This window comes from Bacillus sp. EKM202B (assembly GCF_011066025.1).
GTDB lineage: Bacteria > Bacillota > Bacilli > Bacillales > Bacillaceae_G > Bacillus_A > Bacillus_A toyonensis.
On sequence record NZ_JAAMNK010000002.1, the window covers coordinates 173015 to 288357 of the forward strand.

Annotated in this window: 116 protein-coding genes, 1 tRNA gene, 5 pseudogenes, 1 riboswitch and 2 other annotated features (2 of these 125 running past the window's edge); of the genes and pseudogenes, 39 read left to right on the forward strand and 83 right to left on the reverse strand. The window is 35.7% G+C overall.

Annotated elements, in window-relative coordinates; translation table 11 throughout:
* Nucleotides 1-869, forward strand: partial view of a sporulation sensor histidine kinase KinB gene (gene kinB, locus G9F74_RS04170; protein ID WP_002038243.1) — the 3' portion only. Its footprint begins 340 nt before the window's first position; only the last 869 of its 1209 coding nucleotides appear in the window; its start codon lies beyond the left edge, outside the window; it ends in the stop codon at nucleotides 867-869.
* Between the two features lie 11 nt (nucleotides 870-880).
* On the opposite strand, the gene G9F74_RS29885 is transcribed toward kinB, so the two are convergent.
* The 4 genes from G9F74_RS29885 to G9F74_RS04185 form a co-directional block, all read right to left on the reverse strand.
* Nucleotides 881-997: a DUF6254 family protein gene (locus G9F74_RS29885; protein ID WP_000038354.1), complete on the reverse strand. Its 117-nt coding sequence runs from the start codon at nucleotides 995-997 to the stop codon at nucleotides 881-883.
* A gap of 100 nt (nucleotides 998-1097) precedes the next feature.
* Nucleotides 1098-1631: a DinB family protein gene (locus tag G9F74_RS04175; protein ID WP_000941967.1), complete on the reverse strand. Its 534-nt coding sequence runs from the start codon at nucleotides 1629-1631 to the stop codon at nucleotides 1098-1100.
* A 139-nt stretch (nucleotides 1632-1770) separates the two neighbouring features.
* The gene (locus G9F74_RS04180; protein ID WP_000008590.1) at nucleotides 1771-3465 is read right to left on the reverse strand and encodes a M3 family oligoendopeptidase; all 1695 of its coding nucleotides are present in this window, start codon (nucleotides 3463-3465) and stop codon (nucleotides 1771-1773) included.
* 159 nt (nucleotides 3466-3624) lie between these two features.
* Nucleotides 3625-4071: a MarR family winged helix-turn-helix transcriptional regulator gene (locus G9F74_RS04185; RefSeq protein ID WP_000203343.1), complete on the reverse strand. Its 447-nt coding sequence runs from the start codon at nucleotides 4069-4071 to the stop codon at nucleotides 3625-3627.
* 195 nt (nucleotides 4072-4266) lie between these two features.
* Here G9F74_RS04185 and G9F74_RS04190 point away from each other — a divergent pair, with 195 nt between their 5' ends.
* Nucleotides 4267-5763, forward strand: coding sequence for a DUF3149 domain-containing protein (locus G9F74_RS04190; RefSeq protein WP_000865076.1), 1497 nt, complete (start codon nucleotides 4267-4269; stop codon nucleotides 5761-5763).
* Nucleotides 5764-5792: 29 nt separating this feature from the next.
* Here G9F74_RS04190 and G9F74_RS04195 read toward each other — a convergent pair whose 3' ends face one another.
* On the reverse strand, nucleotides 5793-6074 hold the full coding sequence (locus tag G9F74_RS04195) for an aspartyl-phosphate phosphatase Spo0E family protein (protein ID WP_000495542.1): 282 nt from the start codon (nucleotides 6072-6074) through the stop codon (nucleotides 5793-5795).
* A gap of 483 nt (nucleotides 6075-6557) precedes the next feature.
* Between G9F74_RS04195 and G9F74_RS04200 the strand changes: the two genes are divergently transcribed.
* Nucleotides 6558-7328, forward strand: coding sequence for a divergent polysaccharide deacetylase family protein (locus G9F74_RS04200; RefSeq protein ID WP_016108057.1), 771 nt, complete (start codon nucleotides 6558-6560; stop codon nucleotides 7326-7328).
* A gap of 163 nt (nucleotides 7329-7491) precedes the next feature.
* On the opposite strand, the gene cbpA is transcribed toward G9F74_RS04200, so the two are convergent.
* The 11 genes and pseudogenes from cbpA to G9F74_RS04255 all read right to left on the reverse strand — a co-directional run bounded on the left by cbpA (nucleotide 7492) and on the right by G9F74_RS04255 (nucleotide 18083).
* Nucleotides 7492-8115 carry a cyclic di-AMP binding protein CbpA gene (cbpA, locus tag G9F74_RS04205; RefSeq protein WP_016108056.1) on the reverse strand — a complete coding sequence of 208 codons (624 nt, stop codon included), beginning with the start codon at nucleotides 8113-8115 and terminating at the stop codon, nucleotides 7492-7494.
* A gap of 126 nt (nucleotides 8116-8241) precedes the next feature.
* The gene (locus G9F74_RS04210) at nucleotides 8242-8871 is read right to left on the reverse strand and encodes a class II aldolase/adducin family protein (RefSeq protein WP_016108055.1); all 630 of its coding nucleotides are present in this window, start codon (nucleotides 8869-8871) and stop codon (nucleotides 8242-8244) included.
* Between the two features lie 231 nt (nucleotides 8872-9102).
* A pseudogene (locus G9F74_RS29965) lies at nucleotides 9103-9429 on the reverse strand (NEAT domain-containing leucine-rich repeat protein); the annotation flags it as partial.
* Nucleotides 9430-9786: 357 nt separating this feature from the next.
* Nucleotides 9787-10569, reverse strand: a complete 783-nt coding sequence (locus G9F74_RS04220) for a DeoR/GlpR family DNA-binding transcription regulator (protein ID WP_000117656.1) — start codon at nucleotides 10567-10569, stop codon at nucleotides 9787-9789.
* 40 nt (nucleotides 10570-10609) lie between these two features.
* Nucleotides 10610-11794 (reverse strand): saccharopine dehydrogenase family protein, encoded by a 1185-nt coding sequence (locus G9F74_RS04225; RefSeq protein WP_000862167.1) that lies wholly within the window; start codon nucleotides 11792-11794, stop codon nucleotides 10610-10612.
* Nucleotides 11791-12885: a 2-aminoethylphosphonate--pyruvate transaminase gene (gene phnW, locus G9F74_RS04230; RefSeq protein WP_001014015.1), complete on the reverse strand. Its 1095-nt coding sequence runs from the start codon at nucleotides 12883-12885 to the stop codon at nucleotides 11791-11793. The genes G9F74_RS04225 and phnW overlap by 4 nt, the downstream gene beginning before the upstream one ends.
* Nucleotides 12886-12900: 15 nt before the next feature.
* Complete coding sequence (phnX, locus tag G9F74_RS04235; RefSeq protein WP_000687390.1) at nucleotides 12901-13695, reverse strand: phosphonoacetaldehyde hydrolase; 795 nt, start codon at nucleotides 13693-13695, stop codon at nucleotides 12901-12903.
* Between the two features lie 152 nt (nucleotides 13696-13847).
* A complete protein-coding gene (locus G9F74_RS04240) occupies nucleotides 13848-15605 on the reverse strand; it encodes a putative 2-aminoethylphosphonate ABC transporter permease subunit (RefSeq protein ID WP_000425539.1) in 1758 nt (585 codons plus the stop codon).
* Nucleotides 15606-16606 (reverse strand): annotated as a pseudogene (locus tag G9F74_RS04245) (putative 2-aminoethylphosphonate ABC transporter ATP-binding protein).
* Nucleotides 16607-16625: 19 nt separating this feature from the next.
* The gene (locus G9F74_RS04250; protein ID WP_000750904.1) at nucleotides 16626-17702 is read right to left on the reverse strand and encodes a putative 2-aminoethylphosphonate ABC transporter substrate-binding protein; all 1077 of its coding nucleotides are present in this window, start codon (nucleotides 17700-17702) and stop codon (nucleotides 16626-16628) included.
* Between the two features lie 228 nt (nucleotides 17703-17930).
* Nucleotides 17931-18083, reverse strand: coding sequence for a hypothetical protein (locus G9F74_RS04255; protein ID WP_000240799.1), 153 nt, complete (start codon nucleotides 18081-18083; stop codon nucleotides 17931-17933).
* Between the two features lie 100 nt (nucleotides 18084-18183).
* Here G9F74_RS04255 and G9F74_RS04260 point away from each other — a divergent pair, with 100 nt between their 5' ends.
* On the forward strand, nucleotides 18184-18567 hold the full coding sequence (locus G9F74_RS04260; RefSeq protein WP_000404293.1) for a DUF3905 domain-containing protein: 384 nt from the start codon (nucleotides 18184-18186) through the stop codon (nucleotides 18565-18567).
* Nucleotides 18568-18606: 39 nt separating this feature from the next.
* On the opposite strand, the gene G9F74_RS04265 is transcribed toward G9F74_RS04260, so the two are convergent.
* The 5 genes from G9F74_RS04265 to phaR form a co-directional block, all read right to left on the reverse strand.
* Nucleotides 18607-19956 carry a TrkH family potassium uptake protein gene (locus G9F74_RS04265; RefSeq protein ID WP_001204701.1) on the reverse strand — a complete coding sequence of 450 codons (1350 nt, stop codon included), beginning with the start codon at nucleotides 19954-19956 and terminating at the stop codon, nucleotides 18607-18609.
* 23 nt (nucleotides 19957-19979) lie between these two features.
* Nucleotides 19980-21173, reverse strand: coding sequence for an NAD(P)/FAD-dependent oxidoreductase (locus tag G9F74_RS04270; protein WP_016108052.1), 1194 nt, complete (start codon nucleotides 21171-21173; stop codon nucleotides 19980-19982).
* Between the two features lie 95 nt (nucleotides 21174-21268).
* Nucleotides 21269-22354, reverse strand: coding sequence for a class III poly(R)-hydroxyalkanoic acid synthase subunit PhaC (gene phaC / locus G9F74_RS04275; protein ID WP_000206839.1), 1086 nt, complete (start codon nucleotides 22352-22354; stop codon nucleotides 21269-21271).
* 82 nt (nucleotides 22355-22436) lie between these two features.
* Nucleotides 22437-23180, reverse strand: coding sequence for an acetoacetyl-CoA reductase (locus tag G9F74_RS04280; RefSeq protein ID WP_016108051.1), 744 nt, complete (start codon nucleotides 23178-23180; stop codon nucleotides 22437-22439).
* Nucleotides 23181-23333: 153 nt separating this feature from the next.
* Entirely contained in the window at nucleotides 23334-23816 is a 483-nt protein-coding gene (gene phaR, locus G9F74_RS04285) for a polyhydroxyalkanoic acid synthase subunit PhaR (RefSeq protein WP_000566960.1), read from the reverse strand.
* 198 nt (nucleotides 23817-24014) lie between these two features.
* On the opposite strand from phaR, the gene phaQ reads away from it, so the two are divergent.
* The 7 genes from phaQ to G9F74_RS04320 all read left to right on the forward strand — a co-directional run bounded on the left by phaQ (nucleotide 24015) and on the right by G9F74_RS04320 (nucleotide 29496).
* Nucleotides 24015-24467: a poly-beta-hydroxybutyrate-responsive repressor gene (gene phaQ / locus G9F74_RS04290; protein ID WP_000903016.1), complete on the forward strand. Its 453-nt coding sequence runs from the start codon at nucleotides 24015-24017 to the stop codon at nucleotides 24465-24467.
* A 42-nt stretch (nucleotides 24468-24509) separates the two neighbouring features.
* A complete protein-coding gene (gene phaP / locus G9F74_RS04295) occupies nucleotides 24510-25034 on the forward strand; it encodes a polyhydroxyalkanoic acid inclusion protein PhaP (RefSeq protein ID WP_000448600.1) in 525 nt (174 codons plus the stop codon).
* Nucleotides 25035-25135: 101 nt separating this feature from the next.
* The gene (locus G9F74_RS04300; RefSeq protein WP_001067920.1) at nucleotides 25136-25579 is read left to right on the forward strand and encodes a MaoC family dehydratase; all 444 of its coding nucleotides are present in this window, start codon (nucleotides 25136-25138) and stop codon (nucleotides 25577-25579) included.
* Between the two features lie 151 nt (nucleotides 25580-25730).
* Nucleotides 25731-25916 (forward strand): alpha/beta-type small acid-soluble spore protein, encoded by a 186-nt coding sequence (locus tag G9F74_RS04305; protein WP_000241211.1) that lies wholly within the window; start codon nucleotides 25731-25733, stop codon nucleotides 25914-25916.
* Between the two features lie 114 nt (nucleotides 25917-26030).
* Nucleotides 26031-27350 (forward strand): TrkH family potassium uptake protein, encoded by a 1320-nt coding sequence (locus tag G9F74_RS04310; RefSeq protein WP_016108050.1) that lies wholly within the window; start codon nucleotides 26031-26033, stop codon nucleotides 27348-27350.
* 38 nt (nucleotides 27351-27388) lie between these two features.
* Nucleotides 27389-27554: riboswitch (yybP-ykoY riboswitch) on the forward strand.
* Nucleotides 27555-27644: 90 nt separating this feature from the next.
* Entirely contained in the window at nucleotides 27645-28439 is a 795-nt protein-coding gene (locus G9F74_RS04315; RefSeq protein WP_000383309.1) for a TerC family protein, read from the forward strand.
* A gap of 205 nt (nucleotides 28440-28644) precedes the next feature.
* Nucleotides 28645-29496: a formate/nitrite transporter family protein gene (locus G9F74_RS04320; protein ID WP_000893032.1), complete on the forward strand. Its 852-nt coding sequence runs from the start codon at nucleotides 28645-28647 to the stop codon at nucleotides 29494-29496.
* Nucleotides 29497-29523: 27 nt separating this feature from the next.
* Here G9F74_RS04320 and G9F74_RS04325 read toward each other — a convergent pair whose 3' ends face one another.
* From G9F74_RS04325 to G9F74_RS04365, 9 genes are all read right to left on the reverse strand, one after another.
* Nucleotides 29524-29835, reverse strand: coding sequence for a cyclic-phosphate processing receiver domain-containing protein (locus G9F74_RS04325; RefSeq protein ID WP_016108049.1), 312 nt, complete (start codon nucleotides 29833-29835; stop codon nucleotides 29524-29526).
* A gap of 13 nt (nucleotides 29836-29848) precedes the next feature.
* The gene (locus tag G9F74_RS04330) at nucleotides 29849-30598 is read right to left on the reverse strand and encodes a prepilin peptidase (protein WP_002038259.1); all 750 of its coding nucleotides are present in this window, start codon (nucleotides 30596-30598) and stop codon (nucleotides 29849-29851) included.
* A gap of 86 nt (nucleotides 30599-30684) precedes the next feature.
* Entirely contained in the window at nucleotides 30685-31395 is a 711-nt protein-coding gene (locus tag G9F74_RS04335; protein ID WP_000907756.1) for a LutC/YkgG family protein, read from the reverse strand.
* Nucleotides 31395-32816 carry a LutB/LldF family L-lactate oxidation iron-sulfur protein gene (locus G9F74_RS04340; protein WP_000061931.1) on the reverse strand — a complete coding sequence of 474 codons (1422 nt, stop codon included), beginning with the start codon at nucleotides 32814-32816 and terminating at the stop codon, nucleotides 31395-31397. Before G9F74_RS04340 ends, G9F74_RS04335 begins: the two co-directional genes overlap by 1 nt.
* A 16-nt stretch (nucleotides 32817-32832) precedes the next feature.
* On the reverse strand, nucleotides 32833-33552 hold the full coding sequence (locus G9F74_RS04345) for a (Fe-S)-binding protein (protein WP_000869145.1): 720 nt from the start codon (nucleotides 33550-33552) through the stop codon (nucleotides 32833-32835).
* Between the two features lie 168 nt (nucleotides 33553-33720).
* Nucleotides 33721-34410, reverse strand: a complete 690-nt coding sequence (locus tag G9F74_RS04350) for a FadR/GntR family transcriptional regulator (RefSeq protein ID WP_255253890.1) — start codon at nucleotides 34408-34410, stop codon at nucleotides 33721-33723.
* A 229-nt stretch (nucleotides 34411-34639) separates the two neighbouring features.
* On the reverse strand, nucleotides 34640-36040 hold the full coding sequence (locus G9F74_RS04355; RefSeq protein ID WP_000494805.1) for a sensor histidine kinase: 1401 nt from the start codon (nucleotides 36038-36040) through the stop codon (nucleotides 34640-34642).
* A gap of 3 nt (nucleotides 36041-36043) precedes the next feature.
* Nucleotides 36044-36715 (reverse strand): response regulator transcription factor, encoded by a 672-nt coding sequence (locus tag G9F74_RS04360; protein ID WP_000521658.1) that lies wholly within the window; start codon nucleotides 36713-36715, stop codon nucleotides 36044-36046.
* Nucleotides 36708-37682: a YncE family protein gene (locus G9F74_RS04365; protein ID WP_001234167.1), complete on the reverse strand. Its 975-nt coding sequence runs from the start codon at nucleotides 37680-37682 to the stop codon at nucleotides 36708-36710. The genes G9F74_RS04360 and G9F74_RS04365 overlap by 8 nt, the downstream gene beginning before the upstream one ends.
* A 136-nt stretch (nucleotides 37683-37818) precedes the next feature.
* Between G9F74_RS04365 and G9F74_RS04370 the strand changes: the two genes are divergently transcribed.
* The 4 genes from G9F74_RS04370 to G9F74_RS04385 all read left to right on the forward strand — a co-directional run bounded on the left by G9F74_RS04370 (nucleotide 37819) and on the right by G9F74_RS04385 (nucleotide 43075).
* Complete coding sequence (locus G9F74_RS04370; protein WP_000898653.1) at nucleotides 37819-38934, forward strand: CdaR family transcriptional regulator; 1116 nt, start codon at nucleotides 37819-37821, stop codon at nucleotides 38932-38934.
* A 116-nt stretch (nucleotides 38935-39050) separates the two neighbouring features.
* Nucleotides 39051-40463, forward strand: coding sequence for a glycolate oxidase subunit GlcD (gene glcD, locus G9F74_RS04375; RefSeq protein WP_000890749.1), 1413 nt, complete (start codon nucleotides 39051-39053; stop codon nucleotides 40461-40463).
* Nucleotides 40460-41788 (forward strand): (Fe-S)-binding protein, encoded by a 1329-nt coding sequence (locus tag G9F74_RS04380; protein WP_016108048.1) that lies wholly within the window; start codon nucleotides 40460-40462, stop codon nucleotides 41786-41788. The genes glcD and G9F74_RS04380 overlap by 4 nt, the downstream gene beginning before the upstream one ends.
* Nucleotides 41789-42253: 465 nt before the next feature.
* On the forward strand, nucleotides 42254-43075 hold the full coding sequence (locus tag G9F74_RS04385; protein WP_000747570.1) for a CAP domain-containing protein: 822 nt from the start codon (nucleotides 42254-42256) through the stop codon (nucleotides 43073-43075).
* A 39-nt stretch (nucleotides 43076-43114) separates the two neighbouring features.
* On the opposite strand, the gene G9F74_RS04390 is transcribed toward G9F74_RS04385, so the two are convergent.
* The 11 genes from G9F74_RS04390 to inhA1 form a co-directional block, all read right to left on the reverse strand.
* The gene (locus tag G9F74_RS04390) at nucleotides 43115-43720 is read right to left on the reverse strand and encodes a DUF1648 domain-containing protein (RefSeq protein WP_000241828.1); all 606 of its coding nucleotides are present in this window, start codon (nucleotides 43718-43720) and stop codon (nucleotides 43115-43117) included.
* A 91-nt stretch (nucleotides 43721-43811) separates the two neighbouring features.
* On the reverse strand, nucleotides 43812-44735 hold the full coding sequence (locus G9F74_RS04395) for an RluA family pseudouridine synthase (protein WP_000448340.1): 924 nt from the start codon (nucleotides 44733-44735) through the stop codon (nucleotides 43812-43814).
* A gap of 98 nt (nucleotides 44736-44833) precedes the next feature.
* Nucleotides 44834-45250 (reverse strand): hypothetical protein, encoded by a 417-nt coding sequence (locus tag G9F74_RS04400; RefSeq protein WP_016108047.1) that lies wholly within the window; start codon nucleotides 45248-45250, stop codon nucleotides 44834-44836.
* Nucleotides 45251-45351: 101 nt separating this feature from the next.
* The gene (locus G9F74_RS04405) at nucleotides 45352-47544 is read right to left on the reverse strand and encodes an MMPL family transporter (RefSeq protein ID WP_000856447.1); all 2193 of its coding nucleotides are present in this window, start codon (nucleotides 47542-47544) and stop codon (nucleotides 45352-45354) included.
* 109 nt (nucleotides 47545-47653) lie between these two features.
* Nucleotides 47654-48301 carry a phosphatase PAP2 family protein gene (locus G9F74_RS04410; RefSeq protein ID WP_000727808.1) on the reverse strand — a complete coding sequence of 216 codons (648 nt, stop codon included), beginning with the start codon at nucleotides 48299-48301 and terminating at the stop codon, nucleotides 47654-47656.
* 59 nt (nucleotides 48302-48360) lie between these two features.
* Entirely contained in the window at nucleotides 48361-49410 is a 1050-nt protein-coding gene (potD, locus tag G9F74_RS04415; RefSeq protein ID WP_000772488.1) for a spermidine/putrescine ABC transporter substrate-binding protein PotD, read from the reverse strand.
* Between the two features lie 36 nt (nucleotides 49411-49446).
* Nucleotides 49447-50247 carry a spermidine/putrescine ABC transporter permease PotC gene (potC, locus tag G9F74_RS04420; protein ID WP_000714202.1) on the reverse strand — a complete coding sequence of 267 codons (801 nt, stop codon included), beginning with the start codon at nucleotides 50245-50247 and terminating at the stop codon, nucleotides 49447-49449.
* A 6-nt stretch (nucleotides 50248-50253) separates the two neighbouring features.
* Nucleotides 50254-51102 carry a spermidine/putrescine ABC transporter permease PotB gene (gene potB, locus G9F74_RS04425; RefSeq protein ID WP_000715502.1) on the reverse strand — a complete coding sequence of 283 codons (849 nt, stop codon included), beginning with the start codon at nucleotides 51100-51102 and terminating at the stop codon, nucleotides 50254-50256.
* Nucleotides 51099-52082: a spermidine/putrescine ABC transporter ATP-binding protein PotA gene (gene potA, locus G9F74_RS04430; protein ID WP_000720326.1), complete on the reverse strand. Its 984-nt coding sequence runs from the start codon at nucleotides 52080-52082 to the stop codon at nucleotides 51099-51101. The genes potB and potA overlap by 4 nt, the downstream gene beginning before the upstream one ends.
* Nucleotides 52083-52319: 237 nt before the next feature.
* Complete coding sequence (locus G9F74_RS04435; RefSeq protein ID WP_000028364.1) at nucleotides 52320-53687, reverse strand: aldehyde dehydrogenase; 1368 nt, start codon at nucleotides 53685-53687, stop codon at nucleotides 52320-52322.
* Nucleotides 53688-53844: 157 nt separating this feature from the next.
* Nucleotides 53845-56232 carry a M6 family metalloprotease immune inhibitor InhA1 gene (inhA1, locus tag G9F74_RS04440; protein ID WP_001035956.1) on the reverse strand — a complete coding sequence of 796 codons (2388 nt, stop codon included), beginning with the start codon at nucleotides 56230-56232 and terminating at the stop codon, nucleotides 53845-53847.
* 345 nt (nucleotides 56233-56577) lie between these two features.
* Between inhA1 and G9F74_RS04445 the strand changes: the two genes are divergently transcribed.
* Both G9F74_RS04445 and G9F74_RS04450 read left to right on the forward strand, forming a co-directional pair.
* Complete coding sequence (locus G9F74_RS04445) at nucleotides 56578-56712, forward strand: anti-repressor SinI family protein (protein ID WP_000276222.1); 135 nt, start codon at nucleotides 56578-56580, stop codon at nucleotides 56710-56712.
* A 79-nt stretch (nucleotides 56713-56791) separates the two neighbouring features.
* Nucleotides 56792-57115, forward strand: coding sequence for a helix-turn-helix domain-containing protein (locus tag G9F74_RS04450; RefSeq protein WP_000578873.1), 324 nt, complete (start codon nucleotides 56792-56794; stop codon nucleotides 57113-57115).
* Nucleotides 57116-57190: 75 nt separating this feature from the next.
* On the opposite strand, the gene calY is transcribed toward G9F74_RS04450, so the two are convergent.
* The 6 genes from calY to G9F74_RS04480 all read right to left on the reverse strand — a co-directional run bounded on the left by calY (nucleotide 57191) and on the right by G9F74_RS04480 (nucleotide 62249).
* A complete protein-coding gene (calY, locus tag G9F74_RS04455; RefSeq protein WP_000053720.1) occupies nucleotides 57191-57784 on the reverse strand; it encodes a biofilm matrix protein CalY in 594 nt (197 codons plus the stop codon).
* A gap of 427 nt (nucleotides 57785-58211) precedes the next feature.
* Nucleotides 58212-59045: a DUF4047 domain-containing protein gene (locus tag G9F74_RS04460; RefSeq protein ID WP_081339516.1), complete on the reverse strand. Its 834-nt coding sequence runs from the start codon at nucleotides 59043-59045 to the stop codon at nucleotides 58212-58214.
* A gap of 120 nt (nucleotides 59046-59165) precedes the next feature.
* Nucleotides 59166-59753 carry a CalY family protein gene (locus G9F74_RS04465; RefSeq protein ID WP_000172853.1) on the reverse strand — a complete coding sequence of 196 codons (588 nt, stop codon included), beginning with the start codon at nucleotides 59751-59753 and terminating at the stop codon, nucleotides 59166-59168.
* 64 nt (nucleotides 59754-59817) lie between these two features.
* On the reverse strand, nucleotides 59818-60387 hold the full coding sequence (gene sipW / locus G9F74_RS04470) for a signal peptidase I SipW (RefSeq protein WP_000767788.1): 570 nt from the start codon (nucleotides 60385-60387) through the stop codon (nucleotides 59818-59820).
* Between the two features lie 194 nt (nucleotides 60388-60581).
* Nucleotides 60582-61868, reverse strand: coding sequence for a D-alanyl-D-alanine carboxypeptidase family protein (locus G9F74_RS04475; RefSeq protein ID WP_000247036.1), 1287 nt, complete (start codon nucleotides 61866-61868; stop codon nucleotides 60582-60584).
* 153 nt (nucleotides 61869-62021) lie between these two features.
* Nucleotides 62022-62249 (reverse strand): hypothetical protein, encoded by a 228-nt coding sequence (locus G9F74_RS04480; RefSeq protein ID WP_000251867.1) that lies wholly within the window; start codon nucleotides 62247-62249, stop codon nucleotides 62022-62024.
* Nucleotides 62250-62684: 435 nt separating this feature from the next.
* On the opposite strand from G9F74_RS04480, the gene G9F74_RS04485 reads away from it, so the two are divergent.
* The 6 genes and pseudogenes from G9F74_RS04485 (at nucleotide 62685) to G9F74_RS04510 (ending at nucleotide 64919) form a co-directional block, all read left to right on the forward strand.
* Entirely contained in the window at nucleotides 62685-62900 is a 216-nt protein-coding gene (locus G9F74_RS04485; RefSeq protein WP_000929646.1) for a hypothetical protein, read from the forward strand.
* Nucleotides 62901-63093: 193 nt separating this feature from the next.
* Nucleotides 63094-63166 (forward strand) — tRNA-Val (locus G9F74_RS04490).
* A gap of 120 nt (nucleotides 63167-63286) precedes the next feature.
* Nucleotides 63287-63466: a hypothetical protein gene (locus tag G9F74_RS04495; RefSeq protein WP_016108044.1), complete on the forward strand. Its 180-nt coding sequence runs from the start codon at nucleotides 63287-63289 to the stop codon at nucleotides 63464-63466.
* Between the two features lie 163 nt (nucleotides 63467-63629).
* Nucleotides 63630-63794: a hypothetical protein gene (locus G9F74_RS04500; protein ID WP_016108043.1), complete on the forward strand. Its 165-nt coding sequence runs from the start codon at nucleotides 63630-63632 to the stop codon at nucleotides 63792-63794.
* Nucleotides 63795-63857: 63 nt separating this feature from the next.
* Complete coding sequence (locus tag G9F74_RS04505; protein WP_016108042.1) at nucleotides 63858-64043, forward strand: hypothetical protein; 186 nt, start codon at nucleotides 63858-63860, stop codon at nucleotides 64041-64043.
* A gap of 402 nt (nucleotides 64044-64445) precedes the next feature.
* Nucleotides 64446-64919 (forward strand): annotated as a pseudogene (locus G9F74_RS04510) (hypothetical protein).
* Nucleotides 64920-65325: 406 nt separating this feature from the next.
* Here G9F74_RS04510 and G9F74_RS04515 read toward each other — a convergent pair.
* From G9F74_RS04515 to G9F74_RS04560, 10 genes are all read right to left on the reverse strand, one after another.
* Nucleotides 65326-66567: an ABC transporter permease gene (locus tag G9F74_RS04515; protein WP_016108040.1), complete on the reverse strand. Its 1242-nt coding sequence runs from the start codon at nucleotides 66565-66567 to the stop codon at nucleotides 65326-65328.
* Nucleotides 66560-67459, reverse strand: a complete 900-nt coding sequence (locus G9F74_RS04520; RefSeq protein WP_016108039.1) for an ABC transporter ATP-binding protein — start codon at nucleotides 67457-67459, stop codon at nucleotides 66560-66562. Before G9F74_RS04520 ends, G9F74_RS04515 begins: the two co-directional genes overlap by 8 nt.
* 32 nt (nucleotides 67460-67491) lie before the next feature.
* Nucleotides 67492-67560, reverse strand: coding sequence for a hypothetical protein (locus G9F74_RS30520; protein WP_131232464.1), 69 nt, complete (start codon nucleotides 67558-67560; stop codon nucleotides 67492-67494).
* A 766-nt stretch (nucleotides 67561-68326) separates the two neighbouring features.
* On the reverse strand, nucleotides 68327-68923 hold the full coding sequence (locus G9F74_RS04530; RefSeq protein WP_000756068.1) for a DUF4878 domain-containing protein: 597 nt from the start codon (nucleotides 68921-68923) through the stop codon (nucleotides 68327-68329).
* Nucleotides 68924-69091: 168 nt separating this feature from the next.
* Nucleotides 69092-69637: a hypothetical protein gene (locus tag G9F74_RS04535; protein WP_001267647.1), complete on the reverse strand. Its 546-nt coding sequence runs from the start codon at nucleotides 69635-69637 to the stop codon at nucleotides 69092-69094.
* Between the two features lie 80 nt (nucleotides 69638-69717).
* On the reverse strand, nucleotides 69718-69987 hold the full coding sequence (locus G9F74_RS04540; RefSeq protein WP_001193096.1) for a hypothetical protein: 270 nt from the start codon (nucleotides 69985-69987) through the stop codon (nucleotides 69718-69720).
* 17 nt (nucleotides 69988-70004) lie between these two features.
* Nucleotides 70005-70367: a hypothetical protein gene (locus G9F74_RS04545; RefSeq protein ID WP_001034135.1), complete on the reverse strand. Its 363-nt coding sequence runs from the start codon at nucleotides 70365-70367 to the stop codon at nucleotides 70005-70007.
* Between the two features lie 135 nt (nucleotides 70368-70502).
* Nucleotides 70503-70685, reverse strand: a complete 183-nt coding sequence (locus G9F74_RS04550; protein WP_001178305.1) for a DUF3976 domain-containing protein — start codon at nucleotides 70683-70685, stop codon at nucleotides 70503-70505.
* Nucleotides 70686-70713: 28 nt separating this feature from the next.
* On the reverse strand, nucleotides 70714-71091 hold the full coding sequence (locus G9F74_RS04555; RefSeq protein ID WP_016108038.1) for a hypothetical protein: 378 nt from the start codon (nucleotides 71089-71091) through the stop codon (nucleotides 70714-70716).
* The gene (locus G9F74_RS04560) at nucleotides 71088-71303 is read right to left on the reverse strand and encodes a helix-turn-helix transcriptional regulator (protein WP_000428507.1); all 216 of its coding nucleotides are present in this window, start codon (nucleotides 71301-71303) and stop codon (nucleotides 71088-71090) included. The genes G9F74_RS04555 and G9F74_RS04560 overlap by 4 nt, the downstream gene beginning before the upstream one ends.
* Before the next feature lie 967 nt (nucleotides 71304-72270).
* Here G9F74_RS04560 and odhA point away from each other — a divergent pair.
* From odhA to G9F74_RS04585, 5 genes are all read left to right on the forward strand, one after another.
* A complete protein-coding gene (odhA, locus tag G9F74_RS04565) occupies nucleotides 72271-75138 on the forward strand; it encodes a 2-oxoglutarate dehydrogenase E1 component (protein WP_000197133.1) in 2868 nt (955 codons plus the stop codon).
* 130 nt (nucleotides 75139-75268) lie between these two features.
* Nucleotides 75269-76528: a 2-oxoglutarate dehydrogenase complex dihydrolipoyllysine-residue succinyltransferase gene (odhB, locus tag G9F74_RS04570; protein ID WP_000569924.1), complete on the forward strand. Its 1260-nt coding sequence runs from the start codon at nucleotides 75269-75271 to the stop codon at nucleotides 76526-76528.
* A 125-nt stretch (nucleotides 76529-76653) separates the two neighbouring features.
* Nucleotides 76654-78573, forward strand: coding sequence for a putative thiazole-containing bacteriocin maturation protein (locus G9F74_RS04575; protein ID WP_016108037.1), 1920 nt, complete (start codon nucleotides 76654-76656; stop codon nucleotides 78571-78573).
* Nucleotides 78570-80519 (forward strand): TOMM precursor leader peptide-binding protein, encoded by a 1950-nt coding sequence (locus G9F74_RS04580; RefSeq protein WP_016108036.1) that lies wholly within the window; start codon nucleotides 78570-78572, stop codon nucleotides 80517-80519. The genes G9F74_RS04575 and G9F74_RS04580 overlap by 4 nt, the downstream gene beginning before the upstream one ends.
* A gap of 15 nt (nucleotides 80520-80534) precedes the next feature.
* Complete coding sequence (locus G9F74_RS04585; protein ID WP_016108035.1) at nucleotides 80535-82076, forward strand: SagB family peptide dehydrogenase; 1542 nt, start codon at nucleotides 80535-80537, stop codon at nucleotides 82074-82076.
* Nucleotides 82077-82105: 29 nt separating this feature from the next.
* Here the strand turns inward: G9F74_RS04585 and G9F74_RS04590 are convergent, their stop codons facing one another.
* The 3 genes from G9F74_RS04590 to G9F74_RS04600 all read right to left on the reverse strand — a co-directional run bounded on the left by G9F74_RS04590 (nucleotide 82106) and on the right by G9F74_RS04600 (nucleotide 84690).
* Complete coding sequence (locus G9F74_RS04590; protein ID WP_000996796.1) at nucleotides 82106-82516, reverse strand: DUF3908 family protein; 411 nt, start codon at nucleotides 82514-82516, stop codon at nucleotides 82106-82108.
* A 250-nt stretch (nucleotides 82517-82766) separates the two neighbouring features.
* Nucleotides 82767-83255: a GNAT family N-acetyltransferase gene (locus tag G9F74_RS04595; protein WP_016108034.1), complete on the reverse strand. Its 489-nt coding sequence runs from the start codon at nucleotides 83253-83255 to the stop codon at nucleotides 82767-82769.
* A gap of 100 nt (nucleotides 83256-83355) precedes the next feature.
* On the reverse strand, nucleotides 83356-84690 hold the full coding sequence (locus G9F74_RS04600; protein WP_165406210.1) for an FAD-dependent oxidoreductase: 1335 nt from the start codon (nucleotides 84688-84690) through the stop codon (nucleotides 83356-83358).
* A 199-nt stretch (nucleotides 84691-84889) separates the two neighbouring features.
* On the opposite strand from G9F74_RS04600, the gene G9F74_RS04605 reads away from it, so the two are divergent.
* On the forward strand, nucleotides 84890-85312 hold the full coding sequence (locus G9F74_RS04605; protein WP_000332411.1) for a hypothetical protein: 423 nt from the start codon (nucleotides 84890-84892) through the stop codon (nucleotides 85310-85312).
* A 46-nt stretch (nucleotides 85313-85358) separates the two neighbouring features.
* Here the strand turns inward: G9F74_RS04605 and G9F74_RS04610 are convergent, their stop codons facing one another.
* Both G9F74_RS04610 and G9F74_RS04615 read right to left on the reverse strand, forming a co-directional pair.
* On the reverse strand, nucleotides 85359-86594 hold the full coding sequence (locus tag G9F74_RS04610) for a TcaA 3rd/4th domain-containing protein (RefSeq protein WP_016108032.1): 1236 nt from the start codon (nucleotides 86592-86594) through the stop codon (nucleotides 85359-85361).
* Nucleotides 86595-86613: 19 nt separating this feature from the next.
* On the reverse strand, nucleotides 86614-87399 hold the full coding sequence (locus G9F74_RS04615) for a zinc ribbon domain-containing protein (protein ID WP_016108031.1): 786 nt from the start codon (nucleotides 87397-87399) through the stop codon (nucleotides 86614-86616).
* 201 nt (nucleotides 87400-87600) lie between these two features.
* On the opposite strand from G9F74_RS04615, the gene G9F74_RS04620 reads away from it, so the two are divergent.
* Nucleotides 87601-88434, forward strand: coding sequence for a hypothetical protein (locus G9F74_RS04620; RefSeq protein WP_000397497.1), 834 nt, complete (start codon nucleotides 87601-87603; stop codon nucleotides 88432-88434).
* 202 nt (nucleotides 88435-88636) lie between these two features.
* On the opposite strand, the gene G9F74_RS04625 is transcribed toward G9F74_RS04620, so the two are convergent.
* From G9F74_RS04625 to trpE, 15 genes and pseudogenes are all read right to left on the reverse strand, one after another.
* Nucleotides 88637-90274 (reverse strand): glucosaminidase domain-containing protein, encoded by a 1638-nt coding sequence (locus G9F74_RS04625; RefSeq protein ID WP_070172876.1) that lies wholly within the window; start codon nucleotides 90272-90274, stop codon nucleotides 88637-88639.
* 491 nt (nucleotides 90275-90765) lie between these two features.
* Nucleotides 90766-91185 (reverse strand): YxiG family protein, encoded by a 420-nt coding sequence (locus G9F74_RS04630; protein ID WP_001084723.1) that lies wholly within the window; start codon nucleotides 91183-91185, stop codon nucleotides 90766-90768.
* 69 nt (nucleotides 91186-91254) lie between these two features.
* Nucleotides 91255-91431 (reverse strand): hypothetical protein, encoded by a 177-nt coding sequence (locus G9F74_RS04635; RefSeq protein ID WP_000509719.1) that lies wholly within the window; start codon nucleotides 91429-91431, stop codon nucleotides 91255-91257.
* Nucleotides 91432-91537: 106 nt separating this feature from the next.
* Complete coding sequence (locus G9F74_RS04640) at nucleotides 91538-92983, reverse strand: cell wall-binding repeat-containing protein (RefSeq protein WP_016108029.1); 1446 nt, start codon at nucleotides 92981-92983, stop codon at nucleotides 91538-91540.
* A 494-nt stretch (nucleotides 92984-93477) separates the two neighbouring features.
* Nucleotides 93478-93819 (reverse strand): annotated as a pseudogene (locus tag G9F74_RS04645) (RHS repeat-associated core domain-containing protein); the annotation flags it as partial.
* A 35-nt stretch (nucleotides 93820-93854) separates the two neighbouring features.
* Entirely contained in the window at nucleotides 93855-94538 is a 684-nt protein-coding gene (locus tag G9F74_RS04650; RefSeq protein ID WP_001128599.1) for a DUF2278 family protein, read from the reverse strand.
* Nucleotides 94539-94629: 91 nt separating this feature from the next.
* The gene (locus G9F74_RS04655) at nucleotides 94630-96129 is read right to left on the reverse strand and encodes an L-lactate permease (RefSeq protein ID WP_016108028.1); all 1500 of its coding nucleotides are present in this window, start codon (nucleotides 96127-96129) and stop codon (nucleotides 94630-94632) included.
* Nucleotides 96130-96243: 114 nt separating this feature from the next.
* Nucleotides 96244-96603 carry a DUF4029 domain-containing protein gene (locus G9F74_RS04660; protein WP_000946157.1) on the reverse strand — a complete coding sequence of 120 codons (360 nt, stop codon included), beginning with the start codon at nucleotides 96601-96603 and terminating at the stop codon, nucleotides 96244-96246.
* A 74-nt stretch (nucleotides 96604-96677) separates the two neighbouring features.
* Nucleotides 96678-97454 carry a tryptophan synthase subunit alpha gene (gene trpA, locus G9F74_RS04665; protein ID WP_000537847.1) on the reverse strand — a complete coding sequence of 259 codons (777 nt, stop codon included), beginning with the start codon at nucleotides 97452-97454 and terminating at the stop codon, nucleotides 96678-96680.
* Nucleotides 97455-97457: 3 nt separating this feature from the next.
* Nucleotides 97458-98651 (reverse strand): tryptophan synthase subunit beta, encoded by a 1194-nt coding sequence (trpB, locus tag G9F74_RS04670; protein ID WP_016108027.1) that lies wholly within the window; start codon nucleotides 98649-98651, stop codon nucleotides 97458-97460.
* On the reverse strand, nucleotides 98648-99262 hold the full coding sequence (locus tag G9F74_RS04675) for a phosphoribosylanthranilate isomerase (protein ID WP_016108026.1): 615 nt from the start codon (nucleotides 99260-99262) through the stop codon (nucleotides 98648-98650). The genes trpB and G9F74_RS04675 overlap by 4 nt, the downstream gene beginning before the upstream one ends.
* A complete protein-coding gene (gene trpC, locus G9F74_RS04680) occupies nucleotides 99259-100020 on the reverse strand; it encodes an indole-3-glycerol phosphate synthase TrpC (protein ID WP_016108025.1) in 762 nt (253 codons plus the stop codon). Before trpC ends, G9F74_RS04675 begins: the two co-directional genes overlap by 4 nt.
* A 1-nt stretch (nucleotide 100021) precedes the next feature.
* On the reverse strand, nucleotides 100022-101047 hold the full coding sequence (trpD, locus tag G9F74_RS04685) for an anthranilate phosphoribosyltransferase (RefSeq protein WP_016108024.1): 1026 nt from the start codon (nucleotides 101045-101047) through the stop codon (nucleotides 100022-100024).
* A complete protein-coding gene (locus G9F74_RS04690) occupies nucleotides 101044-101631 on the reverse strand; it encodes an aminodeoxychorismate/anthranilate synthase component II (RefSeq protein ID WP_000636351.1) in 588 nt (195 codons plus the stop codon). Before G9F74_RS04690 ends, trpD begins: the two co-directional genes overlap by 4 nt.
* On the reverse strand, nucleotides 101628-103046 hold the full coding sequence (gene trpE / locus G9F74_RS04695; RefSeq protein WP_016108023.1) for an anthranilate synthase component I: 1419 nt from the start codon (nucleotides 103044-103046) through the stop codon (nucleotides 101628-101630). The genes G9F74_RS04690 and trpE overlap by 4 nt, the downstream gene beginning before the upstream one ends.
* A 51-nt stretch (nucleotides 103047-103097) precedes the next feature.
* Nucleotides 103098-103342 (reverse strand) — a binding site (T-box leader).
* Nucleotides 103343-103384: 42 nt separating this feature from the next.
* Nucleotides 103385-103622, reverse strand: a binding site (T-box leader).
* 460 nt (nucleotides 103623-104082) lie between these two features.
* On the opposite strand from trpE, the gene putP reads away from it, so the two are divergent.
* Both putP and G9F74_RS04705 read left to right on the forward strand, forming a co-directional pair.
* The gene (putP, locus tag G9F74_RS04700; RefSeq protein WP_000107200.1) at nucleotides 104083-105561 is read left to right on the forward strand and encodes a sodium/proline symporter PutP; all 1479 of its coding nucleotides are present in this window, start codon (nucleotides 104083-104085) and stop codon (nucleotides 105559-105561) included.
* A gap of 159 nt (nucleotides 105562-105720) precedes the next feature.
* Entirely contained in the window at nucleotides 105721-106119 is a 399-nt protein-coding gene (locus G9F74_RS04705) for an Ig-like domain-containing protein (protein ID WP_000878713.1), read from the forward strand.
* Nucleotides 106120-106143: 24 nt separating this feature from the next.
* On the opposite strand, the pseudogene G9F74_RS04710 reads toward G9F74_RS04705, so the two are convergent.
* Nucleotides 106144-106538, reverse strand: a pseudogene (locus G9F74_RS04710) (PH domain-containing protein).
* Between the two features lie 77 nt (nucleotides 106539-106615).
* Nucleotides 106616-107527, reverse strand: a complete 912-nt coding sequence (locus G9F74_RS04715; protein WP_000808238.1) for a DMT family transporter — start codon at nucleotides 107525-107527, stop codon at nucleotides 106616-106618.
* A 203-nt stretch (nucleotides 107528-107730) separates the two neighbouring features.
* Between G9F74_RS04715 and G9F74_RS04720 the strand changes: the two genes are divergently transcribed.
* The 6 genes from G9F74_RS04720 to exsF all read left to right on the forward strand — a co-directional run bounded on the left by G9F74_RS04720 (nucleotide 107731) and on the right by exsF (nucleotide 112938).
* Nucleotides 107731-108462 (forward strand): alpha/beta hydrolase, encoded by a 732-nt coding sequence (locus G9F74_RS04720; protein ID WP_001076855.1) that lies wholly within the window; start codon nucleotides 107731-107733, stop codon nucleotides 108460-108462.
* A gap of 93 nt (nucleotides 108463-108555) precedes the next feature.
* Nucleotides 108556-109074 (forward strand): YjcG family protein, encoded by a 519-nt coding sequence (locus G9F74_RS04725; protein ID WP_000765873.1) that lies wholly within the window; start codon nucleotides 108556-108558, stop codon nucleotides 109072-109074.
* Between the two features lies 1 nt (nucleotide 109075).
* Nucleotides 109076-109498 carry a GNAT family N-acetyltransferase gene (locus G9F74_RS04730; RefSeq protein ID WP_000543300.1) on the forward strand — a complete coding sequence of 141 codons (423 nt, stop codon included), beginning with the start codon at nucleotides 109076-109078 and terminating at the stop codon, nucleotides 109496-109498.
* 99 nt (nucleotides 109499-109597) lie between these two features.
* Nucleotides 109598-111664 (forward strand): ATP-dependent helicase, encoded by a 2067-nt coding sequence (locus G9F74_RS04735; protein WP_000191189.1) that lies wholly within the window; start codon nucleotides 109598-109600, stop codon nucleotides 111662-111664.
* Between the two features lie 132 nt (nucleotides 111665-111796).
* Nucleotides 111797-112267 (forward strand): spore coat protein CotY, encoded by a 471-nt coding sequence (gene cotY, locus G9F74_RS04740; RefSeq protein ID WP_016108021.1) that lies wholly within the window; start codon nucleotides 111797-111799, stop codon nucleotides 112265-112267.
* 167 nt (nucleotides 112268-112434) lie between these two features.
* Complete coding sequence (exsF, locus tag G9F74_RS04745; protein WP_000492940.1) at nucleotides 112435-112938, forward strand: exosporium protein ExsF; 504 nt, start codon at nucleotides 112435-112437, stop codon at nucleotides 112936-112938.
* A 78-nt stretch (nucleotides 112939-113016) separates the two neighbouring features.
* Here exsF and G9F74_RS04750 read toward each other — a convergent pair whose 3' ends face one another.
* Both G9F74_RS04750 and G9F74_RS04755 read right to left on the reverse strand, forming a co-directional pair.
* Nucleotides 113017-113202, reverse strand: coding sequence for a hypothetical protein (locus G9F74_RS04750; RefSeq protein WP_033660380.1), 186 nt, complete (start codon nucleotides 113200-113202; stop codon nucleotides 113017-113019).
* A 102-nt stretch (nucleotides 113203-113304) separates the two neighbouring features.
* Nucleotides 113305-113664 carry a DUF1360 domain-containing protein gene (locus G9F74_RS04755; RefSeq protein WP_016108020.1) on the reverse strand — a complete coding sequence of 120 codons (360 nt, stop codon included), beginning with the start codon at nucleotides 113662-113664 and terminating at the stop codon, nucleotides 113305-113307.
* Between the two features lie 125 nt (nucleotides 113665-113789).
* Between G9F74_RS04755 and exsY the strand changes: the two genes are divergently transcribed.
* Nucleotides 113790-114248, forward strand: coding sequence for an exosporium assembly protein ExsY (exsY, locus tag G9F74_RS04760; RefSeq protein WP_001277750.1), 459 nt, complete (start codon nucleotides 113790-113792; stop codon nucleotides 114246-114248).
* A 60-nt stretch (nucleotides 114249-114308) separates the two neighbouring features.
* Here exsY and G9F74_RS04765 read toward each other — a convergent pair whose 3' ends face one another.
* Both G9F74_RS04765 and fabI read right to left on the reverse strand, forming a co-directional pair.
* Nucleotides 114309-114830: a CotO family spore coat protein gene (locus tag G9F74_RS04765; protein ID WP_080119760.1), complete on the reverse strand. Its 522-nt coding sequence runs from the start codon at nucleotides 114828-114830 to the stop codon at nucleotides 114309-114311.
* Between the two features lie 142 nt (nucleotides 114831-114972).
* Nucleotides 114973-115343, reverse strand: partial view of an enoyl-ACP reductase FabI gene (gene fabI / locus G9F74_RS04770; RefSeq protein WP_000421885.1) — the end only. The gene runs 400 nt beyond the window's last position; only the last 371 of its 771 coding nucleotides appear in the window; its start codon lies off the right edge, out of view; it ends in the stop codon at nucleotides 114973-114975.

Sequence of the window (115343 nt, forward strand, 5' to 3'; positions counted from 1 at the left end):
AAATAGCACTTGCTATTATTTACAGTCTCACATATGGATTTAGCTGGATACCCTTCTTCCTTTCAGAAGTTACAAATAAGGTAGATTATATACCCCATATTATTGTGTATGAGTTATGTACGATGCTTGGTACGATCCTTATTTTATATTTACTACACATATTACAAACTCAGGTTCGTCTCCAAAATGAGCTTATGAACGCTGAGAAATTTCATTTAATTGGTGAAATGGCAGCTTCCATCTCGCACGAAATTCGCAATCCTTTAACTTCAACGAAAGGATTTTTACAACTATTGCAGTCTGATACATGTACCGAGCAAGAACGGAAATTATATATCGATATAGCCATTAATGGTATCGAGCAAGCAAATCATGTTCTCACAGACTATTTAACCTTTGCAAAACCGAGTATTGAAAAAGAACAAACACTACAACTCGAGGAAGAATTACTGCATGCACTATCTTTAATTACACCACTTGCCAATTTAACAAATGTCCGTACTCATTACATAAAGCAAAGTACTTCTTTCTTTATCGCTGGAGAGAAGCAAAAACTAAACCAATGCTTATTAAATATTTTAAAAAACTGCATTGAAGCTATGCCAAAAGGTGGCGATCTTTATTTCACATTAGTTCCTGATCATAAGCATATCCAGCTATATATAAAAGATACAGGAGTTGGCATGGATCAAGAACAGGTGAAGCGCCTCGGTTCTCCTTTCTATTCAACGAAAGAAAAAGGGACTGGTCTTGGAATGATGGTTGTATTCAGTGTTGTTCAAGCTATGAATGGAAAAATTGATATTATAAGTGAAAAAGGAATCGGTACAACCTTCTTATTAACCTTTCCACTCATACAAAAAACGTGATGAAATAATCATCACGTTTTTTCTGTTCCTTCAACTAATTCAGCAAAAGCTTTCACTTTTCCATGTGGTTTTTGATTCTCTTTACGTGCTTTCCAAGCACGCTCTTCTTCTCTCTTTTTCTTGGACATACTTTTCAACTCCTTCTTTTCTTTCTCCATGTAGTATTCCAAAGTAAGAAAGAAAACTATGCATGTATCAAAAAAGAAGTGGTTTCCCACTTCTTCCACTTTATCGCTGCAAAATTGCGTATTTCGCCTCTTTTAACTGTGTAAGATGTCTTTGTTCATGTAAATCAAGAAATTGAACCCACTGATACAAATTCAAATCATTAAAAACAGGATGCTTTAATCCATTTTCAACTAATTCTTTTTCATCTATGATACTATGAAGCGCATGTAATAGTTCTTGTCGTGAATGTTCTAGCAATTGAATTCCTTGCTGTTTTTTCATTAAAGTTTCTGTTGGTTGCATTTGCTGAGGAGCTTCTCTTTTATGTGTGCGATCAAGCGTAAGTTGGAGGTCTTTAAATGGAGTCGCATTTCTTTCATTTTTGTGTAGAGCATATACAAGGGCAGATGTGACAGATTGTTCAACTAAATGTAAGTGATGTAAAATTTGAATAATACTCCATTTATCACGGCGTGGCTTTACATTCACTTCTGTATCATTTAACATTTCAATTTCTGATAATAGCGTGCTTCGGGTAGACTGCAATGAGTTCACCAAACTTTCTAAACTCACATCCATATTAGATTGAAGCATACTTCTTTCCCCCCTTTTTGTTGGTGAAAAGAGGTGCTCCTTATTAGAAACACCTCTTTAGTATTCTGAATTTTCTTTTATTATCTCATCATTTTCCCATTATGTCGATGTTAAACATGTGAAAAAAAGCGCATGTTTTTTACAATTTTGTGTCGTCAATCGCATGTAACCATGCTTCAATTTCTGTAATGACACTTTTCACACAACCTTCAGCAAATGGTGATGTTAAATTTGCCACTTCTACTAATTCTAAGAATGATTTACTTCCACCTTGTTGGCAAAGGTTCACATAATCTTCCCATGCCTCCTGTCTATTATCTCTTGCACGCTTCCAAAATTGCAGTGCACAAATTTGAGCTAACGTGTAGTCAATATAGTAGAACGGCGAGCTATAAATATGTCCCTGACGTTGCCAGAAGCCACCGCGCTCTAAATAATCATTATCTTCATAATCACGATGCGGTAAATATTTCTTCTCTATGTTACGCCATGCTGTCTTACGCTCTGCTGGTGATGCTTCTGGATTTTCATATACATAATGTTGGTATTCGTCGACAGATACACCATATGGTAAAAATAGAAGTGCTGAACTTAAGTGTGAGAAATAATATTTATCTGCATCTTCTTCAAAGAATAGTTTCATCCATGGCCATGTAAAGAATTCCATACTCATAGAATGAATCTCACACGCTTCATATGTTGGCCAATTATATTCTGGAATTTCAAATTTACGACTTTCATATACTTGGAAAGCATGACCAGCTTCATGTGTTAATACATCAATGTCACCAGATGTTCCATTGAAGTTCGAGAAAATAAATGGCGCTTTATAATTTTCGATATATGTACAATATCCGCCACCAGCTTTTCCTTTTTTCGCAACTAAGTCTAATAAATCATTATCTAACATGAAATTGAAAAATTCATCTGTTTCAGCTGATAACTCTTTATACATCGTTTTCCCATGATTAATAATCCAATCTGCATCTCCTTTTGGAGTTGGATTACCTGTAGCAAATTCAAAGTTTTCATCGTAATATGCTAGCTTTTCTACACCGATACGTGCTTTTTGTCTCTTTCTTAATTCCGTTGTAACTGGAACGATATAATCAAGTACTTGCTGACGATAATTCGCAACCATCTCCGCATTGTAATCTGTACGATACATTCTTGCATATCCTAGTTCAACAAAGTTTTTGAAACCTAAAGATTTCGCAATTTTCGTTCTTACTTTAACAAGCTCATCATAAATACGATCTAGTTCTTCCTCATTTCCAGCTAAAAATCCGTAGTATGCTTCACTTGCTGATTTACGTTCACTTCTTTCTTTTCCTTGCATAAATGGAATCAGTTGCGATAATGTTCTTTCTTCTCCCGCAAAGTCAATTTTTGCAGATGCTAACAACTGTGTATATTGTGAAGACAATTTATTCTCTAATTGTAAATCTTTCACGATTTCATCTGAATATGTTTTTAAATCACATTCTGCTAGAGCGAATAATTGCTTTCCGTAATAGGCTTCTAATTCTTCACGAAATGGAGAACTAATTAACGCCTTATAATATTTTGTTCCATATCCTTGTACAACTGGAGAGTATTCATCAAAGAAATCTTGCTCCTCCTTATAAAAAGCATCTGTCGTATCAACAGAATGACGAATGTAACAAAGATTCCCCATTGTACCAAAATCATTGCGAATTTCATTAATTGAATTGATAACTTGTTTTTGTTCTTCTACAGTTTTTGTGTTATCAAATTTCTCTAAAGCAACAGTAAATTTCTCTTTTAATTCTTCAATATTTGGCCGTTTATATTCATAGTCTTTAAATGACATGAACGAGCCTCCTCTCCATTATGTATACCTTTACTATAATTCAATACTTCTTCCCAAATCCCCTCTTAGTTTTCAACAAAATTCGGCAGCTGCCATCTTACTTACTTATATGCAAAAAAGCCTTGGATTTTTTATCCAAAGCTCCTTTGGAACATAGTATCACTTTTCATACTTTCCAATTTTTTTCAACAAATCAAGTAATTCATCCTTTTCATCCTTCGTTAACATTTCAAAAGACTGATGTATAACTTGCTCATGCCCCGGAAAAATAGAAGCAATAAAACTCTCCCCAGACTCCGTTAATTGCGCATAAATAACACGTCTGTCATTCGGACATGGGATTCTCTTTACTAATCCCTTTTTTTCCAGCTTATCTACAACATATGTAATGCTGCCACTAGCTATTAAAATGCGCTCACCAATTTGCTGAAGTGGTTGACCACCTTTATGATATAGCAGTTCTAATACAGCAAATTCAGTTGGATTTAACCCGTTACTTTGTATAGATTTATTTGTAGTATCCATAACAGAACGGTGTACACGAGATAATGCAATAAATACTTTTAAAGATTGAGAAATATCTTCTCGTTCATTATTTGATGTCATACAACTTTCAACCCTTCACTTAAATTCTCAGCAATAAAAAGAAAATACAGCTTAATACTTCATGTGAGTTCCGAATGAGCATTCACTCATCCATTTCTTCTCCCCTAATATATTACGAATCATTCTTGAATAAAAACATGACAATTTTAACATAGTTTATATATAATGATAATAAAAAAAGAAGGAGTACCACATTTGAAAGTCAAATTCCAAAGCATAGTTTTATATATATTGCTTGTTATCCTACCAACGATAGTGATTGGTGCTACATTTTATTCCTATCATACGTATAAAATGAAGCAGGAAAACAAAACATCTGCTCATACGGTTCTCTTTTTATATAGAGACTATTTAGATCATCACCTTGGTGAAGCAATTTCTGCCTTAGAAATGCTTGCAAAAGTCGTAGGTACCGAGACTGGTAACATAAATGGGATTAAACAAATTGTGCATGATACAGATGGAAACGATGCGCGCTTTTCTGGTCTATATTACGTTACACCAGAAGGAATCATTACCATCGCATCAGAAAGCGAATCAAGACCTGTAGACGTCTCAGACCGCAAGTATATTCAAGACGCATTACAAACTAAGAAAACAACTGTATCATCCGTCATTACAGATCGCGTCCTTGGACATCAAGCTATTATAATCGCTTCCCCAATATTTAACAAACAGAAGGAACTCTCAGGCTTATTGTTAGCAAGTTTACGCTTTGACTACATTTCATCTTCTTTAAATGCTATTAAACCACAATACCATTTCGAAGTAACTGATAAACATGATGTAGTTTTTCTAACTGATGACAATAATGAAACAAGCGATGCGCATTCTAATATGCTCACTACCCCACTCCAAAGGTTAAATTGGAAGGTCTCTGTTTCTCCATTACCTATCCACAAGCAAACTTTATACCAATGGGTTGCAATAGAATGTATAGCTACTTTATTTTTAATGTCTATCTTATTTTTACTCGCTCAATATATGTTATTAAAACGGCAAACAAAACTGGAAAGACAACAAAATGAACTGCAAAAAATTGAATTGGTTGGAACTTTTGCAGCGAGTACAGCCCACGAAATCCGCAATCCTCTTACGGGAATTAAAGGACTCGTTGCGCTATTAAAAGAAAAATATAAAGATGAACAGGATCAGTTTTACTTTTCCATCATCGAACAAGAAATAGAGAGAATTAATGAAATTGTAAGTGAATTCCTTATTCTTGGAAAGCCAACTGCTATCATTGAACAAACATATGATGTGAGAACTATTCTAAATGAGGTAGCATTGATTATTCAATCTGAGGCGAATCTACATAACATTGTATTCCATCTACATTTGCCAGACCATCCTGTTCATATCCGTTGCTCAAAAGACCATATGAAACAAGTGGTTTTAAACATTACAAAAAATGCAATTGAAGCCATGACTTCTAGTGACACACTAACCATTGTCGTAACAGACAATGAAACACACGCACAATTGCAAATTATTGATACTGGAAAAGGTATTCCAAAACATATTCAAAAACACCTCTTTCATCCGTTCTTTACTAATAAAGATACTGGAACAGGTCTTGGACTTGTCATATGTAAACGAATTGTAGAGATGTACGATGGGCATATTTTTATTGACAGTAAAGAAAACGAAGGAACGACAGTTCATATCGAAATACCGTTACATAAAGTATAATTATCCTTATCACAAAAGGGTAATTATACTTATTTCATAAAACCCGCCACAAGCATTCGCCAAAAATTATTCGATTTTCCTTCATATCCGATTTGGAAAATAGGTACCTTTATAATGGAAAACCATTTTGGTGTTTGTTTTTCTTTATAGCGCTGGTATTGTAAAATAAGCTTGTCCAATTCTTGACTAACTTGAATTGTTTCCCTACTAGTTAACCCGCTTGTTAATCCTAGTTGAATCATTTCTTCACGCTTCATATGAATATCACGTGAAAGCTTTTCTAATGTGTACTTCCTTTTTACAGTAAACATCCATATCCCCCTTATTATTCTTCCATGCTCTCAACTTCACTATTGACCTTTTACCTGCTTAATCATATTCAAATTTGAAGAATCAGAAAATTAAACATTTTCTCCCTGTAATTTACAAATCTTTACCCTCACTTTGAGAATTATTACAAATTATTCTATCTTTGTAAATACATTCGCAATAATAGACATTTTTTTCATCTTCTTTTTTTACAAATACCAATTAAATAGCGGTTTCTCTATTTAACATATACTTTTCTTCGACATTTTTTGTTTAATTTATATAAAAACGCAAAACATAATGATGATTGATAAAGTGAAACTTTAATCAGTGAGGGGTGTTCATCCCCCACTGATTATTAGCACTCACCAATCGTGCGTTTACGAGCAGTGGATCTCCCCCTAACTTCTTTGCTCCAGCCGAATTTTGAGGTGGGAATCTTACTGCCCGCAAATAGCGGGATAAAATAGAAAGGAAATATTTATATGCGCAAATATACGATTGCATTGCTCATTTTTACTATGTTCTTACCATCCTTCTTGTTTCCGATTCAAGCCAATGCCCATACAAATAAAGTAGCTATTGTCATTGACGACTTCGGAAATAATATGAAGGGAAGTGATAAAATGTTATCACTTCCCATTCCACTGACTGTTGCTGTTATGCCTTTCCTTCCTTCTACAAAAGAAGATGCAATAGCAGCCCATAAAAAAGGCCATGAAGTTATTATACATATGCCAATGGAACCTATTAAAGGTAAAAAAGAATGGCTTGGACCAAAAGCACTTACAACTAATTTAAGCGATGAAGAAATAAACAACCGACTCGAACAAGCGATTAAAGAAGTACCGCATGCAATTGGAATGAACAATCATATGGGATCAAAAGTAACAGCTGACGAAAGAATTGTACGTCTTATACTTACAGCTTGTAAAAAACACGGTTTATTTTATTTAGATAGCAAAACAAACCCTAATAGTGTCGTCCCACAAATCGGAAAAGAATTAGGGGTGCCTATTATTGAAAACCAACTATTTTTTGATGATGTTTATACAGCAGGACATATTTCAAAACAAGCTCAATTACTTATCAAAAAAATTCAAGAAAAACCAATTATGGTAGCTATCGGACACGTTGGGCCTCCAGGTGAAATTACATCACGTGTTATAGAAACCTCTATTCCCAAAATTCGCGAGCATGCAGACTTTATTTTTTTGTCTGATTTAGCATTATCTCCACCTGCTGTTTCAAAATAAAGTGAAACTTTAATTAGTGGGGCATTCACCACTAATTATTAGCCCTCACCAATCGGGCGTTTACGGGCGGCGGTGCTCACAAAAATAGTGGGAGACAATTCATCACTTACACGAAAAAAAGGTACCACTCTACATATAGTAGATTGGTACCTTTCCTTTTCACTTAAATATAATCTACATGACTCATTCTGAATCCTTTTTTTTCTATTTTTTCGATTAATTTCTTTAATCTTTTTTCATCTAACTCATCTGATATATTTACGATAATACGGCGAATATATTGATCACCGTTATCTAGCGTAAACAACCCACCGATATTATATGCTTTTAACAATGTCCCAAGCTCTTTAATCGTTCCCTTACAATCTTGTGTTGCAATTGTTAATATATAACCACCCGTCCGCATACCGAATGAGTCTTCAATAACATCAAATACATTGGAATGTGTTAAGATACCAACAAATTCATTATAATCATTTAGCACCGCTAAAAATGGGAGACGACGAATCACATAAAACGCTCTGAAGAAAGAATCCTTTTCAAAAATAAATGCAGAGGAATTTTCTAACATATCTCCTGTACTTACATGCTCTAATCCGCTATTACACTTCTTTTCTAATAAATCTACTTTATAAATAATCCCCATGAATAGCTTCTCATCTTCTGCTAATACAGGGATTGCTCGAAATCCCGTTTCATTCATAATTTGTAATGCTTTTTCACCAGTATCATTTATCTTGCAATAAGTCACCTGCTGTTTTGGCAGAAAATGATATTTAACTCGCAAAATATGTTCCTCCTTACATGTCAACATGTAATCTATATATAATAAGGAGACCTATATTTTATGAGTAAAATTATTTTTAAAACGCTTTCATTTATTTATGGGATTGTAACAACATCGCAAACATTTTTATATAACAGAGCTCTTCGCACCTTTTATCATTAACAACTTTACATGATAGTTCATTAAATATTCTATACCCTCTAGCCATTTTTTCGCTTCTTCTGGCGTTTTCCCCCACACAATCATGCCGTAATTATGAACGAGAACTACTCCTCCACCTTCAATAAAATTCGGAACATTACTTTCTAACAAATCAGCAAATTTCTTTTCATCTTCTACAATTGGAATTCTCATTTCTGTTATACCTTCTTTTCCAAAAACACGTTCCACGCTACGTTTATCGAATGTTACTTCTCTTTCTTCTCCGTATAACTCTGATATTAAATGGCTATCTACAGTCTGTACTTGTAAAATACATTCCGCACTGCTTTTTTTATAAATATCCGCATGCATAAATGACTCTGCCGCTGGTTTTTCCTCGTTTTCAAACACTGGCTCACACATGCAATTGACAACAATAAAATCCTCTTCTGAAAACAATCCTTTATCTCTTCCCTCGACATTCACTAAAAATGTTAATGGCTCTTTTGACGTACATAACGATAAACTAATTTTTGTACCATAAAACCAATCACGAAGTGCCAATTCAGATTTCACATCTTTTAATTCATTCCATTTCTTCAGAAAAAATAACATTTCGTCACCCCCGTCGTAATATTTATATAATGTTCGAATCCTTTCTATGTAAAAGGAATATTTTTTGATTATTCTAAAAATTTAATTGAATTATCACATGAGAATGCTTTTTTGTCAATATGATTTCAACGCTCCTCGTAAAAATAGGCTACTCACATACCAATCCCGCCGTCCATGTCCTACTTCATTTTACAATAAAAAATACGTTATTCTTCTAATGAAAGAATAACGTATTTTTCTCATTTGCTTTAAGTTCGTAAAGAATGACGGATCTTTTATCTTCGCATTCGCAACTGTTAAAAATTTAAAATGCGGCATATATTTCAATGCACGATAATCAATAATCTCATTCGTATTTAAAAACAAGTCCTTTACTTGCAATAACTCTTCTTTCGTAATTGGTGTATTTAAATCTTTTCTATTACATACTTTTTTATTAACAAATTCTCTTAATTATTTATCTGTTATCATATTTTGGCTATCCACTTGATTCTTTGTTTCCGTATGGCATGAATTAGAGTTATCATCTGCTTTCTCTGTTTCTTTGTCGCCTAATGTTGCTACTACTAGCGCCTTAATATAATTTTTTCAAAATAAAATTCCCTTATATTGATAACTGCAATATTACATGTAAAATATGTTTCTAGCGATACACAATAAAAATCCCTTTATTCAAAGGGATTTTTTACCTATCGTATGAAGAATTTCACTTTTTTCTTTCTCATTAATAAAACCAATTTTTTGTAAAATATTTGCATACAATACAAGTTTATTATATATGCGTTCTGACATATTCTCCCTTCTTTCCTTCAGCCAACTTTTTTTATATTGGTAAATTATATGAAGGAAATGAGAAAATGTGTCCACTTTTTGCATGAATGCAAACCTTTTATTTCATTACTGCTTTCACTTTATTTAACACACTGTCCATTGAATATTATGCTTCTTAACTTCTTCTTCAAAACTATATGGCATTTTCTTATCACAAATAACATGTTGAATACGAGAAAATCCTGCTATTCTATAATTCCCTTTTACGCCTACTTTTGTATGGTCGCATAAAATATATGTTTTCTCAGCTAATTTCATCATCGCTTCCGACAGTTTTGCTTTTTCTAATTCAAAACTGGAAACGCCAAAACTAGGTAATAACCCATCAATCGAAACAAACGCTTTATGAAAATGAAATTGATGAATCACTTGCTGAGAAATAGATCCTGATACACGCGAATGCTTTGGGGATACTTTTCCACCAATAAATAAAACTTCACCGTGAAACATCTTTTTATTAATAGAAGAGATTAATTGTGTCGCTACTGGAAAAGAACTCGTAACAATCGTTAAATTTTTTCGATGAACAAGATATGGAACCATCTGAAGTGGTGTACTTCCGTCATCAATTGCAATAACATCACCATCTTCTACAAATGTTGCTGCTTTATAACCAATTCTTTTCTTCTCTTCTATATGTAGCATTTCTCTTTCTAACATCGGCGCCTCTATCCCGGCACCTGGAAGTTGAACAGCTCCACCATACACTTTCTTCAACTTTTTTTCACGATCTAACTCTTCTAAATATCGACGAATTGTTTCTGTTGATACAGCGAATTCTCTCGCTAATTCTGAAACCTTTACTTTTCCTTTAAACTCTACTTTTTCAAGAATAGTCCGCTTTCTTTCTTCTCCTACTACAGACATAGCTTCACCCCATTTGTATCTACCTCATAAAGTTCCTTGCTTATACAAAATTATAATTTTCTTTGTAAGTAGAAACCTCTTCATGAATATAAATGCCGCGCTTTTCTAGTTCATCAAAAACAAGTTGTGGATTTTCGAAAGCTTCTTCAGGCGTAACAACACCCATTTTATTTACATTCCCATTTGCAATTAACTCGGTAGCAATTCCAAATGGAATACCGACGTTTCTCGTATAAGCTCTTAAATTTTCCCATCCTACAATAGATCCATCAGATAACGGATGTGTATGATATAATACATGTCTCTGTTTCTCATTATTTTTCATACCTACTACTTCTACATGAAGTGCATAACCGTATACTTCCGTCTCTTGACCTTCTTTCGATTGTAATAAATACTGCGAAATACAATCCATAATGCCAATTTCTTTCCCGTTTATTTCAATTTGATCATTACGCAATATGCCGTAATCATATAAAGCACGTACGAGCTGCATATTTTTCTTTGGCCAAGTTCCTCTCGTCTCTATCAGTTTGACACCTTTATTTTCTAGTGCCTTTGCTAACGTAATCGTTTCAGAATGCGGAATGATATACTGCATTGTTTTACCATAAGGCGCTGGCAATTCAATTTCTCTTGGTCGCGCAAAAGGAGGTACTTGCTTAAACTTACCATCTTCATATACTGTACGCGATGGTAAATTTGGATCATATTCATATGTCGTTGTTTCTGTAATTGATGCAGAAAAAGCAATTGGACGATACGAACCGTGACTTACACGAACATACTCTACAGTATCTAGCTGATTTGCTGCATGCATGGCCATCATTTGCGTTACACCTGGTGTCATACCAAATCCGGGTAAACATGTTTTTTCATTTTGAACAAATATAGCATGTGATTCATTTTCTTCACCAAATCCATTCAAATTCACACCGTGACACCCAGCTTCCGCAATACAACGAGTAGACAATCCATTTAACTTTATCGTCGTACCATCCATTACAATGTCATAGCCTTTCATTTTTGCAACTGTATCCTCATGATTTGTCACATCGACTTTCACAAAATCAACACGAGGATCGTTGAGCCATTCTACTACTTTACGGCCTTCTTCTTCGTTAAAATCGGCTACTGTAATCGTCTCAAAAGATGAAAATTGAACTAAATCCAAAATCGCTTCACGACAAATTTTACCTGCTCCACCTAAGCAAAATACTTTCAACCTATAACAACTCCTTTGGCGATACTATCAACTAAACGATTTATATCTTCCTCATGTACATCACCGATATTTCCAATACGGAACGTATCTACTTTCGAAATTTTCCCTGGATAAATTACAAATCCATACTTCTTTAACTCGTTATATAACTCCTGAAATTCAAATCCCTCTGGGTAAATAAACGATGTAATAATAGGAGATTGATATTTTTCATCTACTAATGACTTAAATCCAATTTCTTTCATTCTGTTGACCAATAATTTTTGATTGTTATAATATCGATTGCAACGTGCTCTTACTCCGCCCTCTTTTTCTAGTTCAAGCAAGGCTTGATAAAAAGCGTGTACAACATGCGTAGGTGAAGTAAAACGCCATTTCCCATTTTGCTCTTCCATCGTTTCCCATTGATCATATAAATCAAGAGATAAAGAGCGTGCTTGCCCTTTACACTTTAGTAATTCCTCACGATTTGCGATAACAAAACCAAATCCAGGAACACCTTGAATACATTTATTCGCACTACTAATTAAAAAATCAATTTGCAAATCAGCAATGTCTATTTCAATCCCGCCGAAACTACTCATTGCATCAACAATTGTAACCTTCTCGTATCGCTTTCCTAATTTACATACATCTACAATTGGATTAATAATACCTGTAGTTGTTTCACAATGAACTACTGCAATATGAGTAATCTCTTTATCTTCTTGCAATAACTTTTCTACTTCTGCAATATTAGTAGGTTCCCACTCTTCTGTTTGACTCACGACCACATTTATATGTAACATCTCTGCCATTTGCACAATCCTCTTACCGTATGCACCATTTGTACAAACAAGAAGCTTTCCATTTTTAGGAACGACAGAACCAATCACTGCTTCAACTGAAAACGTACCGCTTCCTTGCATTAAAACCGTTGTATATTTCTCTTCTTCTTTCGTTGCTAACGATACAAGTTTAGCTCTTACATCTTGCACCATTGTGTTATATTCAACATCCCATGTACACCAATCGTATAGCATAACTTCTTTTACCGTTTTTGTTGTCGTCAATGGTCCTGGCGTTAATAATAAGTAGTGATTTCCATTCATGATCCTTTGCCCCTTTTATGAAATAATAAGTTCTTGTTTCTCGATATGTTCAATTACGTTCTCGAGTTCTTGCATCGTTTCAATCGTAAAATGAGCTCCGTTTTCAACGAAACGATTACGAACTACTTCCATCTTTTCATGAAGTTCTACCGGATCCATAGTTTCAACTTCCCACTCGCTTAAGCCGAGCTCGCTACTACCGAGAATTACGCCAACAGTCCACATCCCAGCATTTCTGCCCTCGTTCATATCTGACACCGTGTCTCCCACTTTTATCATATGATTCATCGGATACACACCAAGTTCCATCGCATTTTTATAGCACATCCACGGGTACGGACGACCTGCTGGAACATCATCTGGCGTCACAAGAAAATCAGGTTTATACCCTTGTAATTTTGCTTCTTTTGCAACAATATCCATCATTTCTCTCGTATAGCCAGTTGTTGAGCCAATTTTAATGCCTCTTTTACGTAATGAAGCCATCACTTCTCTTATCCCATCAATTGGCGTGGCATAGTTTGGCAGAATAGCAAAGAGAATTTCTTCAAATTCTTTATACATCTCATGAATGTCTGCTTCTGTTGGTAATTGTCCGAAAACACGCTTCCACTCATTCGCAATACGAGGCATTTCTGTTAGTGCTCTTACATGATCTATTTTTAATAATCCCATTGGCTTACGTGCTTCTTCTGCTGTAACTTCAACACCACGTTTATGAAAAATTTTCATGAATACTTCCAGTGGTGCAAAACATCCGTAATCAACTGTCGTACCTGCCCAATCAAAAATAACTGCTTCTATTTTCATTCTATCCATCACCCTTCTTATTTATCTCGCTGTTCGCCAGGCAGTAAGACTCCCCCTCGTAAAGAAGTTAGGCGGGAATCATGCTGCCTTAAAAGTCCGATTGGTTCAACTATTAATCAGCGGGGGATGCCCCCACTGATTAAAGTTTCACTTTATCTTTGTTGCCATTTTGACGTTCGGTTACGAAGTGCTTTCGTTCCCCATTCATATACAACTCTTACTACAATATTAGTAACAACAACAAGTACACTCATCGCAGCTGCTGGTGCCACATTTCCTGCATCATCCATATTTACAATTGACACAGCAGCTAGTTTAAAATCAGCTGCGTATAGGAATACAACTGCCGAGACAGTCACCATGGAATTTACGAAATAGTACATTACCATTTCTAAAATGGCTGGTAGACACATCGGTACCGTAACTCGAAAGAATGTTTTATAAAACGGGATCCCCATCGACTGTGAAACTAGTTCAAACTCTCGATCTAATTTCTTTAAAGCTGTCGTTGCCGTAACAAATGTTACAGAATAAAAATGAATGATATTAACTAGTACTAACACAGCAATTGTTCCGTATAGAGAATGAAACGGGTTCGTTACGGAAAGTCCAAATATTTGTATTGTTGGTTGACTAAAGAAGAAAACGTAGCCTAACCCAAGTACTAAACCTGGTATTGCTAAAGGTACGATAGAGAAAAAGTAACCTGTTTTTCGGAAAAATTGTAGCTGGTCTATTTTCTCAATTGCATACGCGAACACAAATGTTAAAATTGCCCCAATAACCGCTGTAACCGCTGAAACAATTACACTATTTTTAAACGCTTCAAGTCCATCTCCCGTTAAACTTGAAAAATTAAAATGCTCAAATGTAAAACTCATATTATACGGCCATACTTTTACACTTGCAGCAATACCAACTGCAACGAATAAAAGAATAATCATAAGCGTTATTACGCTACAATATACGAACGAAATAACATCTCTTTTCTTATTATTTATTATTCTGTAAGGTACTGCTTTTGAAGATAAAAAATTCGCCTGTTTTCTTTGCGTAATACGATCAACTGCAAAAGCAAAGATAGCTGGGATTAATAAAATCATTCCGACAGTTGCCCCCATTGGCATATTTTGCTGTCCAATTACTTGTTTATATACGTCAGTAGCAAGCACATTATATTGTCCTCCTACAATTTTTGGCGCCCCAAAATCAGTGAAACTAAGTGTAAATACAACGAACATTGCACTAATTAATCCGTACTTTACACTAGGTAAAGTAACAGTAAGAAACTGCTTTGTTTTACTCGCTCCTAACATATTAGAAGCTTCATATAAACGGTAGTCAGATCCTTGAAAAGCAATTAATAAAATAAGGAATGCTTGCGGAAATGTATACATAACTTCAGCCATTACAATTCCTACCGGTCCATATAAAGGGATTTGTATACCTTCAAATAAACCAAACATTCCTTTCGTTACTAGCCCTTGATTACCAAATAAATATGTAAGTGCTATACCGTGCATCATCGTTGGCGCGAATAATGGTAATAATGCTACGTACTGAAATATGCGCTTTCCAAAAACATTCGTACGAGCGATCGCATATGCGTAAATGAAAGCGAGTGTAACGGAAATAATTGTTGTCGCGCCCGAAATCCATATCGTATTTTGTAATGATTGAACTAAAGTTGATGTTGTGAAATATTTACTGAAATTCGCAACACCAACGAAAGCTCCATCTTTATCGTAAAAGGCTTGTGTAAACAATTGTAATAAAGGCAATACAAGTATGATAAGAAATGAAAGAAGCATACCGATAATTACTAGTCTCTGTATCCACTCTTCTTTACCGATACGTCTCTTAATCTTTTTTTTCGTATTTTCTACCTGATAATTTTCTAACATCTCCATCTATACAATGACCTTCTTTCCATATGACAACATATGATTTTCTGAGAAAGAGATTTGAATTTGCTTTCCTTTCCTAATAGAAGTTGCTTCTACTTCTGATGCCAATATATCCACTACGATTTTCTCGTTATAAAGGTGTGTTTTCTCTTCTATGACCCGCACTTCCGTCCGGTATACAGCCCCCCGGAATTCCATGCTTTCTACAACAGTTTTCATACCATTATTGTGCACAACTGTTACATGTTCAGGACGAATTGCGTGTTCTTCATTATTTTTCGAAAAGAAATTAATAGAACCAATAAAATCTGCCACAAACGGATTGGCTGGTCTTTGGTAAATCTCCTCTGGTGTTCCAATCTGCATAATTTCCGCATGATTCATTACAACAATTTTATCAGCCATCGTTAATGCCTCTTCTTGATCATGCGTTACCATAATAGTTGTTACTCCGACTTTTTCTTGCAAATCACGCATTTCTCTACGCAACTTTTCACGCACTTTTGCATCTAAAGCAGATAACGGCTCATCTAGTAACAAAATATCGGGAGACAGAGCGAGCGCACGTGCAAGTGCTACTCGCTGCTGTTGTCCACCAGATATTTGAGCAGGATATTTATCTTTTACATTCAGTAAGTCAACAAGTTCTAACGCCAATAGCGCTTTCTCTTTTACTTCTGCTTTTTCATATTTTTTTGTCTTTAAGCCGTATTCAATGTTTTCAAGCGCCGTTAAATTCGGAAATAATGCATACGATTGAAAAACCATTCCGAAGTTCCGCTTACCAGGCGGCAATGCTGTAATATCTTTTCCATTCACAGCTATACTACCTGTTGTCGCTTCTTCTAACCCTGCTAAAATGCGAAGCAACGTCGTTTTCCCACAACCACTCGGGCCTAATAAACAAACAAACTCATTTTTTTCACTGTAAAAGAAATATCTTTTAACGCTGTAAATGTATCAAACTGTTTTTGAATGTGTTGAATTGATAAATATTCGCTCATTTTTCTCTCTCCCACTCACTTACTTTTTCGGTTCTGCTTTTTGACCAAACTCTTTTTCCCAACGCTCTAAAATTTTGTCGCGATTTTCTGCTGCCCATTTAAAGTCATTCTTTTTGTATAACTTTTCTGTCACATCTTTCGGGAATCCATCTGGAAGTTTATAGTTATTTTTAATTGTCGCAAATCCATTTTTCTCGAAGTATAACTTCATTACATCATCTGTAATTGCCCAGTCTAAAAACGCTTGTGCTAATTTATCATTTTTCGCATTATCTTTCTTAATAAGTGCATTCGCTTCTACTTCCCAGCCTAGTCCTTCTTTCGGCAGTACAACTTCAACTGGTGCACCTTTTTGTTTCTCTTTTAAAGCGCTATAAACCATTGACACACCAACTGGATATTCACCTGCACCTGCTAATTTCGCTGGTTTTGAACCGGAATGCGTATAAGATGCCATATTATCATGAAGTTTTTTCATGTAATCCCAGCCCTTATCTTCACCCATAATTTGCAACCATGCAGAAACTGTTAAAAATCCTGTTCCAGAAGAAGCTGGATGTGGCATAACAAGTGTTCCTTTATATTCTGGTTTCGTTAAATCTTCATATGATTCTGGCATCGGTAAATTTTTCTTCTTTAATTCTTCTTTATTTACAGCAATCCCCGTCATAAACGCAGTATTACCTACCCATTTTTCAGGTTTCTTATCATCTTTAAATTGCGGAAGGACACGATCCGCTCCTTTTGGAGAGTATTCTTTTAACATATCTTTTTTCTCTAAAGCTAATAGACTAGACGCCGCAGTTCCCCACACAACATCTGCTTGTGTATTTTTTCCTTCAGCTAGCAATTTCGCTGTAATAACTCCTGTTGAATCACGAACAATGTTCAACTTCACATCCGGGTATTTCTTTTTGAAAGAATCAAGATAAATCGGTACAAGCTCTTCTTCAATCGCTGTATAAACAGTTAACGATCCAGATAATTTATCATCTTTCACTTTTGCTCCAGCACTTTCTTCTTTCTTTGCACCACACCCCATTAATAACGAAAATACCATTCCAGTTGCTACAGCTTTAAAGATTGTTTTTTTCACTGTCTCTCTCTCCTTTTACAAATCTTATGTACAACTCAAATATAAACAATTAGTGTAAAAGCAGTATTAAACCAACATTAATCTTTTGTTTGTTGTTTGTTTTTGTGTAATACGTTGCTACTTCTATGTTTTTTCACATTTTTCTGCTAATAGAAAATATTAAATTTACAAATAATTAAAAAAACCTTTATAATCCCACAAAAAAACGAGGCGTTTGTAAAAAACGCCTCATTTTTGTTTACCTTTTTTTGAATTTCGATTTGCATACTTTGCACTGTTTTCTCCTTCATACTCTAATGCAAATTCTGCATCTGGTAAGCTTTCTTTCGGAGTTTTATTATTGTTAATTGCTGCATTTTGTTTCACTTTTCTTTTTACCAATACGTTCACCTGCTCTCAAGAAATTACTTTCTACTCTAGTTTGGAGCAATCTGAAATAACTATTACTGGCAAGTGTTAACAAGTACATAAGAGCTTATAGATGGAAATACTACATACGAACAAACCTTTACAAAAAGGAGCGATTACTTTGAAAGAGAAAGAAACAATCCAATCGCCAATTTTAGACGAGACGCTCCCTCATCAAATGAACTTCCCTTCTTTTAAAGGAACAGGAAAAAAGATGCAACAACCTTTTGTAAATCAATATGATGTTGTAATTGGAGACAGTAAATACAATTCCGAGAACAGCCCCTTAAACAATTGGAGTGATGAGGTAGACCCTGCCATTATGGCTGGGGATGAATGGATCCATCCTACAAATGATATCGGGTGGATTGCAGAAGAAAATCAAGAATTACTTAAAAAAGAAGTTGATAATAAAAACGACGCTTTTATGCATCCCCAATTCGGAATTAACGATTAAAAAAACCATTCTACCTAACGCAGGTAGAATGGTTTCATACTATCCAATAATAATTCTTTCTTTCGGATATTTATAGCGAGGTGGTTGTTCTCTTCCACCACTAGCTAATATAAATGTTAAAATACCGACGCGTCCGATAAACATAAGTACAATAAGTACAAGTTTACCCACAGTTGTTAAATCTGGCGTAATACCTGTCGATAAACCTGTCGTCCCGAAAGCAGAACAAACTTCAACGATCAAGCTCATAAGCGGTACATTTTCCGTAATGGATAAAATAAATAGTGCCGTGGCACATAATAATATCCCCATCGTCATAACGACAGATGCTTTTAATACATCCTCTTCATGTAGCTGTCGTTTAAAGACTCGAACCGTTCTACCGCCCCTTGCAAATGTATATAACGATAATATACTAACCGCAAATGTTGTCGTACGTATCCCGCCCCCAACCGAACTTGGAGATGCTCCAATAAACATTAATATACTCATAAATAAAAGCGTTGGTTGTGACAATTCACGTATATCCATTGTAGCGAGTCCACCGCTTCGCGTCGTCACAGATTGGAATAACGTATAGAAAACCGTTTCATGCCATGACTTTCCTACTAAAAAATGATTTCGTTCTAGTAAAAAAATCATGATGGTTCCAACAACAACAAGTGCAAAAAATGTTGTTGTCGTCAATTTTGTAAATAACGAAAAACGAAAAAGTTGTTCTCTCTTCTTACTAAGAAATTGCTTCACTTCCATTAACACAGGGAAGCCAATCGCCCCTAAAATAATGAGTAACATATGAATCATTTGAACGATATAATCTTTTTTGTACGGGATTAGCGATTGTCCTGTTAAATCGAATCCACCGTTCGTCGTTGCACTAACAGCGGCAAAGAAACCGTGAAAATAAGCTTCTTGCCAAGTCGGAAAGTACAGTAAAAATCTTGTACCTAACAGGATTGCTCCAATGATTTCTATCGAAATAATTACAATTAAAATAGAACGCATTAATTCTACAAGACCCGATAAATTTCCTTGATTATGGTCTGCCATAATTAATCTTCTTCGCTGCAAACCAATCTTTTTACCCGTTATAATCCAAACGAATGTGCCAAGTGCCATGATGCCTAATCCGCCTAATTGTAAAATTAGAGCTAATACAATAATTCCTGCTGTTGTAAACGTATCTGAAATCGTAACAACTGAAAGTCCTGTAACACTTACCGCACTAACAGATGTAAATAGGGCATCGATAAATGTCCATTTCACACCATCCTTCGTAACAAATGGTAAACTAAGTAATATTACCGATACGACTACTGCTAATAAATAAAACAAAACAATAAGTTGTACGGGGCGTAATTTTTGTAAAAACTTTTTTATATCTCTCATTCCATCACTTCGCTACCTTTTTTCTATCGATTAAATAAAGAAAAATCATCACTTTCTTTATTTGTAAATAACTGCTGAAATAGTTTTGCAAATACCATTCCGTATACAGTTCCATTTCCCCCATATGGCAGTGCGTAATATAAATTATGTATCTTTTTATCTTCTTTTAAAATAGGGAGACCATCATGACTACCACCAAATGCTGCTGCCCAATAATACTCTGCCTGTATATTATTAAACTGCGGGAACATTTCTTTTACAATATTAATAAGGATATCACGCTTATGCAATAATTTCGTATCGCCGATATTTTGAATTTTCAACGCCTCATCTAATCCGCCTACAATAATGCGGTTTTGATACGTTCGAAAATATAGGTAAGGCCGTGCCGTTTCCCAAATTAATGATTTCTCATGCCAACCTTCGAACTGATCTATCTTATTTGTAACAACTGCATAAGACGTTTCTACTGTTGTATTTTTTTCTTTCTTTCCAAAAAGCGCTTCATAACCTGTCGCCATAATAATATTCTTTGCTGCTATTTTATTTCCTGTTTTTGTGTAACAAATTAAATCATTTTGAATTTGTTTAATATGTATTGCCTCTGTATGTTCATATATAGTAGCACCCATTTGCTTTGCTTTATGCAAAAGACTATGTGCTAACAAATATGGATTCACGTCTGCGTCACCGCTTGTATATAATGCTGCTTGTTTTGCAAATGAATAACGTTTCTTAATATCAGACTCTGTAAAATATTCAACTGGAAATTCATAATAGCGTAACGTATTATATTCTTCTTGTAAAAATGAAATATCCTCATCTCTACTCGCATAATACAAACTATTTCGCGGAATAAAATGGGGATCAATATCGAGAGTCGGTACAACCTTCTCCATTGTTCTAAGGGCTTCATAACAAAGCCTATATGCCCGTACCCCTTTTACTTTCCCAAATGTATGAATAAGAGAGGTTAACGATTTATCATGAAGAAATTGTAATAAACCTGTATTGGCAGCTGTGCTACCACATGCAATTGCTCTTTTTTCAATGAGCGTAACACGCATTCCTATCTTCGCTAATGAATACGCTATATGAGCACCCGCTTCGCCACTTCCGACTACGAGCACATCACATATCATATCATTTTCTAACGTTGGATAACAAGGTACAGAAACTCCTCTATTCCAAAACAACTTACCAGTCATAAGCTTCATAATTATACTCCTAAAATGTAAATTTCTCCTTTCTATGTTTTGTTATTTTCCATAAAAAAATCCAACTAACACAACGCTAGTTGGATTTTTTATTTTTAATTGGAACGCTCTTCAAGCCAATTTCCAATCGTCGGATATGTTTGTTTTACAGCTGTTCCACCGTAAACGATAGACATATGCCCTGTTGGTAAACATACATATTGTTTATCTGTGCTAGAAATATGATCTAGTAAAGCTTCTACTTGACATGGCAGAGCGATATGATCACGTTTCCCGGAAATATTTAAGACATTCGCCTTAATATTTGCAAGGTCTACCTTTTGTCCACGAATAACGAGTTCACCTTTAACCAATTTATTATTTTGATAAAAATCACGAATCCACTGTCTGTATGATTCACCCGGGAACGGAATGCCATCGCCAACCCACTTTTGAACTAATTTCCAGCTTTCGACGAAGCGCTCATTTTCTGAACGATCAACTAAAGCAACGTATGGACCAACAAAATTCGTAATTGGTTTTAACATCTTATTTCCGAAATCAATCATTTCCGGCGGAATATTTCCGAATGTATCAACCGCCTTATCTAAATTGAAATATTTCTCATCTAATAAAGGACCATATAATCCTGTTTCAGAGAAATCGAAAGGACTTGTCATAAAAATTAAGTTACGAATTGGCATATGCGGATGAAGTGCCGCATAAATAGACGTTAGCGTTCCACCCATGCAATAACCAAGTAAAGAAATCTCATCCGATTTTGCAGTTCGCATTACTTTTTTCACTGCTTTTGCAATATAATCGAACACGAAATCATCAAATTTCAAATGACTATCTTCTAAACCAAATGTACCCCAATCAAGCATATACACATCAAAACCACGATCTACTAAATATTCCACTAAACTATTTCCAGGAGTTAAATCCATAATATATGGCTTATTAATAAGAGCATATATTAATAAGATTGGGACTCTCTGTGTTTTTTCTTGTTTTGGAATGTAACGATAAAGCTTCGTTTTATTTTTCGTCCAAATAACCTCTTTCGGTGTTAAACCAACTTGTGGTTCTGGTTCGCGTAATAAAATTTCGCTCGCTCTTTTCACACGGCGATATGCTTTGCGATATTCTTCTGGGTACAACTCCAATTGCTTTTCCCATTCTGTTACGAATGTAGTCATTTTTCTATCTCCTTTTCGGTCGATTTCTTTCTAAAAAAAGAAGTGCATTCCTGATATGGATATGCACTTTTTTCTTACTTCATTACATGTATAATCCACCGTTAATGTTTAATTGCTGACCAGTGATATACGCACCGTCACGGCATAGGTATACTACACCTTTTGCAATTTCATCAGCTTGTCCAAAACGTTTTTTCGGGATTTTCGCAACGATTTTTTGACGCACTTCTTCTGGTACCTCTGCTACCATTTCAGTATCGATAAATCCTGGGCAAATTGCGTTTACAGTTACATTTGTTTTTGCAAGTTCTAACGCTAATGATTTTGTAAATCCTAGCATACCTGCTTTTGCTGCTGAGTAGTTTGTTTGTCCAAATCCACCAGCTTGACCAATAATAGAAGAAATACTAATGATTCTTCCTTCTTCTGCTTCCGATATGTATGGAAGTACCGCACTTGTCGTATTAAATACACTACTTAAGTTCACGTCAATTACGCGCTCCCAATCTTCACGATTTAATTTTTTGAATGTACGATCTCTTGTAATACCAGCATTATTAACAAGAATATCAACTTTACCAAAATGATTCACAGCTTCTTCTACAAGTCGGTTTGCATCTTCTACTTTAGAAACATCCGCTTGAACTGCATAAACGTCATGCCCCTCTTTTCCTAGTTCATGTACTAAGTTTTCAGCTGCTTCTTTACTGCTGTTATAGTTAATAACTACTTTTGCTCCCTCTTGTGCTAATGCTACTGTAATTGCTTTTCCAATTCCTTTTGCCCCACCTGTTACGATTGCTACTTTGCCATTTAATTGAACCATTTCTTTTCCCCCTTAAATGAATTTGTGAACGATTATTATGAATCATTTTGGTACCCATACTAATAGAGTCCATATATTAATTATGTTTCGTTGTTTATACGTGAAAACGAGATTCTCCCTCTCTCTTTTACACGTTGTAAACAAACGCTATTATCATTTTTTATTTTCTGGCTTATTCGCCGGCTTTACTTCTTCTTTTACAGGTACTTGTAGTTTAGCTAGTACTGCATTTTGCTTTTCTAGCAATTCTAAAATTTGATCAACTTTCGTTTCTAACGTGCGAATATCTTGTTTTACTTTCGTAACATCACGCTTTAATGTAGGAGCTTGTCCTAACGAATCCACTTTCTCTTCTAGAACTTCCTCAATATTATCAACTTTATTTTCTAAGTTAATAACAAGCGTAGCTACTCTAGCGATATCCTCTTTCGTTGGCACGTTCACTTGTTCTAAATAACTTTTTGTCGTATCATTTAATGCTTTTTGATAAAACAAATTCAAGTCTAGAACGCTGCCCATCCAAGCAGAATATTCTTCTGTTTTAATTGTTTCATTGAGCGCTTTTCCCCAAAATGTTTCGGTTTGTTCATAAGCATTTTTCCATGCTTGCAATGGATCGAATTTTTGATCAATCACTTCGCCTACACTCCCTTTTTTGTTTTTGAAACAATTCAACCTATTCACTATTTTCTAATATTCCGAATAAAACTTCAAGTCTATATTTTATTTTTCTTTATTTTCCAACAAATGTATTGACATTAAAAACAGATAGGTGTAAATTGCACTTATAAGCAAAAAATTCCATCTAACTGATTCATGAGGTGATGTACAATCATGCTACATAATGAACCAGAACACCCAGAAAGTTTGGAAAAAAACCAAGCGAAACAACCAAACTCCATGCCAAAAAACTTCTTAGTTCCTTTCTTACTTCTCTGTCTAAAAGACTGGAGTCTTCATGGTTACAAACTCATTCAAATGCTAATGGACATCGGCTTTTCTTCTGTTGACCAAGGTAATGTTTATAGAACACTACGCAAGTTAGAAAAAGAAAACCTTATTTCTTCTACTTGGGATACAAGCGATGGAGGGCCAGCAAAAAGAATTTATTCTTTAACTGAATATGGAGAGCAATATTTATCAACATGTGCGACTTCTTTTGAACATTATCAAAATATGTTGCGGACGTTTTTCACGTTATACACCAATGCATTCTTTCCATTTTCTACTTCTCCAGAAAAGGATGAAAAGGATTCTTCATCTTCACCTGGTGGTACAGCAGAGTAATCTGCGTTCACAATATGCAAAAAAACATTTGGAGGTCAAACAATGGAAACTAAACCATACGAATTAGTCGATGCATTTTGGAAAAACTGGTCTCAATCTCTTTCCCTCTTCTCTTCAGCTGGGAAACAATTAGAGCAACTTACTTTAGAAACGTTAAAACAACAACAAGACGCTTTGCATAAATTAACATCAGGAGTAAATGAACTAGAAAAAGAACTACAACAATTCACAGCTCAGTTCAATAACCAATATACAGATTACGTGAAGCAATTAACTGGAAACTCCTTAAATGATCAAATTAACGAGTGGCAAGGGAAATGGAATGAGCTTTCTACTCAAATGCATCAACTTACTGTTTCTCCTACAAAAACATCTTTGTCTATTCTTACTCAAACTAGCGGTCAATTTGAAGAAACAACAAAACACTTTATTGAACAACAACAATCGCAACGCGAAGAGGTTCAAAAACAGTTAGAAGTTTTTTTGGGAGAGTTCAAGTCCAAACAACTAGAACTCGCAAAGCAGTTCGAGGAAAACTCAAAAAATCTATTTACTTCCATCAAGTAAGAAAAATGTGGCAACTAACTGCAGCACAAACAAAACTCTTTCTTCCTCCTACTACATCAAGATGGCTTACATTTTTCGATATGGAAAAGAAGGAGGACAAAATGAATCCATTTCAAGAAGCACAAACTGTTCCGGAGCTTCGTTATGATGAGATTCAAGTCGGTGATCAAGCATCTCTAACAAAAACAATTACGGATGAGGACGTTATCAATTTTGCAAAATTGACTGGAGATGTAAATCCTATTCATATTTTAGACTCTTTTGCAAAAACGACAATGTTTAAAGAACGTATTGCTCACGGTATGCTCGTTTCAAGTTTTATTTCTACCGTTCTTGGAACGAAACTCCCAGGAAAAAATACGATTTATTTATCCCAAAACGTTTCATTCCGTGCTCCTGTCAAAATCGGCGATACACTTCGTGTAGTGGCAGAGGTCATTAAAAAACGGGATGATAAGAAAATCATTACATTACAAACAAACATCTACAATCAATCCGATGATATTGTCGTGGAAGGTACAGCGACAATACTGAAAAAAGAGTAGCAAATTTGCTACTCTTTTTTCTATCCAAGAACTTCTAATCACACCGATTACTTCCGGGTATGAGTACATCGTTTCCACATAAAATAACGTTACCAGTTTAGATAGTACTTAACTTGGCTGAACTGGACTACTCAAAAGGATGTGTGTCAACATGGTAAAAACAAACAAATTACTAGTTCCAGGTGCAGAACAAGCACTTGAACAATTTAAATATGAAATTGCACAAGAATTCGGTGTTAGCTTAGGCTCAGATACAGCATCTCGTTCTAACGGTTCCGTTGGCGGTGAAGTAACAAAACGTCTTGTTGCTTTAGCTCAACAACAATTACGCGGATAATACTATAACATATGGCTTAGAGGCAGATATTCTCTGCCTCTTTCTATTTGCAACATACATAATAGCGCTTTTTCACATACTAGTAAGAACAAACTGAAAGGAACGATATGTGAGATGAAACGGATTAATATTAGCATGAGCCCTCCTCGTGTTCTTACTTTATCTTTTATTGTATTATCAATTGTCGGCACATGCTTATTAAAACTACCAATTGCTACAACAACATCTATTTCATGGCTCGATGCCTTATTTACAACGGTTTCTGCTTGTACAGTTACAGGGCTTGGTGTTGTGGACACTGGAAAAGTATTTACCTTATTTGGCCAATGTGTAATTTTAACACTTATACAAGTTGGCGGTCTTGGCATTATGAGCTTTGCTGTTTTAATTGCAATTATGCTTGGCAGAAAAATCGGTCTTCAGAACCGAATTTTGTTACAACAAGCACTAAATCAAACGAATATTGGCGGTGTCATTCGTCTTGCCAAAGCATTATTTCTATTCTCTTTTACAGTAGAATGTATTGCTACTTTGCTCCTCTCTTTTGAATGGGTACCAAAATACGGAATTGCTAAAGGGTTCTATTATAGTTTTTTTCATTCGATCTCTGCCTTTAACAACGCCGGTTTTTCTGTGTGGAGCGATAATTTAATGTCCCATTCTCATAGTATTCTCGTCAATCTCGTTATTTCTTCTCTCATTATTTTAGGTGGAATCGGTTTTACAGTGATCATAGATATAAAACGAAAAAAGAACTTTAAAAACCTTACATTACATTCAAAACTCATGCTCTCTTCTACTCTAATCGTCAATATTATTGCTACCGTTTTTATTTTCATATTCGAGTTTCATAATTCTTTTTCTATGAGAGGTTTTACCCCATTTGAAGAAGGAATGGCTGCTTATTTCCAAGCAATTTCAACGCGCACTGCCGGATTTAATACCGTTGATATTTCTGCATTAACAAAACCTTCCCTTTTATTAATGATGCTTCTTATGTTTATTGGTGCTGGTAGTGCTTCAACTGGTGGTGGAATTAAGTTAACAACATTTTTAATTATGTTTTTTGGCGTATTTAAATTTTTACAAGAACAAGATGATATTGTTGTGTTTAAAAAATCCATTAAAGATACGCTCATTGTCAAATCATTGACCATTACTATTATTTCCATTTCATTTATCTTTGCTGCTATTTTAATTTTAAGTATTACTGAGCGAGTTCCTCTATTGATGAGTGCTTTCGAAGTATTTTCAGCATTTGGAACAGTCGGTCTCAGTATGAATTTAACACCACACTTAACGATAATTGGAAAAGCTATTATTATCTTTATGATGTTTTTTGGAAAAATGGGACCGTTAACATTGGCTTTTTCATTTGCACGTAAAAAGAACCGGAAAATAAAATATCCGAACGAAGATATTTTAACAGGTTGACAACCGTATAAATTATCCATATAATGAGAATACAATAGCATATCTCCAAAGGGGAGTAGCGTCCAAGAATATTTCTTGGAAACAAAGTCGTCATTACGTAGAACTTAGTTCTTCCGGCTTTGTTGGCATTTTTATTACATATGTCTAGCAAGACCTTTGCCTATTAACGGCAGAGGTCTTTTTTGTATTCATTGCCAAATTCTTCCAAAGTTAATAGGCAGGAGTATGGGGAAACTAAATAGTGGGGAAATTCTTCACTTATTTAGTACTTATAGAAATGAGAGGAGAATGTACATGGATGTATCATTATTATTGGAGTATGGTTGGGTATTACTCATCCTGATTGCACTTGAGGGGATTTTAGCGGCTGATAACGCGCTTGTTCTTGCAATTATGGTAAAACATTTACCAGAAGAAAAACGTAAAAAAGCACTATTTTACGGATTAGCGGGGGCATTTGTTTTCCGATTCGGATCGTTATTTATGATTTCGTTCTTAGTCGATGTATGGCAAGTGCAAGCAATCGGTGCTATTTACCTTATGTTTATCGCTGGTAATCACTTATTTAAAACGTATGTTAAAAAGAATACGGATGAAGACACAGAAGAAAAAGAAGCAAAGAAAAAACAAGAGAATTTTTGGTGGACTGTATTTAAAGTCGAGGTTGCTGATATCGCCTTTGCAGTTGATTCAATTTTAGCTGCTGTTGCATTAGCAATGACTTTACCGAAAACAGGACTAGGTACAATTGGTAGTCTTGATACTGGGCAATTCGTTGTTATCTTTGTAGGTGGACTTATTGGATTAATCATTATGCGATTTGCAGCAACTGCTTTCGTACAAATATTAAAACGTAAACCAGGACTTGAAACTGCAGCATTCTTAATTGTAGGTTGGGTTGGTGTGAAGTTAGCAATCTATACATTAGCACACCCTGCATTAAATGTAATTCCGCATTCATTCCCAGAATCTACTCCGTGGAAACTTACATTCTGGATTGTATTAGTTGGAATCGCAGTTGGCGGTTGGTTCTTCTCGAAAGAAGTAGAAGTAAAAGTAGAAAAGAATTTAGACGAAAAAGCGCTGTAATTACAGCGCTTTTTCTTTTTTATTTCAATTCCCTCTCTATTTTTAGAAAAAATTCCATTATACTACCTTTTGTAATCGCTTTCTTATTTTATGTATGTCCTTTTTGTGAAACATTGCACAAACTTATTGAAACTGTGAACGAATCCATGTACTTTATTCATATAAGGAGTATTTATAGAAGATTTACTAAAGGAGCGTATGACTCATGCTAGAACAAGGATTAGATTATGTTGTCAAACTGGCTAAGAGCAAAAAGAAAATGCTAGATATAAATCCGATGCAATATTTCATTCGTGCTGCACTTGCGGGCATTTATATCGGTTTTATTATTGTACTATGTTTTAAATTAGGTAACTTTTTTCACATTGCAGATTCACCAGCAACTTATTTAGCTGCTTCCATGTTTTTCGGGATTGCCCTCGTACTTATTATATATGGTGGTGCTGAATTATTTACTGGAAATACAATGTACTTCACAGTAGCAACTTTAAGAAAAGAAACAACGATTTCTGATACACTTCGCAACTGGATTGCATGTTATGCAGGTAACTTAGCGGGTGCTTTATTCTTTGCCTTACTATTTTACGCAACTGGCATTTTCGAAGCGATTGATCACGGTCATTTAATGAATAAAGTAGTTGAAGGAAAGATGAATACACCTACAATGCAATTATTCTTTAAAGCAATTTTATGTAACTGGCTTGTCTGTCTTGCCTGCTTCTTACCTTCTCAAGTGAAAGGTGACACAGCCAAAATATTAATGATGATGATGCTCGTTTTCACTTTCTTTTTATCTGGTTATGAGCATAGCATTGCAAACTTATCACTGTTTGCTTTATCTTTAGTATCACCACATCCTGAGACAATTTCTTTTGCAGGCGCTATTCATAACTTAATTCCAGTTACAATCGGTAACATTATTGGCGGGTCCGTATTTGTCGGTATGGTATATCACTACTTAACAAAGAAAACACCTGATGTTAAACAGGAAGAGACTGTAATCGCAGCAGCTCAACAAGAAGAGATTATTCCTTTACAAGCACATATGAAACATTAAAAACTCCAAAGTTAGACTTTGGAGTTTTTAGCTCCCCACATATTTCACAATAATACTTGCTTCAATCTCTCCTTGTTCTTTTCCACCCTCTATTCTTTGTTTCATCTTATCCATACCAATGACATCATTTGTGTGAAAGTGGATTTCCTTAACATATAATCCCTCTTTACAAAAAATATTTACGAAATCAAATCCATTACTCTGCCGCCATCCCATATTAAAGTCGAGAGAAATAATATTTATCTCATTCTCCCTAACAAATTGCAAGGCAGTTTCTACTGTAGTTGCGGGCACATATCCAAACGGACAACCTCTTTGATCATCCATATATATATTCATTCTCTATCCCCCTCTATTTTGAATACACAATTAATACATAACATATTGCTCCAAGACTAATAAAAGGGCCAAATGGAATTGGTTTACTTGCTTCTATACGCTTTAATAAAATACCCATCCCGAAAAAACAAAGACTACAATAAGACGCTAAAAATAAAATAATAAAAACCCCTTTCAATCCCACTATAAATCCAAGTAGTGAGAGTAATTTTATATCCCCTCCACCAAGCCCTTCTGGATATATCTTTTGCATACAATATAACAAAAAGAGTATAACCCCACTACCAACTATACTATCTATCCACGTAACTAACGGTACAAAAATACATTCTAAAATAAGCAGAAAAGCAAACGAAATTAAAATACGATCAGGAATTAACATATATATATAATCTGTAACGGAAATAATAAGAAGTAACGAAAAAAGCGATAAAATGATGAGAAGCTCTCGTTCTACTCCAATCATATATACAGTAAGAAAAAATATTGTACCGGTTACAAATTCAAATACTACGTACAGAATCGGAATTCCCCTCTTACAATTCGTACAGCGCCCTCTTTGTATACAAAATGAAATGATTGGAATTAGTTCTTTTGGCTTTAGTACATACTTACAATAATGACAATGCGAACGCGGTGTAATAATAGACTCGCCTAAAGGAACCCTTATTGCGATTAGCATAAAAAAAGAACCAAACACCATACCCACTAACAATGCATATATATAAGTGAACATCCCTTCCTCTCCTTTCCAAAAGAACATAACAAAAAAAGGAGAGAACTTCTACTTCATATTATCCTTTATTCTACTAAAAAAGCAGGCCATTTTCTGGCCTGCTTTCCCCTCTTTTATACGATGAAATATACCGCTTTTAATGGTCCGTGTACTCCGACAACAAGATTCATTTCAATGTCAGCAGAGTTACTAGGTCCTGTAATAAAGTTAATACAAGATGCCGCTGTCTCGCCATTTTCTACACGTGAGTTCATATCCTGAACTGCTTGCGTAATACGAGGCACAAGTGTTTCACGTGGAATAATAGCAAAGTATACAGTCGGTAAAAAGTGTAAAGAACGTCCTTGCCCTTTATGACTTTGTACAACAATTGTACCAGATTCAGCTAATGTATAATCACTAAATGCAATACCGATATTCGCTTTTTCAGCTATACGCATATTTTCGTCTTTTCTCTCTGGATCCCATACGTTTACTTCAATATCTCGCTTTGGAAGTTCTTCTTTAAATAAAGATGTTAAACCATATGCATCAAAGCGTTCATCTGCTGATAATAAAATAGGTCCCCCGCCGTTTTCCATGATTACTTTTTGAAGGTCTTCATACAAACGGTCATTTGTCGTTTCTACTACAGTTGTATGAATGTTTGTACATTGCTTTTTAAATACTTCTAGTAATTCTTCTTGTGAATAATCTTTTAACGTTTCTATATTCACATTACTTTTCCATACTGGACGCTCGACACCTTCTCTTTTACGCGCACGCCCAAGTTCTTTTGCAATGTTATCTAGAAAGGAATCACGGTTTTGAATTAATCCTGCCATTATTTATTCCCGCCTTTCTTATGATCTTTATACCAATCACGGAATCTTTCTTTACTTGGCGCTGGGAATTCACGAATATCCGTCCAGTTTTTAAGTGGTCCAACACCTTTTGATACACGGTTACCAGATGTGAATGGACTCATTGCTGCTGGTGCCATTTTTGAGCCCATTTTGTATAATGCAGCTGAAGAAGCACCCATACTAAACATTTTCATCGCTAATTTTTCTGCAAGTGGCGCACGTCCTTCTTGTTCAACGATTACTTGGCGATGCTTTAATAATAAATCATGTAATGGAATTTTTACTGGACAAGCCTCTGTACATGCTCCGCATAAACTAGATGCATAAGGAAGCTCTTTGTAATCATCATATCCACCTAAAAGTGGTGTTAATACCGCACCGATTGGTCCTGAGTAAATCGATCCATATGAATGTCCACCAACGTGACGATATACAGGACATACATTTACACAAGCTGCGCAACGAATACATTGCAATACTGAACGGAATTCAGATCCAAGAATTTGAGAACGACCATTATCAACAACAACTAAATGGAACTCTTCAGGTCCATCAACTTCCTCTTCTTGAATTGGTCCTGCTACTGTTACATAACTTGTTAACTTTTGACCTACCGCACTACGGCATAGTAAACCAACTAAAACATCTAACTCTTCCATTGTCGGAACCATACGTTCCATACCCATTACTGCTATTTGTGTTTTCGGAATTGACATAACAAGATCCGCATTACCTTCGTTCGTTACTAAACAAAGAGATCCCGTATTTGCAACAGCGAAGTTACAACCCGTCACACCAATTTCCGCATCCATAAATTTCTCACGAAGTTGTTTACGAACAAACTTTGTCATCTCATATGGATCATCAGAATTTTCATAGCCAAGTTTTTCTTTAAATACATCGCGAATTTGCGTTCTATTTTTATGAAGTGCAGGCGCAATAATATGTGAAGGTGGATCGTTATCTACTTGCAAGATATACTCTCCTAAGTCACTTTCTAACACTTCACAACCAATTTCTTCAAGCGCATGGTTCATACTAATTTCTTCTGTTACCATCGACTTTGATTTCACTACTTTTTTCGCTTGTTTCTTTTTCGCGACGTCTTGAATATACTTTGCTGCTTCCTCTTTCGTTTTCGCAAAGTACACATGGCCGCCTCTTTTTGATACATTTTCACTTAACTGCATTAAGTAATAATCAAGATTTTCTAACGTATGTTGACGAATTTGTTCACCTAGTTCACGCCACTCTTCCCAGTTTCCCAATTCGTCCGCTGCTTTTAATCGATTCGTATATAAACGCGTTTGTGCAGAAGATACTGCTCCACGCATAAACGAATCTTGAATTCCATCGCCTACGCGATCATTAAATTTTTTCTCACTGATTTTCATAGACATAGCTTATGTTCCCCCTTCATGAGCGACTATTCAGTACCTCAGCAATATGCATTACTTTTACTTCTTTTCCTAAACGCTCAATACGTCCGCCAATGTTTAACAAACACCCACAATCTGCACCGATTAAATAATCAGCACCTGTTTCCATTACACTATCTACTTTTTCATCTACCATTTGCTCAGAAATCGGAGTCATCTTAACTGAAAACGTTCCCCCAAACCCACAACAATTTTGCACGTTTGGCAGTTCTCTCACAGTTAATCCTTTTACATTAGACAATAAAATTCCTGGTGCCTCTTTTACTCCAAGCAGGCGTGTCATATGACAAGACTTATGAATAGTAGCTATTCCTGGTAAACTTGCACCAACATCTGTCACTTTTAAAACATCTACAATAAATTGTGTAAATTCATATGTTTTATCAGCAACCTTTTGTGCACGTTTAGCCCATTTCGGGTCATCTTTAAAAACATGCGGATACTCATGAAACATTGTCGCACAAGAGCCAGATGGCGTAACGATATATTCTGCATCTTCGAAAGTTTCAATCATATGTTTCATCGCTTCTTTTGCTGCTTCTACATGGCCGCTATTATAAGCAGGCTGACCACAACAAACTTGTGCTTCCGGAAATTCAATTTCACAACCTAAACGCTCCAATACTTCAACTGTTGCTTTACCGACATTTGTTTCAAACATATCGACTAAACAAGTAACAAATAAAGTAACTTTCATAATTATTACTCCCCCTCTTTACAACTTCGCCAACAAACATATGGTCATCAGATGACTTAAGAGAGAAGAAATAGGCTCAACCATGGCCTATCCTCTCCCTTTTCTAAAGAAAACGCTTACTTAATCTTTCTCTATTTTATCAGAAAATTAGATTTTTTGAAGATTAAATTACGAATTTATATCGTTTCTACCTGTGACAATATGTTCTACATTTGTTAAATGCTCTAGCATTGCTTGCTGCGCTAATTCTACATCTTGTTTTAAAACCGCATCATATATAACTTGATGCTCTTCTATAAGTCGTTCTGATGTCGTTTGTTCACCATATAAAATAATGCGTCTTGATTCACCAATCGTTTCAGCAATCATCTCTGAAACATGATTCATGAGTTCAAGCAAAATGCTATTATGCGAAGACTCTGCAATTCCCATATGGAACTGAAAATCTGCTTTTTCGCCAGCCTTTTCATCTCCAATGCTCTTTGCCATTTCATCTAACCAATGTTTCATATTTTGCAAATTATCTTCCGTACGTTTTGCCGCTGCTGCTCGAACTGCCCCCACTTCAAGCACCTTTCGCACTTCTAATAAATTCAAAATATCTTCTTTCTTCATTAATAATCTATTGTTTAATGATTTTGTTAATGAAGAAGAATCAAAGTTCTTCACATATGTGCCTTCTCCTTGCTTCATTTCAATTAAGCCCATCGCTCTTAGCGCACTTAACGCTTCACGAACAGCAGATCTGCCAACTTGAAACTGCTCAGCTAATTGATGCACAGGAAGTAGCTTGTCACCAGGTTTTAACGTACCATTTTTAATCATTGTTAAAATAGCTTCAGATACTTCTTCGTAAATTTTTTTCGGTTTAATAGATTTGTACTCCAGTTAAATCACCTCAGTATCTTCCAAACAACAATTGAAACGATTTATAAGAACTTAGCATCCATACCTATTTTAGAACGAATTGGTAAGAAGTACAAATGTTTTGTTCATAAAATAGTCAAATTTTTAATATTTATTTGCTATTAATTTATATCTATTCCTATATTCATTTATATTCAATTGAAAAAGCATGTCCTTTACATTAGAACATGCTTCCTTCATCTTGTATTTTTAACTTAATAAATACTGTTGTTCCCTTACCTTTTTCACTTTCTATTTTCCACTCACCATCATGTATATGAACAATTTGCCTTACAATCGCAAGCCCTAAACCTGTTCCACCATGTTGGCGACTTCTCGCTTTATCAACTCGGTAAAAACGCTCACCAAGATTCTCTAAATGCTCTGCATCAATACCTATTCCTGTATCCTTTATTTTCAACTCACAGTAATCGTCTATTTGCTCTAGCGTTATTATGATATTCCCGTTTTGATTTGTATACCGTATCGCATTATCTAACACGTTATGAAGAACTTGTTGCATACGATCTTCATCAATCATTACGATAATTTCAGGATTTAAATTCGTTGAAATACGAAGTTTTTTTTCTATAAACTTTAGTTCATACGTATCTAACACATCTTCAATAAGCTGCGAGAACACAATAGGTTGCTTCTTTAGAGGAAAATGTTCACCTTCTAGTTGCGCTAAATCTAATAAATCATGAACGAGACGCTGCATACGATCCGCTTCTTTATGAATAAGCTGCGTCACTTTTTCTTGCTGCGGTCCCTTTGCTACACCATCTAAGATAGCCTCACTATACCCTTTTATATAACTAAGCGGTGTTCTAAGTTCATGCGAAACGTTAGCCAAAAATTCCTTACGCTTTACATCTTCTGTTTCTAAAGAATGCGCCATTTTATTAAATGCTTTTCCTAATCGTCCAATTTCATCTTCTGAAGAAATGGTAATCCGCTCCGAGAAATCTCCAGTAGCGAAATGATTGGCAACCCGCTCCATTTGCGAAAGCGGCTTCGTAATCGCTATAATAATTTTTCTCCCAATCCATATCGTAATTAAAATCATAGCAATTGCTAGCGGGGCTAAAATAAGACCCATATCATATATTAAGTCTTTTATACTTTTTAAAGGAATATAAGAATATACAATTCCAACTAACTTTTTATTATCTAAAACAGGGATAACAACCCCCATAATATTCCGATCAAAATGTTCTTCATATCCTACCTTTGTCACCGTTTTACCATCTAGTAGTGTTTGTCTATCCCCTTCACTTATAAGAGAATGATGATGCACATCAAAAGGCAAACATGCGCTTAGATCACGAGGATTGGAAACGAAAAGAACGTCTGAACTAGATATTTGATCAAATGCTCTTACTTTCTCTTCAAAAGTTGACATTCCTTCATTCTTATCATATTGCGTTGCAAGACGCTTTCCTTCCATTACTAATGAGTCTTTTAAATTATCAACGTATAACTTTTCATACGAGTATAAAGATACAAAATAAAGAAAGGAAACTGTTACACATACTGCACATACTACTGTAAGCCAAAGCTTTTGTACCATCGTAAACATACGTTACACCTCAAATTTATAGCCTACACCCCAAACAGTTTGAATGTAGTTTCCACTTTCTCCAAGTTTCAAACGCATCGTTTTCACATGTGTGTCTACTGTTCTTGTACTTCCCGCATAATCATACCCCCACACCTTTTCAAGCAATTGTTCCCGGCTAAATACTTGTCCTGTATGTTGGCAAAGGAAATATAGTAAATCAAACTCCTTTACTGTAAGAGAAATCGGATCGCCATCTGCCTCAATCCTCCTACTTTTTTCATTAATAAGAATGGGACCAAATTGAATCTCCTCTTGCTGTTCTTGCTTTGTATAACGTCTTAGTACAGCTTCCATACGAGCAATTAATTCACCTGGACTAAACGGCTTTACAATATAATCATCTGCTCCCATGCGTAAACCGTTCACCCTATTCCACTCTTCACCTTTTGCCGTTAAAAATATAATTGGCACATCTGACGTTTTTCGAATCTCTTTGCAAACTGAAAGTCCATCCATCTCTGGCATCATAATATCTAATACAACGAAATCATAATGATCTGACTCTAATTTTTTTAGAGCCTCTTTTCCATTTTCAGCTTCTCCCCACTCGTATCCGAAGTTATCTAAGTACATTCCGACAAGTTGCCTCATGTCACTTTCATCATCTACAACTAGCACTCTATATTTACCCATTGTCCTTCCCTTCCCTCTCTATGAGTTGAAATGGTCCTTTTCCGACTTTAATTGTTTGTTTTATTTTCATACTCTTCATATCCATGACGCACACTTCATCACTATCATAACTTGCTACATATCCTTCTGCCCCGCTTTTCAAAAATGCAAATGGATTTGAGCCTACTTCAACGGAAGCTACCTCTTTATACGTACTAATATCAAATTTTCTAAGCGTATTCGAACCATGGCTTAATGCATATACGTACTTATTATCTTTCGTTATGTTCACAGGCATAAACGGGGCGTGTAAAGAACGTACCATTTCGCCGCTCTGTAAAGAATACACTAATACTTTCTCATTCACTTGATTTCCATCACCATGTCCGCCAATCCATATCTCTTTTCCATCCGGACTAATCGTTGCTCCTGTTGATGCTGGTGGAATCATAAAGGATTGTATAACCTCTTTTTTCTTTGTATCAATTGTCGTTAGCTTCGTATCATAAAAGTTTAGTACAGATAACTGGTTATGATACTCTACCAGGGTTATCGGTCCTTTTCCTGTTGAAACACTTTCTGTCTCTTTCCCTTCTATCGTAAAGAACCTTACCTTTTGTGCATTTTGATCGGCGGCAAACAATTGTTTTTTATCTTCTGATACAACCACATTTACAATGCCTTTTCCAGTTTTATATTTTTCCACTTGCCTTCCTTCTGCTAGTGAATATACATACATGTATTCTAACTGCTTACCATATACAAGTATGTCCTCGCCGTTTGGAAGTAGTGCAATTCCTGCCATCGGTTCATTTAATTCCCATGTCGTAATTAATTTATTAGTTTTTTTATCAATAAAACTAATACTGCCTTCTTTTATATTCGTTGTTATAATAATACTTTTATCTTCAGTAATTGGTGTATATGAACTTCCTTGACACCCTACTAATAGAAATAAAAAACAGAGAAGAAAAACATACTTTCTCAAAAGATTCCCTCCATTTTCGAATGATTTCGTTATAATTGTAAAATAACAAATAAATGTGTGGAAAGTGTGAAATCTTCCTTTCTTATTCAACTTACATATATAATGTACAACAAATAGAATTTGAGGTGTGCAAATTATGCTTTTTCCTGATTTAGCGAATAAAATTGTACGGGAAGTACGCAGACTAATTACAGAAAATATTATTATCATTAATATACAAGGTGTTATTATCGCCAGTACAGATGCAAAAAGAATCGGTCAATTTCATGAGGGAGCACTCCGCTGCGCGAAACAAAAGAAAACCGTCATCATTACAAAAGAAGATGAACGACGGTTGCAAGGTGTAAAAGCCGGGATGAATCTTCCTTTACTATTTCATGACGAAGTAATTGGTGTTATTGGAATTACAGGAGAACCCGACAATATTTCACAATACGGAGAAATATTACGGAAGATGACCGAATTATTAATTCATGAAAACTACTTTTTAGAGCAATTAGAACTTGAACACCGTTCTTATGAAGCATTTGTCTTTGATTGGCTTCAAAATACAGACTGGTCTTCAAGTTTTCTCGATCGTGCAAAAACACTTGGCGTTGATTTATATAAGAAGAAACAACTTATTTTGTTTTCGATTGATCAAAATGATACGATGCTCCAGCGTAAAGTTTGGCAACATATTCGCAATCTATTAGCAAAAGACCATCTATTTGTTCGCTGGGGAAATGATCGATTTATTTTATTTTCAGCGATGAGCTCTAAAGAACAAACTTATCTATTTTTAAAACGGTTAAAACATGACTGTGAAACTTTATTTTCTATCCCTTTATATATCGGGATTGGGCAAACCGTTACGCCAAGCAAGATGCACATATCATATGAACAAGCACTACGAGCGCTTTCTGTGTCACTTGAAACGAAAAAAATTGTATTTAATGAAGATTTACGTTTAGAAATGTGCTTACAAGATATTTCTATCGAAACGCGAGAACAGTTTCTAGAGCGTACCATTGAAAACTTAGTACAATCTCCTGAGCTCATGCACACTTTACGTTTATTTATCGATTATAACCAATCTTATAAACAGACAGCTGAGCAATTACATATACACATTAATACATTGCATTACCGACTAAAAAAAATTGAAGAACATACCGGACTTGATCCGAAACAATTCAAAGATTTAAATGTTTTATACTTCGCACTCCTTTTATTAGATAATCATACAAAAAAGAACGATAAAACAGATTAATCTTCAGATGATTATACATAGAAAGAATCCTCCAACTTTTTTATCATTATAATGAAAGCACTGTTACAACGTTTTTATTATGACTAAACACGTTAACAGTTTGAGGGGGATTTCCAATGTTAGAAAAGCAAATTATTCATTCATTCGTATCCATTGTTGGCGAAGATAATGTAGATACATCCAATATGGGGCGCTTAACTTATAGTTATGATGCCACTCCAAACTTCCAAGCAATGCCTGATGCAGTCATTGCTCCTCGTAATACAAATGAAGTAGCTGAAGTGTTAAAAGTATGTAACTCTCACAAAATCCCTGTGTATGTTCGTGGTTCTGGAACAAACCTTTGTGCAGGAACTTGTCCACTAGAAGGCGGTATCGTCCTTATTTTCCGCCATATGAACAATATTTTAGAGATTGATGAAGAAAATTTAACAATTACCGTACAAGCTGGTGTCATTACACTTGATATTATTAAAGCAGTAGAAGAAAAGGGATTATTTTATCCGCCAGATCCAAGCTCGATGAAAATTTCTACAATCGGCGGTAATATTAATGAAAACTCAGGCGGATTACGTGGGTTAAAATATGGTGTAACACGTGATTATGTAATGGGTCTTGAACTTGTCTTACCAAATGGTGATATCATTCGTACTGGTGGTAAATTAGCAAAAGATGTTGCTGGTTACGATTTAACTCGTCTATTTATCGGTTCTGAAGGAACACTTGGAGTAGTAACAGAAGCGATATTAAAACTTGTTCCTATGCCTGAAACGAAGAAAACAATGCTGGCACTCTACGAAGATATTAATGAAGCTGCACGTGCTGTTTCTTCTATTATTGCAAATAAAATTATTCCAGCGACACTTGAGTTTTTAGACCAACCGACAATTGAAGTTGTAGAAGAGTTTGCACAAATCGGTTTACCAACTGACGTAAAAGCAATTTTATTAATTGAACAAGATGGTCCACCCGAAGTGGTCGATCGAGATATTGAAAAAATGGCTAACGTTTGCCACTCTATGAATGCAGTTGATGTTCGCGTTGCAAAAGATGAAGCGGAAGCAGATGCACTTCGTACAGCACGCCGTAGCGCACTATCAGCACTTGCAAGATTAAAACCGACGACAATATTAGAAGATGCAACAGTACCTCGTTCACAAATTGCTCCGATGGTTGAAGCTATTAATGCCATCGCAAAAAAATTTAATATTCCTATTTGTACGTTTGGACACGCTGGTGATGGAAACCTACATCCAACTTGTATGACAGATGCCCGTAATGAAGAAGAAATGCACCGTGCTGAACAAGCTTTTGCTGAAATATTTGCGAAAGCAATTGAGCTTGGTGGTACGATTACTGGTGAACATGGTGTTGGTGCGATGAAAGCTCCCTATTTAGAAATGAAATTAGGTAAAGAAGGTATTGCCGCTATGCAAGGGATTAAACAAGCCTTCGATCCAAATAACATTATGAATCCTGGAAAGATGTTCGCGAAAGACACTCGTAAAAGAGTGGTGGTTGAGCGATGACAACATTAAATAAAGAAAACATTCAAAAGGAATTTAAAGAACGATTAAGTGAAGATGAGCTACTAAACTGTATGCGCTGCGGGTTCTGCTTACCTACTTGCCCTACTTACATTCAATCTGGGTATAAAGAATCACATTCGCCGCGCGGACGTATCGCATTAATGAAAGCTGTCGTTGATGGTTTAATCGAGCCAGATGAAGATGTTGAAAATACTTTAAACGTTTGCCTTGGCTGTCGTGCTTGTGAACCTGTTTGTCCATCTGGTGTGAATTATGGACATTTATTAGAAGAAGCCCGTGATATTATTAATCAAAATAAAAAATTCTCTATGCCAGTGAAAGCCGTTCGTAAAATCGTTTTTGAAGGATTATTCCCACATCAAAATCGAATGAGAACTTTAACTGGACTTATCGGATTTTACCAACGTTCCGGCTTACAAATGTTAACTCATAAAACAGGTATTATGAAGTTATTCCCTGAAACACTTGCAACGATGGATCTCGTTTTACCAAAAGTCCCTAAAATGAAAGCAATGAAAGATCGTCCTACATTTTTATCTGCTGAAAGTACAAAGAAAAAACAAGTTGCATTCTTCACAGGCTGTTTAATGGATACGATGTTTTTAGAAACAAATAACGCAACGATGAAACTTCTTCAATTAGCCGGTTGTGATATCGTTATCCCGCAAACACAAAGTTGCTGCGGTGCATTACATGGACATGCTGGTGAAAAGAGTGGAGCAAAAGAATTAGCGAAACGAAATATAAAAGCATTCGAAGACTTAAACATCGACTATATTATTACGAATGCAGGTGGTTGCGGGGCTTACCTCGTAGACTATGATTATCTTCTAAAAGATGATCCAGAATGGGCTGAACGTGCAAAGCAGTTTGTTTCTAAAATTAAAGATATTACCGCTATTCTAGTAGAACTAGATTTCCATAAACGAACTGACTTACGACTCACGCCGCAAATTATTACGTATCAAGATTCTTGCCATTTACGTAACGTTATGCGAACATCTTCTGAACCTCGTATGCTACTAGAAGCCATTCAAGGCGCAACATACCGTGAAATGAAAGATGCGGATCGCTGCTGTGGTTCGGCTGGTATATACAACATTGTACACTCAGAATTATCAATGGAATTTCTAGATTATAAAATGGACCGTGTACATGAAACAGATGCAGCAACAATTGTCACTGCAAATCCAGGGTGCCTATTACAAATGAAACTAGGTATTGAACGTGAAGGTCTTTCTCATAAAATGAGAGGCATTCACATTGTAGATTTATTATTAGAAGCAATTGAAACTAACTCGTAATAACTCGTAACATACGTAATAATAGGAAAACGGCTATCTCCTTCGTCTATGTAAAGAGATAGCCGCTTTTTTGTCTGCTACAACATTAAAAATATGTTACTTTATTATAAAAAAGAACAACAGAAACATTACAGTTTTGTAAAAAACAATCCAGTATATTCCTTAAAAAAACGTTCAAACCATTGATACAATAGGATTCTTCATTTTCAATATAGGTACATTTATCCAAAAACCTCCTATTAAAACGAAGTATAAAAATGCTGAAAATTCCTTTTACACTCTACGTTTCTCTTATTTCTCTCCTTTTCTCTCCTTAGGATAAATTAGGTAAATTTTAAGTCTATGAATTTTTTTCCATCTTTTTTCTCGTAAATTGTATGCTACGATGGATTTGTCAGTCAGACAGGCTGTCAAAAACAAATCGTGTGAAAACAAATTAAAACTTTATATAGGGGGACACACATCATGAAAAAGCGTGTTTTATTATCTGTAGCTGCTGCAACAGCTCTTACTTTAGGAGTATCTTCTTTAGATGCACAAGCTGCAACAGTACAACCATCTAACATAAAGGTTCAAAATATTCAGCATTCAAAAGTGATGATGAAGCAAATGAACCAACAAGAGTTACAAGCATTCTTACAATCTATGGGAGTTGAATCATTAGCACAATGGCAACAAGGAAACTTCCAACCAAATTGCTTCGTTCCTGGTCAACAACCTACTGAAAATGTTGTAACTGAGCAACCAACAGCTAAGCCAGAAACTCAAAAGCCTGTTGAACAAAAACCAGCTGAGCAAAAGCCTGCTGAACAAAAGCCAGAAGCTCAAAAGCCTGCTGAAAACAATAATACGCAAAAACCTACAGAACAAAAACCAGCTGAGCAAAAGCCTGCTGAAGAAGCAAAATCTTTAAGCGAGTTCGAACAACGTGTTGTTGAATTAACAAACGCTGAGCGTACAAAACAAGGCTTACCAGCACTAAAAATCGATACTGAATTAAGCAAAGTAGCGCGTGTTAAATCTGAAGATATGCAAAAAAATAACTACTTTGATCATAACAGCCCTACATACGGGTCTCCGTTTGACATGATGAAGAAATTTGGTATTTCTTATACATCTGCAGGTGAAAACATCGCTCAAGGCCAACGTACACCTGAAGAGGTAGTACAAGCTTGGATGAACAGTGCTGGACACCGTGCAAACATCTTAAATAACGGCTTCACTCACATCGGTGTTGGTTATGTAGAAAGCGGTAACTACTGGACACAACAATTTATTACGAAGTAAATAGATAAAAAGAGTCTTCTCATAATGAGAAGACTCTTTTTAAGTTTCGTAACTTTCTATTATGTATGAATATAAAATGTAGGACATAAACAAAATAGATCCGCAACTTATTACGCTAAGCAATACATAAAATCCCCACTTCAAGTTCAAAAACAAGGAAAACAGTATACCACATGCCATCACTTGAAAAATTCGTCTACTCACTAAACGAATTTTTTGTAATTTAATTGGATCTTTTTCTTTACCCTTTATCTTTTTAAAATCTTTGCTAAGCATAAAAAGAAACATACTAATCCCGATCGTTAATCCTGTCTGAAAGGATATAAAACTTCCAAAATTAATAACGAGAATAAGCATATGAATAAACAACATAAATAAAGTAATCGTCTTTATAAATCCGCCTATAATGAAATGCTCTCCTCCATTAAACTTATATATATTATGTGAAATAATATACACAAATCCATGTAAAAAAATAATAAGAACCGGAATAAATGCAACAACAACTTGTTTACTCATAAATTCGTTCGGCCCACCATTTTCGTTCCAATGTACTGCCAAACGTTCTGGTAAATATGGATAAATGCATAGGGTAAATAAAAGACAAGCGAAAAATATTCCTAGTATATATTTATATTTGACCAAGTAATTCTCACCTCTCTTTTCTCTTTACGGCTTCGCTTCTTTTAGAGAAATTCCTGCAAAAATTTACTTTTCTCAAATTAAAACTTACACTTTACACATTTTCCCTTTGAAATTCTTTCATTATATTGTTTAATTTTGTAGGAAACGGTACATCAATTTCGATCTCTTCTTTCGTAATTGGATGCAAGAAATTAATTTTCATTGCATGTAACGCTTGCCCTGACATATATGTTGTTTGTCCACCATATAACACATCCCCAACTAGCGGATTACCATTATGGCTCATATGCACACGAATTTGATGCGTTCTACCTGTTTCTAATTGTAAGGTTACAAAGGTTGTATTGTGCTTTTTAAAATACTTTTCTACTTTATAGTATGTAATAGCTTCATCACCCTTTGGGGAAACACGACGTCTCGTAGCATGATGTCGATCCCTTCCAATAGCAGCGTCAATTGTACCCTTCTTCTTTTTCACTTTCCCTTCAACAAGCGCAGCATACGTTCTTTTTATTTTTCGTTCCATTAATAAACGATCCATAATCGCGCCAGCAATTCTATGTTTAGCAAACACGACACCACCTGTCGTATCTTTATCTAAACGATGAATATGGCGAACCTTCGTCTCTAAACCTTGCATTTGAAAATGAAAAGCAACAAGGTTTGCAAGTGTTCCCGTTCCACCTTTTTCGGCAGGGTGTGTGTCCATTTTCTCTGGTTTATTTACGATAAGTACGTGATCATCTTCATATACTACATGTAACTCACCATATTCTGGCTCTACACCGTACTCTTCCTCCATAAACATGTGAACTTGGAATTTATCGCCCTCTTTTAAAAGCTCATTCCATCTTCTCTGTTCACCGTTAACAGTAACACCTTTTTCCATACGAAGCTGATGTAATAACTTTTTCGGTAGTTCCCATTCTACTTTTAATAACGATTCGATACTTATACCATTCCATTTAGCCGGTACAGTAATTTCGCACCATTCGCCCTTCTTCTTTGTTTCCATACTATATCACCTTATTTCTATTGATTCTCTCATTGTAACGGAAAACACGCTTTGATGCATCGTCAAAAATAGAGGACAGCCTTATAATCGACTGCCCCTCACGCTCTAAGCCTTTTCATTTCCTGCAATACTTCTTCAGCTTTTTGCTCATACGATAAATCTTTGAAGAAATCCGCCAATCGTTTATAGTCGTTGTATGTATCTAATAAGTCGTCTATTTTCTCTCCTTTCATAACTTGCTGCTTTTGCTTCATTTTTACTGGATACCGATAGCCCGATAGCTCTTGTATTTTGTAATACTCATCCTCTACTTGAATAACCTTTACAAGTTCCTCCTCTTCTGCGTCCATCGTATATCCATCAAACTCTCTAAGCAGTTCATAAATGATATGAGTCCATTCATCTTTTAGATAAAATCCTTTTTCTAATCGATAACCGACAATGCGATACATATGCCCATCGTTTTCTGAAAATTGTACTGTATCATTTAGCTTAAATTTGAAATAACGAAACATTGCCTTCACCTACTTATATGTAATGTTCTTATCACATACTATTTGCAAAATGTAGGCCTTGCTATTCATAAAAAAATACTCATCTATAAGATGAGTATTTTTTATGATGATTTTTCTCGTTTTTTCCGAAATGGCAGCCACCAATTCCAGTCTCCAAACAACTTCATTAAGCTTGGTACAAGCATAAGACGAATAACGGTTGCATCAAGGAATATCGCTAATGCCACGCCAAGACCCATTTGCTTTACTGGTAAAATATCAGTAAATGCGAACGCACCCGTTACAACGATCATAATTAAAGCAGCTGACGTTATAATTCTACTCGTTGAAACGAGCCCTTCTAACGTTGCTTGATCATTATCTCCTGTTTCTTCATAAAGCTCATGAATACGTGAAATAAGAAATACTTCATAATCCATGCTAAGCCCAAATACAAGGCCGAAAATGAAGATTGGTAATACAAATAAAACAGGACTCGCTTCTAAACCAAAATGACCACCCTCAAATAACCAAACGACAATTCCAATTGTTGCACTTAAACTAAGTACGTTCATAATAATTGCCTTAATTGGAATAAGTATAGAACGGAATGCGAATAATAAAATGACAAAGGTTGATCCGAATATAACTGACATACCAATTGCAACTTTATCTTTAATTTCATCTTCTAACTCTTTTTGGAACGTCGTCATTCCGCCTAGGTAGTACGTAACATCATTTTCTTTATAATTACTTTTGAAATCACGAACCCACTGTTTCGCAGTTTCTGTACGAGGCTTCGTATCCAAAAAGACTTCTATTATTGTCTTATTTCCTTTTGAGTACGCTTCAAATACAGGAGCTATTTTTGCCGCTTCTGGCGACTGCAATATACCAGCAACTTGATCTGCTTTCATTCCGGTTAACCCATCGTATAAACTTCTTACCTCATATACTTTCTCATCATCTTTTAACTTTTGAACAACTTCTTCTATCTTTTGTAAACTCTCTTTTTCTTTTATATTTTTTTTCGTCTCTACTACTAATGTAACATCAGCATGTGTTTGGACCGTTTTATTAAATGCTTCTTCATATTTCTCATAAGCAACTCTAGTGTCACTCTTTTCAGGTAACGCTTCAACACCAGGAAACTGCAAATTAGCTGTACGTAGCGGTAATAAACAAATAACAATAAATGTTGTAACAGCAATAATCATTATGATTGGATGTTTCATTACAAATTGTGCAAATTTACGCCATGCCTTTGCCGGTGTATGTGCTACTTGATTCTTTTTTAATATTCGTTTTCCAATTAAAGATAATAGTGCTGGAAGAAGTGTAAGTGAGAATAAAATACTCATAATCACAACAATCATCCCGCTTATGGCAACAGACTGAATATAATCAATTTTAAAGAAAAATAAGCCTGATAAACCAACGAATACGCATAATCCTGAAAATACGATCGCACGTCCTGCCGTTTGATACGTAATCGCTATCGCTTCTTTCACCGTTCTCTTCGCAACTTCCTCTCGAAAACGATTCACAAATAACAGTGCAAAATCAATGGATAGTGCAAGTCCAATCATCGGTGCAACATTTAATACGAAAATAGATAACTCTTTGTCGCTACCTATAAAATATAAAATCCCCATCGTACTAATGACACTAAGCGCGCCATTTACAATCGGTAAAATAGATGCCAAAAGGCTACCAAATGAAAATAATAATACGAGAAATGCAATTGGTAAACCAATCATCTCTGCTACTTTTAAATCATTTTGTGTTCTTTCATTAATCTCTTGATTAATTTTTGGAAATCCTGTAGGTGTTACTTTTAATGCTGTATTACTTTCCTTCTCAATAGTATCAGCGAACTGTAATGTCTTTTCCATACGTTCTTTAGTTGTTTTCCCGGAAAATAATATTGTCGCATAACCGATATTATCTTGTAACATTTCTTTATTTTGCACTGGATGATGGAAAGATTCATATTTCTCGTTCTCTTCAACCTTCTTTACAATGCTCTCTATTTGCTTTTTAAAATCCTCATGTGAAGCATCCTTATTCCTTTCAAAAACGAGTAGGAGCGTATCTTGAGACCTCTTAAAATCTTTATCTAAAATTTCTTTCGTCTTTTGATAGTCCCCTTCCGTTTGAAAACCATCACCACCTAATACTCCCGGTAGCTTTGGAGCAAAAATACCGAGTGCTATCGCAAGCAATAGTAGCGCTACAATTACTGTATAACGAAACTGATACAAGAAAGTTCCTAACTTCCCCCACTTATCCACTTTATGTACATTTGTCTTCACACATTTTCACCTACTTTAAATAATTCAATTATCACTTATACTGTATCACATCTTCATACAAACAAAAAACGTCTGGAAACACTATAATGATAGTTTTTCCAGACGTTTTTTATCTCTCTTTATTGAGCTGAAGCCTCTTAGTAAGTAAACGATGATAATAAATCGCGATAATTAACAAAATACCACCTACGCAATAACCTGCTAAAATATCAGTTGGATAATGTACATTTAAAATAACTCTACTTAATCCAATCGATACAATTAATATACCCATCAAAATGGTTATAACATATTTCCCAGTTACACTCTTCAAATTTGCCGCAATGATATAAGTAAGAAAACCGAATGTCATAATAGATAACATTGCATGCCCACTAGGGAAGCTATACCCAAGTGCATCTAATGCTTCATTTAACGACGGACGCTCCCTTTTCACAATTTCTTTTATTCCTTTATTAACGAGATGTGTGATCAAAACCCCCATTGGATACACGATCATTGCAGCATAATAACGTTTCTGCCAAAAAACAAGCAAACTTATAATAAGTATAGTTACAATTCCAATTGCTGATCCTAACTTTGTAAAGTATGAGAAAAAAGTAAGTGAGCTCTCCGTTTGTAACCCCTTTACTAATCCGCGGACATATGTATCCATCACTGTAACGCCACCTGCATGTACGCGCCAAGCAATAATACTAAATACCGTAAGTAATAAAATAACACACATTACCTCATACTGATGTAACTTCTTCTTCAAACGATTTCCTCCTACTATGAAAAAATGCGATTTCTACTTTAGAAACCGCATTTCCTTACTTATTTACCTTTTGTTTTTAATTCTGTCCAGTAACGATCATAGTCTTTTAACTTATCGTCTACATCAACAAGCCATTCTGTGCGATCTAATTCTTCTTTCGTTAAGAAGATCATATGGTTCTCACGATATTCTTTACTATGAAGAGGGTGAGCTTTTTCATTTGGATTACTGTACCCAATTGACTCGTAGTTTTTCACACTTACTTTCTCATCTAATAAATAGTTCATAAACTTCTCTGCAAGCTCTTTGTTTTTTGCACCTTTTGGAATTGCTAACGTGTCGGCCCAAATTGTGCCGCCTTCTTTTGGTACAACGTACTCTACATCTTTATTATCTTTTGCGATAAATGCTGCATCTCCAGACCAAACTGTTCCGATCCAAGCATCTTCTGTAATGAACTTTTGTTTAATGTTATCTGTATCAAATGCTAATAAATTTGGAAGTAGCTTCTGTAAATCAGTAGCTGCTGTCTTTAACTCTGCATCGTCTTTCGTGCTGTTTGAGAATCCATGCTTCTTAAGACCCATTCCTAATACTTCACGAGAATCATTTAGTAATGTTACATGTCCTTTATATTTCTCGTTCCATAAGTCAGCCCAGCTTGTAGGTGCTTCTTTCACATACTTTTTATTGTATGCAATCCCTGTTACGCCCCAAGTGTATACTAAAGAATATTTATTCTCTGGGTCAAATGCTGGCGTTTTGAAATTAGAAATCATATTTTCGATGTTCGGGATATTCTTCTTATCTAACGGCGCTAATAAATCCATTTTCGCCATTGTCTTAACCATGTAATCAGACGGCTGAATTAAGTCATACTTTGCGCCACCAGCTTGTAATTTCGCAAGCATTTCTTCGTTACTTGCATACTTATCATAGTTAATTTTTACGTTATATTTCTTTTCAAAATCTCTTAGCACTTGCTCATCAAAATTGTCAGCCCAGCTATAAATGTTTAACTCTTCTTTCTTTTCACCACAACCGGCAAGTACACCAGCAACAAGGCTAAAACTAATTGCTGCGCCAGCTATTCTTTTCATTAATTTCATCGGTTTTACCCCCTCGTACTTTTTATATCGTTCGTATTATAAAGGAAGGTGTCCTCCAGAGTTTTCTTCACCATCTGCACCTTTGTTACGGAAGATTTCCGATAGCACCATTAATCCTACAATAACAACAATTAAAATTGTAGAAAGGGCATTAATTTCAGGTGATACTCCGCGCTTAACCATACTGTAAATGTATAATGGCAATGTTGTTGATCCTGGTCCTGATACGAAGAAACTAATTACAAAATCATCAATTGATAATGTGAATGTTAATAACGCTGCTGAAACAACTCCCGGTGCAATTGCCGGAAACGTCACATGGCGAAACGTTTGCCATGGCGTTGCTCCTAAATCATTTGCAGCCTCTTCTAAATCACGTCCCATGCTAGAAAGACGGGCCGCTAAAATAACAACAACAAATGAAATACTAAATGTAATATGTGCGATAATAATTGTTGTTTGTCCAAGTTCCATACCTAATTGACTAAATAGGATAAGTAAAGATAATCCCATTAATATATCAGGAATTAAAATAGGTAAATATACAAGACCATTAATGGCCCCTTCAAAACGATATTTGTAACGATGTAATGCTATCGCAAAAAACATACCAAGTATCGTTGTTACAACTGTTGTTATAACTGCAATCGTCATACTATTTACAAACGCATCAATAACATCTTGTTTTTGAAATAAATCTGTATACCAATGGAATGTAAAGCCTTCCCATTCCGCATTAATTCGAGAATCATTGAAGGAATATACCATTAAAACCATCATTGGAAAATACAAGAACAATAAAATTAACCAAGAATAAGAAACTAAAAACTTTTTCATTTTTGCCTATTCCCCTCCGTTCCCATCATATTTATATACTTTCGTTGCACGATAATATAAGTAAATTAACAGAACAGAGAATAGAACAACAATCATAGATAACGCAGATCCAAACGGCCAGTCACGCGCACCTAAGAATTGGTTTTGGATTACGTTTCCGATTAATGCTACTTTCGATCCACCCATCACGTCTGATACAACAAACATTCCGATAGAAGAAACGAATACTAAAATAGAACCAGTAGCAATTCCTGACATCGTCATTGGTACTGTTACATTCCAAAATGCTTTTACTGGTGTTGCACCTAAATCATAAGCTGCTTCTAGCTTACGCTTATCCAGCTGCTCAATTGCTGCATACACTGGTAAAATCATAAATGGTAATAAAGAATATACCATTCCAAGTATTACAGAAGGCGTATTATATAGTAAATTTAACGGTTCACTAATAATACCTAATTTTAATAACAGTGTGTTCACAAGACCTTGTGAACGTAAAATAACAATCCACGCATATGAACGAACAAGGAAGTTAATCCAAAACGGTATCGTTGCCAATAATAAAAGAATAGAACGATATTTACGATCAACAATTGTAATTGTATACGCAAATGGATAACCAATTAATAAACAAAGTACTGTTGTAATAACAGCAATCTTTACTGTTTCCCATAATGTTCCCATATACAATGGGTCAAACACACGTACTATATTATCTAACGTAAATTGCATTTCCACTGTTCCGTATGCTCCGCGCTGCATGAAGGCAAAACCCAATACGAATACAAGTGGAACTAGGAAGAAGATTAACAGCCACGCGACTGTAGGTAGTGCGAGTAATTTCCCTTTTTTCAATTTAAGGTCACCTCGTCCTCTTGCTCCCATCCTACATATACATTATCTCCAATGCTCCACTGTGCTGCTTCTTCAGCTGTTTGATACGCCATCAATAATTCTGCTGTTTTCTCATCACGTACATAAAGCTTTTCCATATTTCCAACAAACTCAATGTCTTCAATATGTCCAAGATGGTAATCTTCTAAAATTGGTTCTTCAACCGAACGTACCTTTACATTTTCAGGGCGAATTGCTACGTAGTCTTCCCCGTTTTTCACAATATTATTTTCACCGATAAATGTCGCAACGAACAACGTTTTCGGCTTATTATAAATTTCTTTCGGTGTTCCGATTTGTTCAATATGTCCTTTATTCATAACGACAATACGGTCACTCATGCTCATCGCTTCTTCTTGATCATGCGTTACGTATATGAACGTAATCCCTAAATTGCGTTGTAAGTTTTTCAATTCACGTTGCAAATCTTTTCTTAGCTTAAAGTCAAGCGCTCCAAGTGGCTCATCCAATAGTAATACACGTGGGTTATTTACAATCGCTCTCGCAATTGCTACACGCTGCTGCTGCCCACCAGACAGCTTCATAGGTTTACGATTACGGAACTCTAGTAACTGCGTTAAACGCATTGCCTCTTCAGCACGTTCTTTCTGTTCTGCCGCTGGTACTTTTTGCATTTTCATACCGAAACAAATATTTTTCTCCACATTCATATGCGGGAATAGTGCATAATGTTGGAACACTAAGTTCATATGACGCTTATATGGCGGCAAATCGTTAATCTTTTCATCATCTAATAAAAGATTCCCTTTAGTTGGAGTTTCAAATCCTGCGATCATACGAAGTAACGTCGTTTTCCCGCAACCACTCGGCCCTAAAATTGTTAAAAACTCTCCTTCTTTAATATCTAAAGAAAGCGGTGGGATAATCACTTGATTTCCAAAATGTTTTTCTACTGCTTCAACTTTAATAATTTTTTTCATTTTCCCGTCCTATCTACCTTAAATTTTAATTTTTATATTCATGAATAAATATTTATGTTTTATAGACTATTTTTTGTTTCGATCCAAACAAAATGGTTATTTAGCAAGCGTTCACTTCTATTCTTTATGTAGTATGTTTGATTCATTTTTTCATGATACATAATGTCGAACAGAAAAACCCCTTCCATTGCGAAGGGGCTATTATCATACGGCTACGCCTACTGATAAACACCATCATCATTTTAACAACTTTCGTATGAATTTTAAAGCACTTTTTGTAGAAGAGTAACGAATTTTCATATCGAATGCCGTAGATTGGGCTAAAATGCTTTTATAATGTGAAAAAGTCCGAAAACTTTCTTCCCCATGATAACTACCTAATCCACTACTTCCAACGCCCCCAAAAGGTAAATATGGCGTTGCAAGATGATAGACAACATCATTAATGCACCCTCCGCCATATGAAATATTACTCGTCACTTTCTTTTGCACTTCTTTATTTTCAGAAAATACATATAGCGCTAACGGCTTCGGATGTTGCTGAATTGTGCCAATAACATCTTCTATTTTGTCATACTCTATAATCGGTAAAATCGGACCAAAAATTTCATCTTCCATAACAGCATCTTGCCACGTGATATCTGTTACTATTGTCGGCTCAATATGTAATGTATCTTTTTTATAGTTCCCGCCAATTACGACTTGACCATCTTGTAAGAATCGACATAATCGTTCAAAATGACGCTCGCTCACAATTTTTACGTAATTGTCATTGTTCAGTGGCTCTTTTCCATACTGCTCCGTAATTTCATGTCTTAACGCCTCGATTAACTGTTCTTTCACGGAAGAATGAACGTACATATAATCCGGTGCTACACATGTCTGCCCTGCATTTAAAAACTTACCCCAAACAATCCGCCTTGCTGTTACATCTATTTTTGCATCTTTATGTACAATACATGGGCTTTTTCCGCCAAGTTCTAACGTAAGCGGCGTTAACTCTTTGGCTGCTGCTTCCATCACAACTTTTCCAACACCAACACTACCTGTAAAGAAAATATAATCAAACCTTTCCTTTAACAATGCCGTACTCTCTTCTATCCCGCCTTCTATTACCGCTACAAGCTCTTCTTGGAATAATTCCTCTAACATTCTCGTAAGCACTTTTGAAACGTTAGGCGTTAACTCTGACGGCTTTAAAACAACTGTATTCCCAGCTGCCAGCGCTCCTACTAGAGGTGCAATTGCTAACTGAAACGGATAGTTCCATGGCGCAATAATAAGCGTCACACCATACGGTTCTGGTACTACCTTCCCCTTCGATCCGAAATGAGTTAATGCTGTTCGAACTCGCTTCGGTTTACTCCACGATGACATATGTTTCAATTGAAAAGAAATTTCTTTTAATGCATATCCCACTTCCGTTGTAAACGCCTCATGAACTGACTTATTTAAATCTAATTTCAATGCTTGAAATATCTCTTCTTCAAAACGCTGAATTCCATCATAAAGCTTTTTTAAATTATTTTTTCTTGTTTCTATACTTCTCGTATATCCATTATAAAAATATTGCTTTTGTTTATTTACAATAGAAGAAATGCTCATCTATTCACCTTCTCCCACTATTTTTATCCAATTCTTTCATTATTTATATAGAACTTTTTTACTCGTAAAATTACATTATATATAATTTTTTCTTTTATATAAAATTCATTGCTCACAAAAAACTACCGAAAGAAAATCTCTCGGTAGTTTTACGGTATTAACGGTATAAACGAACAGCACCTGCAGAATTATCATCAGCTTGTCCTACTACTTCAAACTTAAGACCAAGCTTCGGTAAAATACGTCCTGCATCTGGAATCTGTTGATTAATATACGTTTTCGAATCATCAAACTTCGGTACACCAGCTAAGCCATTGTACGTATACGTTCCACGCGTTGGAGATACAACTTGCCAAGCTGGCGTTTTGTCGAATGAGAACGCCGCATCAGCGATTTGGAATCGTGTACTACTGTCAATTGTCGGCTTACCATTTAAAGTTCCTACAATTGCTTCTGGATGAGAATCAACTACACCAAGGAAACCGTGTCCTGGATGTAAACCAACCCAGTTATCTGAGTAAGCTGAGTCTGCATACCATACAACCATACCTGAGTTATATTCTGGACCGCGAGCAAATTTCAATGCGCTATCTGATCCAGTATGGTTTCTCCACTCTACATAGTAGTTATGTTTTTTCTTCTCTGTTCCGCTAGAAACAACGAAACCATCTAATTTAAATTGTGATGTACCTTCTGCATCATCTGAGAATGCAACTTTACCATCTACTGTTAATGATGCATTATCAAGTAGGAAACCATTTAATGCTAAACCACCATCTGTAATGTACTCAAATGTTAATTTTACTTTCTTACCTTTGAATTGACTTAAATCATATGATTTATCAATCCATTTTCCATTTGTCGAATCTGCATTTCCGCTATTTGCTTTCTCGCCAAGTCTTTCAAGTAACGTTTGTTGTCCATCTTCTGTTACAGCGTGTACTTCAAGGAAATCATACTCAGCTTCAATCTCATATAATGATTTGAAATCGAATTTCGCATTCGTTGCATTTGTTAAATCGAACAGTGGTGTTTCCATTTTCGTGTGAAGATTGTCACCTTTTGTGCTGTAGTAATACTGTTTACCAAATGCTGGCTCAATTGTTTTTACATCTTTATCTGGTAAGTTAACACGAATCATACCTGGTCGGTTAGATTTCGTAACACTTTGGTCTAAATATGTTGCTAGACCAATACCTTTATTTAATTTCTCGTAATCTACTTCTACGATATTTGCCCAGTTACCACCGATTGTTTTTTGGAAAAACTCTTTATTTTGTGGTGAGAAACTTGTTGGCGTTGTTCCAGCGATTTTACCAGCCCAGCTACCGCCACTCATAACAGACCAAGCTTGAATTGGCTCACCATGACCCGTATAGTCTGTATCATACTCATCTGGAAGACCTAAATCATGACCATATTCATGCGCGAATACACCAACCGCACCATCTTCTGGTTCAATTGTGTAGTCGAATGCTGCCATCTTTCCGCCCCAATATGGAACTTTCGCTTGCGTACCTTCAATTGCGAACGGCTTTGGTCCAACTGTCCAGCGATGTGACCAAATTGCATCATCACCTAATTTACCACCGCCAGCTTCTTGTCCAACACCCGCATGAATAATCATTAAGTGATCGATTAAACCATCCGGTTGATTTTGATTTCCATCACCATTTACATCGTATTGATCGAACTGATCAAACTGTGATAAATCAAGACCGCTATCTACAGCTGCTTTTAATGCATCTTTTACTAGATCACGTGGTCCTTTTGGTCCTTTATTATCATGGCCTGTAGCAGCATCTGCACCGTAATCAGCAGCTTTACCAGGAACTGTTAACCATTTTGTAACTGTTCCGTCCACTGTGTAACTACCACCGGATTGCTCTTCGTAATATTGTTTAAACGTTTCGATTTTGCTTCCATCCTCTAATGCGAATGGCTCATCACCGAATAACATTTTTTCATAGTGTTCTTTGTTAAAGTCTTCCGAATACATATAACCAGGTTCTTTATCAATGTTGTTATGTTTAAAGTCAGCGTACTCTACAAGTAAAACAAGTACCTTATCTTTACGAACATCGCCGTTATATGCTTTTTGTTTTGCTGGAGAAGTTGGTACTTTACCATTTAATCCGCCTTTAACTGGGCCTGTCGCTGCAGGTGTCCCTGTTGCTGGCTGATTTAGTTTTTCTTTCGTGTCTGCTTTCGCATCTTTCACTTTCTTTAAAAAGTCTGATGCTTCTTTCGTAAGTTGATCCCCATTCGTTGCTTCTTTCCCAGGATTTTCACCCTTTTTGTTCTCTACATACTTTTCGACAGCTTTCTTTGTTTCTTTCTCTGAAGCTGACGAATCAATTACCCCACGCTTTTTCAGTGCATCTGCTAAACGCTCTTCTGGAATTAAATGGTCATCAACTGGGCTCGTAGCTGCTTTATTCCCAGGCGTTTCAGCGTACACAGACTGAGTGCCCGTGCTAAATGAAAGACCTAATACAGCTGTCAAAGCAATTGATGATAATACTTTGAATGGTTTCTTGTTCATCCCTTATTTCCTCCCCTAATAAATAATATGTATTACAATTTGAATTTTATTAAAAATTCAATATTTTTTCAATATTTAGTTATATTATGTAATTTTTTTAATATATTTGTAAAAATTTCATAGTTAGTATACGGATATATCACAATTCAACAATGTTTTCTGAAAATATTGAAAGTTTTTATCGAACAATTTATAATTATTTCCATCGAGGGAGTTTAATGGGGATTTTATCTTTGTTTTACCTACACAATATTTGATAATTCGATACATAAAATAAAAAATTCGGTTTTATTATCATTTATTCTGTAGCAGCAGTTATGACCGATAATTAGGGAGGAATTACAATTGTACAAAGATAAGACGGACACACTGGATCAAGAATGGATTGATTTAATACTTGAAGCTCTAGATGCTGGTATCGCCCTACAAGATATCGAACACTTTTTCCAACGTATGAAGCCATCAAGTCAAGCTCAATAGCCTTGTTCTTTTTAACGAAGTTTATGTTATAATAATGACATCATAAGACGACGACATATTGATAGAAAGGTGCGCAAACATGATTGGAGAACGTATAAAACGCCTTCGTTTACAAAAAGGTATTTCATTAACTGAACTTGCCGAAAAAGCTGGTGTTGCTAAATCTTACATTAGTTCTATAGAACGAAATTTACAAAAAAACCCTTCCATTCAGTTTCTTGAAAAAATCGCAGCAGTTCTACAAATTCCAGTTGATACTTTACTTCATGACGAAACAGAAAAGGAAGCTCGCCTAGACTCCGAATGGACACAGCTCGTTAAAGACGCAATGAACTCTGGTGTCTCTAAAGAACAGTTTCGTGAATTTCTTGAATTTACACAGTGGAAGAAAAATCAAAAATAATATATAAAAAGGAGTGCTTACAAACTGGCACTTCTTTTTCTTTATAAAAAAAAGCGGGGGATACCCGCTTTTTTTTTATTTTTCTTCCCCAGCTTCTTGGTTAGCATTGAATGTCCACTCTAAATTCAATGTATCACCTTGGAATTTATTTTGGTCTTGACCATTATCTTCGAATACAAATTGTACCCATAGATAATCCTCTGTACCAGCTTCTAATCCACCTTTTTCTCCCCACTCAGGAGCAAAGATGTCTTTAGCTAAAAGATCTGGATCCGCATTTTGTAAGTCTGCTAAAGTTGTTTCATATACAGGCTCACTTTGTTTATCCCAGTTCCAAATAAATTTTACTTTAATGTGCTTGCCAAAGTCTTCCCCAGCATTATCATTTTTTGCATCTTTCACAGTATACTTTGTTGCTAATTTAACGTCTTTAATTGTTAACGAACCATCGTTCTTTAGTAAGAACTCTTTCTTAACAGAATCCCCTGGTTTTAAATCTTTAATATCCACAAGCGTTTTAGGGTTTAATGTAAGATCTAACGTCCCAGCTGCAAATGTATTATTTGATACTTCTTTATCGCTAAAGAATGCAAACGTTCCTCCACCAATTAAAGATAACCCCAATGCTGCTGATGCAACTCCCATACCTAATTTCTTTTTCAGACTCACAATCAATTCCCCCTAGCTGTTTTTTGTATTTTTACATTGCTATCTCTCATATAAATTAAGAGATGTAAATAAAACTATATTAGCGATGCTAATATTTGTTCTTTTTCAAAAACCTTAAGTTCATTATAACGAACAAACTTATGTAAATACAACAACATTTTTTAGTATTTTCAATTATTTTTATTTCTCAATATTATTTTGATTTTTCAGAAAGTAATATATACTACTTTATACTAATTTATAACTTTTTTCACACGCAAATACATTTCATATTATAAGAAAAAAGAAAGACAAAGAGGTGAGGGCTAACGTTCCCTCACACTCCTATAAAACATTAATCGTTTTGCTTATTCGCTCGTTATCTCTTGCACCACATTCTTGTTTTCCAGCTGTTTCACTAAAGCAGTTACCCCGCTTTTATCTGTTTCTATTTTTTCTGTTCCTCTGCTTTCTTCTGCTCTTCTAGCTTTTTCTGTTCTTCTACTTTCTTTTGTTCTTCTGCCTTCTTTTGTTCTTCTGCCTTCTTTTGTTCTTCTGCTTTCTTCTGTTCTTCTACTTTCTTCTGTTCTTCTGCTTTCTTCTGTTCTTCTGCTTTCTTCTGTTCTTCTACTTTCTTCTGTTCTTCTACTTTCTTTTGTTCTTCTGCTTTCTTCTGTTCTTCTACTTTCTTCTGTTCTTCTACTTTCTTTTGTCCTTCCGCTTCAAGTGCAACGTTTAATTGTTGCTGTAGAGCCTGAATTTGCTCATCAATAGCTTTCAAACTAACTTCTTTCTCAATATAATCTCGCTTCTCTTTTATAATCTGAAAGCCTTCATTCACATATAAGGCTACTTTTTGAATCGACTCATCTTTAGTTACTTTTAATTCTTCCTGTATTTGGTTGTAAGGAGCTTCTATTTCAGTATATACATTTTGCAAGGCTTCCTTCTCAGAAACAATTTTCTCACGACCTTGTTGCCATACAGAAATTGCCTGTTTTATTTCTTCAATAGAAGTTACTTTCAGTTTCCCCTTCATTGTTCCATACTCATGCTCAATAAACTTTTTATGTTGCTCAGCCTGTTCTTTTAATGTAGTAACTGTTTTCGGAAATATAATTGCTGTAGAAATACTCGCTTCTACTTTCGTTTCATGAATGAATGCCGCTTCTGTATGCGTCATAACTTGAGATCCTAAATAAAACGTAATAGAGCACATACACGGCAATATAAGCATCTTTTTTAAATTACGTGGTCTTTTCAGCATCTTAATCTCTCCCATCGAACATTCCGTTCTTTATACAGAACATTATCTTTATTATAATAAAGAACTATATAAAATGATAGCTATATACTAGAAAAATAGAAAAAGGGCTATCCATATGATAGCCCTTTTTTATTATTATCTTTCTTCACCTGCTGTTTGTTGTGCATCAAACGTCCAATTTAATTGTAACTTATCGCCTTGGAATTGATTTTGATCTTTCCCATTATCAACGAACTCAAATTTCACTTTGAATTTATCAGATTTACCTGCAGAAATACCTTTTTCATCCCAGAACCAAGCAGCTAAATCATTATCTACGGCTGTAAGTGTGTCACCCTTCAATTTATCTAATGTAGTTTGTTTCACAATTGTCTCATGCTTATCTACATTTTTTAAGAATGTTACTTTAATATGTTTACCAAAATCATCTTTATTATCTTTCTTTACATCTTCTACATTATAATCTGTTTTCAGTAGAACCTTTTTAATATTTAAGGAGCCTTTATTTTCTAGTTTAAATTCTTTTTCAATTGTATCACCAGGTTTTAAATTCGATACATTAACAACTGTTGATGGATTTAATGCTAAATCAAGTGTACCAGCCGCAAATGTATTGTTTGACACTTCTTTATCACTGAAAAACGCAAATGTTCCTCCACCAACTAGTGCTGCTCCTAGTACTGCTGATGTGATACCCATTCCTAACTTTTTCTTTAAAGTCATGTCCATATCCCCTTAATATATATATATTTGTTAACTTCCTAAACGGAAAGTATAACCAAACGATCTAGACGGATTGTTCTACTTTTTTATCTTTCTTTTCTCCGTCAATGCTACGAATAGCGCCAAAAATAGAAATCGCGGAATAACCAAGTAAAAAGACGCCTGGAATAATAAGAAGTAATGCTGCTCCCGCTTTTGAATTCGCATAATTCAGTAAATAACCAACGTACGGAACTGTAATATCTGCATATTTCCCAACTACATTTTCTGCAAGTACTGGTTCTAAATCTGGTCCGTTGTTGTTATCCCCTTTTGTTTCATACATTACTTTTCCATTTGTATCTTTCACACCGATAATACGGTGAGTGATAATTTTTTGATCTTTCTCTTTAAAGGTAATAACATCACCTTTTTCATATTTAGAACCATCTTTCTTTGGCTCTATTGCAATGATTGATCCTGTTAAAAACGTCGGTTCCATCGATCCTGAAAGAACGCTCTTAAACTGATATCCCATCACTGTCGGATCCCCACCGCTCGCTTTTGAAGAAATGACTACAAAAGCTAAGAAAACCATCAATGCAAATAAAACAAATGAGATCGCGTTGCTAATTATCTTCCAAATTAATTTCATCGTCTCTCTCCCTCTCCGTTGTTTTATATTATTTGAAGTATGCAATGCTTCTTGTGTTCTTTAACAAGAACACAAGTAAATGATATAACGAACTTCGAGTTATTGCAATAAAAAAATTTACAATTATTAGTTAAACTTCTTTTCCGTATATAAAAAAGACTGTGACAAAATCTCTTCACAGTCCTCATGCTTTTTTACTTTTCTTCTGATTTTATTCCTTGTCTATTATGGCGCACCACAGCATATAAAATGACTCCAACTAATACAATCGCACCTATCCCAATACTTATCACTTTCACATTTGACTCTGTTATTTCAGGCTCAATTGTATCCTTTTTAGGCATCGCAAAAGTAACATCTTCTTTTGAAAGAACATTTATCGTCGCAATTGTTTGATTATTTTTCGTAATATCGACTGCACCAACTACCTCACCACGATGGATTCCCTTATGATACAAAGAGTCTTTATCTAATGAAGCGGCCCGAAAAATAGTTTTCACATTTTTCCCTTCATCTTTCTTAAGCACAAGCTCTGCACTTTTTTCAAGTTCGCTATCAATATCTTTATTTAAATACGTTGTCTTTTGATGCCAACTATGTTTATCTAGCACCGTTTGTTTCGTAAATTGCCCAAAAGAATATTCCGCCATCTGCTTTAAATCCTCATAGATTTCAGGTCTTTGAGAAGCCATTACTACATTTATAATACGATTTCCATCTTTCTCATTTAATAAAACGAGCGTATTACGTGCCTCATTCGTAAACCCCGTCTTACCGCCGATACTATATGGGTTCTCAAAATAAATAGATTTATTAAAAATAGACACCGTCTGCCTAGATGTAGTAACTGTCGTTCTTTTCGTATTCATCGCTTGCAAAATTTCAGGATACTTTTGCACACCTCTCGTAATCATAGCGATATCATACGGCGTCGTATAATGGTTCGGATCATGCAGTCCATTTGGTGTTACAAAGTGACTATCTGTAGCACCTAACTGTTTTGCCTTTTCATTCATCATATTAGCAAAATTCTCAACACTTCCACCAATATGCTCTGCAATCGCATACGACACATCATTCGCACTTAACACCATTAAAATCATAAGCGCGGTATTTCTATTCACCGTCTCACCGGGTTGAAACTCAATTTGATAATTGCTCTTCTCTTGATCTAATGCTAATTGCGAAAATGTAAACTGATCCTCTGGCTTCGTATGCTCCATTAACAAAATCGCTGTTAACACTTTCGTCACACTAGCTGGATACGCACGATGATGTGCATTTTTGTCATACAACAAATCACCTGTTTTCGCATCAATCGTAGCTGCAAACTGACTAAAAACATTTGGCCCTTCCTTAGGTGGTGGTGCCACTTGCTCCGGATTCACTCCAATATTCGTCTCAGCACGCAACGTCATAGGTGTCAATAAAAACAAACTAATAACTGTAATAAAAACCAAAATTTTCTTGAAATTTACCATATGACTCTCCCTTTTCACTTTACTCCTACAAATAAAAAATGAATCTACCAATCTATATGTAATTTGTATTAAATTGGAAGAAAAATCACTATTTTTTACTATATCATATTTTTACGATAAAGGACATAATTATACAATAAAAATAAGAAGGAATTACTCTTTCTTATCCTTCTCATCAATTAACGAATCTATTAACTTCTGACTTGCTTCCTCAGGCGTAATCTCATCCGTCATCCCCATAAATGACCAACCTTTAGAATCGACCCACTCAACAAGCTCTTGCAAAAACTCATCATGCGTAACATCTACATCAAGAATCGAGCCATTAATCGAAATCGTTCTATTTCTAGAAACGCGCATCTTGAACGTTTTTCTTACCATTACAATAATTCTCCCTCTACTCTTGAATATTTATAAAGTTAAACTTTAATCCGTGGGGGTTTTCTTCATCCCCCACGGATTATTAGCCTTCACCAATCGGGCTTTTACGAGCAGTTGATCTCCCACCTAACTTCTTTGCTTTCGCTGAATTTTGAGCGGGGATCTTACTGCCCGTTAATGCGGGGTAAAAAAATCTTGTATCTCTGTTATACATGATTTTAAGTAAATTGTAAAAAGGATATATTGGCCAATTTGAATATCGAAAGTGAAAATCCCTTATTCTACATAGCCATCACACGTTATACAATTTGTCATACATTACTAAATACATCCGTATAAAAACAACACAACTTTCATTTTATCACATCAAATACACTTTGCTTTCGTACAATCAAATGGAATATATTAAAAAAACTAAAAATGAGGAGGAATTCTATGGCACATTGTACATATTGTAAGACGAAGTGGAAAATAAAAGATGTATGGTCGATACTTGTGACATTTGAAAAAGATTGTCCGTATTGTTTTGGAAGGCAATACCTTTCTAACGATACCTTTCATCATGCTAATGCTGCTTTACCTTTGCTATTCTTATGTCCTTTACTTGTTGATTTAAGCGATGAAAACCCTTTGGATAAATATCGTAAATAATATAACCTCTACATTTAAAACCTACTTTCTATTCAGTTTCCTTCTTATTAATTATTCCTTTATTCACTTCTAGCATGATTGTACAAGATCCATCTTTAAAAACTTCCTGTATAAATATTGTAAAATTTCAGTTAATTATATATAATTGCTTTAGCATTATTATTAAAGATGCTATTACATAAGTATTTTTGAAGATCCCGTAGCTCAGCAGGGAGAGCGCCACCTTGACAGGGTGGAGGTCGTGAGTTCGAGCCTCTCCGGGGTCATATCCTTTTGTATCAACTGTTGATAATTTCATATTTTGAGCAAAACTAACGGTGAGTACCGCTCAAGTTTTGATCGAAACTCCTCCTTTAACTCTAAATGAGAATGAAGGAGTTTTTTTTATGTCTTTAACATACTTCACAGAAAAAGAAATCGTAAAAAAACGACAACCCCACAAACGGAAAACTAGCAAAATTTCAAAAGAATATTCTGTTGAACGCGTATTCGAAAGATTTATTGATAGTAAAGTAAAACAGAATTCACGCCCCAAAATCATTGAATCAATTCCTTCTTATGTTTAATAGTATAAAAGCATTTCATGGAACAGAAAATGCTCAAATATTCTATATGACCGATATTACAACAAATTTTATTTATGACTGGGTTTATTGATTAAAAAATGAATGTGTATGCTTTGATGGCCATATTTACGTGCATCAAGATACAGAAATAGGAATCAGAACAATGGAGCGCTATGTAGAAATGGGGCTGTTAGAAGATGCAAGTTTGGTAGCGGAAATTCTCAAGGAAACGAGATGCTGTGATTTACTGCTTGTAATAAAATTGTTTGATTTTCAATCCGCTGAGCGAATTGAAACTATCTTACGAGGTAACCCAAGCGCTTACTAAGCACAATGGTATACAACGGTCTATGTTTAACATAGGCCCATTTTTTTATAAGGAGCAATTGCTATGACCGACGTATATATAATGCAACCATTCGATAAAAGGGAATTTGCCAAAACAGAAATTTTATTGACTTCGAAAGTGACTGAAATATTGGGGATTTCAAGGGCTCGTATGAATGCGCTATTGAAAACGGGACAAATCAACACGAGTATATTTCTACGTGAAGGATGGTTAAAGGATATGGAATGAAGGTACAATTCTATAATTAAAGATGTTAAAAAATCGTATCATCAAAAAATTAAAGAAAATGTTAATGAGACTTTATCATGCACTTTTGCATACAGGATTATTTTCTCTTGTAAATAAATAATAGTAGTATATAATAAAAATAAAATTTTACCAATAAAAGGTAAAATGAGGGTGGGATAAGTAAATAACCAAAACGTATTAACAGATTTATTCTAAGTAAATCATGATACATATATGGAATCAAAACTATGGAATTTTATGTAGAGATTAGATTACTACACGACACAAGATTAATAGCAAATACACTCGAGGAAAAAAAGCGTTCGATTAGATTAATGTTATAAAACTACTTAATGTGATATCTATTGAACGAATTGAGAATATACTTAGGGGGAATTTCAAGTGAAAACATTTGGTAAAGTATTATTAACAGGAGCTTTAGCTTTGGGCGGTTTCACGGTTATGAACATTGATACACCTAAAGCACATGCTGACGGAGCAAGCGAGTTCTGTCGTTATATCTGTGGTCCTAGCGAAACGGTGAATGGTGTTACAGTTCAAGTACACGCTACGGAATACCGATTTGGGCAAAACGTAATTGCAAGAATTACAAATGACCGAACTGAGGATATTCATTACAATGTCAGCATCGAAAAGAAATATGGAGATAGCTAGGGAGAATATGATACTTTCTTCAATTGGAAAAATCAATGGGTTCCAGCTGGAAGTAATGATGAAATTTCTACTTTCACAGGATATGGCGAAGATATTGGAGATAATGGAACATACCGTTACAAAGTTGAAATTGTAAGCGCTGATGGTTCTGTAGATACAATTTACACAGCAGGAATGACAGTTACAGGAAGAGGAGAATAATCATGAAAAAATAAGCTTTTCGGAGCTTATTTTTTTATATATAAAATTGAATATCGATATTCAGAAATAGATAGATAGATAGGTAGGTAGGTAGGTAGGTAGGTAGGTAGGTAGGTAGGTAGGTAGGTAGGTAGGTAGGTAGGTAGGTAGGTAGGTAGGGAACGAAACAGTCCCTACCTATTTTATAAATTCCACGTATTTACCTAATGGTGCATATGTGTTTATGATCCTACTTCTTCTTTTTCTATCGTTTACAACATAAGGTTTTTTAAATTATCAACGCTTTCTAAATTGACAACACATTCTTTTATATTTATTTATATACATTTTACAAAAAATAAAGAACTACATAGATTAACCATGTAGTTCTTTGTAAATATAAGTCTCAAAAATGAATGAGCTAATCTTATTTCTTCCCTAACTTGATTGCCTTCTTTATATTACTAAATGCACCTTTACCATATAATAATACGCCGCCGCGGTAAACACGGCTCGTTAAACCAATCATCATACATATTGTTGCTAATAGAATCGCTAATGTAAGCGCAATCTCCCATACTGGAATATTGAGGAATCCAATTCGTACGAGCATAACAATAGGAGTAAAGAAAGGTATATAACTAGTAACGGTAACAACCGTGCTGCTTGGATTTGACATTCCATAAAGTGCGATATACAAAGCAGCAATTAACATAAACATCAGTGGCATAACAGCTTGAGAAGACTCCTCTATACGACTAATAATAGAGCCGAGTAGACAAGATAATGAGCCATATAATAAGAATCCTAATGTGAAGAATAAAATCCCATACGCCACTAGAGTAGGAGCAACAGAGTTTAAATCAATACTATTTAAAATATCATTTTTCGATTCATTAATTGCTATTTTATACCCAACAGTTGCGACCAAGCCCCAAATTATCATTTGTGTAATACCTGCCAATAATGTTGAGAATAGCTTCGCATATAAATGTTTTGTAGGCGAAATACTTGAAACAACTAACTCCATTACACGAGAAGATTTTTCTGTTGCAACATCTGTAGCTAATTGCGCAGCATACAATAATATCATAAAATAATTTAGCATGATAAAGGTATTAATTAAAATTCCTACACCCTCTGTATGTTCTCCATCTTTAACCTTATCTGAAACAGTTTTGGTATGAATTTCTACTGGCGTCGTTAACACCTTTAATTCATCTTGCGATAGATTCAATTGCTGAGCGAAATTAGAAGATTGTATTTGAGATAAAATCGTTTGAACCTTGCTAACATCTTGCTGATTTACATCTGTCTCAGTTATATACGTAGCCTTTAGTTGTTTATTTTCCAATTCCTCTACAACGATAGCATATGAATAATCACCATTTTTAACGCCCGATTCTGCTTTTGGTTTATCCGTACTATGTTTAACATGCATCTTACTATCGACATTTTTAAACACTTGATGAATAGTTGTATATAATTCTTCTTTTTCTGTAACAATGACAACTTGCTCTTCCTCGTTACCTACAAAATAGTTATAAATTTTGTCAAAGTTCATCAGTCCTATAATTAACATAGAAATTATGATTGTAATAGCAATATATGATTTAGCTTTTACCTTAGATTTATAGTTTTGTAAAAAAATCGTCCAGAAACTATTCATGCTGTGCACCTACTTTCTCAATAAAGATGTCATTTAGTGTAGGCTCTTCCACTGCGAACTTTTTAACATACCCTAATTTCGTTATCTCTTTAAATAAAACATGCGAAACTTCTTCATATGAAATTTTAAGTGTAACTGCATTCTTACGTTTCTTCATACTTTCCACACCTTTTATTTCTTTTAAATGATCAAAGTCATGATCGCCAACGATTACAACATTCTTTTTACCAAAGTCACTTTTAATTTTGGCAATGTCTCCCTGAACAACAGATACTCCTTTGTGCATGATACAAATGTGTTGGCATAATTCTTCCACATGTTCCATACGATGTGAACTAAAAAGAATCGACGACCCTTGTTTTTGCATATCAAGAACAGCTTCTTTTAACATTTCAACATTTACTGGATCTAAACCACTAAATGGTTCATCTAAAATTAAGAGTTCAGGCTTATGTATAATCGCTGTTATCAGCTGAATTTTTTGCTGATTCCCTTTTGAAAGTTCTCCTACCTTTTTGTTCAGATACTCAGTTATATTAAAACGCTCCAGCCAATAGTGCAGTTCTTTTTCTGCATCTTTACTTTTCATATTCTTTAATTTTGCAAAAAAGTTAACTTGTTCTTTGACAGTCATTTTCGCATAAAGACCACGTTCTTCTGGTAAATACCCAATCTTATCTGTAACATCATAATTTATAGGTTTACCATTCCATGAAATGGTTCCGCTTGATTTCGATAAAAGTCCAAGTATCATTCGAAATGTAGTCGTTTTACCTGCTCCATTCCCGCCCAAGAACCCAAATATTTCACCTTTCGGTATCTCGATATTCAAATTATCCACTGCAACATGCTCGTCAAATTTCTTTGTTAAATCTTTAATTAGTAAACTCATTATCCACAACCTTAATTCCCAAGATGATTTATTTATACAATTGTATATCCATAGTCAACCACAATATTTTGCCCTCTAATGGCATCACTTTTATCAGACATTAAAAATAAGATGACATTTGTAACATCTTAAATTCCGAAAAATCTTCTATATGGTATCTTCTTTAATAACTTATTTCCCTCAAAGGACTTCAAATAGCTTTCGTTATTATCGTTTATAATATAGGACGATGGCACACAATTCACTGTAATATCTCATTTTTTATCCTTCAAAAATGAATCATTACCAACAAATGTTATATTTCGCATTATAAGGTTAGCATAAGATTTAAAATAATTAATATGCAATTTTGCATATTTTAGCACTCCTAATTATTTACATAGTGTTGACCACCTTTATTTAAAGAAGCCCCCACATTCACTTAAAACACGAATTTGTTAATCAATACTTTTTCTTTAATTTTTCATGGGAGAACTGAAATTAATTAGTAACCCTGTTAAACACCTAAATCTTATAATTAAACTAACTAATCTTCCTCTAATAAATTGTTGTCTTATTTAACTTCACAATTAATAGTATTCAGCAGGCATAGTCACAACATCTTCGTACATCTCCTCATTAAAACTGAAAGAAAACTAATTAAAATCTGGTCTAGAAATTTCACTTTTCTACGTTACAGGATCTGCCTAAGAAAACATCGAATACAGTATCTTCCCTGTTACAACTAGCTTTATGTTATATATTTATAAAAACATGATATAAAATTTTTAGAATGGATATCGTGAGTTCAAACCTCTCCATGGTCATAAAAAAAGACACCATATCACCCTACTACGTGATATGATGTCTCTTTTTTATGTAAGTCAATCACTTCCCACCAAACATCTTCTCCAAAGCTTTAGCATTCGCAAACAATACTTCTTTCAAGTTATCATCAGCAACGATTTTATAGTCACCATCTTTGTTTTTCTTTAAGTTCAATGTAACTTCGCGTGTTGCCATTATTGCATCTTTATCTGATAAATGTTTAATGATAGCTGATGTCATTGTTTTTTCGATTGCTTTTTCAGATTGCTCTTTATCTTCGCTAAAGGCACTAGCGAAGGCCATTGGCATAACTTCTCCCATTGCTTTCGTTACGGCAACAGATAGATCAGCAGATGTAATTTTCACTTTCACTTCTGCTTTATCATCTGTTTTTGATACTTCTTCTAGTTTTTCAAATTTAAAGTTTTTCGTAATTGCGCTTAGCATTTCTTTTGCTTCAGCATCATCTGTTTTTTCATTTAGTTTATTAAATTCCTTGTCACTTTCAACGAATGTACGAGCCTTCTCTACATCCCCTTTTTGTATTGCTGTTAAAAATTCTTCAGCAGTATCTTTCGGGTTTGCACATCCTGCTAGAACACCAACTGTTAACCCTATTACCATCATTAGTAGCAATAATTTCTTTACCTTTTTCACGTTCATTCTCCTCTTACCTTACCTTTTCTTTTCTAGTAAGCCATCACTATACAACAGTATAAAACTTACATTACAAACATTTTTTAGTATAACATTTATACGATTTATTTTCTATTCTTTCCCAAAAGATAAAGAGCCTTGTAGCATTTCTACAAGACTCTTTATCTTTTAATCCGTATCCGTAGCACAAATTAACCACATTTTATGCTCCTTACTATCTAATACCATCCAAGTAGCATCCCATGCAACATCGTAAAACCAATCTGTCCAAGGGTGGTCACTTTCAAACACTTTAATATCTTCGTATCGATCTTGGAACATATATTGGCATACATTAATCGCTAATTGCTTCGCAGCAACCGGCCGTTCTTGAAATGCTTCATACGCTCCGCCCCACAAAATTTGAGCGGCAATGCTACCATCAAGCATGACTGCCTGATGCTCTTTAAAACGAAACTTATATTTATCTGATGTATGTATTTTTAATTCTTCTAAGTTATTGATTATATCTAAAGAGTTGCAGATTCTTCTGAAAAAGTGCTCGTGTCCATCTTCTCCATGTGGTATTTCTTTGAAAAAGTTTTCGTTATGTACTTTAAAACAGCTTATAACCGCTCCACCATTTAAGTTTTGTTTCTTATATGTATTTATAATTTGTTCAATAGATGCATGGTTTGTTTCTATTTTTTCAAACGTTCCTGCTCTCCATCTCATAATGCCACTACTCTCTATTAAAGATTTGTTATTTCATTATAAATATCAAAATAAAACCCAGCAACTTTAAAATTGCTGGGTTATCCCTTATTCATATTCGAAACAATAATAACAATTACGCTAAGCACATCATGTCCCGCTACCATCCACATACTCCTATCAAAAATCATCAATGATAACCAAAGCGATATATTAATAGCAGCAAATAATACATATAAAATGAAATCTCTCTTTTGTAGTGCTTCTCTATTCATCAAAATATAAATGAAACCGATAGGAGGCAGAATAAAGCAAAGGAAAAAGACAAATATTTTTCTTAACGACCACGGATATGAAGCTATTGTCTGCATATGAGTCTCCTTTTCTATTATAGTACTTGCTTTAACATCGGCCTTACTATTCTATATTCATCACCATAAGGTTCCTTTATGATTAAAGGCGATTGATCATCTTTTTTTTCTTCAATCATTGTGAATACTTCTGTTTTTTCTTGTAATGTATTAGATTCACTATTTTTAGTAGGTGCTTTACTTGCTTCAATTTTCTTTGTCACTTCTCCGAGCCTTTGCCCGACTTCTTCTGCTTGAGCAGGTTCATCCGTAACGTAGTATTCTTGGTCCTCCCATACTAATATAGGTGGTACTTGTTCTCGTGTGTTACATATTATATAAGTAATACTAGCTACAAGTAGTAGACTTGTTAATAAAAAGAAGATAGCTTTTTTATTCATATACTATTCTCCTTTTCTATTATTTTATTGGATTATACAATATAGCTTCCATGTAGTAAATGGTTTTTGTGGTAATTTTTAGGTTTTTATACAAAAAGAAAAACCTTACAAAAAGTAAGGTTTCATTTTTAAAATTTATAATGATTGAGTAATTAATACAATCATTACGATAATCGCTATAAACATAACAACTAAACAGCCAATCATTTTATAAAATCCTCGTTTCGTTAACGTCCCGCCTTGAACGTCTTTACGAATGAATAGGAACACCGCTAAAAATAAAACGATCCCCATACCAAAAGCATACATCATTTGCATATGTTAATCTTCCTTTCTCTCTTCCATCTTAATATCTTTTTGCCAAAACAACAAATGAGATAAAGACGGTACTCATTGTAAGTGCCATAAGTATATGTAATAGTTCAACCGCAGATAGTGTCATTACTTTTAAATTTAAGCCGATAGAGAAAAGGAGATAATACGCTGTTAATGCAAAAAAACTGAAGAACATCCCTTTATAACGAATGAGTTTCATTCGCTCATCTTTTTCTTTAAATTGCGGGTGTAAGTAACTTAAGCAGAAACACATAATCATCATTGCTAGTAACGTATAAGTAGGACTTGGTGGTGCTGAATGTGTCATTATACCTGCTAGTATCCTAAATCCACTCATAATTAAAAAGATAATTCCCATAATAACAAAATACTTTTGTGAATCATTCATCCTTTCTCCCCCTCTTCTTTTCCTTCATAAATAAATACATGTTCTATCGTTGTTTGAAATGTTTTCGCTATTTCAAATGCTAATGGAAGTGATGGATCATATTTCCCTTTTTCAATTGAAATGATGGTTTGTCTGGAAACTCCAAGTTTCTCAGCCAATTTTTCTTGAGATAGTCCAAATTTTTTTCGATATTCGACCATTTTATTTTCCAAGGAAATTTCTCCCTCCTCCCTTATATCGAGTATATATGTAAAGTAAACTTTACGTCAAGTTTCCTTTACATATATTTCAGTTTGTTTCACGCTATTTATCCCGCATTAACAGGCAGTAAGACTCCCACCTCAAAATTCAGTGAATACGAGGAATTTAGGTGGGAAATAACTGCCCGATTGGTGAAGGCTAATAATCAGTGGTGGATGGACAAACCCCACACTGATTAAAGTTTCACTTTATTATAGAAGAAACTTTTTCAATTTCAGCACGTCTATTTTGTAATGCAACATGGAACAATGTATATATCCGTTACTATATCCCTTCTCCATTTTTATAAAAATTTAATATCTCCATATTTGTTTTATCCTTTTAAAATATTTCATTTGCCGCTTTATTAGATGAAATGCGTTATTTGTTTTACGGTATTTTTCGGCATATTAATAGAAACTAACGGTTTATGAAGCATTTTTTATGTTTAGCCACTTTTTTTGTAGAAATCCTTCGTTTTCCTTTCAATATTTAACACTACCGAAATAAAGTTTACTCTAAATTCATAATTTTTTATTTTTTATACTATATTCCGTTATATTGTTGTATAATATCAATGAAAGCGCTTATTATTTCAATATACATAATTCGAACTTTATTTTATCGAAACATTCTAACTATTATACCTATATGTAAATGCAACAATTATAGTTGTTAGTGTAGGTATACCAAATATATCCACTCCATTTTTCTGTAAAATTACTTTATAACATGAAAGATTAACTTGGGTGATAAGTTATTGTGAATGTTTTTTTACAAAACAGATAAGTAATAGTGTTTGGTATTATGTAAATTATTGTAATAACATAAGAGTAAAGACAACATTTACATTAATTATTAGTTCATCAATTATTGAAAAAGAGCAAAATGCACCTTTTGTATAGGAAAAGGATTATATGCATTGGGAGGTTTAAACAAATGACGAGGAAGAATACAACGACAAACCCTTGGGCCAAGTTCCATGGTCCGAACCTTGGTTATGTTATTGAACAGTATGATCTTTACGTAACTGGAGCAGGTTCTGTTGATCCGGAATTACAAGAGCTTTTTGAAATTTTTGGAGCTCCTTCGTTTCAAGATGATGTCGTAACAGGGGACAACACAGCAACACATTTTTCTCCTCAAAACACAGGTAACATTGAAAAAATTCTTAAAGTCGTTCAACTTGTTGAACAGATTCGTTCTTTCGGGCATACGTTGGCTCACATCAACCCGATGGAAGATGCTGCAAACGGACAATCTCTTCTTGAGAAAGCAATGAACGAATTGAGCGATGCTGACTTGAAAGCGATTCCAGCTAAAACAGTATGGCAAGATGCACCAGAGGGTATTCACACTGCACTTGATGTAATTCATAGATTAAAAGACGTTTATACAAAATCTTTAGCTTATGAATTCTCACATATACAAGATAGTGAAGAACGCGCGTGGTTGCATCAAATGGTGGAATCAAATTCATTGCGTCAACCATTATCAAATAAAAAACGAACTGCTCTTTTAAAACGTTTAACAGCTGTTGAAGGTTTCGAGCAATTCTTGCATAAAACATTCGTTGGGCAAAAGCGTTTCTCTATCGAGGGCGTTGATATGCTTGTACCAGTTCTAGATGAAATTGTGCTAGAAGGTGCTAAAGGCGGCGTTGAAGATGTCATGATTGGTATGGCTCACCGCGGTCGTCTAAGCGTACTTGCTCACGTATTAGAAAAACCATATACTCACATGTTTGCTGAATTCAAACATGCAAAAATAGAAGGCGCAGTGGCAAATGCTGGCTGGACTGGCGACGTGAAATACCATTTAGGTAGAGAACAAGTCGTTGGGAATGAAGAAGTTAGCACTCGCGTTACATTAGCGAATAACCCGAGTCACCTTGAGTTCGTTAATCCTGTTGTGGAAGGTTTCGCACGTGCGGCTCAAGAAAATCGTAAAAAGTCTGGTCTTCCAGAACAAGATACTTCTAAATCATTCGTAGTTTTAGTTCATGGTGACGCTGCATTCCCTGGTCAAGGTATTGTATCTGAGACACTAAACTTAAGCAGATTGAACGCGTATCAAACGGGCGGAACAATTCATGTTATCGCAAACAATGCAGTTGGTTTTACGACTGATAGCTATGATTCTCGTTCTACGAAATATTCAAGCGACCTTGCAAAAGGTTTTGATATTCCGATTGTTCACGTGAACGCTGATGATCCAGAAGCTTGCCTTGCTGCTGCTAACCTGGCGATTCAATATCGTACGTTGTTCAAAAAAGACTTCTTAATCGATTTAATTGGTTACCGTCGCTACGGTCATAACGAAATGGATGACCCAGCAGTTACGCAACCACAAGTGTACAAAAAAATTAAAAATCACCCAACTGTAAGAGCAATTTATGCAGATCAATTACAAGCTGCTGGTGTTCTAAATGCAGATGAGGTTGAAACAATTACTCAATTTATACAAGAACAATTAAAATCTGATTATGCACAAGTACCACCAGCTGATACGAGCGATGCAACAATTCACGTTAAAGTACCAGATGTTGTTGCAAAAGGCATTCAGCCAATTGATACTGGTGTTGAACTTGACTCACTTCGTGCAATGAATGAAGGTCTATTATCTTGGCCAGAAGGCTTTAACGTATATCCGAAGGTGAAGAAAATTCTTGAACGCCGTAAAGATGCTCTTGAAGAGAACGGTAAAATTGAATGGGCACTTGCTGAGTCATTAGCATTCGCTTCTATTTTACAAGAAGGTACACCAATTCGTTTAACTGGTCAAGATTCACAGCGTGGTACATTCGCGCATCGTCACATCGTATTACACGATACTGATACAAATGAAACATATTCACCATTACATCGCTTACCAAACATTAACGCTTCATTCTCTGTTCATAACAGTCCGTTATCAGAAGCTGCTGTTGTTGGTTACGAGTATGGTTATAACGTATTCGCTCCAGAAACTCTTGTTATGTGGGAAGCGCAATATGGTGACTTCTCAAATACTGCGCAAGCATTATTTGATCAATACGTTTCAGCTGGAAGAGCAAAATGGGGTCAAAAATCTGGTTTAGTTCTTCTATTACCACACGGTTATGAAGGTCAAGGACCAGAGCATTCTAGTGCACGTCCAGAGCGTTTCTTACAGTTAGCTGCTGAAAACAACTGGACAGTTGCAAACTTAACGAGCGCAGCACAGTACTTCCATATCTTGCGTCGTCAAGCATCTATTTTAGGAACAGAAGCTGTTCGACCTTTAGTACTTATGACGCCGAAGAGTTTATTACGTCACCCACTTACGCTTTCAACTGCTAGTCAGTTAAGCGAAGGACGTTTCCAACCTGCTTTAGAACAAGAAAACCTTGGCATGAAACCAAATAAAGTTAAACGTCTTGTTTTAAGTACAGGTAAAATGGCGATTGACTTAGCAGCGGAAATCGAGTCTGGTAAACATGAATACAACTTAGATGAAGTTCATGTCGTTCGCATTGAACAGTTGTATCCATTCCCTGCTGAAAAAGTTCAATCTATTATGAAACGCTTTAAAAACTTAGAAGAAATTATTTGGGTTCAAGAAGAACCTCGTAATATGGGTGCATGGCATTACATGGCTCCAATTCTGTTCGAACTAGCTGGAGATACAGTGAAAACAGGTTACATTGGACGCCCAGATCGTTCTAGCCCATCTGGTGGCGATCCGTTCGCTCACAAAGCTGAGCAAGAACTAATTGTGGCGCACGCTTTAGATGTGAAGTATAACTTCCGTCAAGATAAACAAGAAATTGAAGTTTATAGCAACTAAAAGTAACAATGAATTTTTCCCGGCTCGACTTGGGCAGATATTCTGCCCAAGTCGAGCTAACAAATGGAGATTACCGAAGATTAAAGAAGACAAAACACACCGTTAGGCAAATAAGGGGAGGACATTTAAAATGATCGAAATTAAAGTACCTGAGCTTGCAGAATCTATTACAGAAGGAACTATTTCACAATGGCTTATCAACGTAGGTGACAAAGTTGAGAAAGGTGGCAGCGTTGTTGAGCTTGAAACTGATAAAGTCAATGTAGAAATCATTGCAGAAGATTCAGGTATTGTATCAAAGTTACTAGGCGAGCCTGGGGATACAGTTGAAGTTGGCGCAACTATCGCAATTTTAGATGCAAATGGCGCACCAGTGGCTGTAAGTACACCTGCACCAGTGGCTGAGCAACCAAAACAAGAAACAGCTGAAGCACCGAAAGCTGCTGCTCCAACTGCTGAACAAGCTACGGCTCTACAAGGTTTACCAAATACGAACCGTCCTATCGCATCACCAGCTGCTAGAAAAATGGCTCGTGAATTAGGAATCGACTTAAACGACGTACGTAGCACAGATCCACTTGGACGTGTGAGACCACATGATGTACAAGCTCATGCTGCAGCACCAAAAGAAGCACCAGCTGCTCCAAAAAGTCCAGCTCCTGCTCCAGTTGCAAAAACGGAATTTGAAAAACCAGTTGAGCGCGTGAAAATGTCTCGCCGCCGTCAAACAATTGCAAAACGTCTTGTAGAAGTACAACAAACATCTGCAATGTTAACAACATTTAACGAAGTTGATATGAGTGCAATCATGGAATTACGTAAAGAGCGTAAAGATGCTTTCGAGAAAAAACATGATGTACGTCTTGGCTTTATGTCATTCTTCACAAAAGCAGTTGTTGCAGCATTAAAACAATTCCCATTATTAAATGCTGAAATTCAAGGCGACGAGCTTATCATTAAAAAATTCTATGATATCGGTATTGCAGTAGCAGCTCCAGATGGATTAGTTGTTCCAGTTGTACGCGATGCTAACCAATTAAACTTCGCTGAAATCGAAAGCGAAATTCGTAATTTAGGTATGAAAGCACGTGATAATAAACTTTCATTAAAAGAGCTACAAGGTGGTACATTTACAATTACAAACGGTGGTGTATTCGGTTCTCTAATGTCAACACCAATCCTAAACAGCCCACAAGTAGGTATTTTAGGAATGCACAAAATCCAAGTAAGACCCGTTGCAATTGATGCAGAGCGTATGGAAAACCGTCCGATGATGTACCTTGCACTATCTTACGATCACCGTATTGTTGATGGTAAAGAAGCAGTTAGCTTCCTTGTTGCTGTTAAAGATATGCTTGAAGATCCAAAATCATTATTATTAGAAGGTTGATAGACTAATAGTCTATTAGAGGCTGTAGAATAAATCATTCTACAGCCTTTTTTTATTGCGTTCATATGGGACAAATTTCATGACATAAGCTAATAATGTATGCTTAAAACGTAAGGAGGATTAAAATGAATAACCTTCCAGCTCATGCAAAGCTTAAAGCAAATAAGGATACTTTCTTCCTTCCCGACTCAAACGGGGGTGTCTATTTTCGAAATAACGCCAGTTCATTCCGCATGGACGGTGATGGAATTTATAACTGGATTGAAAAATTAATGCCTATGTTTAATGGTGATCATTCTTTAGCAGAAATAACCGATGGTCTTCCTCTCCCCTATCAACATCGTGTATTTGAAATTGGAGAGATTTTATATGAAAATGGTTTTGTTCGTGATGTAAGTCAAGATGCACCTCATGAATTAAACAGTGCATTACTCGATAGGTATGCTTCGCAAATTGAATTTCTAGAAGCTGATTCTCATTCAGGTGCTTTAAAATTCCAGACGTACCGCGCAGCAAATGTCCTTATACTTGGTTCTGGGGATATGCTTACTTCCTTAGTTTCTTCTTTACTAGAATCCGGATTACCTACATTTCATTACCTTGTCACAGATTATATGGAAACAAATTACGACCGAATTCATGAACTAGTAGAACGTGCATATGAAGTTGATGACAATGTACTTGTTCAAGAAATAGATACTACAATTGACCGCCCCCTGCATGAAGTGTTCGAACCCTTTGACTGGATTTTATACGTTTCTCAAAATGGAGACATTGAAGGCTTAAGAACAGTTCACACGATTTGCAAGGAAGTAGGAAAGAACTTCATACCCGCCATTTGTTTATCAACATTCGGTTTGGCTGGTCCTGTCGTAACAGCTGATCGTGAAGAATGCTGGGAATCAGCTTGGCATCGTCTACATGAAGCTACTTTGCAAAATGAAAATGCATCAGCTCCTTTTTCACCAATTACTGGCGCAATGTTAGCAAATATAATTGTTTTTGAATTATTTAAACACGTCGCTGATGATTCATATCGAGAAAAAGAGCCACAATTCTTTTTATTAAACTGTGAAACACTCGAAGGGACATGGCATCCTTTTATAAAACATCCTCTCGCAACTGATGAAAGTTTTACAATTGATACAATAGAAAATCTTACCGAAAAACTTGCGCAGCGGTCCAACCAACATACTTCAACTGAATTGTTCCGTTTTTTCGACTCATTAACTTCTAAAGAAGCTGGTATATTCCATGTGTGGGATGAACAAAATTCATATCAACTACCGTTATCACAATGCAATATTCAAGTAGCTACACCACTATCCGATGGTCCCGCTTCCCTCCTGCCTCTTATGACTTGCGCTGGTTTGACTCATAATGAAGCTCGCCGTGAAGCTGGTTTAACAGGAATTGAAACATATGTAGCTGAAATCATTCATCGCCTTATTCCTGAACATAACGATATCGGTATTGGTGCTGGGGAAACGATGACAGAAGGTGTATACCGGGCACTACAACAACATTTAAACAATAAACTATATGAGCGGCAATCACATATGCTAGAAGAAATTACAACGATCGACCTAGCTGAAATTCATGATACACATTGTAAGTTTTATTACGATGCTCTCTCTACAATTCATGAAGCACCTAAAATAGCAATGAGTGAAGAGATTCTTAGTTTTCCAGTCGTTTGGGTCGGTGTAAATGATAGATGGTATGGCGCATCCAGTATTAATATGACGTTAGCGTTACGTAACGCACTACAACTATCTCTTCTTCACATTCAAAATGAAGAAACTCCATACAGAGCTACTGTTTTGCCTGAATCATCTATTATTTTATATGACACTGATTCTTTTCGAATAGAAATACAAGCGGACGAAGAAATCCCAGATGTGCAATCTTTACAGCTTGCCTTGCAGCATTTAGGAGAACATAATTTTTATCCATTCGTGTTTGATTTAGCGATTGAATCATTTTTGAAAGAAAATTTAGATGGTGTGTACGGGGTATTAATTGCAAAGGAGGACGGTCTATGACTCAAAATATATTGCTTATAGGAGATGGCCTACTTGCAGACTATGTACATGATCAATTACGCAAACAATATTCCATCATTCGCCAACATACAATTACAGACGAACTCCCTGAAAATATCAACCTCGCTCTCGTATTACATGACGGCTCTCCTTCTACTATTCATCATGATGCTGAGCTTGTTTTTCGTTCCAATCATATTCCGTGGCTACGTGCGTTTACTTCATTTGGTGAAGGTGTTATCGGACCTTATATTCATCCTCTTGCAACGGGATGCACCCATTGTGCCGATGGACGACGCTTTATCGCCGGATTTGATCAACAAGAAATGTGGGAATTACAGCGGAAATATGCGTTGAAATCAGAGCACGTAACGAGGCGTGATGTACGCGCCACCCAAAATGGCATTCTGCAAATGTGCCAGCTCATTCATGCTGAAACGGAGAAAATATTAGCTCACGGACATTCTTCTTTAGAAAATGAACTCATTTTACTAAACTTACAAACACTGCAATGTACGCGGCATTCTTTTCTTCCAGATCCTCTCTGTCCTATATGTAGTAATTTACCTGCTGATACTGCGGATGCGGCACAGATTTCTTTACAACCGAGCTTAAAAACAAGTGCTGAAACGTATCGCTGTCGTTCTATTCATGAACTAAATACATTTTTAACGAGAGACTATTTAGATTACCGGGTTGGTATGTTGAATGGAAAAATGCAGCATTCTTTATTACCATTCGCTGACGTCATTATAAACATGCCGTTAATGTTTGGGAATGAAGGTGTTGCAGGTCGAACCCATTCATTTGCACTGAGTGAAGCAACTGCTATTTTAGAAGGTTTAGAACGATATTGTGGTATGTCACCTCGAGGAAAAAAGACAAATGTGCATGGTAGTTTTCATGATTTAGAGGATCATGCACTGAATCCCCTCACACTCGGTGTACATGCAAATGAACATTATAATCGTGATAGTTTTCCGTTTAAGCCGTTTGATCCTGACTATGAACAAAACTGGGTATGGGGCTATTCTTTATCACAAAACAAGCCACTTTTAGTTCCAGAATCAATCGCTTATTATAGCCTCGGTCATCGGGATGCTTTCGTATATGAAACATCCAATGGTTGTGCAATTGGTGGTAGTTTAGAAGAAGCAATTTTTCACGGCATTTTAGAAATTGTAGAGCGTGATGCCTTCTTGCTCACTTGGTATGCTGAATTACCTCTGTCCCGCCTTGATCTTAGCTCAGCAAACGATACGGAATTACAATTAATGATTCAGCGGTTACGCACGATTACCGGGTATGAATTACACGTTTTTAACGCGACGATGGAACACGGCATCCCGAGTTTATGGGTAATTGCGAAAAATACGCGTGCAAATGGAATGAACGTTGTTTGTGCAGGGGGCTCTCATTTAGATCCTATTCGAGCTATAAAAAGTGCAATTCACGAAATAGCAGGCATGTTACTAATAGCAGATGATGAGCTCGAGCAAAAAAGAGAGTACTACGAAAAATGCTTACAAGATCCTTATCTCGTTAATAAAATGGAAGACCATAGTATGCTGTACGGATTAAAAGAAACGGAAGAACGTCTTCATTTCCTTTTACGTGACGATGCTCCGGTGCAATCGTTCCAAGAAATGAATGCATTACAATCGTTTGATATGGATTTGACATCTGATCTTCATCAACTTTTAAATCGTTTGCATCAATCTGGGCTCGAAGTAATCGTTGTAGATCAAACCGTCCCCCTTATAGAGCAGAACGGATTACATTGTGTAAAAGTCATGATCCCAGGCATGCTACCGATGACGTTCGGTCACCATCTCACTCGTGTTACCGGACTGGATAGAGTTTACACTGTACCGATGACACTTGGATATAGGGCTGAGCCTTTAACAAACGAACAATTAAATCCACATCCTCATCCATTTCCATAGTAAAGGGGGGATTTCATGCAGCTAGATACTTTTTTACATCATCTCCATTTCACTATTGATGAAATTATGCCGAATCATGAGGTAAACTGGGAAGACGCACCGCTTCCTTATAAGTTATATCGAAATGTACCTGTCATCCCTCTCTCTTCAGAAATCCCAATATCTTTGCCGAACTCTTCTACTACACCTACTTTGGATGAGATTGGTCCTTACCTTTTGTATTCATTTGGTATAACCCAATTATGTCAGCTAAATAGCGAGAGGAATTTATTCCGGAGATCTATCCCTTCAGGTGGTGCTTTATATCCGAATGAATTGTATATATATTTAAAATTGGATCATTATCCAGACGGCATTTACCATTATGACGCTGCGCATCACCGACTTATCTTACTTCGCGAAGGAAATTTCGATTCTTATCTTACAGACGCACTCGGCAATCGCTGTAACATACATTCTTGCTTTGGTGCTGCATTTGTATCCACTATGTTTTGGAAAAACTTTTTTAAATACAATAACTTTTCGTATCGTCTGCAAGGATTAGATAGCGGTGTTCTCATCGGTCAATTACTCGAATGTGCGAAACAATTCGGTTACACAAATGGCGTATACTTTCAATTTCTAGACCGTGCAATCAATCATTTACTCGGACTGACCGAAGGAGAAGAAAGTGTGTATGCTGTTATTCCTTTAAGTACAGAACCGAATATAGATTGGTTCCACGATGATTATCGTAAAAATAAAACCGTTACTTCTCATGACTTATTGCAACAAATTCCACCTTTAGCACATGAGCATTTCGTTCGTTCCAAACATGTGGAAGGATATCCAATGATAACAAAAATAAATGAAGCATCTATGATTGAATCGACAGAACACTTCCAAACACTAGCTCATGAAGAGTACTATCAGCATCATGCGCACACTGTACAGCTACCGAAAGTAGAGCGTTTATCGTATGATTTCTTACAACTTTGTAAAGAACGGTACTCCCCTAACGATGACTTTACTTTAACGAAATGGGATGCAGCTGAGCTTGCTACTTTACTACAAGAAGCGAGCCTCTCCTTCCCCTATTACAACGACCTTGATGGCAAGTATATAAATGAAAATGCACGCGTCTCCTTATATGGATGTTTTTATAACGTAAAAACTATTGAAAACGGGGCTTATGCTTATAACAGTAAAACACATTCCATACACCCAATTCGGTATGGAGACCTTCGTTACCCCCTTCAATCTAGTATGACGATGGATAACGTAAACCTTTTTCAAGTACCACTTTGCTTACATGTAGTTGGAAAGAAGGATTACTACACACGTGCATTAGGCTATAGAGGATATCGCATTCACCAAATGGAAGCTGGTATACTCGTTCATAAACTCGTTTTCGCTGCGACCGCTATGGGGATGGGTGGTCATCCGTTACTAAGTTTTGATACAAATTCTTGTGATCAATTGTACGGGATTGATGGTGGAAATGAAACATCACTTATTCAAATTCCTGTTGGGGCGTATCGAGCGCGGAATTGGTTAAAAGGGTCTTTGCATAATTAAAAGCACGCCGTCCACCGGCGTGCTTTTTACTAGATTACTTTAAAGATACTCTTAATTTGTCTTGCAAATAACCAATTTTTCGTACCATAGTTATCATTTAAACTATCTAAATTGATAGTTTGTCCGTTAGCAAACTTTAATTCTAACGTTGTATTTTTGTCATTTGTTTTTAAATTACTATTTGTAATGGCATCATACTTTAATTTTTCAATCTCAACATATTCGTCTTTTTCTTGTCCGATAACGACATGGTCTTGGAAGAAAAACAATACTTCTACTTTCTTACCGAAGCAAAATACATTTTTCGTATAAATTAATGTCGCATTATCAAGTCCGACACATACTTCTTTCATCTCTTCAACAACGTGTCCAAAATCTTCTTCCTGTCTTGCGTTTGATTCCGCAATCCATTCCTCGATTGTTTTCATGTTAATTGCCATACTGCGCCCCCTGGTTCGTTCATTGCTTTGTTAAAAAACAAATACTATATGACAATATAAGCGATACGTACTTTGTTTTCAAGGGTGAACCTTATATTCAAAATAAAGTGAAACTTTAATCAGTAGGAGGGCTGTTCATCCCCCACTGATTATCAGCCCTCACCAATCGGGCGTTTACGAGCAACCCGACTCCCACAAATAGCGGGATAAAGCTAAATTTCAAAGTAATATACTAGGAACACTTATTTCATTATATTTTAAACGTTTGAACGAGGCATTCTTCATCATCAATCATTTGTTTTCGTTCATCAAATTCAATGTTTAACTCTCTATATACTTTCTTCCAAAACGAAACTGCCGGTACATTTTTTAGAAGTTCGATAACGAAATACTGTCCTCGTTTCTCTTCTAGTAAATTTTCAATAACTTGTTTACCGATTCCTTTTCCCCTATATTGATTCAATATGAAAATGTCATTCATACAAAAATCGTTTTCTTTCTTCAAAAATGGACGTTCTAATAGTAATAAAAATCCTACAATACTATGATCAACCTTTATAAAATACGGAGTGATTCCGTCATTTTTCCAAAACATGTGCAAATCTTCGTATTCAAAAAAACCATCCGCTCCGATAGTTATATTCATAGTGAACTTAGAAAGGTCATGAAGGTATAATGCGTACAAATTACGTAATATTTCTTTTTCTGATTCTTGAATTCTTTGAAGTGCTACAACCATTTTTAAAAATCCCCTTTTCTATATGTAACTATTTCCCCCTCTTTATTATTCAATAAAAAAGATTACTTCCCTTTACAAAAAAAGTAGCACTTTAAAAGTGCTACTCCGCTCTCCTTGCTGCTTGCTGAATTGGATCCCAAACGCTGTTATATGGTGGTGCGTAACTTAAGTCGACGTCTTCTAAATCGTGAATGCTCATTTTATTGAAAAGCGCCATTGCAATCACATCAATACGCTTATCTACACCTTCTTCCCCAATTACTTGTCCACCCAACAATTGCTTCGTATCGGAGCGATATAGCAATTTTAAGTAAAGTGGTTTCGCATTTGGATAATAGCCCGCCATATTTGTTGAATCTACTTTAACTGTTTTATACGGGATATTGAGCCCTTTCGCTTCTTTTTCATTTAAGCCTGTTCTCGCGAGTGTCAAATCCATAAATTTAATAATGCCTGTACCTAACGTACCTTTAAATGATCTTCGTTTATCAACCATATTGAGTCCAGCAAGTCGTCCTTGTTTATTGGCAGTCGTTCCAATTGGAATATGATCATGAATTTCTTTTATAACGTGATAATGTGTCGCGCAATCACCAGCAGCATATACGTCTTGCACATTCGTTTGCATATATGCATTTACTTCAATTGCCCCTTTATAATTTGTACGTATATTGGTTCCTTCAAGAAAATCAGTATTTGGCTTTACTCCGACAGATACTAAAACAAGATCTGCTTTATACGTACCTTTATCCGTTTCAATCTCCTCTACTCGCTCTTTTCCTCTAAACGCTTTTACATTTTCATTCGTTACAATTTCAATATGATGTTTATCCGCTTCTTTATGTATATATTCCGCCATATCTGCATCATAAATCGTACCGATATGATCATTTCGCTCAATCATCCTCACTTTTTTACCGAGTTCAACGAATGTTTCTGCCATCTCCAGTCCAATCGCACCGCCGCCAATAATTGTTACGTCTTCAACTTTGTTCGTTTCTAACGTTTTTAATATACGCTCAGCATCTGGAATTGTTTTTAAAAGATGAATGCCTTGTAACTCTCGTCCTTCCCATTCTGGCATAACAGGACGCACTCCCGTCGCAATTAATAAACGGTCATACGTAAATTCAAAAACATCTTTCGTCTCCGTATGCTTTGCGTACACAATTTTCTTTTCCGTATCTACTTTCGTTACTTCATGTCGCACTTTTGCATCAATTCCGTACTTATCACGAAACGTCTTCACGTTACGCGCAATTAATTTTTCCGTCGAAGCAATAGCACCACTAATGACATACGGTAATCCGCACTGAGCGTATGAATAGATTTCACCTTTTTCTAACGTCACAACTTTTGCAGTTTCATCGTTTCTTACAATTTGCATAGCTGCACTCATCCCAGCTGCATCTCCGCCAATAATGATATAGTTCACTTTACCACTCCTTCTTTTTTACATACTCTTTACGCTTTCCATATTTTACAGAAATAACACCTATTACCATTGTAAAGAAATAATATTTCATCTACAAATTTAGTGCACAAACCTATGCCTGAATAGGTAACCGTCGTGTCTTATAAACAACATGTTTAATATGCTATAACAGTAACAATTGAAAGTAGGTGAAACATATATGTGCGCCGGCCTTCTCGCTCAGCTTCCAGAGGAACCGAAAGAACCGAAAGCCGCCTTGTCGCTTGATCAAGAATTTTCTATTAACGCAACCATTTATAGTGCGCGTGCTTGGTTATCTAATGATGAAACTTTCCCACAAACGATTTGGAAAGGCTCTCGCTTCGCTTCAGCATCACACGCAGGCAAGTCCATCTTACCAATCGGTACTGTCAAAATTTTGAACTTATCTGATGATACAATAACCGTTACTGCATCATCAGAATCAGAGGATACTCTCAAAATAGTCGTCCCCCCTCATTCTGAAGGCGTTTTAACATCTAGTGCATTATCTGATGTGCAAGCAAGTACATCAGGAGGAGCAAGTAAAGTCACATTTCTCTTTCACATCTTTTTCTCAAGAGATCCTGGTCCAGCTAAATAATCATAGAAAAGGTACAGTAATACACACTGTACCTTTTTCACGAACGCTATTCTCTTGATTTAATCAATTCAACATTATAAGCTTCAATATCCGTTAGCTTTCCTGTAAAATACGGATTTTCTCTGTACCAAGACTGTTTTGAAAAATACGCTTGCATATCTTTCGTTTGAAATATATTTCCATGTCTTGCGTATATTTCGTTTCTAGCAATTTTCAACTGTTCTTTCGTTACATACGTTAAATCTGCATTCGTTAATTTTCGAATATCACTATCAGGGAAGATAAAACCATTGTATACATACCCAGTCGTAGGTGGCGGAGTAACATTGTAAACGACTGTTTTTTCTACGCTTTTCTTTTCGAATGGAAGGTTATAAGCCGAAAGTGCTGTTACCGTTTCTACTTTTGTCGTTTCCCTTCCGCTGTCTCCATTGCGTTCTAAATAAATCGTCGCACTTCCATCAGTTGCTACGGGACCCCACGTAATTTCTTCTCCGGTCAATGCGGTAACTGGCTTTTGATTCACATATAATGTCGCACCAGGCGCGTTCGTTTGAACTGTAATATATTGCCCTTGCAACGTTAAATCTATCGTTACATTATTTTGACTTTGTTTCATAAGTACAACTTTTTCCTCGCGTGATAGTTTTACATAGTCATTTTTATATTCCACTTGAAACACTTGAGCTCCTGGAAGAAACGGTCCATATTGCTTCTGAAAATTTTTGTCTTCTGTCTTATCGATTTCTTTTCCGTTCATTTTTAAAGATGCACCTTTTTCATTTGAAAGCAAAGTCGTATAATACGTCCTTGCCTTCAATTTATACCGATCAAATATAAAGTAATGTTTCCCGTCTTTCGTTAAAGAAAAATCCGCCCTTTCAATTCCGTCCCCTTGCTTTTCACCTTGCTTTAAATATTGTTTCAATTCATTCACGTAAGACGGATTTTCTTTTATATATGAAAATAGAGGCTTGAAACTCTCTCTCGTTACAATAACCGATGGGTCATCTGTCGTAATAATCTCAGCTAATTTTTCTCCGTCTCTCTCTTGTAAAATCGTAATCATCCGGTCTACTTGTGCCACCTGCGCATAATACGATGATCCATACAAATACAATCCAACAATCGCTATAACAAGTAGTGCTAAAAGTGTAATGCCAATTTTTGTACCGCTCCCCATTTTCTTCTTCACTACTGGAATTTCTCTCTTTGTACCGCAGTTTTGACAAAATTGCACACCATCTACAAACTGCGTTCCACACTTTGTACATACATTCATCCATTCAACCACCTTTGCATTAGAAGCCAGTTAATCCCTGTGTAAAGGCTTGAATTACAGTGCTAATGTAAGACCAAAGTACAATAAATGTTACGATTCCAATGAAAACATTTGCGATAAGAAGTGTGTAAACAAGATCTAATCCGCCATTATCTAATTTTAATATGGCTACAATTATACTAATCCCTATATAAGTTGTAGCTAACGATAATAATATCGGTAAGAAAAAGATTAATAAGAAACTAAAAAGAAAAGTAAGAACTAATATAGCAATAACCGGCGTTGCTATCGTTCCCCATATGCCGAATACTTCAAGAAACGAAAAAGAGGATTTCATCATCTTACCACTTATAAAAATAATGAATCCAACAAACAAAGTTAAAATTAATAAAAAGAAAAATACCGTTACAGATTCTCCAAAAAATGTAGGAGTATATACTTCTGGCACTAGCGTTCTCGTAACAGCTGCACCAGCACTCATCATTCTATAAAAAATACATGCTCCTAAAAAACAAATAAGAACAAGACTGACAATTCCATTTCGCACTTCGACATTGCCACTTTGCATAATCGCTGTCGGTGCTTGAAATGCCTGTTTAAACAACCGAAAATAGCCACTCGTAAACCGCTTTGCTTGCTCTACCGTTTCATTTGGACGAGTTTCCTTCGCTTGCTCTGCATGCGATGATTGCTGATTTTCTTCTTGGACACCACTTGCTACTACTTCTTCGGTTAACGAATGTCCACAATTCCCGCAAAACTTTGCTTCTACTGCATTTTCTGTATGACATGCTGGACATTTCACGCTCTCATCCCTCCTTAAGCATATATCTTATAGGATGTTACAAGTTCAATATATGACTTTGGACATAAAACATGACTACAAGAAACAGATTATGAAATCCTGCTTTTGAAAGAAAATATATAGACTAGCAATCTAGAAAAATAATGCTATTATGAAACAGAGCAACTAAAGTGAAACTTTAAACAGATTGGATGAAAGGCAATGGAATTTGTAAACTCAATTTTTCAAATACTCCTTACAAGCGTGATCCAGTTATTTTCTTTAATTGGAGTCATCATTGTAATCGGATTTCTATTAGGTTATTTAGAATCTCTCACACGAATGTATTGGTCGAGGGCTTTCGGAAGAAAAGGATTTCTTTTGACTGCGTGGATTGGTGTTCCTATTCATGAACTTGGACATGCCATTATGTGCGTACTATTTCGTCATAAAATTGTAGCAACGCAGTTCTTCCCAACAGATACGAGCCAAGGTGCGTTAGGTTACGTACAACATCAATACAATCAAAAAAGTGTATATCAACGAATTGGGAATTTCTTCATTGGAATTGGCCCTATTATTTCTGGTATTACTGCATTAATCCTTTTCATGCGCTATTTCGTACCAGATTCATATTTTTTATTTAATACAACTCTCGAAAAGACGATTGCATCTACTTCTATTACTTTAGAAATGGTTCAAAACATGCTCTTGTCGACGTTCGTATTATTGAAAAGCTTATTTACAATAAACAATTTATTGAACCCTTCCTTTTGGTTATTTTTATTTATCGCTATTTGTATTTCTGCACATATCGCTTTAAGTAAACCAGACATTAAAGGATCCATTGACGGTGTCATCGTCATGTTTATCGTATTGTTTTTATTTAATATAATAGCAGAACTTTTTCAGTACGACAGTAACCAACTCATTGGGAAAGTAATGAAATATAATATGTATCTCATTGCATTTTCTAGTGTGGCACTGCTGTTCTCTTGTATTTCTACACTTGTTAGTTTTGGGTTTTATAAAATAAGAGGAGGGCGTTCATTGTGAAATGCCCCCGTATTAAAAAAGCGCAACTAAGCAACCTGAGTTCTATATTTATATGGACTCAGGCTGCTTAATTTTTTTGAAATCTTTGATAGTTATACAAGTGCATATATTTGCGCACAGCAACTTTAACCTCATCAAACCTATTAATAATTTAAAACATATAAAATACCCCTTTTAGCTTTTTCTAAAAGGGGTGTTTTATTTACATATTTAATCCAGCTTTTAATACCCAATATTTATTTCCATTCATTGTGAGTGAGAATTCAATCCATCCGTTTGGATCTTCACGATAAATAAATACAGGTGTACCCGTTGCTAATGTACCTTGATCATTTTTCGTAACTGACTGACTTTTAATTGTACCATCAAATGGATATGGTACAACGTAATAGGAAGTAGCCAGTTTAACAGTTTTTGTCGTTCCTTGTGAGTATGTTTTATATGGAATATCACTTGATAGAGCGTCGACATTTAAAGAGCTTGGATTTTTAGGTAACTTTTTCGCATATACATAATCTTTTTTCTGGAAAGGTTTAATACGTTCCATTATTTTTACGATTTTAGCAGACCACTCTTGATCTGTTGAATACATGACATTCATGCCTTTTAATGTTGGTCCGTTAAAGTATGATCCGTTTGTTTCTAAGTACTTTTCTCTTACGTAGTTTGCGTTATAAGAAATACTATCACCGAAAGTTGGTAAATATTTCGCATACTTAAATGGATCAGCATCGTAAGCACGTAACCCAAATAGGTTATGTTTACGATATGCAATTTCAGATTTACCATATCCCGATTCTAAAATAGCGTGTGCAGCTAAATAAAGAGCATTGACACCATGTTTAGCTTGAGCTTCAACAAAGTCATTCCCATGTCCAATTAATGGGCTGTCTGGATGATATTTTTTAATATTAGCATCAATTTCTGCACCAGTCACATTTGAAGCGTACGTTAAATCAAGATCTAAATATGTGGTAGCAGTGATGTTATTTTCAGGAATCCAAGCACCGCTCTTGTCGAAATGGTACGTCGTTCCATTGATTGAAGCAGTTCCAGTTTGCATCATACCGTTGGATTGCAAATAATACCATGTATCGCCATCTTGTAGCCAGTCCGTCTTCATTGCACCATTATTTTGTAAATAGTACCAACTTCCATCTATAAATGACCAACTCGTTTGCATTGCTCCACTAGCGTTTAAATAATACCACGTATTATTCACTTGCAGCCATCCGATTTTCATTGATCCATCATTTTGGAGGTAATAACGGTTGTTTCCATCTTGTAGCCAACCAATTTTCATTCCGCCACTTGAATTTAAGTAATACCACTTATTATTATCAAGAAGCCAGCCAGTTTTCATAGAACCATTAGAATTTAAATAATACCAAACTCCTTGATTTAATAGCCAACCCGTTTGCATTGCTCCGCTAGCGTTTAAATAATACCAGACTCCTTGATCTAATAACCAACCCGTTTTCATAGAACCATTAGAATTTAAATAATACCAAACTCCTTGATCTAATAGCCAGCCAGTTTGCATTGCTCCACTAGCGTTTAAATAATACCAAACCCCTTGATCAAACAGCCAGCCAGTTTGCATAATGCCGCTTGAATTTAAGTAATACCATTTATTATTATCAAGAAGCCATCCTTTTTTTATAGTGCCATCTGGATTGAAGTAATACCATTTCCCATTTTGTTGAACCCATCCAGATTGTTTTACAGCATTTACATTTACAGTTGCTGTATTAGAAGTTGTTACAGTTTCAGCTAAACCTGTTATAGGAATAGAAATTATACTAGATGTTAAGACAATTGCTGCAGCTTTTTTAAACATTTCTTCCTAGTGCTCCTTTTATTAATTTTTTAGTTTAATAGTTATCTAACTACTATTGTAACAAGGAAGAGGAAAAAAACAACTATAACATTGTAGGTATTTAATAGTATAATATTCAAATTATTAATATTGAGTTTTTAGGGGGAATTTATAAAGGAACATGTTCATAGAAGGATTGGAAAAAGTTGATTTGTAAAGTCAGCTCGTTAGTTTTTATTGTACATCTTCTTCTTTTTTAATAAGAGGGTGCTGCAAAACCCTCTTATTATTAATAAATTTGATGCTTACTCTCCATTATAAATTTATATACTACACTCTAATTGCTCAAAGAAAATGTTAAATCACATTGTTTTTAATTCTAGTTTTGTTCCAGCTTTTTGCATTCCCTGTTTTAAGTGCTTTTTATTGGACGAAGGTGTGTTGGCAAGCTTGTAATTTTTTGCCCCTAAACGATACCCAGCTCCGAACGAAATAACTATACTAAAAAACAACTACATTTTAAGATTAATCACTTTACCATTAAGAGAAAATTGTTTTGCTTCAACTAACAAAATAGAATCCCAAATCTCTATTATAATATTTACTCCTGTGGAATATTTGCTACTCCATTCTTTCTCATTTTGTAAACTCAATTTAACTTCACTCAGATTTGGATCTTCATAATAAATCGTTGTTAATTCTAAATAATCTACTTTTTCTCTATCATAAAATGCAAATCTACGCTTTTCATCATCTTTAACATAATAAAACGATGACACTTCTATCAATACTAATTTATAATCTTTTATCACTCCATTATCAATTACCTGCAATGTAAATTTAATATTATCATTTAACAAATCTATATGTGTCTCTAAAATGGTAGCGCCCCATAAATCATCTAATATAGACTGTATATTAATACTATTCATGTAGCTTTTCATCCTTTTCTAACGTTTTTTATTTAATGTATGACGTATTTGCTTATAAGACTTTCTTAATCAATTAACACGTGATTTGCCTTTGTATCCTTTATAAGCACTATAGCCACTTATCGCTACAGGAATAAGCCAAGGTGCCTGTCCATCTGGATTTGTCAGCATCACTGGATTATTATCACCATACGTATACCCATTCTGCGTTACAGAGGCATCCTCTTCACCCAGATCATGCCCCATACAAAATCCCTTCTTTACTTTATTATATATTTTTCCCATTCCTGTTAGTTCTCATAAAAAATACAAACCTTTTTAATGAGGTTTGTATTTTTTATCTACTATTCAGTTATCTTGTCTTTGTCCATACACCGTTTGCATCTACCCAGTATTTGCTATCAACCCACGTATTTTTGCTCATTTTTCCAGTAGGTGGGAAGAAAGAATACCACTTACCATCTATCTCTTTCCAACCTGCTGCCCTTACTCCATTTTCATCAAAATAATACTTTTCACCCTCAAGAGAAATCCACCCTATTGCCATCGAAGCATCATTTTGCAAATAATAGCCCTTACCATTATTGAACACCGAACCTATTACCGCTTCACCTTTTGTATTAAAGTAGTACCATTTTCCACTATCTTGTAGCCACCCAGTTACTTTTACACCTTTCTGGTTTAAATAATACAGTTTACCGTTTTCTATTCTCCATCCTGTTTTTCCATTCTTCCAGTCAGACATCATTTCACCGTTTTCTTTAAAACCATACCATTTACCATCAATGAAATGTTTTCCTACTACCATTGCACCATTAGAGTGTAAGTAATACCAATTTCGATCTTTTTGTAACCAACCGGTCACCATAGAACCACTAGCGTTTAGATAGTACCATGTATTATTTACTAATATCCAATCTGTCGCCATGGAGCCTTCTGCATTTAAGTAATACCAATGACCGTTTACTAACGCCCATCCTTTCATCATGGAGCCACTTTCTTTCAGGTAATACCACTTGCCATCTACTAGCGTCCAACCTGTTTTCATTGCTCCATCTGCACTTAAGTAATACCACTCACCATTTACTAACGTCCAACCTGTCACCATAGATCCGTTTTCTTTCAAGTAATACCACTTGCCATCTACTAGTACCCAACCTGTTACCATCATTCCGTTGTCATTCAAGTAGTATTGTTTTCCATTTTCCTTAAACCAACCTGTCACAAATTCCAATTTTTTCTCATCAAAATAATACCAGTGTCCTTGTGTTTCTCCATATTCCTTGAAATAATTCCAACCAACTACTGGCTCCAATAACGTAATGTTACCACTGCTCAGTTCTTCCATGCTTTCTCTCTCTGAGCTATCTCGTGGCTCATGAACGTTAGAGTTATATGCTATTAAGCCCAAAACTCCTGAATGGATCATATCAATTTCCCAAGTTCCAACCTGCTCAAAATCAAAATAAGTATTTAATACACCTTCATACAAATCTGTTTCCGAATTATATTTTAAATTGACATACTCATAAACTTCTTCTTCCTCTTCATCTAAATAAGGAAGGATATACTTGATGCTTATATCAGAACCTATGCCATTTGGATTATTAACCTTGACGGTAACTTTCACTTTCATTTCATTACCAAAAGAAACCTCACTTGGCGTTACATGAACACTATCGATCCAATCACTCTTGTTTTCTGATTCTGCACCAACTTCTTTACTAAACACCACACTCATCATAACCATGACTACAAGCATCATCGCTTGCATCAAAATTTTCTGCCTCGTACCCATATATATGTAGCCTCCTGCATCCATAAAATTGTGACTTTCAGGGTGGAAAACAGACAAGTCTAGAATAATATAGTAAACTCCCAAACTATCTTACCATTCTTTTTTATTATCCATTAAAAACAGAACATCCGTTCAATCCCCTTACATAAATTAAAGGATAAGAATAAAAAAAACAAGATAGATTTTACATGTAGAAACACTTTCATTTGTAATTACGAAAATATTCCTACAATTACTCGTAAATCATTTACAGACTACCCCTATATCCCTTATATTAAAAGTAACCATATGCAAATACTACACAATGTGTAAAAATCACTTAATAAATCATACATGTGACAAAGGATTAGAAAGGACTTATAAAGAGTAAAAAGTAGTGACCATGAATTCTGATCCTATCAAAAACCTTTTATAAGTTATCATTTTCAATCATTATGAAAAATACCACTATTAATAATTCATGAACAGTTTCTATGCCTTCAATAGCGATCACCATACATAACAATTTCTTTATCATACATGTATCCCGCGTATCCAAATGGATTCTCTGCTGCGATACCTTTTGCGTCACTCTTTAATACGTTCCCCCATGCATCATATTCATAGTTTACGACAACTTGTCCATTTGGGTCTGTCATCGCTACTACGTCACCACTTGGGTTGTAGTGATAGAATAACGTTTGTCCTTGTGCTTTCATTGCTAGACGAACGCCGGCCATTGAGTATACATATTGACGAAGTACGTTTCCACTACCATCTGTCTCGTATAACGGATTAATACTGTCACCATCGTAGAAGTAACGTGTGATTTTTCCATTTACTTCTTTTTCGAAACGAAAAGAGCTCGTTCATGTCGAACGAGCTCTTTTCATCAATTATTTTTCTTATAATTACAATTCTCAACCGGAACACGAGCATGCCCTTCTTCATCCGTACACCATGACTGCGACTGGAATGCAAGAAAGATACCGATCCATTCTTCTTCCTTTTCAAAATGAATGAGTATTCCTCCGTCTTGCCATATACCATCATCACCTTGCCATTTTTCTACATTTCCTTGATTCATATGAATATCATGTATACCGTTTCCTGGTTCAAAATGAAAGTAAGAATCGGGTGTATTTTCTTCTGGCCCCCATCTTTCACCGAACGCGTAAATAATCGTACTTTCTTCTATCGCTCGCTTTATATACCGCTCAATTTTTTCATTTAAATCATTATCAGCTCCTGCTTTTTCAGGTGGTAAAGGGATCATTTGATTTGAGTCAAATAGATTTCCTCTTACATAATCTAAAGCTACTTTCGGTTCATTGTTTTTTATTTCTGTAAAACCGAATGGTAATGTCGGTAAAATATGAATCGCCTCTGACCTAATATTGTTACTCGCAAAATATAAAACTTCCGACGGATAACTTTGCGATTTCACGTTAATTGCAATACGATAATCTACTCCTGCTTCGCCTTGTAAATGAACTTGATAATGAGGTGTTTTCCCTTTTCCAATCTTTGATTGTATAACTGTACCTTTTAACACACCGTAGTTTTTTAGGGGCATACATTTCATCTCCTATTCATTTAGTAGAAGCTTTTCATACTTAAGGCATTATCCATATAAAAAGAAAATCCTCCTTTTTCAGGAGGATTTCTTATTTTCTCAACATATACCAAAAAATAACCTCCACCACTACAAGTAACACCGCACCAAAGATCATTAACGTCGTCTTCTTTAATAGTTCATTTTCACGATACGGGATATTACATAAATAAGCACCTAGTGTAATGCGTGATGGACAAGCGATTGTCGCCACTGACGATGCGGTGTTTTGAAGTGTTGTGACGTATTGCCACGGGAGTGCTACGTTTTGTGCTGTTTGCATTTGTAGTTTTATAAACATCGCATTTGATCCTGCGTTACTACCTGTTAAAAAACCACCGATACCACCGATGAACGGAGCAACGAAAACGAAAAAGGTACCAAATGTTTCACCAGCTGTTTTTGCGAGTAATGAATGCATACCAGATGCACCCATTAGTTCTGAAATGGCGATAAACATCGTCGTCGTAATCGCAAAAGGAATCCATTGTTTTATCGTTTGCAAGAGTGATTGTTTCATAATATGAGATGGAATGCGGAAGAAAATAATTGTAAATAAACAAGTCATGCCGAGCCAAAAACCTGGTGAATATAGCATTTCTAATTTGTAAGAATATGATTTTAAATCAAGGACTGCATATGATCTGAACAAATCATGTAATGGTGGAACGAGGCGAGAAAGTAAAATACAAACTGTTAAGAAGATATAAGGGCTAATAATTTTTATAATGGATACTTCTCTCTCCGTTGCCGCAGCATGTTCTGTTATAAAGGTTTGCTCATTTTTCCCTTTTAGTTTAATGATAAGAAAGCCAAATGCAATGGTAACGATAGAACTTAATATACCTGCTAGTTCAACACTTACGTATGCGTTAGAAAGATAGATTCCGAGAGAAAATAATAGAAAGAATCCTATCCCTTCCTTCCACTTTTCTATAACTGCCTGAAAGCCACCGACAACGTATAAAGAAAGGATGATAAAATATGCGAAAATCGGTATGCTTAATAATGCTGTATTTGTACCAAAAGTTGTGAGCGGCATATTTATAAGCTGCGAACCGATAATCGTACCAGTTGCCATTGCGCCCCATGAACTTGCAAGTAGACCGATAAACGAAAGTAGCACAGCTTGAAACGGTTTATAACCGAGAGAAAGAAAAATAGGAGCTGCAACCATAAAACCAATTCCGAATCCACTTACCGATTCAATTAGTGGGCAAATACCAAAGCACATAAGAAGCATTTGTAATAAACGATCTTGCGTCACTTCTTCTAAAAAACGCGCTACTTGATCGATGTACCCCATTTTGTTCATGAGGTGAAATAAAAAAATACCGGAAAATAAAACATACCCGACAATAAAACAAATTAACCAACCTTTAATCGTTGCATGCACAGTTTCACTTATCCTTAATTGAAACGTTGGCGAGAGTAAAACGATTCCAACAGACACCGCATAAGAAATTAATGAGGACCTTAATGACGTTTGTTTAAATAAAAATAAACAAATGAAAATCATCATAATTGGGATAAGTGCCAACAATATGGCCATGTTATCATCTCATTTCGTTAAAAATACAATTTTTAACTATTATATAACAGATGTAATATTTTTCAATTGTTTTTACAACAGAATCAAAAAGAAGCCGTTTGGCTCCTTTTTGATTCACTCCCATTTTCTATTATCCTCAAAAACCGTCTGCTGTCCGATTATTTTTCCTAACACAACAAACACAATGTAAGCACATATCGCTTGCAGTACAATATTCCCAAGTTTCATTAATGAAAATGAATAAATCCACTGAAATAATTCATTTAATAATACAATCGAAACGATACTAAATAGTTCTATACTAATTGAAAATATACATACTTCTAAAATAGATTGCTCTTGAATCCGATTTAAGTTGGAAAAGATGAATACATACCCTACAAATAGAGCCATCAACTCTATTTTCGTCATGCTAATAAGCCAAGCGTACAGTGGTACAGTTAAAAGAAGATATAGTAGTTTACGTCTTAGCATGCTTTCTCACCCTCTAAATTATATGTATTTTCTGTATATTTTAACATTTATTACGCAAAACAAAAAGAAGAGACTTACGCCTCTTCTTTTTGTTTTGTTGCCTGTATTAATTCACATATTTCTTCTCGTTTTTCATTTTCTAACAGCTCAATAACTTTACTTCCAACGACAACTCCGTCACATATTGTAATCATTTCTTCTACATGTTCCTTTGTTGAAATACCGAACCCTGCCACTACCGGTAAATGCGTATGTGATTTTACTTTTTCTAAGTAACTATGAATTTCCTCTTTAAAGTTTTGACGCACTCCCGTTACGCCCGCTACTGTAACTGCGTAAACGAATCCTTCTGATTCACTCGTAATTTTTTCAATTCTTTCAATAGGACTCGTTACGGTAACGAGTGGAATTAGCGCAATGTTTGCCTCTCGAAGTAACGGGGCAATAATATTTTGTTCTTCATACGGTAAGTCTGGAACGATAATACCGTCCACACCTGCCTCTAAGCATCTCTCAATGAATTGTTCTTTTCCGAATGCGAGTACTGGATTTACATATGTCATGAGTACAAATGGAATTTGCACTTCTTTCCTTACTTCTGCTAACGCTTGAAAAATGCCTTTTACTGTTACGCCGCTATCTAGCGCTCGTTTCCCTGCTCTTTGAATCGTTGGACCATCTGCGACTGGATCTGAAAACGGAATACCAATTTCAACGATGCTTGCTCCTGCTTCATCTAGAAAACGAATTCTTTCTTTTAACTTTTCAAGTCCACCATCTCCGCCCATTACGTACGGAATAAATGCTTTTTTACCATTTTCAAATACTGCTTTAATTTTTTCTACTCCCATTTTTTACACCTCTTCCATATAACGTTTTATACTCTCTACATCCTTATCACCACGGCCAGATAAACAAATGACAAGTCCTTCGTCTTGCTTCATTTTCGGAGCTAGTTTTAAAGCGTACGCGACAGCATGTGAACTTTCTAACGCTGGGATAATCCCTTCTTTTTTCGTTAATAATTGAAATGCTTCTAACGCTTCATCGTCTGTAATGGAATGGTACGAAACGCGTCCAATATCTTTTAGTAAACTATGTTCTGGCCCAACACCTGGGTAATCGAGTCCTGCTGAAATAGAGTGTGCTTCTTGAATTTGTCCTTCTTCATTTTGCAGAAGGTACATCATCGATCCGTGTAAAACACCAACGCTTCCTTTCGTTAAAGTCGCTGCGTGCTGTTCTGTATGAACGCCTTTCCCTGCTGCTTCTACGCCGTAAAGAGCGATTTCTTCATCGTGTACGAACGGATAAAACATGCCCATCGCATTACTACCACCGCCAATACAAGCAACGACTGCTTCTGGTAACTTTCCTTCTAACGCCTCATATTGTTTTTTCGTTTCTTTCCCAATTACACTTTGGAAATCACGGACAATTTGTGGGAATGGATGTGGCCCGAGAACAGATCCCATAATGTAGTGCGTATCATGCACATGTGAAACCCAGTAACGAAGCGCCTCGTTTACCGCATCTTTTAATGTTCCGCTACCTGCCGCTACACTTTCTACTTTCGCTCCGAGTAACTCCATTCGAAACACATTTAATTTTTGACGTCTCACATCTTCTTCCCCCATAAAGATGACGCATTCTAATCCAAGTAGGGCACATACAGTAGCGGTTGCCACTCCGTGTTGTCCAGCCCCTGTTTCAGCGACAACTTTTTTCTTGCCCATTCGTACTGCAAGAAGTGCCTGACCGATTGTATTGTTAATTTTATGAGCTCCTGTATGGTTCAAATCTTCACGTTTTAAATAAATCTTTGCACCGCCGCAATACTTCGTCATATTTTCAGCGAAATAAAGCGGTGTTTCTCTTCCGACGTACGTTGTTAAATAATGATTTAATTCCTTTTGAAACGCTTCATCTTGCATCGATTCTTTATATGCTTCTTCTAGTTCTAATACAGATTGCATTAACGTTTCTGGAACGTATCGTCCTCCGTATATACCGTAGTGGCCTTTTTCATCTGGATATGCGTAGTTCATTTGGAACACTCCTTCGCTTTTTTAATAAATTGTTTTATTTTCTTTAAATCTTTCTTTCCTTCTGTCTCCACTCCGCTACTTACATCGACCATATACGGCTGAATAGTTCGAATCGCTTCTTCTATATTAAGAGCGTTTAATCCACCAGCTAATATCGTTTTCTCTCGCAACTCTTTTGGCATATGCTCAAGTAGTGCCCATGAAAATTTTTTTCCATTTCCTCCGCGAAACTTTTCTTTCGGGCTATCAAACAATATATAATCCGTTTCATATGTTTGAGCGTTTTTCATATCAGCCTCTGAAGTTACTCCTAGCGCTTTTATAGACGGAATATTCAATCTTCTAATTTGATGATTATCTTCATCCCCATGTAGTTGCACATGCGTTAACCCGCATTCATCTGCAATTTTCTGGATCTCTTCTACTGATTCATTTACGAAAACACCGATTTTTAATACGTTTGCTGGAATCTCCTGAATGATTTCTTTCGCTAGCCTTGGAGTGATTTTCCGCTTACTTTCTGCAAAAACAAATCCGAGTGCATCAACTCCGTATTCACAAGCACATTTTGCCGTTTCAACATCAGTGATACCGCAAATTTTCACTTTCATATGTTCACCTTACAATCTTCAAAAAAGGTACGAATAGAAGATGATGTCATGAGTGCTTCTCCAACTAATACACCTTTCGCTCCAGCTCGTTTGACACGAATAATATCTTCTTTTGAATGAATCCCGCTTTCACTAATCCAAAGTAATTTCTCCTCGTTTAATCGTTTTCCAAGTTTTTCTGTTTGGCTTAAATCGACTTCGAATGTTTTTAAATTACGGTTGTTAATACCGATAACGTGCGGATTTAATTGGATTGCAATTTCTAATTCCTGTTCATCATGAACTTCAACGATCGCTTCTAATCCTTTTTCTAGTACGTAGCTATAAAGCTCTTTTAACTTTTCTTTCGTTAACGCCGCTACGATTAATAAAATAAGATCTGCACCAGCTTCATACGCCCTATCAATTTGGATTTTATCGATTATAAAATCTTTGCATAAAAGCGGAATGTTACTTTCTGCTCTTGCAGTTTGTAAATCGTGAAACGATCCTTTAAAAAATTGACCGTCTGTTAAAACCGAAACTGCTCCTGCACCGCATTCTTCATAAGTTTTCACTTGTTTTCGTACATCAACGTGTACATTAATATCTCCTTTTGATGGTGATGCTCGCTTTACTTCTGCAATAACAGTAAATTGTTCTAAAGCTTTTAAGAGTGAGTGTGTTTTTCTTTTTTCATTCCCTGGTGTATATGTTTCATATAACTCCGCAACTTCTTTTTTCTTCTGCTCTACAATTTTGTCTAAAATCGTCCCCACCTTAATTCACCCTTTCTAATTTTTCGTTGCTTGCTGTAATTAATAAGTTTAGTTTGGCTAATGCTTTTCCAGAGTCAATGCTATGTGTCGCTAGTTTAATTCCCTCTTCAATCGTTTCCGCTTTTCCGTTTGCGAAAAGTGCAAGCCCCGCATTTAATAAAACGGTATCGCGGTAAACACTCTTTTCTCCATTTAATACGCCGAGCGTAATCTTTGCATTTTCTATTGAATTCCCGCCTCTAATCTCTTCATTTTTCACTTTTGAGAAACCATACTTTTCCGGATCGATACTCATTTCTACTATTTCATTATCTTTTAAAAGGGCTACGTGATTTTCTCCTTGTAATGATGCTTCATCTAAAAAACCACTTCCATTTACGACAAGCGCTTGTTTCCGCCCTAACTTCTGTAATACTTGCGCAACTGGTAATAACATATCTCGTTTATAAATACCGACAAATTGTGTTTCTAAGTTAACAGGATTCGTTAAAGGGCCAATTAAGTTAAAGATTGTCGGTACATTTAATTCTTTTCTTATTTTCATAATGCGCCTTAATGCTGGGTGCATCGCTGGTGCGAATAAGAAAGCGATACCGACATGCTCTAGTAAATAATCAATTTCGCTTGGCGTACTGCTAATATTTACACCGAGTTCTTCTAATAAATCCGCACTTCCTGTTTTACTAGAAACAGCACGATTACCATGCTTTGCCACCTTTACACCTGCTCCTGCTAGTACGAATGCCGATGTTGTACTTACATTGAACGTTTGGGCACCGTCACCACCTGTTCCGCAATTGTCCATCGCGCCTTCTATATGGTTTGAAAACGGCAATGCTTTTTCACGAAGAGCACGAACGAGGCCATATATTTCTTCTGCTGTTTCACCTTTCGCTTTCAGTAATACTAAGAAAGCTGCTACTTCACTTTCCAATATGTTGTCACTTAATAAAAGAAGTCCCGCTTCATACATTTCTTCTTCTGTTAAATGTTGTCCCTCCACTAATTTACGAAGATAGGTATTCATACTCTCTCCTCCTCTTTTACTTCTCCTAAAAAAGCACGTATTAACTTTCCGCCTTCTTCTGTTGCGATTGATTCTGGATGAAACTGTAACCCGAAAAGCGGATAATAATTATGACGAACCGCCATTATTTCTCCATCATCCATAGCATTTGCTAACACATCAAAACATTGTGGTAAACTCGCTTGCTCTGCAACAAGTGAATGGTAGCGCATCGCTGTTAGTGGCTGCGTCACGTACGAAAAGATTGACGTTCCGTTATGTTTCACACGCGATGTTTTTCCGTGTTTAATGTGCTCCGCTCTTACAATTTCTCCTCCAAATGCCGATATAATTGCCTGATGGCCGAGACAAATCCCTAATATGGGAACGTTCTTATAGAAATGACGAATAACTTCGATACAAATACCAGCATCTTCTGGTTTTCCTGGTCCTGGTGAAAGCACAATTCCTTTTGGATTCATCTCTTCTAACTGTTCTATCGTTATTTGATCATTTCTTACGACTACAATTTCTTCTTCGTATTCGCCTAACAGTTGGTACAAGTTATATGTGAACGAATCGTAATTATCGATGAGTACAATCATTTCATTACCTCCAAAAGCGCCCTCGCTTTATTTAACGTTTCTTCATATTCAGCTACCGGATCTGAATCGTAGACGATACCTGCTCCTGCCTGAACATATGCTTTTTCATCTTTTACAACCATCGTTCGAATGGCGAGCGCCATATCAAGATTTCCTGAGAATGAAATATATCCAACAGCTCCGGCATATACATTTCTTTTTTCATGCTCTAACGTATTGATAATTTCCATCGCTCTAATTTTCGGAGCTCCCGAAACCGTCCCCGCTGGTAAACAATACGCTAATGCGTCAAATCCGCTCATTCGTTTTCGCAATGTTCCGTAAACTTCAGATACAATGTGCATGACGTGAGAATATTTTTCTACTTTCATATATTTATCTATCGTCACAGATCCAATTTCACTCACTCTGCCAATATCGTTTCGTCCAAGATCCACAAGCATCATATGCTCTGCTCGTTCTTTCTCGTTTTCTAACAGTTCTTTTTCAATTTCCGCATCTTCCTGCTTTGTTTTCCCTCTCGGTCTCGTACCCGCAATTGGATTTGTCATCACTTTATCGTCTCTAACTGATAACAAGCTTTCTGGTGAAGAACCGAGTACAACATAATCTTGAAAATCGATATAAAACATATATGGTGATGGATTCGCAATGCGAAGCTTGCGGTATAAAGCGAAAGGATCACCTTTACACTCGCTTTGCAAACGCTGAGATAGTACGACTTGGAATATGTCCCCTGCTCGTATATGCTCTTTCGCCGTTTCTACCATCATGCAAAACTCTTTTTCCGTTATAGAAGAAGTGAATGATAATGTTGATTGTATTTCCTTTACTTCCGCTTCTTCTCCTTTTAGCACTTCTTCTTTGTATACTTGCAACCTTTCGTATACTTCTTCATAATCTGCTGAATCATCTTGCCCGCATACATATACAAACGACAACTTTTGGCGTAAATGATCGTAAACGATAAACTCACGATATAGTAAAAGGTGTACTTCTGGAATATTTAATGGATCGTGTAAATCTGCTCCAATGTTTTCATACTGCCGAATGACGTCATACCCTATATAACCAACTGCTCCTCCGCAAAATGGGAATGGGCTCTCTACTTGCGATGATGCAATTCCCCCTTCTAACACTTGCAGTACGTTACCTTGCAACTTTTCTGTTTGCCCATGTGTCGTTCGTTCGACTTCCATACCAATGCTTTTCACTTCTCCATACGGATTACAACCTAAGTAAGAATAGCGCCCTTTATCTTGATGAAGCTGTGAGCTCTCTAATAAAAACTTCTTCTTCCCTGTCATACGTCTATATAAAGAAATTGGCGTAATGCTATCTCCTTCTTCTTCAGCGATTACTAAAAATGTTTTTCCTTGTTCTTTTTGCTTCATAAATTCCTCTTTTGTCATCATGCCTTTCACCTCACTCTGAAAAATAAAAAAGTCCCCTACATATCGAAATATGTAGAGGACGATAAATTTACCGTGGTACCACCTCATGTTGGACGCAAAAGCATCCCGCTTTATTCAGGTACAAAATATATACCTTATCCTTGTAACGGCGGAACCCGGGTTGCCTACTGAATAAAATTGTTCAGCATACCTCTCGTAAGCCCATTCCGTATATGGCACCGTACCGGGCTCCCACCTGTCCCCGACTCTCTAAAACGTCTCCAATATACGTACTCTTCTTACTTAAACGATTTAACATATTTAATTTTTTGTACACAAAAAGGGAGTACTCATCCTATAGAAAGGACGGGTACTCCCGTGGTGCCACCTTAATTCGTTACGAATGTAACGCACTTTACCGTATCAAAAACAATACGTGTCTCTTGTATCGATGAGATCATGTCGCCAAAGCCTACTTCTTTCGTTTCGGTTTGGAAGCTCCGAAGCCCATTCCACATCAATCCCATACTGATTCGCACCAACCATCAGCTCTCTGACATGTTCATCATGTGTACTCTTCTTCATCAACGCTTGCATTTTTTTAAGTTGCACTCATTATAGACTTAACTTTTTTCACAAGTCAATACTTTTTTCGAAAAAAATATTTTTCCCTTCTTTCAATATTATATTGACAAAACAACGTGTTTTTATGTAAATATAATAAATACTCTATTAAAATTAAGGTTTTTTGCTAGAAAGTCATATATCCCAAAAGTAAAGAGCTGTCAAAAAACGCTTAAATTTCAGAAAATTCGTATTTGCGCATGGATTTTTCTGAATAATCATGATAGATTATAAAGTGAAACTTTAATCAGTGGGGGTTTTGTTCATCCCCGATTGATTATTAGCCTTCACCAATCGGGCATTTACGGGCAGTTTATCTCCCACCTAACTTCCTTGCCCAGCCAATTTTAAGGTGTGGGAGTTTTACTGCCCGTTAATGCGGGATAAATATGCAAAATGCATCAAAAGACATGACAAAAGGAAGGGGAACTACATGAGTACGCAGATGTTAACTTTAACTTCTATCTCTATTTACATGCTCGGGATGTTAGTAATCGGCTATTTCGCCTACAAACGAACATCCAACTTAACAGATTATATGCTTGGCGGTCGTACACTAGGCCCCGCAGTAACAGCATTAAGTGCTGGAGCATCCGATATGAGTGGCTGGCTTTTAATGGGCTTACCCGGTGCAATGTTTAGCGTTGGATTAAGTAGTAGTTGGATTGCAATTGGCCTAACACTAGGCGCATACGCAAACTGGCTATATGTCGCTCCTCGCTTACGTACCTACTCTGAAATTGCAAACAACTCTATTACTATCCCAGAATTTTTGGAACACCGTTTCCACGACAAATCTCACATGCTACGCTTAGTATCCGGACTTGTTATTATGATTTTCTTTACTTTCTATGTAGCTTCAGGGTTAGTTTCAGGCGCTGTATTATTTGAAAATTCATTTGGTATGAACTATCATATTGGATTATTCATTGTAGCAAGCGTCGTTGTAGCTTACACATTATTTGGTGGTTTCTTAGCAGTAAGTTGGACAGACTTCGTGCAAGGAATCATTATGGTAGTTGCTCTTATTCTTGTTCCTATCGTAACAATTATGAATGCAAACGGACTTGGACCTGCATTTGATACAATTCGCTCTGTAGATCCAACACGTTTAGATATTTTTAAAGGTGCCTCCACTTTAGGAATGATTTCTTTATTCGCATGGGGCCTTGGTTATGTTGGACAACCTCATATTATCGTACGCTTTATGGCAATTTCTTCTGTAAAAGAACTGAAAAGCGCACGAAGAATTGGTATGAGCTGGATGATTTTCTCTGTTGTCGGAGCTATGTTTACTGGTCTTATCGGTATTGCCTACTATTCACAACAAGAGTTGACATTATCTAACCCAGAGACAATTTTCCTTGAGCTTGGAAAAATTTTATTCCATCCACTTATTACTGGATTTTTATTAGCTGCGATTTTAGCTGCAATTATGAGTACAATTTCATCTCAACTTCTCGTTACTTCAAGTGCTGTAACAGAAGACTTATATCGTACCTTCTTTAAACGCTCTGCTTCTGATAAAGAGCTTGTATTTGTCGGTCGTATGGCTGTTCTTGGTATCGCATTAGTTGGGTGCGCATTAGCGTTTAAACAAAATGATACGATTTTAGCTCTTGTTGGATACGCTTGGGCTGGATTTGGTTCTTCATTTGGACCAGCTATTTTATTAAGTCTATATTGGAAACGCATGACGAAATGGGGCGCACTTGCTGGTATGATTTCTGGTGCCGCTACTGTTATAATATGGACTCAATTTAAATTCTTAACAAACTTCTTATATGAAATGATTCCTGGTTTCACAATTAGTTTACTAGCAATCGTAATCGTTAGTTTACTAACACAACCTTCAAAAGAAGTTGAAGAGCAATTTGAGAATTTCGAAAAACAACATAGTGATAGTCTATAAAAAAGAAATCTCTGCTGTTATCGTAACAGCAGAGATTTTTTTATAGTTCGACAATCTTCTTCTCAAATTTAACAAATTCTTTATGTTTCGTTAAATTTAACATAACACTACTCCTTTATAGTATTAGTATTAGCACTTATACAGAAAGGGGACTCCAACATGTTAGCAGCTTTCCAGCAACAACATATAAGAAAATTTTCACCTATTACAAATACTTCTGCTTCTCGTTTAAACATTCAACCTAATCCACCCAAAATTTCAATTGCTCCTTCTGTTATTTCCGTTATCGGTATTCATATGCAAAAAAATAAGTTGAAAATAAAAACTGGACAAAGTGCGGATTTATCAGCTTCCGTTTTGCCAATGCAAGCAGCAAATAAAGAACTTATTTGGACAAATATGAATTCTGACATCATTACCATATATCCAAAAGGAGATACGGTAACGATTACTGGAAAAAGTGCAGGAAGAGCAGTCGTAATTGTTACAACTGCTGAAGGAAAATTTCGTGACCTATGCGTCATTCATGTACAACCTTATATGACAAACCCAAAGTAAAAGAGTGGCTACGAAGCCACTCTTTTACTTTATTACAATGTGGGGATTTTTACTTTTTACGAGATTGATGAATTGTTCTTTATCTTTAGGAAAAATAATCTCTGTTTTATGTACGCCGTAAACAATTTCAAGTCGATCGAATGATAATGCGTGAGCTGCTATTGGGTTTTTCGTATTTGAAATTTGTTTTATATCTCGTATAAATATACATTTTTTACGAGACCTGATCTAATAGTAATTGTTTCTTCCCCGACAATATATTTTGTTGAAAACCAACTCCAAATAAATACTATTGCCAATGGAATTGTAAAAAACAAAAGAAAATATTCTCTCCCTGCAAATATCGGAGCAAAACAGGCGCCTAAAATAATGAAAAAGATTGAATATAACCATGCGTCTTTTTTTGATGGAAATTCCACTACACTCCCCCCTTCTTCACCTAAATTTCTACAAAACAAAAAGAGAAGTATCCTAACTTCTCTTTTCTCCGCTAACATTATAATTCCTGTGTATACACTGGCTCGTTCACCACATTTTTTGCTGTTCTTTTTTGTTGCTGCAGTAAGAAAACAGATACACCAAACAATACGAGCATGCTGCCGATAATTTGCATTGCGTTTAATTTTTCTCCAAGTAAGAAGAACGCTAGTATAGACGCCCCAACTGGTTCTCCTAAAATACTCATTGAAATTGTTGTTGCATTTACGTAGTTTAATAACCAATTATTAATGACATGTGACACTGTCGGTACAATCGCAAGTAAAAGAAAAATAGTCCAGTCCCACTTCGTATAACCTGTAAAAGGTACTTGCAACACGATATTGTAAATTCCCATGAAAATACCCGCGAATGCAAAAACTGTAAAGCTATAAATCCAGTGTGATACTTTCTTTACTGTGGTTTGCCCGATAAATAAATAACCGACAACCGCTATTACACTTAAAAAGGATAATATATCTCCATAAATTGCTTGTTTACTTAAACCTAAATCTCCCCAACCAATACACATTACACCTAATATAGCGATACCCATCGTTGCAATGGCTGAGTAGGTTGTTCTTTCTTTAAATAGAAAAAAACCTCCAACTAAAGACACGATCGGTTGAAGTGCTAAAATAATTGTCGAGCTAGCAACTGTTGTATGCTTTAAAGACTCAAACCATAAAAGAAAATGTAGCGCTAAAAAGAATCCAGATCCAATTAAAAATCCCCAATCTTTTATTTGAATCTTCTGGAACTCTTCCCGCTTCTTCCAAACAATAGGCAGCATAATAAGTACAATAATCCATAAACGATACATACTTAAGATGGAAGATGGTGCTGAGGACATCTTTACAAAAACTGCTGCGAATGAAATAGCTATAATGGAAATGGCTAACGGTAGTGCAATTGATCTTTCTTGTTTCAAATTCTGTCTCCCCTCTCACCTGTCAAAAATCCCACTTCATTATATCCGTTTTCTTTCCTAACTTAAATACTAATTTTTTAGATTCTTCGTACCATTATGGTAAAATAGAAATTAAGGCACCTATTAGTGAATCGTTCTTTCATTTTCACTATAAGCGTCGCCCTTACAATCATTACAGTAAACTTTTATTTAGGGGGATCTACATGAATCAAACAATAGGGAGAATTGAGGAAATTTCATTTTATAGCGCATCACTTCAAGAAGATGTTACGCTTTTAGTTTACTTACCAGTAAATTACACGCCACTGCACAAACATACAGTTGTAATTGCACAAGATGGTAGAGATTATTTTCAGCTCGGTAAAGCACACCGTGTAATTGAAAGCCTTCGTGAAACTGAAGAAATTGACCGCACAATTATTGTCGGTATTCCATATAAAAACGTACACGATCGTAAGGAAAAATATTTCCCAAGCGATGTAAAGAATGCTGCTTATATTCGTTTCCTTGCTCACGAGCTTGCTCCATATATCGATGAAAATTATCCAACGTATCAAATGGGTAAAGGTCGCGTTTTAATTGGAGATTCTCTTGGCGGTACAGTTTCCTTTATGACTGCACTTATGTATCCGCATACATTTGGTAAAGTCGTTATGCAATCACCATTTGTTGACGAAACAGTAATGAACTTAGCAAAAGAATTCAAAGATCCACAGGCTTTAGAACTTTATCACGTCATTGGTACAGAAGAAACAGCTGTAAAGCGCACTGATGGACAAGTATCTGATTTCGTAGAACCGAACCGTGAGCTTAATACTCTTCTTACAGATAGAAATTTCATCACGCATTACGAAGAGTTTGAAGGTAATCACACGTGGAAGTATTGGCAGGCTGACTTACCGAAAGCCTTCTCTCATATTCTATCAATGAAATAATAGAGAGCAGTGTTCAGAATAATTTGATATAATAGATAAAGAGATTTATTTTTCTCAAAATCTAACTAGACTTACAAAGGGAGGAATTGGAACATGAAATTAGGCATTGTAATTTTTCCATCTAAAATGATTCAAGATAAAGCGAACGGATTGCGTAAGCGTTATGATCCGCACTACGCATTAGTTCCGCCACATATTACATTGAAAACACCCTTTGAGACGCAAGATGAACAATTAGAATCGATTGTAAACGAGCTACATACAATCGCAAATAAAACGAACCCTTTCACCCTTCATGTCGGAAAAGTTGGTTCATTCGCACCTGTTAATAATGTTCTTTATTTTAAAGTAGAAAAAACACCTGAACTTACTTTCTTAAATGAAGAAATGCATAGCGGATTATTCACGCAAGAACGCGAATACGCTTTCGTACCTCATTTAACAATCGGACAAGGTTTATCAGATGCAGAGCATGCTGATGTATTAGGTCGATTACGTATGAAAGATTTCTATTATGAACAACCAATTGATCGCTTCCATCTTCTATATCAATTAGAAAACGGAACATGGACTGTACACGAAACATTCCACCTTGGAAAGGGGAACAACTAATTTGCACGCACAGATCGTACAAACAGACGAACAACTAAGAGATGCATTCTCTGTACGTAAGCAAGTATTCGTGAATGAACAACGCGTTTCTGCTGAAGAAGAGTATGATGAGTTTGAAGAAACATCAACACACGTTGTTATATATGATAATGATGTTCCAGTTGGTGCTGGTCGTTTTCGCACCATTGATGGAATAGGAAAAATGGAACGCATTTGCGTACTAGCTTCCCATCGTAAAAAAGGCATTGGAAAAATTGTAATGGATGCACTTGAAGCATATGCAAAAAAAAACTCGCTACCAAAATTGAAACTTCATGCCCAAACACATGCTGAAGATTTCTATAAAAAACTTGGATACGTAACGAGTTCTGATGTATTTATGGAAGCAAATATTCCTCACATCGTTATGATAAAAGAATTGTAATTTGAAAACAGGAGGTAGCCCCTCCTGTTTTTTACATTGCTATTTTCTTTTTCTTCCGCTAAAGTTAAATGTTGATGCTATAGTTTTGAAGGTGAATATATGACACAAGAAAAATTTTCACAAAAATCGTTAACACACGCTGATATTCCGCGTGCGACATATCATATTCCGAAAACATCTACCCATTTAATTATGGAAGAAGATGCAGATGCGGCGTATTTCCGCGCTCTCGAACAGCAAAATGTTTTTCTAAACGAAAAACAATTAGAAGCTGTGCGAACGACAGAAGGTCCTGTTCTTACATTGGCTGGTGCCGGAAGCGGAAAAACATCTGTTTTAACAACCCGCGTTGGTTATTTAGTAAATGTAAAACAAGTTCATCCACGGAATATTTTATTGCTTACATTTACACAAAAAGCGGCTGAAGAAATCCGAAGTCGTGTAGCAAATTTACCAGGTATGAATCGTGCCACAAGTAGCTATGTTGTTGCTGGTACATTCCACTCTGTCTTTTTAAAATTGCTTCGTAGCCAAGGATATAATCAGCAAATTTTAGCAAATGAAAAACATAAACAAATTATGATAAAGAAAATTTTAAAAGAATTACGTTTAAAAGACGGTTATGATGCGGAAACGATGCTCGCTATGATTTCCCTTGAAAAAAACAACTTAAATCGTCCGAAAGATGTAAAAGCGAAAACACCAGTTGAACAAGAATTTAAAGAAGTATACGAACGTTTTGAAGAGGTAAAACAACGATATAATTATATCGATTTCGACGACATCTTATTAGAAACATATTATATGTTAGAAAATAACGCTCCCTTACTTACTCAATTACAACAACGTTTTCACTATATTGAAGTAGATGAGTTCCAAGATACATCGTATGCACAATATGAAATTGTAAAATTGTTAGCCACGCCAAGAAATAATTTATTTATCGCAGGTGATGATGATCAAGCGATCTATGGCTGGCGAGGAGCAAGTCATCAAATTATTTTATCTTTCCCAAAGGAATTTGATAATACAACGATTATCGCGCTTAATACGAATTATCGATCCAATCCATTTATCGTTGGACTTGGAAATGAAGTTATCAAACTAAATCAAGAGCGTTTTGATAAAGAGCTATATTCTGTTCGTGAAGAAGGTGTACAACCATTTTACGCACGACCAGCTACAACTCTTGATGAAGCAAATCAAATTTTACAGCTCATTCAAGAGAAAGTAGATAGTGGCGAACGAAACTATAAAGATTTTTGTTTACTGTATCGCACACATTCTGTAAGCCGTTCGTTACTTGATCAGCTTACAATTCATAAAATCCCGTTTATTAAACACGGTGCGAGTCAATCCTTTTACGAGCACTCTTTAATTAGACCTGTATTAGATCATTTACGACTCGTGATTGAACCGTTTCGCCTAGAATCTCTTTCTAACATATTGCCAACTATGTATATCGGCCGAGATGAGTGCATTTCCTTTATTGAACGTGAGCAATGGAAATATGGTGAAGGTCGTTTCCCTTCTCTTCTTCATTTCTTATTATTAAATCCGAGCTTGAAACCTTTTCAAGTAAAAAAGGTAAATGAGCGCATTGATTTTATTAAATTTATAAAAGAACTAGAACCGAAAAAAGCATTAAAAGAAATTATTCATGGTAAAGGAAAATATTTAGAGTACTTACAAAGTAACGATCGTTCTTCCTTTACGATGCATAAAGACATCCAAGAAGAAATGTTAGAAGAATTAATGGAGTCTGCAACTCGTTTCACCGATATTCCAGCTTACTTACAATTTATTGACGAGGCGATTCAAGGTCAAAAAGAAATGGAAGCATTAAAAACTATGCCGCAAAAAGATGCCGTTTCGCTTATGTCCATTCATAACGCAAAAGGCCTTGAGTTTCCATGCGTCTTTTTACTTGGAGCGAGCGATGGTATTTTGCCGCATACTTCTTCTTTAAAAGACGCAAATGACCGTGTAACGGAAACTTCTGAAGCACTAGAGGAAGAACGACGATTACTCTATGTCGCAATTACACGTGCGAAAGAAGAACTTTACATTTCTTCTCCGCAATTTTTCAGAGGAAAGAAATTAGACATATCTCGTTTTTTATATACTACAAGAAAAGACTTACCTGAAAAGACATCCACTAAATAAGGATGTCTTTTCTCGTACTCCCCCCTCCTATTCAAATTACCTGCTTTTATCATAAGAATTAACGTAATATCAACCATATCCCGTTCATATTGTAATAGTGTATGTCAGAACTCACGATAAGGAGTGAACATAATGAGCTGCAATTGCAACGAAGATAATCATCACCATGATTTTGATTTCAACTGTGTATCTAATGTCGTTCGTTTTATACATGAATTACAAGAATGCGCAACCACTACATGTGGATCTGGTTGCGAAGTTCCATTTTTAGGAGCACATAACACTGCATCAGTAGCGAATACACGTCCTTTTATTTTATACACAAAGGCTGGAGAACCTTTTGAAGCATTTGCACCATCAGGAAGCCTTGTTAGCTGTAGAACTCCAATTTTCCGCGTTGAAAGCATCGATGATGATGATTGTGCTGTGTTACGTGCATTAGCTGTAGTATTAGGTGATGGCTCCTCTGTACCACCTGGTGACGATCCAATTTGTACGTTTTTAAATGTACCAAATGCAAGGTTAATATCAACCCCTGCTTGTCTTACGGTTGATTTAAGTTGCTTCTGTGCTATTCAATGCTTACGTGATGTTACGATTTAAAACTAAATAACGATTTAAGCATGGATTGGGTGGCAGAAAATTCTGCCACCCAATCCATGCTTAAAAGGTATTATTATGTATTTTTTATAAAATTGGGAACTTGTCTAGAACATAGAACCTGTCCTTTTCATTAACTGAAAGTAGAAACAGATAAAGGAGTGAAAAACATGTTCTCTTCTGATTGCGAATTTACTAAGATTGATTGCGAAGCGAAACCAGCTAGTACACTACCTGCCTTCGGTTTTGCTTTCAACGCTTCTGCACCTCAGTTCGCTTCATTATTTACACCATTACTATTACCTAGCGTAAGTCCAAACCCAAATATTACTGTTCCTGTAATAAATGATACAGTAAGTGTCGGAGATGGTATTCGAATTCTACGAGCTGGTATTTATCAAATTAGTTATACATTAACAATTAGTCTTGATAACGTTCCTACGGCACCAGAAGCTGGTCGTTTCTTCTTATCATTAGGTACGCCGGCTAACATTATTCCTGGATCAGGTACAGCGGTTCGTTCTAACGTTATTGGTACTGGTGAAGTAGACGTATCCAGTGGTGTTATTCTTATTAACTTAAACCCTGGTGACTTAATTCAAATCGTACCAGTTGAATTGATTGGAACTGTAGACGTCCGTGCGGCAGCATTAACAGTTGCACAAATTAGCTAGTAAAAAGCGGTATTTCTAAAACAGGAATACCGCTTTTTTATATTTATAATAAAAAACACTCACAGTAACATGAGTGTTTCATTCTTCATATTGTTTTATTTTGTTCTTCTTTTTCCCGCAATTACATCCCTTTTTCTTCACAAATCCTTGTTGTTGCAATTGTTCTTGATATGCCTGTTGTTGTGCTTGGTGTTGTTGCTGTATATTATACCACTGCTGCAGGTCATATAAATTTTGCCTTGGATTATTGCTCACAGCAAACATCTCCTCTACTGTCAATTCTGTCTATTCACTATATGAACAACTCCTTATTTCCGTTCCCTCATTCTTTTAAACTCCGCTTTTTCTTGATGTTATTAAAATATATTATTCTCCCATAAAATATCCTGTAATTGTTTCAATAATTGCTGCTGCACCTGCGATAGCTAATAATGCAAGTAATGGCTCCGCAACGATTGGGATCCAATTATATAAAACTAATAAAAAAGCACTGACCCATACACCTGTACACCAATAACAACTTAATAATTCGCCAATCCATTTTCTTAATCCTTTACCTTTTACTTTTGTAAAAGTTGATAAGCTTCCATCCGGTTCCGTAATCTCTAATTCATCAATAAACGGTCTTCGCAAAAAAGCTGTAATTTTATCATAAACAATTAAACGAGTGAGCCTAAAAGCAGCTAACGCGAATATAAAAAATAAAAGCCAGCTTGTAAATAGCATGAATCCACCTTCCCTTATCTTCTTTCGCCTATTTAAAAAAAAAGGTCTTGAGATTGTGACCAAATCTCTCCGACTCCAATATCTTATTAATGTAAATACAAACAAGAAGATAAGGAGTGACATTAATGAGTTGTAACGAAAATAAACACCATAGCTCTTCTCATTGTGTAGTTGACGTTGTAAAATTCATCAATGAATTACAAGATTGCTCTACTACTACGTGTGGATCTGGTTGTGAAATCCCATTTTTAGGAGCACACAATACTGCATCAGTAGCAAATACACGCCCTTTTATTTTATACACAAAAACTGGTGAACCTTTTGAAGCATTTGCACCATCTTCAAGCCTTACTAGCTGCCGATCTCCAATTTTCCGTGTGGAAAGCGTAGATGATGATAGCTGTGCTGTCTTACGTGTGTTAACTGTAGTATTAGGTGACGGTTCTCCTGTACCGCCTGGTGACGATCCAATTTGTACGTTTTTAGCTGTACCAAATGCAAGATTAATCTCGACATCTACTTGTATTACTGTTGATTTAAGCTGCTTCTGTGCGATTCAATGCCTACGCGACGTTACTATCTAATAAGTTAAGTAAACTAAAAAACTATTGGGGTGGTAGAAGCTTTCTACCACCTTTACATATTTAAAAGCCGGCCATATCAATCGATTTGATGTCTTCTATAGATAACCGAACATCTCTCATACTATTTGGTGGCATAATGGATACAATGCCATTACGATACGATATAATCGATCCTATATATGAGACGGTAGTCGTTCTTATCCTACATCTTACTTTCGGAATGTAATGAGGACGATTTAATAAAAAATGAATTTTTTCTTCATTATCCATATCCTTAAATGATTTATTATATGGGACGGCTCTCACTTGCTGTTGTTCTTCTTGCTCTTCTTGTTTCTCTTCTTCTATTTTTTCTTCTATTTGCTGCTCTTCTTGTTCTATCACCTCTTCCACAGCACTACTTACAACATTTTCGTTTCTATTACTTTTCTCTTTTCGGTCCTCATCTTCAAAATTCGTTAATATAATTCGTTTTATTTTCGGTGCAGCAAGTTCTAAATTTACTTGCGCAATATATAACAACGGTTTTCCAACTGTTGAACTTTTATTTTTATTCTTCACACTCGTCCCTCCCACTTCCATACGTCGCTGAATAAATCGTGTACTATTATAGTTATATTCATAACGTGGCAAGAACTTTCGTTAAAAATCGTTCTTTCTGAGAACAATAAAAAAGGACAGCCTCAACGTTTAGAGACTGTCCTTTAAAAACTATAATTAATATTTATCCTAAAATATGATATCCTGAATCAACGTGAATATTTTCTCCTGTTACACCGCGTGCTAAATCACTGAATAGGAATACTGCTGTATCTCCAACCTCTTCTGGCGTTGTAGTACGACGAAGTGGTGCGCGCTCCTCGATTTCTCTTAAAATTGAGTTGAAATCGCCTACACCTTTCGCAGATAACGTACGAATTGGTCCTGCAGAAATAGCGTTCACACGAATGCCATGTTGGCCTAAATCGTTCGCTAAATATTTTACGCTCGCTTCTAATGAAGCTTTCGCAACACCCATAACGTTATAATTTTTCACAACGCGCTCACCGCCAAGATATGTTAACGTTAAAATATTTCCGCCTTCTGTCATTACTT

Coding starts and splice junctions, on each gene's coding strand:
- G9F74_RS29885 (WP_000038354.1), bottom strand. CDS start 997: ATGTCCAAGAAAAAGAGAGAAGAAGAGCGTGCTTGGAAAGCACGTAAA.
- G9F74_RS04175 (WP_000941967.1), bottom strand. CDS start 1,631: ATGCTTCAATCTAATATGGATGTGAGTTTAGAAAGTTTGGTGAACTCA.
- G9F74_RS04180 (WP_000008590.1), bottom strand. CDS start 3,465: ATGTCATTTAAAGACTATGAATATAAACGGCCAAATATTGAAGAATTA.
- G9F74_RS04185 (WP_000203343.1), bottom strand. CDS start 4,071: ATGACATCAAATAATGAACGAGAAGATATTTCTCAATCTTTAAAAGTA.
- G9F74_RS04195 (WP_000495542.1), bottom strand. CDS start 6,074: ATGTTTACTGTAAAAAGGAAGTACACATTAGAAAAGCTTTCACGTGAT.
- G9F74_RS04200 (WP_016108057.1), top strand. CDS start 6,558: ATGCGCAAATATACGATTGCATTGCTCATTTTTACTATGTTCTTACCA.
- G9F74_RS04210 (WP_016108055.1), bottom strand. CDS start 8,871: ATGTTATTTTTTCTGAAGAAATGGAATGAATTAAAAGATGTGAAATCT.
- G9F74_RS04220 (WP_000117656.1), bottom strand. CDS start 10,569: ATGTCTGTAGTAGGAGAAGAAAGAAAGCGGACTATTCTTGAAAAAGTA.
- phnW (WP_001014015.1), bottom strand. CDS start 12,885: ATGAATGGAAATCACTACTTATTATTAACGCCAGGACCATTGACGACA.
- phnX (WP_000687390.1), bottom strand. CDS start 13,695: ATGAAAATAGAAGCAGTTATTTTTGATTGGGCAGGTACGACAGTTGAT.
- G9F74_RS04240 (WP_000425539.1), bottom strand. CDS start 15,605: ATGGAGATGTTAGAAAATTATCAGGTAGAAAATACGAAAAAAAAGATT.
- G9F74_RS04260 (WP_000404293.1), top strand. CDS start 18,184: ATGGAAATACTACATACGAACAAACCTTTACAAAAAGGAGCGATTACT.
- G9F74_RS04265 (WP_001204701.1), bottom strand. CDS start 19,956: ATGAGAGATATAAAAAAGTTTTTACAAAAATTACGCCCCGTACAACTT.
- G9F74_RS04270 (WP_016108052.1), bottom strand. CDS start 21,173: ATGAAGCTTATGACTGGTAAGTTGTTTTGGAATAGAGGAGTTTCTGTA.
- phaC (WP_000206839.1), bottom strand. CDS start 22,354: ATGACTACATTCGTAACAGAATGGGAAAAGCAATTGGAGTTGTACCCA.
- G9F74_RS04280 (WP_016108051.1), bottom strand. CDS start 23,180: ATGGTTCAATTAAATGGCAAAGTAGCAATCGTAACAGGTGGGGCAAAA.
- phaQ (WP_000903016.1), top strand. CDS start 24,015: ATGCTACATAATGAACCAGAACACCCAGAAAGTTTGGAAAAAAACCAA.
- phaP (WP_000448600.1), top strand. CDS start 24,510: ATGGAAACTAAACCATACGAATTAGTCGATGCATTTTGGAAAAACTGG.
- G9F74_RS04300 (WP_001067920.1), top strand. CDS start 25,136: ATGAATCCATTTCAAGAAGCACAAACTGTTCCGGAGCTTCGTTATGAT.
- G9F74_RS04305 (WP_000241211.1), top strand. CDS start 25,731: ATGGTAAAAACAAACAAATTACTAGTTCCAGGTGCAGAACAAGCACTT.
- G9F74_RS04310 (WP_016108050.1), top strand. CDS start 26,031: ATGAAACGGATTAATATTAGCATGAGCCCTCCTCGTGTTCTTACTTTA.
- G9F74_RS04315 (WP_000383309.1), top strand. CDS start 27,645: ATGGATGTATCATTATTATTGGAGTATGGTTGGGTATTACTCATCCTG.
- G9F74_RS04320 (WP_000893032.1), top strand. CDS start 28,645: ATGCTAGAACAAGGATTAGATTATGTTGTCAAACTGGCTAAGAGCAAA.
- G9F74_RS04325 (WP_016108049.1), bottom strand. CDS start 29,835: ATGAATATATATATGGATGATCAAAGAGGTTGTCCGTTTGGATATGTG.
- G9F74_RS04330 (WP_002038259.1), bottom strand. CDS start 30,598: ATGTTCTTTTGGAAAGGAGAGGAAGGGATGTTCACTTATATATATGCA.
- G9F74_RS04335 (WP_000907756.1), bottom strand. CDS start 31,395: ATGGCAGGATTAATTCAAAACCGTGATTCCTTTCTAGATAACATTGCA.
- G9F74_RS04340 (WP_000061931.1), bottom strand. CDS start 32,816: ATGTCTATGAAAATCAGTGAGAAAAAATTTAATGATCGCGTAGGCGAT.
- G9F74_RS04345 (WP_000869145.1), bottom strand. CDS start 33,552: ATGAAAGTTACTTTATTTGTTACTTGTTTAGTCGATATGTTTGAAACA.
- G9F74_RS04355 (WP_000494805.1), bottom strand. CDS start 36,040: ATGTTTACGATGGTACAAAAGCTTTGGCTTACAGTAGTATGTGCAGTA.
- G9F74_RS04360 (WP_000521658.1), bottom strand. CDS start 36,715: ATGGGTAAATATAGAGTGCTAGTTGTAGATGATGAAAGTGACATGAGG.
- G9F74_RS04370 (WP_000898653.1), top strand. CDS start 37,819: ATGCTTTTTCCTGATTTAGCGAATAAAATTGTACGGGAAGTACGCAGA.
- glcD (WP_000890749.1), top strand. CDS start 39,051: ATGTTAGAAAAGCAAATTATTCATTCATTCGTATCCATTGTTGGCGAA.
- G9F74_RS04380 (WP_016108048.1), top strand. CDS start 40,460: ATGACAACATTAAATAAAGAAAACATTCAAAAGGAATTTAAAGAACGA.
- G9F74_RS04385 (WP_000747570.1), top strand. CDS start 42,254: ATGAAAAAGCGTGTTTTATTATCTGTAGCTGCTGCAACAGCTCTTACT.
- G9F74_RS04395 (WP_000448340.1), bottom strand. CDS start 44,735: ATGGAAACAAAGAAGAAGGGCGAATGGTGCGAAATTACTGTACCGGCT.
- G9F74_RS04400 (WP_016108047.1), bottom strand. CDS start 45,250: ATGTTTCGTTATTTCAAATTTAAGCTAAATGATACAGTACAATTTTCA.
- potD (WP_000772488.1), bottom strand. CDS start 49,410: ATGAAATTAATGAAAAGAATAGCTGGCGCAGCAATTAGTTTTAGCCTT.
- potC (WP_000714202.1), bottom strand. CDS start 50,247: ATGAAAAAGTTTTTAGTTTCTTATTCTTGGTTAATTTTATTGTTCTTG.
- potA (WP_000720326.1), bottom strand. CDS start 52,082: ATGAAAAAAATTATTAAAGTTGAAGCAGTAGAAAAACATTTTGGAAAT.
- G9F74_RS04435 (WP_000028364.1), bottom strand. CDS start 53,687: ATGAGCATTTCTTCTATTGTAAATAAACAAAAGCAATATTTTTATAAT.
- inhA1 (WP_001035956.1), bottom strand. CDS start 56,232: ATGAACAAGAAACCATTCAAAGTATTATCATCAATTGCTTTGACAGCT.
- G9F74_RS04450 (WP_000578873.1), top strand. CDS start 56,792: ATGATTGGAGAACGTATAAAACGCCTTCGTTTACAAAAAGGTATTTCA.
- G9F74_RS04460 (WP_081339516.1), bottom strand. CDS start 59,045: ATGGGAGAGATTAAGATGCTGAAAAGACCACGTAATTTAAAAAAGATG.
- G9F74_RS04465 (WP_000172853.1), bottom strand. CDS start 59,753: ATGACTTTAAAGAAAAAGTTAGGAATGGGTATCACATCAGCAGTACTA.
- sipW (WP_000767788.1), bottom strand. CDS start 60,387: ATGAAATTAATTTGGAAGATAATTAGCAACGCGATCTCATTTGTTTTA.
- G9F74_RS04475 (WP_000247036.1), bottom strand. CDS start 61,868: ATGGTAAATTTCAAGAAAATTTTGGTTTTTATTACAGTTATTAGTTTG.
- G9F74_RS04480 (WP_000251867.1), bottom strand. CDS start 62,249: ATGGTAAGAAAAACGTTCAAGATGCGCGTTTCTAGAAATAGAACGATT.
- G9F74_RS04485 (WP_000929646.1), top strand. CDS start 62,685: ATGGCACATTGTACATATTGTAAGACGAAGTGGAAAATAAAAGATGTA.
- G9F74_RS04495 (WP_016108044.1), top strand. CDS start 63,287: ATGTCTTTAACATACTTCACAGAAAAAGAAATCGTAAAAAAACGACAA.
- G9F74_RS04500 (WP_016108043.1), top strand. CDS start 63,630: ATGGAGCGCTATGTAGAAATGGGGCTGTTAGAAGATGCAAGTTTGGTA.
- G9F74_RS04505 (WP_016108042.1), top strand. CDS start 63,858: ATGACCGACGTATATATAATGCAACCATTCGATAAAAGGGAATTTGCC.
- G9F74_RS04515 (WP_016108040.1), bottom strand. CDS start 66,567: ATGAATAGTTTCTGGACGATTTTTTTACAAAACTATAAATCTAAGGTA.
- G9F74_RS04520 (WP_016108039.1), bottom strand. CDS start 67,459: ATGAGTTTACTAATTAAAGATTTAACAAAGAAATTTGACGAGCATGTT.
- G9F74_RS04535 (WP_001267647.1), bottom strand. CDS start 69,637: ATGAGATGGAGAGCAGGAACGTTTGAAAAAATAGAAACAAACCATGCA.
- G9F74_RS04540 (WP_001193096.1), bottom strand. CDS start 69,987: ATGCAGACAATAGCTTCATATCCGTGGTCGTTAAGAAAAATATTTGTC.
- G9F74_RS04545 (WP_001034135.1), bottom strand. CDS start 70,367: ATGAATAAAAAAGCTATCTTCTTTTTATTAACAAGTCTACTACTTGTA.
- G9F74_RS04550 (WP_001178305.1), bottom strand. CDS start 70,685: ATGCAAATGATGTATGCTTTTGGTATGGGGATCGTTTTATTTTTAGCG.
- G9F74_RS04555 (WP_016108038.1), bottom strand. CDS start 71,091: ATGAATGATTCACAAAAGTATTTTGTTATTATGGGAATTATCTTTTTA.
- odhA (WP_000197133.1), top strand. CDS start 72,271: ATGACGAGGAAGAATACAACGACAAACCCTTGGGCCAAGTTCCATGGT.
- odhB (WP_000569924.1), top strand. CDS start 75,269: ATGATCGAAATTAAAGTACCTGAGCTTGCAGAATCTATTACAGAAGGA.
- G9F74_RS04575 (WP_016108037.1), top strand. CDS start 76,654: ATGAATAACCTTCCAGCTCATGCAAAGCTTAAAGCAAATAAGGATACT.
- G9F74_RS04580 (WP_016108036.1), top strand. CDS start 78,570: ATGACTCAAAATATATTGCTTATAGGAGATGGCCTACTTGCAGACTAT.
- G9F74_RS04585 (WP_016108035.1), top strand. CDS start 80,535: ATGCAGCTAGATACTTTTTTACATCATCTCCATTTCACTATTGATGAA.
- G9F74_RS04590 (WP_000996796.1), bottom strand. CDS start 82,516: ATGGCAATTAACATGAAAACAATCGAGGAATGGATTGCGGAATCAAAC.
- G9F74_RS04595 (WP_016108034.1), bottom strand. CDS start 83,255: ATGGTTGTAGCACTTCAAAGAATTCAAGAATCAGAAAAAGAAATATTA.
- G9F74_RS04605 (WP_000332411.1), top strand. CDS start 84,890: ATGTGCGCCGGCCTTCTCGCTCAGCTTCCAGAGGAACCGAAAGAACCG.
- G9F74_RS04610 (WP_016108032.1), bottom strand. CDS start 86,594: ATGAATGTATGTACAAAGTGTGGAACGCAGTTTGTAGATGGTGTGCAA.
- G9F74_RS04620 (WP_000397497.1), top strand. CDS start 87,601: ATGGAATTTGTAAACTCAATTTTTCAAATACTCCTTACAAGCGTGATC.
- G9F74_RS04625 (WP_070172876.1), bottom strand. CDS start 90,274: ATGTTTAAAAAAGCTGCAGCAATTGTCTTAACATCTAGTATAATTTCT.
- G9F74_RS04630 (WP_001084723.1), bottom strand. CDS start 91,185: ATGAATAGTATTAATATACAGTCTATATTAGATGATTTATGGGGCGCT.
- G9F74_RS04635 (WP_000509719.1), bottom strand. CDS start 91,431: ATGGGGCATGATCTGGGTGAAGAGGATGCCTCTGTAACGCAGAATGGG.
- G9F74_RS04640 (WP_016108029.1), bottom strand. CDS start 92,983: ATGGGTACGAGGCAGAAAATTTTGATGCAAGCGATGATGCTTGTAGTC.
- G9F74_RS04650 (WP_001128599.1), bottom strand. CDS start 94,538: ATGCCCCTAAAAAACTACGGTGTGTTAAAAGGTACAGTTATACAATCA.
- G9F74_RS04655 (WP_016108028.1), bottom strand. CDS start 96,129: ATGGCCATATTGTTGGCACTTATCCCAATTATGATGATTTTCATTTGT.
- G9F74_RS04660 (WP_000946157.1), bottom strand. CDS start 96,603: ATGCTAAGACGTAAACTACTATATCTTCTTTTAACTGTACCACTGTAC.
- trpA (WP_000537847.1), bottom strand. CDS start 97,454: ATGGGAGTAGAAAAAATTAAAGCAGTATTTGAAAATGGTAAAAAAGCA.
- trpB (WP_016108027.1), bottom strand. CDS start 98,651: ATGAACTACGCATATCCAGATGAAAAAGGCCACTACGGTATATACGGA.
- G9F74_RS04675 (WP_016108026.1), bottom strand. CDS start 99,262: ATGAAAGTGAAAATTTGCGGTATCACTGATGTTGAAACGGCAAAATGT.
- trpD (WP_016108024.1), bottom strand. CDS start 101,047: ATGAATACCTATCTTCGTAAATTAGTGGAGGGACAACATTTAACAGAA.
- G9F74_RS04690 (WP_000636351.1), bottom strand. CDS start 101,631: ATGATTGTACTCATCGATAATTACGATTCGTTCACATATAACTTGTAC.
- trpE (WP_016108023.1), bottom strand. CDS start 103,046: ATGATGACAAAAGAGGAATTTATGAAGCAAAAAGAACAAGGAAAAACA.
- putP (WP_000107200.1), top strand. CDS start 104,083: ATGAGTACGCAGATGTTAACTTTAACTTCTATCTCTATTTACATGCTC.
- G9F74_RS04705 (WP_000878713.1), top strand. CDS start 105,721: ATGTTAGCAGCTTTCCAGCAACAACATATAAGAAAATTTTCACCTATT.
- G9F74_RS04720 (WP_001076855.1), top strand. CDS start 107,731: ATGAATCAAACAATAGGGAGAATTGAGGAAATTTCATTTTATAGCGCA.
- G9F74_RS04725 (WP_000765873.1), top strand. CDS start 108,556: ATGAAATTAGGCATTGTAATTTTTCCATCTAAAATGATTCAAGATAAA.
- G9F74_RS04735 (WP_000191189.1), top strand. CDS start 109,598: ATGACACAAGAAAAATTTTCACAAAAATCGTTAACACACGCTGATATT.
- cotY (WP_016108021.1), top strand. CDS start 111,797: ATGAGCTGCAATTGCAACGAAGATAATCATCACCATGATTTTGATTTC.
- exsF (WP_000492940.1), top strand. CDS start 112,435: ATGTTCTCTTCTGATTGCGAATTTACTAAGATTGATTGCGAAGCGAAA.
- G9F74_RS04750 (WP_033660380.1), bottom strand. CDS start 113,202: ATGTTTGCTGTGAGCAATAATCCAAGGCAAAATTTATATGACCTGCAG.
- G9F74_RS04755 (WP_016108020.1), bottom strand. CDS start 113,664: ATGCTATTTACAAGCTGGCTTTTATTTTTTATATTCGCGTTAGCTGCT.
- exsY (WP_001277750.1), top strand. CDS start 113,790: ATGAGTTGTAACGAAAATAAACACCATAGCTCTTCTCATTGTGTAGTT.
- G9F74_RS04765 (WP_080119760.1), bottom strand. CDS start 114,830: ATGGAAGTGGGAGGGACGAGTGTGAAGAATAAAAATAAAAGTTCAACA.